Raw genomic sequence first — 107,840 nt, 5'->3', positions numbered from 1 at the left:
GTGTGGTGCTGGCGCTGGTCGCGTTGCATCTGTCGACCGAGGTCGGGCATCTCGAAGAAGAGGTCCGGACCTCCGTCGAAGAGATCGCGCTGCTCCGCTGCGAACTCGCCGATGCCCAGCGTGAACTGGAAGAACGCGTCGCCGCTCTCGAAGCGAGGACAGCCACTCCCGACAACGTCAAAGGGCTCCCCGAAGTGAGCCCCGCACGCGCACGCTGATCGACGCGGTTCTGGCGGCCCCGGCCCGGCTCGGTGCCGTTCGCCTGCTCGCCATCGACGGGCCTTCCGGATCGGGGAAGTCCACACTTGCCGGGAAGGTCGTCGCGGACCTCGACAGCCGCGGTATCCGGGTCGCCCTGGTCAGCACCGACGAATTCGCCACCTGGGACGAACCCGTTTCGTGGTGGCCGAGGCTGGAAACCGGTGTCCTGGAACCGCTGCGCGCGGGCAGGCCGGGCGGCTACCGGCGCGTGGACTGGACCAGCGGCGTTCCGCGGCCGGGCGAAGAAGTCAAGATCGACGTTCCCGAAGTCTTTGTGCTGGAAGGTGTTTCCAGTGGCAGGGCGCGGATCCGGCCGTCGTTGTCCCTGCTGACCTGGCTGGACGGCGGGAGCGAGACCGAACGCCTCGACCGCGCCTCGGGCCGGGACGGCGAGGAATCACGGGCGGAGCTGCGGCGCTGGCAGCTGTTCGAGCGAGGGTGGTTCGGGGTCGACGGGACCAGGGCCGCGGCGGATCGGGTAGTCACCTCTCGTGAGTGGTAAGGACACCTCTCGGCTCAGCAACATCACCTTCCTGTACTTCCAGAGCGCGAGGCGCGATCCATGCCGCACCGCCGGTGTTTGTCCACTTTGTCAGTGACCCATTGGGTGTAGTGGTGGACACCCATTTGCGTCAGTGGTTCGGCACTCTACGCGTTAGTGGGCCCGAATTGATTACGCTCCGTCCGGAATTGTGGACACTTTGCGGTCGTATTGGCCTTCGTGTAGCGCGATCGTAACCTCGCGTGCTTAAGTGCGGGCCGAGTTCCCGCTAGTGTCGGCGAACACACCGATCGTCCGCGGAGTTCGAGTTCCGACCGACGCCGGCGGTGCCTAAAACACCGAAATTCTCCTCAAGGGGTGCCAGATGCAGCAACTGCGGGCGACCCGAGCACGCCGTGTGGCCCTGATCGGGCTTGCCGGCGCACTCGCGGTCTCCATTTCCGCCTGTGCCGATTCGAAGCGTGAAGAAGGCGCAGGGGGTGGCTCGGGAGGCACCATGGTCTTCGGCGCCGCCGGTAACCCGAAGACGTTCGACCCGCTTTTCAACGACGACGGTGAGACCTTCCGCATCATCCGCCAGATGATGGACACCCTGATCATGAACAAACCGGGTACCGCGGACCTCGAGCCCGGCCTGGCGGAGAAGTGGGAAGGCAGCAACGAAGGCAAGACGTGGACCTTCTCCCTGAAGAAGGGCGTGAAGTTCCACGACGGCACCCCGTTCAACGCCGAAGCGGTCTGCTTCAACTTCAACCGCATGTTCAACATGAAGGGCGCCGCCGCCCAGAGCCAGATGATCTACTACGGCGACGTCTTCGAGGGCTTCGCCAAGAACGAGGGTGACGCTTCCGGCGCCCCGGTGTTCAAGGACTGCCAGGCCAAGGACGAGTCGACCGCGATCCTGAACCTGAACAAGGCCAAGGGCGCGTTCCCGGCGGCCTTCACGCTGCCGTCGTTCTCGATGCAGAGCCCGGACGCGCTGAAGAAGTACAACGCGGACAACGTCACCCAAAGTGGTGACTCGTTCTCCTACCCGGAGTACGCGCTGCAGCACCCGACCGGCACCGGCCCGTTCAAGTTCGACAGCTGGGACCAGGCCAAGGGCGAGATCACGCTGTCGAAGGCGACCGACTCCCCGACCCAGACGGCCAAGCTCGACAAGCTGGTCTTCAAGGTCATCCCGGACGAGAACGCCCGCAAGCAGGCGCTGAAGGCCGGCGACATCCAGGGCTTCGACTACCCGTCGCCCGCGGACTACGGCCTGCTGCGCAACGACGGTGAGCAGGTGCTCATCCGCCCGTCGTTCAACGTCCTTTACATGGGCATCAACCAGAAGAACAACCCGAAGCTGAAGGACCTCAAGGTTCGCCAGGCGCTGGCCTACGGCCTCAACCGGGAACAGTTCGTGAAGTCGAAGCTCCCCGAGGGCGCCGAGACCGCGACCCAGTTCGTGCCGAAGGCGATCGACGGTTACAACGACAACGTCACGAAGTACCCGTACGACGCGGAGAAGGCCAAGGCCCTGCTGAAGGAAGCCGGCGCCGAGGGTATGACGCTGAAGTTCTACTACCCGACCGAGGTCACCCGGCCGTACATGCCGAACCCGGCGGACATCTTCACCTCGCTGTCCGAGGACATGAAGAAGATCGGCATCAAGGTCGAGCCGATCGCCCAGCCGTGGAACGGTGGCTACAAGGACGCCGTGCAGAAGCGTGGCGAGCACGACGTCCACCTGCTCGGCTGGACCGGTGACTACAACGACGCCGGTAACTTCGTCGGTACCTTCTTCGGCCGCGAGAAGGCGGAGTTCGGCTTCACCAACCCCGAACTCTTCAGCGCCCTCGCCGCCGCCGACGCCGCGCCCGCCGGTGAGGCGCACACCAAGGCGTACCAGGAAGTGAACAAGCAGATCATGGATTACCTGCCCGCCATCCCCATCTCCTACGGCCCCCCGGCGATCGTCGTCGGCCCGAAGGTGAAGGGCCTGGTGGCCAGCCCGCTGACCGACGAGCGTTTCTACACCGTCACGGTCAACTGATCCACCACCACTGACGGCTTCAGGGGGTGGGCGCTACCGCGCCCACCCCCTGCGGCCCATTCCCGGGCTGGCAACAAAGGAACGCACGTGCTCCGTTTTCTCGTGCGTCGGCTGCTACAAGCGATACCGACGCTCCTGATCCTGTCCATTTTGATCTTCGCCTGGCTCCGGTCACTGCCCGGTGGCCCCGCCGGCGCCCTGCTGGGTGACAAAGCGACGCCGGAGAAGATCGCCGACCTCAACCGGATTCTCGGCCTCGACGATCCGATCTTCGTCCAGTACTTCAAATTCCTCGGCCGGGCCATCACCGGCGACTTCGGCAACTCGCTGGTCTCCGCCCAGCCGGTCATGTCGGAGATCGGGAACTTCCTTCCCGCCACTCTCGAACTGGGCTTCTGCGCGATGCTCATCGCGGTGGGCCTCGGTATCCCGTTCGGCTACCTGGCCGCCCAATTCCGCGGCGGGGCCGTCGACAACGTCATCATCGTGCTCACCCTGGTCGGCGTCGCCGTACCGGTGTTCTTCCTCGGTTACATGATGCAGGACGTGCTCGCCGCCCCGCTGGGACTTCCTTCACAGGGGCGTCAGATGGCAGGGCTCGACGCCACCACCATCACCGGTTTCGCGGTCTTCGACGGCATCATCACCCAGGAATGGGACGCCGCCTGGGACGCCATCCTCCATCTGGTCCTCCCCGCGTTCGCGCTGGCCACCATCCCGCTCGCGGTGATCGTCCGGATCACCCGCGCGTCGGTGCTGGACGTGCTGAACGAGGACTTCATCCGCACGGCCAACTCGAAGGGCCTCACCCAGCCGGTCGTCCGGCGTCGTCACGTGCTCCGCAACGGCCTGCTGCCGGTGGTCACCACCATCGGCCTGCAGACCGGCGCGCTGCTCGGTGGTGCGGTGCTGACCGAGCGGGTGTTCAACTTCCGCGGCCTCGGCTTCCTGCTCGCCGAAGGCATCGAACGGCGTGACTACCCGCGACTGCAGGCGCTGCTGCTGTTCGGCGCGCTCGTGTATGTCCTGGTGAACATGCTGGTCGACGTCTCGTACGGGCTCATCGACCCGAGGGTGCGTGTCCGATGAACACTTTGCTGAACAAGAAGAAGGAGCCGATCGACAAGCTCGCCGCGTCGTCGGCGAAGGGGCACAGCCTCGGTGGCGAGGCGATGCGCCGGATGGTGCGGAGCCCGGTGGCCATCACCGGCGCCGTGATCACCGGACTGTTCCTCCTGGTGGCGATCCTGGCGCCGTTCATCGCGCCGAAGGACCCCTACGAGCGATACCTGCAGAGCGAGGTCATCCTCGGCCAGGGCATCATCCCCGGCGCGCAGGCCGGTTTCCCGCTCGGTGTCGACGACTTCGGCCGCGACTACCTTTCGCGGCTGCTCGTCGGCGCGCAGAACACGCTGCTGGTCGGTGTGCTCGCGACGATCATCGGCGTCGTGGTCGGCATGATCATCGGCGGTCTCGCCGGTGCCTTCGGCGGCTGGGTCGACACGGTGCTGATGCGCCTGGTCGATGTCATGCTGTCGGTGCCGTCGCTGCTGCTGGCGATCTCGGTCGCCGCGCTGTTCCAGAAGCCGAGCCAGTGGACCGTGATCGTGGCCGTGTCGATGGTCGGCGTGCCGATCTTCGCGCGGTTGCTGCGCGGTTCGATGCTCGTGCAACGAAGTAGCGACCATGTGCTCGCGGCGACGTCGCTCGGCGTCAAACGCGGAACGATCGTGTTGCGGCATATGCTGCCGAACTCGCTCGGCCCGGTCATCGTGCAGGCCACGCTGACACTGGCGACCGCGATCCTCGAAGCGGCGGCGCTGTCGTTCCTCGGTCTCGGCGACCCGGACCCGAACCGGGCGGAGTGGGGCATCATGCTGAGCCGCAGTGCTCGGCAGTTCCTCGACATCCGCCCCGAGCTGGCGTACTACCCGGCCATCGCGATCATCGTGGTCGCGCTCGGGTTCACGCTGCTCGGCGAGTCCTTGCGGGAAGCCCTCGATCCGAAGAACAGGCGGTGATTTCTCATGGCTCTCCTTGAAGTACGCGACCTCAAGGTCGTTTTCCAGCGACGTGGCGAGAAGCCGTTCGCCGCGGTGGACGAGGTCAGTTTCGACGTCGAGCCCGGCCAGACGGTCGGCCTGGTCGGTGAGTCCGGCTGCGGTAAATCCGTGACGTCACTGGCGATCATGCGGTTGCTCGCGAAGCGCGGCAACCACGTCAGCGGTTCGGTGTCGTTCGAAGGCACGGATCTGCTTCGCCTGTCGGACCGGGAAATGCGGGACCGCCGGGGACGCGACCTCGGCATGGTCTTCCAGGATCCGCTGTCCTCGCTGAACCCGGTCATCCCGATCGGCCTGCAGATCACCGAGGTGCTGGAGCGGCACCGCGGGATGTCGCGCAAGGCGGCGTCGGTGGAAGCGACGGAACTGCTGGACAAGGTCGGCATCCCCGACCCGGCGCGGCGGCTTTCCGAGTACCCGCACCAGCTTTCCGGCGGGATGCGGCAGCGCGCGCTGATCGCGATCGCGCTGGCGTGCCGTCCGCGGCTGCTCATCGCCGACGAGCCGACCACCGCGCTCGACGTGACGATCCAGGCGCAGATCCTCGCGCTGCTGCGGGAACTGGTGCAGGACACCGGGACCGCGCTGATCATGATCACGCACGACCTCGGTGTCGTCGCCGGTCTCTGCGACGAGGTCAACGTGCTCTACGGCGGCAAGATCGTCGAGCGCGCCGAACGGCACGCGCTGTTCGCCGAGCCGCGGCACCCGTACACGCACGGCCTGCTCGCCTCGATCCCGCGTCTCGACGCGGGCCGCGGCGAGAAACTGATCCCCATCAAGGGATCCGTCGCCGACAACATCCCATGGGACGGCGGTTGCGCCTTCGCCCCCCGCTGCCCGAACGCTCTCGGCGTGTGCCGGGAGGTTTCACCGCAGCTGACCCCCGATCGAGGTGGGCTGCTGCGCTGCCACAACCCGGTGATCCCGGCCGTGGCCGCACGAGGAGGGGCACGATGACCTCAGTGGTACCGACGCGGGAAGTGCTGCTCGAGGTCAACGACCTCAAGGTGCACTTCCCGATCAAACGCGGCGTCGTGGTCGACCGCACGGTCGGGCACGTGTACGCCGTCGACGGCGTCGACCTGGCCATCCGCAAGGGCGAGACCTACGGCCTCGTCGGGGAATCCGGCTGCGGGAAGTCCACTTTGGGCAGGGCGATCCTCCGGCTGACCGAACTGACGGGCGGCAACGTCGTCTTCGACGGCACGGACGTCGCCGGGCTCAAGGGCGAGGAACTGCGCAAGGCGCGCCGCCGGATGCAGATGGTCTTCCAGGACCCGATGTCCTCTTTGGACCCCCGGCAGTCGGTGGAATCCATTCTGCTGGAAGGAATGAAGGCGCACGGCCTCGACAAGGACAAGGAAGCGACCGCCAAGCGGCTGCGCGAACTCCTGTCCGACGTCGGTCTTCCGGAGTCCTCGCTGCGGAAGTACCCGCACGAGTTCTCCGGCGGTCAGCGTCAGCGCATCGGCATCGCGCGGGCACTGGCCGTCGAGCCGGACCTGATCGTCGCCGACGAACCGGTGTCCGCGCTGGACGTCTCGGTGCAGGCGCAGGTGGTCAACCTGCTGGAAGACCTGCAGGAGAAGCTCGGCCTCACGTACCTGGTGATCGCGCACGACCTCGCGGTGGTGCGGCACATCTCCGACCGCATCGGCGTGATGTACCTCGGCTCGCTGGTCGAGGAAGCCGACGCGGACGCGCTGTACGAGAACCCGCTGCACCCGTACACGCGGGCGCTGCTTTCGGCGATCCCGGTGCCGGACCCGACGGTGGAGGACACCCGGGAGCAGATCCTGCTCGCCGGCGACCTGCCCTCGCCGGCCCGGCCGCCGTCCGGCTGCCGGTTCCACACGCGGTGCCCGTGGAAGCAGCAGAGCCTGTGCGACACCGACCGCCCGCAGTTGCGGGAGATCGGCGCGGGGCACCGGGTCGCCTGCCACTACGCGGAGGACATCCGTGACGGGCGGATCAAACCGCACGAGGTCAAGGCGGAACTCGTCGACTCCGGGGACCTGAACCCCGACCTCGGCGGGCTGCCGGACGTCGGCTCGGCGGCCGAGATCCTGTAGTTCGTTTCGTAGGAGTACGTGAGGCAGGTGAAGGGGACTTTCCCCGCATGCCATGCGGGGAAAGTCCCCTTCACCCCTCGCCCATGAGTAGTTGAGCGGCGTGACCGGCATTCACCGCCGCTTTCGGGCAGACTCGGTGTCATGCGGGTCACAGTGCTGGGTGCTTCGGGGCGGACGGGGATTCACGTGGTCCGGCTTCTGCGGGGGCGGGGACATCAGGTGCGGGCGGGGTTGCGCAGCCGTCGCCGCGCCGAGGAGGTCGCCGGTCTCGGCGCCGAAACCGTGGTCGCGGACGTCACCGCCGACGCGGACGACCTCGTCGAGGCCCTCGCCGGCTCCGAGGTGGTGATCAGCGCGATCGGCGCACCCGACCCGGATCAGGCGTCGGTGGACCTCGTCGATCGTGACGGCGTGATCACCGCGATCCGCGCCGCGGAGAAGGCGGGTGTCGCACGGTTCGTGCAGTTGTCCGCGCAGTTCGCCGATTCGCCGGATCAGGGCGACCGCCTGGTGCGCTCGATCCTGATGGCGAAGCAGATCTCCGACAGCGTCCTCCGTCGCTCCAGCCTGAACTGGACGATCGTCCGTCCCGGCACGCTCACCGACGACCAGCCGAGTGGTCACGTCAAGATCGCCGGTCACCTCGAACCGGGTCGCGTCTCCCGTGCGGACGTCGCCGCCGTCATGGTCGCGACCCTCGAAGAACCGTTGGCCGAGAACCAGGGTTTCGACGTCATCGGTGGCGACATCCCGATCCCGTCGGCACTGGCCTCGTTCAGCTGAGCGCCTTCTTCCGCTCCCGCGACGCCCGCAGGTTCGCGACGTTCCCGCAGGTCTTCACGTCGTGCCAGACCCCGCTGTTGTTGCGCGAGACGTCGTAGAACGCCGAACGGCAGCCGTCGAGACGGCACAGTTTCAGTCGCGGCCAGATCCCGGACTGCTGCGCGAGCAGCGTCTCCGTCCACAGCGCCGAGGTGAGCCAGTGCCGCCCGGTGCCGGACGGGAACAGCCGGACGACGCCGTCCCGCAGGACCAGATCCGCCTTCGACGGCTTCACGGCCGAAGCGTCGCCGTCGTCGACGAGCGCTACGAACGACTCTCGAAGGTCGCGAAGCGCGCGAAGGTCGCCCTCGGTCAGCGTGATCTCGGGCACGTCGGCGTCTCGGGTCCGTGACCATTCAGCCAGCGCCTCGGCCGTCCATGGCCGCGCGAGGTCGGCCTCGCTCAGCAGGTCGAGGCCGTGCGTCTTGATCGCCTTCGTGTTGAGGAAGTCCTGAACGAGCGCCAGCCCCGAGGGGGCGGTGCGTAACCGGTACCGGTCCGTCGCGGTCCATGACATAGATCAAGCGTACTTGACTCTGTCGAAGTACGTCTGCACTCCGTCCGGTCGTCGGCGTCCACCTTGGCTCTCCCAGCCGAAGACGGTGCGGTTCAGTCGAGATCTCCGGCACCAGCCGGATCGGTGCGGAGAAAACCGTTGGCGGAAGCTCGCCGGGCCGGGGTATTTTCGCCGCCATGTGTGCTTCCGCCTTCACTCGGACCCGCCGCGCCTAGCGGCGGATTCCGCGTCTCCAGCAAGGAACCGCCGCCCGAGCGAGTCATCGCCGGGCCTGCTTCAGGCTGCCCGGCTCACCTCGAAGCCGCGGAGATCCCTTGCGCACACAGCGTCCTGGCCGTCATGAACTCGGCCAGAACTTCCTCATCGACCGGAAAACCATCGAAACCGTCGTGGAGCTCGTCGCCGCCACTGGCGGGCCCATCATCGAGATCGGCGCGGGCGACGGCGCGCTGACCCTTCCGTTGCGGCGGCTGGGCAGGCGCCTGACCGCCATCGAACTCGACGACAGGCGCGCCGCCAAGCTCGCGAGCCGGGTCCAGCCGCCGACGGAGATCGTCGCCGCGGACTTCCTGCGGCACACCCTCCCGTCGACGCCGCACGTGCTGGTCGGCAATCTGCCGTTCCATCTGACCACCGCGATGCTGCGCCGCGTCCTGCGCGCTCCCGGCTGGACCGAAGCCGTGCTGCTCGTGCAATGGGAGGTGGCGCGCCGCCGCGCGGGTGTCGGCGGCGCGACCATGATGACCGCGCAGTGGTGGCCGTGGTTCGACTTCCGGCTGGTCACGAGGGTCCCGGCGACGGCGTTCCGCCCCAGGCCCGGTGTCGACGGCGGGCTGCTGACCATGACCCGCCGGACACGTCCGCTCGTCGCGGACGCCGACCGTGAGCACTACCAGGACTTCGTCCAGCGGGTGTTCACCGGACGGGGCAGAGGGATCACCGAGATCCTGGCCGCGTCTCGCGAGACGCGGCAGTGGCTCAAAGCGGAAGGGATCGCGCCCACCGCCTTGCCCAAGAGCCTCACCGCATGCCAGTGGGCTGAGGTGTTTCTGCTTCAGCGAGGAAGTCCGGCTCGCGCACGCGGCGTTTCGCCGACCCGAACAGCACCCCGCCGATGACGACGGCCGCCGCGACGACTTCGAGCAGCGAAGGCCGCTCGTCGAGCACGAGGAACGCCATCGACAGCCCGACCACCGGCACCAGCAAGGAGAACGGCGCGACCACGCCCGCCGGATTGCGGCGCATCAGCGACGTCCAGATCCCGGAGCCGACGATCGTGCCGAACAACACGACGTAGGCCAGACCGCCGAGGCCGATCAGCCCGGTCGGGGTACCGAGAGTGGAAATTGAGTGCCACTGCGCTCCTGGTCCCTCCATGACCAGTGACAGCGCGAACATCGGCAGCGGCGGCACCACGGACATCCAGAGGACGAAGTTCAGCGGGTTGTCCGGTGCCGCCTGCCGCGTGCTCAGGTTGCCGAACGCCCAGCTCAGCGCGCCGAGCAGGGTCAGGATCACCGGCAGCAGGACGGCGTTCCCGGCCTGCTGCCAGGCGATCGTCGCCATCCCGGCGACGGCGAGCAGGATCCCGGCCAGTTGCCGTCCGGACACGCGTTCCCGCAGGAAGACGGCGCCCAGCAGGACGGTGAACGGGGCCGAAGCCTGCAGTACCAGCGAGGCGAGGCCGGTCGGCATACCGGTGTCCATCGCGATGAAGAGGAACGCGAACTGCCCGGTGCCGAAGCCCAGCCCGTAGCCGAGCAGGTGGCGGATCTTCACCTTCGGCCACGGCACGAACAGGATGGTCGGGATCGCGATGACCGCGAAACGCAGGCCGCCGGCGAAGACGGGAGGGAACTGCCCGAGGGTGGCGTGGATGGCGAGGAAGTTGCAGCCCCAGAGGACGGCGACGAGCAGGGCGAGCAAACGGTCGCGGGCGGGCATACCTTCACTCTTACGGGCGTATATAGTGAAGGACAAGCGACAATATTTTCAGTGACCGTTCAGTTTCACTTCACATATGCTGGCGGTATGGACATCGGCCGGTTGCGGACCTTGCGGGAGTTCGCCGATCGCGGCAGCGTGACGGCGGCCGCCAAGGCGCTGCACTGCACCCCGTCCGCGGTTTCCCAGCAACTTCGCGCGTTGCAGGGTGACGTCGGGCTCGCGCTGACGGAACCGGCTGGCCGGGGTCTCCGGCTGACCGACGCGGGCCGCGCGCTGGTCGCCCGCGCGGACGACGTGCTCGCCGCGCTCGACCGCGCGGAGTCCGAATTGGACACTTACCGCAGCGCTCCGCGCGGGCGGGTCCGGGTGGCGATCTTCCAGTCGGCCGGGCTGATGCTGCTGCCCGGATTGCTGAGCCGCACGGCGGAATTCGAGGGACTGGACGTCATCGTGCGCGACCTCGACATCACCCCGCAGGAGGTCCCCGGGCTCGTCGCGGATTACGACATCGTGGTGGCGCACCGGGACGAGCACGCGCCGTCGCTCGGTTCGGAGCGGCTGGAGACACGGCACCTCCTGCGGGAACCACTCGACGTCGCGCTCCCCGCGGGGCATCGGCTCGCGAAGCGGCGCCGGATCGAACTCGCCGAACTGGCCGACGAACGCTGGATCAGCGTCAACGCCGGGTTCCCGGTCGACGACATCCTCCAGTCGCTGATCATCCGCACCGGCGTGCGTCCGCAGGTCGTCCAGCGGATCAACGATTTCCGCATCACCGAACGGCTCGTCGCCGCCGGGCACGGGATCGCACTGCTGCCCCGGTACACAATGGACACTCGACGGGGCAGTGGCCTGGTCTGCCGCCCGCTCGCCGGGATCAAGGCGGCGCGGCATGTGGAAGCGGTCTGCCGGCTCGGCGCGTCCTCACGGCCCGCGGTGTCGAAGGTGCTCGACGCGCTCGCCGACGAGGTCGCCGCGCTCACGGGCGAGCGTGACCCCGCAGGTGGTCCAGCGCGATCTTGAGCGCGTCGGCGATCGGCGTGAGGTCGTGCCGCAGATGCGCCATCAGCAGGCCACCCTGCACGCAGGTCATCGCGGCCTGCGCGAGCCTTGCCGGGTCGACGTCTTCGGCGAGCTTTCCCTGTTCCTGCAACGATTTCAGTCCGCGTTCGAGGTGTGACTCCCACTCGCGATAGGCGTTGTCGAGCAGTGGCGCGATCTTCGGGTCGTCCCCGAGTTCGCCGGCGAGGTTGCCGAGGGGGCAGGCGATCGGGCCCTTCGGCGTCGTCTGGATGGCCAGGATCTCCTGTGCCCACTGGTCGAAGTCGGCCCAGTCGTGCAGTTCGAAGATGGTCGGCTGGTTGCCGAGGATGTTTTCCAGGAAGCGCGCGATGACCGCCTCGACGAGCTGATCCTTGTTCTTGAAGTAGTGGTACATCTGCGATTTCCCGGCCCCGCTCGCCGCGAGGACCTTGTCGACGCTCGTCCCGGCGACGCCGTTGACGTACATCAGTTCCGCCGCCGCGTCGACGATCGCGTCCCGCGTCAGCCGCCCGCGAGGTGTCTTCGCCGGTTGACCGTTCATGTACCGAATAGTACAGTCAGCCGTACTGTACCGATTAGTACAACCCAGGGAGCTGATGATGGGGGATCTCGACACCGACCTCGCCGAGCTGCGAGGATCCGTCGCGAGCCATGTTCCGGCGGAGATCGCCGAGGTGCTCAAGGCCGACCGCGAGAAGTTCGTCGGACTGGTAGCCGAGGTGGCCGCGAAACCGGGGACGGCGATGCCGGACCTCGCCCTGCCGGACGCGAACGGCGCCAAGGTCCCGGTCGCGGAAGGACCCGCCGTCGTGGTGTTCTACCGCGGCGCGTGGTGCCCGTACTGCAACCTCGCGCTGCACGCGTATCAGCGGGACCTTTTGCCGGAACTGGAGAAGCTGGGGGTGAAGCTGGTCGCGGTCAGCCCGCAACTGCCGGACGACTCACTGTCCACAAAGGACCTTGAATTCACCGTGCTGTCCGACGTGGGTAACGAACTCGGGCGTGCGCTCGGCATCACGTTCCGGCTGGCCCCGGAGACGAAGCCGGCGTTCGACACGCTCATCGGCGACGTCGGGAAGATCAACGGTGAGCCGGAGTGGGAACTGCCGTATCCGACCGTCCTGGTCGTGGACCGCGAAGGCGTCATCCGCTACATCGACGTGCACCCGGACTACACCACCCGCACCGACCCGGCCGATGTCCTGGCCGCGGCGAAAGCCCTTCGCACCGTGTCTTCCGGCTCCAAGCACGCATGATCCGGCTGTAAGCACGCGTCTTCCGTCGAGCCACACCCGTCGGTGAAAGTACATGAAGGCCCCCATCCAACATCGCCAGTGACTGCAAGAGCTGGGGTTCCTGAGGGAAACATGTTTCCGAACCCTTGTCGACCAGGCTCCGCAACCGGTTGGGACCCCGCGACGATGAAGGAATTGGGACACCCAACGTCCCAATTCCTTCATCGTCAGCCTCACCTGGCGACGAAGAGCCGCCGGACCTGCAAGACCTCGACTTTGCCGGGACCCTGACCTGGGCACAAGGATGGGGCCTTCATGTACTTGAGTGGACTTACCGGTTCGCCCGGTTCACCGCCGAGACGACGGCCCGCAGCGAAGCGGTCACGATCGAGGCGTCGATCCCGATGCCCCAGTAGACCCGGTCGGAGATCGCGCACTCGATGTACGAAGCCGCGCGAGCGTCGTCACCCGGCGAGAGTGTGTGCTCGCTGTAGTCCAGCAGCCGCAGGTCGAACCCGACGGTCGACAGCGCGTCGAAGAACGCCGCGATCGGGCCGTTCCCGCGGCCGGTGACCTCGTGCTCGTCGCCCTCGACCCGCACGGTGGCGGTGATGTCGTACTCGCCGTCCCCGTTGTCCCTGACGTGCTGGCGGACCAGCTCCAGCGGCGTCTTCAGCTCCAGGTACTCGGCCGAGAACGCGTTCCACATCGTGGCCGGGTCGACTTCACCGCCCTCGGTGTCGGTGTGGCGCTGGACGACCTTCGAGAACTCGATCTGCAGCCGCCGCGGCAGGTCGAGCTGGTGCTCGGCCTTCATGATGTAGGCGACGCCGCCCTTGCCGGACTGCGAGTTCACCCGGATCACGGCCTCGTAGTTGCGGCCGATGTCCTTCGGGTCGATCGGCAGGTACGGGACCTCCCACGCGTGCTCGTCCACCGGGGTTCCCGCCTTGTCGGCGGCGGCCTTCAGCGCGTCGAGGCCCTTGTTGATCGCGTCCTGGTGACTGCCGGAGAACGCGGTGAACACCAGGTCACCGGCCCACGGGCTGCGTTCGTGCACCGACAGCTGGTTGCAGTATTCGACGGTCCGCTTGATCTCGTCCATGTCGGAGAAGTCGATCTGCGGGTCGACGCCCTGGCTGTAGAGGTTCATGCCCAGCGCGACCAGGTCGACGTTGCCGGTGCGCTCGCCGTTGCCGAACAGGCAGCCTTCGATCCGGTCCGCGCCCGCCTGGTAGCCGAGTTCGGCGGCGGCGATGCCGGTGCCGCGGTCGTTGTGCGGGTGCAGCGACAGGATCACCGAGTCGCGGCGCTCCAGGTTGCGGTGCATCCACTCGATCGAGTCGGCGTAGATGTTCGGTGACGCCATCTCGACGGTGGCGGGCAGGTTCAGGATGACCGGCTTCTCGTGCGTCGGCTGCCAGATCTCGGTGACCGTGTTGCAGACCTCGAGCGCGTAGGACAGCTCGGTGCCGGTGTAGGACTCGGGCGAGTACTGGAAGCGGAAGTCGGTGTCCGGCTGCTTCGCCGCGTACTCGACGACCAGTTCGGCCGCCTGCGAAGCGATCTTCGTGATGCCGATGCGCTCCTCGCGGAACACCACGCGACGCTGCAGGATCGACGTCGAGTTGTAGATGTGGACGATCGCGCGCGGCGCCCCTTCGAGTGCTTTGAAGGTGCGCTCGATCAGCTCGGGACGGCACTGGGTCAGCACCTGGATGCTGACGTCCTCCGGGATGGCGCCTTCGTCGATGATCTCGCGGACGAAGTCGAAATCGGTCTGCGAGGCCGCCGGGAAACCGACCTCGATCTCCTTGTAGCCCATGCGGACCAGCAGGTCGAAGAACTTGCGCTTGCGCGCGGGCGACATCGGGTCGATCAGGGCCTGGTTGCCGTCGCGCAGGTCGACCGCGCACCAGAGCGGGGCGGTGTCGATGCGCTTGTCCGGCCAGGTGCGGTCGGGCAGGTCGATGTTCTCGACCAGGTCGTACCAGGGGCGATAGCGATGTACGGGCATCGAAGTGCCGCGCTGGGTGTTCCACGCCTGTTGCTCGGAAGGGGCAGGACGCGTGGGCTTACGAATACTCATGAGGGGTCGGTTCTCCTGAAGAATCGGGTGCGACGACCGGCACCACGAAGCCCCGCGACGGGGAGCCGGTCAGATCAGGCCCCGTCGCGGCAGCGAAGCAGGAGAGCTCGAGCCACGACGCCACCTTAACCGCGAGATCTCTCGAAAGGAAACCCGGGCCGCGATCGAACCGTGATCGGAGTGGCGCCCATTCGGGTTACTCGCGGGTAGCAATCGGACCAGGGAGCGTGCCACACTGCCCGGCATGGGCGAGCACGCTGAAGAGAAGGAAACCGCTGATCAGAAGACCAAGCGCAAGGTCGACTGGCGTGCGGGCGGCGGCCGCGCGGCCGGGGTGCTGGCGAGCGTGATCCGCTGGGCAGGCCTGATCTTCGCCGCGATCCTGGTGTTGCACGTCGTCTTCGTGATCGGCGAGGCCAATCCGGACAACGGCATCGTGTCGTTCGTGCGCGGTTGGGCCGACGGGTTGCTCCTCGGCTTCAAGGACCTCTTCATGCCCGAGGACGCCAAGCTCCGGGTGCTGATCAACTACGGCGTCGCCGCGATCTTCTGGATGGTGGTCACGGGGATCCTCGCCAAGATCATCCGTCGCGTCGGCGGTTCCAGCTAGCGGCGGGGCACTCAGCTCAGCTGATCTTGAGCCGCTCGTACGCTTCGACGGCGGCCTTCGGGTCGTCGGCGGTGAACTTCACGACGAGGACGGACTCGGTCTTCCTGAGCGGCCGGGTCACCGTGACGGGTTCACGCAGCTCCGCGACCAGATTGGTTTCGTAGTAGTTGTCGTGGCTTTCCTTCGAGTGCCGCAGGCTGACGACGTTCTCTCTCGGGATCCGCACGTCGTAGAACAAGCCTGCCTCGACCAGGCTCACCACGGAGACGCCTTGCCGTTCGAGCCGTAGGGCACCGCCACGGCGTCATCGGCGACGCCGTCCGTGCGGCGCCGCAGATAGAGCCACAAGCTGCCATGGTGCGGGCCTCGTTCCGGAAATGCCTAAGCAGAACCCCCATCTCCCCCAGGTCAGCGATCGAACTGGGTCAGGATCTTCAGCGCGTCGGCGGAACCCGGGTCCTTCGGTGTGTAGATCTCCAGCCGGTGATCGGGGCTGTCGGGCTGGACCCATACCTGGTAGTCGACGTCGACCGCGCCGACCGTGGGGTGCTGGAGACGCATGGCACCGACGGTGCAGTCGGCGACGTCACCGGTCGCCCAGAGCGCCGCGAAGTCGTCGCTGCGCATGGTCAGTTCACCGATGAGCCCGGCGAGACGGGCATCGGTGGGATAGCGGCCCGCCGTCAACCGCAGGTAGGCGACATGGACGCGGGCGAGTTCGGCCCGGTTCCGGTACAGGTCGCGGGTGAGCGGGTCGAGGAAGAACATCCGCGGGAGGGACGGGCGCCGCTCCGGATCCCGCGGCGCGTCGAACGAGACGTGTTCGGCCATGAGCGCGTTCCCGGCGTGGTTCCACGCGAGTACGTCGCCGCGACGGCCGAAGACGAGGGCGGGCACGGCCTCGCCGAGGTTCTCCAGCAGCGCGAGGACCCGGGGGTGCGGGTCCTCCTGGCCGGGATCGGAAAGCCGGGGAAGCGCGGACCGCTGGGCGAGATTGTGCAGGTGGCCGGTTTCGACGTCGTCGAGCCGGAGCGCGCGGGCGAGCGCGTCGAGCACCTGCCGTGAAGCGGTCTCGGCCAGTCCCTGTTCGAGTCGCGTGTAGTACCCGGCGCTCACCCCGGCGAGCTGGGCGAGTTCTTCGCGGCGCAGGCCGGGCACGCGGCGGGAAGTGCCGTAGGTGCGCAGGCCGATCTCGGCGGGGGTCACCCGGTCACGACGGCTCTTGAGGTACAGACCGAGGCTTTCCATGGCTCCGAGCCTAGGTTCCCGCGCCGCCGCGTGGGTGTACCTGCGGGGTGTACCCACCGCACGGGGATGGCTGCCGGGCGGGCGCCGGCCCATTGTCGGACCCATGACACGACAGAGCACGCGAGCCTGGTTCGGCCTTCTCGTGATCCTTTGCCCGGTACTGCTGGTCTCGATGGACGGTTCGATCCTGTTCCTCGCGATGCCCCGCGTCAGCCAGGCGCTGTCCCCGAGCGCCGACCAGGCCCTGTGGATCCTCGACGTCTACGGCTTCGCGGTCGGATCGCTGCTGATCGCCTTCGGCAACATCGGCGACCGGTACGGCCGGCTGAAGCTGCTGATGATCGGCGCCACGGTGTTCGGCCTGGGTTCGGCGGGCGCGGCGTTCGCCCCGACACCGGAACTGCTCATCGCGTTCCGGGCGCTCATGGGGCTGGCGGGCGCGACCCTGCTGCCGTCCGCGCTGGCGGTGCTGAGCGAACTTTTCACCGATCCGCGCCGGCGCGCGCAGGCCATCGGTGTTTTCGCTGCCGCGTTCGCCGCCGGTTTCGCGCTCGGCCCGGTCGTCGGCGGTGTCCTGCTGCAGCGGTTCTGGTGGGGCTCGGTCTTCCTGGTCAACCTGCCGGTGATCGTGGTGTTCCTGCTGCTCGCGCCCGTTCTGCTGCGCGAGGTACGGACCACGAGGCCGGGTCGCGTCGACGTGGTGAGCGTGGCGCTCTCCGCTGTCGGGCTGCTGCTGGCGATCTATGGGATCAAGCACGCGGCCGCCGACGGCCTGTCCGTCGTCGCGGTCTCCGCGGGGATCGCCGGGGCCGCCCTGCTGGTGTGGTTCGCCGGCCGCCAGCGAACGCTCGACCATCCGCTGATCGACTTCACCCTGTTCCGCGACCGCGTCTTCACGATCGCGATCGTCACCGGGTTGCTGCCCCTTTCCGCGTGGTCGGCGGCCGCCTACCTGGCGGGGATCCACCTGCAGTCCGTGCTGGGGCTGCCGGTTCTGCACGCGGCGCTGCTGGCCCTGCCCGGGGCGGCGGTGCTGACGATCATGTGTGTCGTCACACCGGCGCTGGTCGAGCGGGTCGGCAAGCGGACGGCGCTGATCGGCTGCCACTTCTCCATCGCCATCGGGTTGCTGCTGTTGCTCATGACCGGCGTCTCGGGCGGCGTCGGCTGGTATGTCGCCTCGACAGTGGTCGCGGGCGTCGGCTACGGCATCTCGTTCAGCGTGGTGGCCGACACCGCCGTCGCCGCGGTGCCGTCCGAGCGCGCGGGAGCGGCGGGGGCCATCGCCGAGACCAGCAACGAGATCGGGAACGCACTGGGGATCGCGCTCATGGGCTCGCTCGCCGCCCTGGTGTTCCGCCTGACCGGACCGGATCTCGCGCCGACGCTCGACGAAACCCTCCAGGTGCCCGGAATCGCGCCCGTCGCCGCCGCTGACGCGAAGTCGGCCTTCGTCGCGGGTCTGCACACGGCCGTCGTGGTGCTGAGCCTGCTGCACGTCGCCCTAGGGTTGCTGGCCCTGCGCTGGCTCCCTCAACCGGAGAAGGCGCTCGTGCCCCAGGCGTCCGAGTAGGCGAAATCCGCCAGCGGGAGGCGTTCCCGTGGCGCCTTCTCGCGCTCGATCCGCCAGTCCTCCTCGAGCACCGAAGGGTCGGCGGGCGAGCCGACGGCGATGGCGATCTTCGGGACGACGTCGTCCGGAAGACCGAAGAAGTCCTTCGCCGCTTCGGCGGAGAAGCCCGCCATCTGATGCGCGATCAACCCGAGTTCGACGGCCTGGAGCACGAGATTCTCGCTCGCCAGCCCCAGCCCGTACTCGGCGTACGGGACCTCGCCCTTCTCGTTCGTGGTCACCATCACGCCGATCAGCAGCAGACCGGCGCGACGGGCCCAGTCGCGGTTGCCGGAGTTGAGCGTCGACAGGATCCGGTCGAACGACGGCGTGCCCCGCAGGCCGACCAGGTAACGCGCGGGCTGGGTGTTGCCGAAGGACGGTGCCCAGCGGGCCGCCTCGAGCAGCGTGCGGAGCTGGTCTTCGGTGACGATCGCGGCCTCGTCGTAGGCGCGGGGGCTCCAGCGGTGGGCCAGGATCGACGCGATCGGGGCACTTGTGTCGGCGGGTTTGTGCATGGCTCGGGAAGATACAGCGGAGCGAAGCTCCTCGGATGAGGCGGCGGCGGGGGCATGGATGGACTACAAGGGGTGCTCTCCGTCACTAAAGTGAAAGCCCTCCGACTATTTCGTCGGTGTTAAGGAAAATTTACTTCCAGAAGTCCTCGAAGTAGTGGTCAGGACCACTTACGAGGGTGGCGGGCGTGCGTGACCCCGGTAGGCTTTCGCCCACATAAGGGACGCGGGGGCTCCTCGGTGCCCACCAGGAGCACGCCCGGCCCGTCGAGGAGGTTCGGGCGTGGCCCTCGTGGTCCAGAAGTACGGCGGTTCGTCGCTGGAAAGTGCCGACCGGATCAAACGCGTCGCGGAACGCATCGTCGCCACCAAGAAGGCGGGCAACGACGTGGTCGTCGTTTGCTCCGCCATGGGAGACACGACGGACGAGCTGCTCGACCTGGCTCAGCAGGTCAACCCTGCCCCGCCGGAACGTGAGATGGACATGTTGCTCACCGCGGGTGAGCGGATCTCGAATTCGCTCGTCGCCATGGCGATTTCGGCGCAGGGTGCGGAGGCCTGGTCGTTCACCGGTTCGCAGGCCGGTGTGGTGACGACGTCGGTGCACGGCAACGCGCGGATCATCGACGTCAGCCCCAGCCGGGTGACGGAAGCCCTCGACCAGGGCTACATCGCGCTGGTGGCGGGGTTCCAGGGCGTGTCACAGGACACCAAGGACATCACCACCCTCGGCCGCGGTGGTTCGGACACCACCGCCGTCGCGCTCGCCGCGGCGCTGAACGCCGACGTCTGCGAGATCTATTCCGATGTGGACGGTGTGTACACCGCCGATCCGCGGGTCGTGCCCGACGCCCGCAAGCTCGACACCATCGCCTACGAGGAGATGCTCGAACTCGCCGCCAGCGGTTCGAAGATCCTGCACCTGCGCTCGGTGGAGTACGCGCGCCGTTACGGCGTCCCGATCCGAGTCCGTTCTTCCTACAGTGACAAGCCGGGCACCACGGTGACCGGTTCTATCGAGGAGATCCCCGTGGAACAAGCGTTGATCACCGGTGTGGCGCACGACCGCTCCGAAGCCAAGATCACGGTGACCGGCGTGCCCGACACCGCCGGCGCCGCGGCCAGGATCTTCCGGGTGATCGCCGACAACGAGATCGACATCGACATGGTGCTGCAGAACGTGTCCAGCACGTCGTCCGGTCGGACCGACATCACCTTCACGCTGTCGAAGGCCAACGGTGCCAAGGCCGTGCAGTCGCTGGAGAAGATCAAGGGCGAGATCGGCTTCGAGTCGGTCCTCTACGACGACCATGTCGGCAAGGTGTCGCTCGTCGGTGCGGGGATGCGTTCGCACCCCGGTGTCACGGCGACGTTCTGCGAGGCGCTCGCGCAGTCGGGCGTCAACATCGAAATCATCAACACCTCGGAAATCCGGATTTCGGTGCTGATCCGGGACGCGCAACTCGACGACGCGGTGCGCGCGATCCACGAGGCGTTCGAACTCGGCGGCGACGAAGAAGCCGTCGTCTACGCGGGGAGTGGTCGCTGATGCCGAAAGGTTTGCGGGTAGGAGTCGTCGGGGCGACCGGGCAGGTCGGCGGCGTGATGCGCCGTCTGCTGGCCGAACGGGGTTTCCCGGTCGCCGAAATGCGGTACTTCGCCTCGGCGCGGTCCGCCGGTTCGAAACTTTCCTGGCAGGACGAGGAAATCGTCATCGAGGACGCGACGACCGCCGATCCGTCCGGTTTGGACATCGCGCTGTTCTCCGCCGGTGGCTCGACCTCGAAGGCGCAGGCCGAGCGGTTCGCCGCGGCCGGCGCCACGGTGATCGACAACTCGTCCGCCTGGCGGATGGACCCCGACGTCCCGCTGGTCGTCAGCGAGGTCAACCCGGAGGCGATCAAGGAGGCGCGCAAGGGGATCATCGCGAACCCCAACTGCACCACCATGGCCGCGATGCCGGTGCTCAAGCCACTGCACGCCGAAGCGGGCCTGGTGCGGCTCGTGGCCAGCACCTATCAGGCGGTGTCCGGCAGTGGACTCGCCGGTGTCGAGGAGCTGGAAGGCCAGCTCGCCGCGGCGGCCTCTAACGCGGGGGCGCTGACCCACGACGGTGCCGCGGTGACCTTCCCCGAGCCGAAGAAGTACGCGCGGACCATCGCGCACAACGTCCTCCCGCTGGCCGGGTCCATTGTGGACGATGGCCTGTTCGAGACGGACGAGGAAAAGAAGTTCCGCAACGAGAGCCGCAAGATCCTGAGCATCCCGGAGCTGCGGGTGTCCTGCACCTGCGTGCGGGTGCCGGTGTTCGCGGGGCACTCGATCTCGATCAACGCGGAGTTCTCGCAGGCGCTTTCGGTGGCCCGCGCGACCGAGTTGCTGACCGGTGCTCCCGGCGTCGAGCTGTCGGAGATCCCGACCCCGCTGCAGGCCGCGGGCCAGGACCCGTCGTACGTCGGGCGGCTGCGGACGGACCCGGGCGTCGACGGCGGTCGCGGCCTGGCGTTGTTCCTGTCGAACGACAACCTGCGGAAGGGCGCGGCACTCAACGCGGTCCAGATCGCCGAGCTGGTCGCCACGAACGCCTGACGCTCCGCGGCACAGGCGCCCGCAACTAGAGGACTACTTGCGGGCGCCTGAGGGCGATGGGGAGCCTGTGACGACGGCAAGGTCCGTCACGCTGACTCTTGAGCTTGGGCTTCTTCGGCGCCGGCCGCGTCGCTTCGCTCCTTCCTCAGGGCGAAGACGGCCTTGCGTTCATGGGATTGAGCAGCCAAGAACGAACGAGCCGAGCGCTTTTCGAATACGATCGACGACTTCGCGGCGAACATCAGCCCACCCGGACGTTCGTGAATGTCCCTTGTGGAGCCCGGTAATTGCCTTGTCCGGTTCGTCCGGCCCGTGCATCCTCATGGGCGACAAAACGTTTTCCACGAAGGGAAAGTCATGTACACGGCGGTCGAAGGCTCGCGGGTTCCGATCCGGATGTGGGCAGACCCCACTTCGGTCGAGGACCAAGCCATGCGACAGCTGCACAACGTCGCCAATCTGCCGTGGGTGCACGGCCTCGCGGTCATGCCCGACGTCCACTACGGCAAGGGCGCGACCGTCGGCAGTGTGATCGCGATGCGCGACGCCGTGTCCCCGGCCGCCGTCGGGGTGGACATCGGCTGCGGGATGAGCGCGGTGCGGACCTCGCTCACCGCCGTTGATCTGCCCGATGACCTGCTGAAGCTGCGGCGCCGGATCGAATCGGCCGTTCCGGTCGGCTTCGGCCTGCACAAGACCCCGGTGAACCCGGCGAAGGTGCACGGTGTCGGTGGCTGGGACGCGTTCTGGAAGTCGTTCGGTGACCTGCACACCGGCGTCCAGGACCTGCGCGACCGCGCCGCCCGCCAGATCGGGAGCCTCGGCGGCGGTAACCACTTCATCGAGGTCTGCCTCGAGCAGGGCGGCGACGACGAAGGCCGCGTGTGGCTGATGCTGCATTCGGGTTCGCGCAACATCGGCAAGGAACTCGCGGAACGCCACATGGCCGTCGCGCGCAAGCTGCCGCACAACGCGGACCTGCCGGATCCGGACCTCGCGGTGTTCGTCGCGGGCACGCCGGAGATGCGGGCGTACCGGCGAGACCTGTTCTGGGCGCAGGACTACGCGGCACGCAACCGCGCCACCATGGTCGCGCTCGTCAAGCAGGCGCTGAAGGACGTCGTCCCGCAGACGACGTTCGACAACGCGATCTCGTGCCACCACAACTAGGTAGCAACACCGCGCCGACCAGCGGATTTACGTTTACGAGCGTCTGCGAGTCTGTGTCAGATTACGCGACTGTATTCCCTGGTCAACCGGCGGAACGGCGGACCCGCCCGCGATCTTGCGCGAGTGTCTGCGAGTCGACCTTTGCCCCAGACTTTGCCCCAGATCCGGCCTTCGCATCCGACGTCTGCCCCAACCCGCCTTCAAGCACAGTCAGCTGCGGATACTTCGACAACGCCGCAACGAGCTTCATCCGCGCCGCGGGGGTCTGCTGCACGTACTCCTGCGCCTGGTCGAGGGTGGCGTGTCCGAGGATTTCAGCAATCTGGAACGCGTCTAGACCACCCTCAGCGGCACGGGTGGCCCACCCTCGCCGGATCGAGTACGGGCTCCGCCGCGGCACCTTCGCGCCCTCGGCCGCGTTCCTCATGTGGTAGCCCATCGTGTCGGGGTGCATGATCCGCCCGCGCACGGTTAGGAACGTCAGGACACCGCTGCACGGCAGTCCGTCGCTGTGGACGAACCCGCACCCCTTGCTTTCGTCTCTCCTGCCGAGGCGCCGGGCGGCGATTTCGCATGCCAAGTCGGTCAGCGGTACCCATCGCACGTCACCGTCCTTGGGGTACGGGCGGATGATCCCGCGCCGCTTGACGAACGTCTCGGCGACCAGCATCCAACCGCGGTCGAGGTCGATCCGGTCGGAGTGCAGGCCGCATAGCTCGCCGGGGCGCAGGCCGGTCTCGAGTCCGAAGTCGAGAGCATCCCGGTAGTCCTCGCGCAAGTGCTCTCTCATGGCCGCGTTCGACTTCGTCGACAGGTAGGGTTTGGGTTTCTTGTGCCGCTTCGGGAGCTTGACCCCGGCGAGCGGCGAGGCCGTGAGTACCTCCTGATCCAACGCTTCTTTAATCGACACGTTGAATATGCTGAAAATGCGGTGCACGTATCCGGGGGACATGCCGGGGCGAACCTTGAGTTCTTCCTCTTGCACCCAATATTTGACCGCTTTGAACGAGATCTCACACAGGGGGACGTCGCCCCATTTCGGGCGGAGGTAGTTCTTGACGATGTTCGCCTCAGTCGAGGCGGTGTCTGTGTCGTCGAATGTGCGTTTCCTGGCGAGGTGATCCCACCACGCGCCCCATTTCGTGGTTGCCTCCATCGGCACTTCGGAGGGTGTAGCAGCCTTGCGTCGCGCGTCGACTTCCTTTTCGTTGGCGGCTGCCTTCGCTTTCTTTTTCGTCTCGTACCGGACAGTTTTCCCGGCGAGGTCCTTTACGTACTTCTTCGCGCCCGCGCTATCACGGTAGCCACCACGGAAACCACCTCCGGGGTACGGATCGGCCCAAGGCATCTCTCGACCTCCTAATGTGTTCTGCGTTGCAAGAGCCGGGGGAGAGCGGCTCGACCGTGGCGCCGCTCTCCCCCGGCGCTAAGCACCGCGGAAACGTCGTTCCAGTCGAGCTATCTCTACGTCGGTCGCGTCGCCGACTGTCTGGTCGGCCTGGTCGATCTGGTCCTGTCGCAGTGCGACGATCACGGTTTGTGTGCACAAGGTCAGAATCGACGCGACCCAAACGACGATGACCAACGTGCAGTTCAAGATCAGCAGTGGCGCGCTCCATCCAAGGTGGTGAGCGGCAGCTGCGTGTGCGATCAGTTCGGCAGTGAGAAACCCGGAGAGCCAGAACAGCATGCGATGAAGCGGCACGGTGGTGGGTTCTGGAAACGGGCGGTTGTGCATGGTATGCCTCCTTCTGCCCACGGGGTAACCCGTTTGGCAGAAGGTTTTTCGTTACACGGTCGCTACGTGTTAGACATCGGACGAATACGCAACCTGATCGGACTAGTGTCGCGTTACAGAATTCGTCCATGTGGGCGACAAAAAAGGTTAAAAGTTGGTCAACTCGGTTGCGAACTTGATCGAAGTACCTAGGATGACCAGCCGTTCTAGGGTTTCGCGTGCCCATCATCGAGGGCTGCGGCTGCCTCGGCTGCCTCGGCCTTGATCTGAAATACGGCTTTGAGGTAGTTCAACTGGGCTAACCGACCGTCCTCTATTCGGATGCGTCGCGCCTCGGCGAGGTGCTCCTCGTCGGACGTGTCGAGCGCTCGAGCGCGGAAACTCGCCGACCATTCGTGTGTGCCGTGAGGCTTTTCCGTGGGCGGGTCGGTGGGTGCGGCGGTCGGTGGGATCGGTCCGCCTTCAAGGATTACCCGCGGGGTCTCCTCGTCCCAGTTCGGAAGTGCCCGCCCGACGGCGACCAGGACCGCCTGAGCAACTCCCGGTTTGCCGTTCTCGAGTAGCTCGAGGCTGCGCACGTTGAGGCCCTCATGCTCTCGCGCGAACGTGGTCCGGTACTTGTGGCCGGCGGCTTGTCGGGCGATCGCCACGGCGTTGCCTAGGCGCTGGCGCGCTGTCTCCGAGTAGTTCGCCGTGCGCGTCCTGCCATTGGCCATGCGCGCATCATGCCGCATGCCCGCGCATGACGCACCTCTTCGTGGCTGATGTTTCCACTTCCTTTGACCCTCAAACTCCCTCAGTAAGGTTCGCATGGTTAGGCATCATGCCGCATGATGGCGCATGAAACAACCCTTCGAGCATTTACTATGCAGGATCATGCTTGACCAAGCGCGCATGATCGCGCATGATGTGCGGCATGCCCCTCCTAAATGGACAGAGGGTCCGCCACCGGGCGGCATTGCTCGGTTGGGACCTGCACACCCTCGCGGCTGAGGCCGCGCTCCCCGTTCGTGCGGTGCAGAACAGCACGCGGGCGGAACGCCCACAGACGATGAAGATCACCCGTATCTACGCGCTCGGTCGCGCGCTCGCTCAGCACGGCGAGGACCCGGTCAAGGTCTCGGCCGACATCGTCGCCGACCCCGACGTCGCCGCCGAGATCCTCGCCAGCAACAACGACGGCGTACCGGACACGCCGCCCAAGCAGCCGACCCGGACGAACACCGGGCCCACCCGGCGCGAGACCACCGAACAGACCAAGGGCCCCCGCCGGAACAACGCCGAGGTCGCAGCGTGACCGGCTCACCGTGGATGACGTTGCAAGAGGCTGCGGACTACCTGCGCTTGCACGTAAGGACCGTGCAGCAGAAAGCCCTCGAGTACGACCGCTCGGACGGTAAGCGCGGGCTCAAGAACATGCAGCCGTCCGGCCCCGACGGCAAGCGGTTCGTGCACATCGACGACGCCAATCGCTGGATGGCGAAGCAGCCGCCGTCGCGCGGCATCCGCCGGTTCTCCGTCGCTTCCTGACTTCCCCCCAAGAAAAGGGCCCGCCTCGCGCGTGCAGGCGCGAGACGGGCATGGCCCCGCGGGGCCCCGACCAAGAGGAGATGCCCTCATGATCGCAGCGAAGGATACCGCCACCGGCGGCCGCCACCGCTCGTGTACGACGTCGTTCCGGAGTTGGTTCCGCCGGGTGACCGGCCGCGCCTACGGCGCCTCGGCTGAGGCGACCCGGATCCTTCCGGCTGTCGGCGACCTGATCGACCACCCCGACGTGCGGATGATGCAGCTGCGCGCGCTCGGCGACGTCGAGGTCACGTTCGACCAGGCGTTCGTCCCGAGTGAGTGCGGTTGCGGATCGCGCCGGATCACCACGGTGCGGGTGCACGGCGCCCCGGATCCGCACGACCCGCGCGACCCGTTGCAGGTGGCCGAGGTGTGCCACGTCTGCGCGATGCGTCCCTACGGCCCGGTGAGGCAGGCCCTGGTCGAACGGGTCGACTTCACGCGCCCGATCCGTCTCGAGGTGTGCCCGTGACCGCGGATCGGCTGCCCGAGGCGCAGCTGCGCGAGGCGCTCAAGGACTTCACAACCGTGCTGCAGCAGGAGCGCGCCAAGTCCGAGGCGATCGCGAAAGACGGCGCGTGGCGTGAGGGCGCCCGCGTAGACGGTCTCTCGTCGGCGCTTTCGCTGTTGTGGAACCTGACGCGCGGCGAGTTCGGCGAGGACCCCGACGCGCGCACGCGGACGTTGCTCGGCGAACTCGACCGCACCGTCGCCGCGATCCGCGCCGACCGCGCCGCCGAGGGCGACGGCGAGCGGGGCGGGCAGCGATGACGGTCCGCCTTGACATCCCGCCCCCGCCCCCGCCGTCGCGGCCTGTCCCGGTGCCGCCGGTGCTGCAGGTGCGCGAGTCGTTCGACGGCGTGGTCGCGATCCGGAGTGACCGCGGTAGCTGCCTGCGCAGCCCGTGGTCGGTGGTCTATGTGCCGCCCGGTTTCCGCCTCGCCTATGTCCTGCAGGCCCTCCGCGACGACCAGGTCGCCGGGTGGGTCCCCCTTGTCCAGGAAGGAATGCCCTCATGATCGAGGCTCACGAGATCTCCCACCGTTCCCGCGCGTGGCTGGTCGTGCGCAAACTCGCCGGGGGTGTGCCCGCCGAGGTTCGGCCGGTCGCGGTCGAGTGGCGCTACGACCGCACCGATCCGTGGGCGATCACCATGCTGATCACCGGCACCGAGTACGAGTACCGGTTCGCTCGCGAACTGCTCGACCGAGGCCGGATCGAACCCGTCGGCGCCGACGGGCACGTGTTCGTGCAACCGCTGTTGTCGCAGTGGATCGAGGTCACGGCGCGCTGCGGCTGCGGCAACGGCTGTTCGTCGGTAGCGCTGTTCTCGTTCGATCACTCCGAGATCGACACCGTGCTCGAGGCCACTGAACAGCTGGTGCCACTCGGCGCCGAGACCGACGCCGTCGACGAGGCCACGGTCGACGCCGAACTCGCCCGCATCGCGTACGGCGTGGCGTGAGCACGCGTTCGCACCTGTCGGTGGTGGGCGGCGACGGCGACCGCCGTCCCGCCCGCCGCCGCAAGACCGACACCGTAGTCACGTCGGGCTACGACTACCCGCGTAACCCGCTGCTGCAGTACACACCGGGCCCGGATCCCACCGGCTGCCCCGCGTGCGCGTGGCGCAAGGTCGAACTCTGCCTGGTGCACCTGACGTGGCAGGCCGCGGCCGATTACTTCGGCCAGACGGCCGCCCCGGTCGTCACAAGCGACGACCGGGAACGCCTCGCCGGGCTCATCGATTGCAGCCTCCCGGACAACGCGACCGGTATCGAAACGGCAGACATCGAGGCCGCCGCCGACGCGATTCTTGCCGCCGAATGGCGACCACCGGCACGCATCGCGCAAGCGTCCGACTGGCCGACCACACAGCCTCTTTTCGAGGTCGACCAGCCGCTGTTGCTGCGCGGCACCTTGCACTGCGTCGTGACCCGTCGCGAGTGGACGGCCGTCGGGTGGGTGTACCTGGTCGCGCTCCACCCGCGCGGCACCCCGGCATCCGGTCGCGAGGCCGAGTTCACCGCGCTCCCGCCCGGTGAGGACCACGACACCACGAAGGGAACGCCATGAGCGTGAGCCTGTCCGGGCGGCTGCCCAAGGACGACAAGAACGGCATCGGCATGATCGGCGCCGCACTTCTGGACGACCCGACCTCCACGCACCTGGTCGTCGCCATCGTGACCACGCAGAAGGTCACGCAAGACATCGAGTCGGGCGAGGTGATCCCAACCGCGCGCATCGTCGCCTGCGAGGCGTTCCCTGGCTCGAGCGCGGACGCGAAGTCACTTCGCCGGGTGTGGCGCGAGGCGTACGAGCAGCGGACCGGGCAGCAGGCGTTGCCGTTCGAGAAGGCCACGACCGCCCCGGCCAACGACGCCGGCGACTTGCTGCGCGACGGCGCCGGAGTGGTCGTGACCTTCCCCGGCTCGAGCTCGAGCAAGACCCCCGAAGAGGTCGACCTGATCTGTCAGGCAGCCGATTTGGTGATCACGTCCGGGCACCCATCGGTGCAGATGCTGCAGCGCAAGTTGCGCGTCGGCTACGCGGCTGCCGAACGGCTCATGCAGGAGCTACGGCGCCGGGGCGTGGTCGGCGACGCCGAGGACTCCGGCGAGCCGCCGGTGCTCGCCGAGGCTGCCGACCTGCCCGCGATCGTCGAGGCGATCCGCGGCCCGCGCGCCGACGAGGACCAGGCCGACGCCGCCGCCACCGATCCGGACGAGTCGTGACCTGCGCGCCCCGCCCGCGCGAAGACCTCACCACCGTGATCCGGCAGGCCACCGCGCAGTGGGCCCGCCGCAACGGCACCGAGGCCCCACTGCCGGACTTCGCGGCCTACGTCGCGGACAACGTGCAGCAGCGGGTGATCGACCCGCTGTTCGCCGACAGTCGCGCCTACATCGCCGAACTCGAGACCGATAACGCGACGTTGGCCGACGAGACCGCCCGCCTCGGCAAGGCGCACAAGGCGCAGACCCTCGTCGCCGAGACCGCCCTCACCGAACTCGAGCAGTACCGCCAGACCGCCCCCGAACTCGACGAGAGGACACGAGCATGACCACCACCGACCCGACACCGTCCATGACGGACGCTGAGCGCGAGGTGTGGCGCGAGCGGTTCGCCCGCGCCGCGCGCGAACCCGTCCGTGCCGCCGATATGGCCCCGGTTCTCGCCGTACTGGTCGAGGCGCTCGAGACGGTCAACACCGCCCACGCGCAGTTGCTCGCCGCCGACGGTCTGCTCGAGACGCTGTTCGGCTACCTCGCCACCGGCGAGCGCGGGCACCCCGGCGAGGCCGCGCGCCGCACCGGCTGGATCTCGCAGCGCCGAATTGACGAACTCGGCGAGCGGCTGCGCGCGTGGCGCGCGTCGTGGGCCCCGACCGGTTCGGCGGTGTCCTAATGGGACTGAACATCGCCGAGGCGAACTCTGCCAACGCCGTACTCCGGTACGTGATCGACCTGCAGACCACCTACCGACCGCCGACCGCCCGCGAACTCGAGGGAATGGAAGACCTCGCCCGTGGCGCCACCAAACGTCTGCTCGCCGGGCTCAACGACACGCACGTGCGCGAGGCGTTCGCCCGCCCCGGCGAACGGATCGACCTCGACGACTCCAGTCACCCCGTGTGGGTCGCCGTGTGCGACAAGGCCGGATCGCTGGAGGCGATCGTTGCCGCGGCCGCCGCGCCCGACCCGGTCGCCGCGTTCAACCGGCTGCTCGCCGAGGCAGTGCGCGACGTCGTCGCCCTGTACGACCCCACCGCCACGGCGGGGGGCGCGTGATGGCCGAACGGAGACGCGTCCGCATCGTCGCGATCGGCCGCGCCGCCCGCGTGCTGGTCGACGGCGTCGACATCTCCGGAGTCGTCTCCGGTGTCGAGGTCTCCCTGTCGCCGTGTCAGCCCGCCGAGGTCACGCTGCGCGTGCCGCGCGCGTCCGTGGTGATCGACGGCCTAGCCGACCTCGCCGTCGTCGCCGACGAGACCGCCCCGCACCGTGAGGGGCCGACGGCATGAGCGACCAGAACGACACTCGCGAGCACGTGGTCGACACCGCCGCTGCGTTCCTGCGCGCCGCCGCGGCTGACTCGCCGGAGGCGGCCGACGCCGTGGTCGCCGAGTACCTCGGCGCCAGTGACCCGATCGACCGCTACGGCCGGTTGTGGTCGCTGATCTCGGTCGGGCTGGTGGTGGTGGGCGAGACGCTGCGCGCGTTGATGAACCCGCCCGGTCCGGTCGCGCTCGAGGCCACGGAGACCCCCGACTCGGCCGAACTGACCGCGATGAAGGCGATCACGGCGCAGGTGAACCTCGACGCAGAGGGAGCGCAGGACGTCGTCACCGGCCACGTGGCGGCCGAGGGACTCGAGGGTCTTGTCGACCTGCTGCGCGCATTCCTCGACGTCTACCGGCTCAACGCCCTTTGGGGATCGGAGACCGCGTCATGACGGTCGAGGAGCTGCTGCGCGCATGGCGCGAGGACATCAACAGCGAACCGATTCCGGACTTCGCCGAACTCGCCGCCCGCCCCTGATCTCACGGGCGGTCGCTGACCGGGCGGGGCCGAGTCGCTACGGCGACCCGGCCCCGCTTTCCAACTGGGACAAGGAGAAACCCCCCGTGATCCACCGGCACGACCCCGCCAACCCGGCACCCACACGGCGCCGGGTTTCCGCGCGTATTCCGGGCGGTGCCTCATGCCGTGGCTGAGGCTCAACGACGTCGGCTACGACGACCCACTAGTGCACGCCGTCGGCAACAGCGCCTACGGGGCGCTGACGCGCCTCAAGCAGTACGCGAGCGCGCAGCGCACCGACGGGTGGCTGCCCGCCCTCAAGGCCCGCCAGATCGCGACACGGCGCGAACTCAAGGCGCTGCTCGACGTCCGCCTCGGCGACGGCCCGCCGATGATCCACCGGCCCGGCGACGAGTGCCGATGCCTCGAGGGAAAGAAGTGGAACGAGGGTCTCGGCGGGTACTGGGTGCACGCCTTCCTTGACGAGAACCCCTCTCGCGCCGAGAACGACGTGCACCGCGCCAAGACGCGCGAATTGAAGGACAAGGAGCTGCGCAACGCGGTCAAGGCCCGCGACGGCCTGTTCTGCCGGTACTGCGGCATCACCGTGAAGTGGGCCGACCGCAAGACCCCGTCGGGCGGTGTGCTCGACCATGTCGACCCGAAGATCGCCGCCGGTGCCGACAACCTGGTTGTCGCGTGCCGGGGCTGCAACGGACGCAAGAAGGACTGCACCCCCGAGGCCGCCGGGCTCATCCTGTTGCCCCCGCCGAACCTCGCCGCGATCAACGCCGAATCTGCGCCGGATCAACCGGCGATCACCGACCGATCACCGGATCGACCAGAAACCGACCCGGATCCCGCGCAGAACATCATCCCCGCCGGAAACCAGGCCCCACCAGCGGAATCCGACAACAACACCAGGCCCGACCCTGCCCAAAACCAGCCACAGAACCCCATGATCACCGACGGAATCACCGACGCGATGACTACCGGGACGGGTAGGGGACGGGACGGGGTAGCTCCCTTGACAGGCCCCACCACCTACCGGGACCGCGTAGGCGATGCAGGACCCAACGGCTACCGCCCCACCGTGGGCCCTGCCGACACACCCCGCGACCAACTCAGTCCCAACCCCTACACCCGCGCCGCCACACCGCCCCCGCCACCACCGGACATCCCCCGGTGACCCGCTACCGGGGCCAGTTCAACGCCCGCGAACTCGACGACCTCGCCGCGCACGAACTCCTCGAGCGCGAACGCGAACTCGCCCTCGCCGTCGACTGCCCCGAATGCGACCAGCCCGCCGGCCACCCGTGCCTCACCCCCGACGGTCGACCACTCCGCGCCCCCGCCCACTGGCGACGGATCCGGGCGGCCGACCACCACCGACAGGAGCGTGACCCCCAATGACCACCGAACCCGAACACCCCGCCCCGGCCGTCGGTGTCGACCTCGAGCCGTGGCAGCGCAGCCTCGCCGAGGCGCACTTCGCACATGCCCGGAGGATCGACAACGTCGCCCGGTCGACGCTCGCCGCGATCGTGCCCGGAGTCGCGGCCGCCGTCGTCCACATCGGCCGGTCGTTCGCCGCGCTCGCCGAGGCGCTGCAGGCCACCGTGCCCGCGCTCGCCGCCCTCGACGAGATCGCCGCGCGCAACGCAGCCGACCGGTTCGCGCGTGCGCTCGAACTCACCCGTACCCGCAACACCGGACCCGCCCGGCAGCCTCGGCCGCCGCGCACGATCAACGCGAGGGGAACCCGCCCGTGACCGACGTGACCGACCCGAAAAACCTGCGGCAGTGGCAGACCGAACTCGCCGCCCTCGCCGCCAAGCTCACCGACCCCATCACCCTCAAGGTGATCCGCGACGACATGACGACCACCACCCACACCAAACCGTCGTTGCTCGAGCAGCTGCGCCAGGCGCACGCGCACGGTGGCGAGACCGGCAAGGCATCGGGCAGCTCGCCCGGCGCCCCGATCCGGGTCGCCGCGGCCGACCTGCAGCGCAACCTCGATCGACAGGCCGCGACCCTGCATTTCAACGTGCTGGTGCAGGACGCTGACGCCGTGTCCCGGATCCGGGCGGCCGCCGGCATCGCCGGGCGATGGGCCGACATCAACCGGGTCGCCTCGACCGTGTTCGAGCTGCGGTACATGGTCGAGCGGATCGAGGAACTCCTCGACCCACCCCGGCGGCTGCACATCGCCGCGGCGTGCCCCGCGTGCGGGCAGGGCATGGTGTGGCGCCTCGACCCCAGTACCGGCGAACTGGTCCAGGCCCCGGCGCTCGCCCTCGACGCCCGCACCGGCTGTACCTGCCTCGGCTGCGGGCAGGTGTGGGGCCCGGAAAACCTCGAGTTCCTGCAGGGCGTGCTCACCGTGGAGCAGGCCCGGCGGCCGCGGCTGCGCAGCAGCGCCGAGGGCAACGGACACCGATCCGAAGTCCCGACCGGAGCGACCGGTAACGACGACCAGGTGGCCGCGCGATGTGCAGCCGACGACACTGAAACCCATGGGGGTACCCGATGAGTAAGAACCGATGGCGCCCGAACCTCGGCTCGCCGCCGCCCGCTCCACCGAAGCCGACGACCGGACAGTGTGGACACCAGGTGCACCCGACTACGGAGAACTGTTCGACGTCGGGCTGCTGGAACAACAGCGACCAGCGGCACAAGGGCGTCGAGAAGTAGGCGCAGTGGTCAACAACACCGAACCCGCGCCGCCGGACGACCGGCCCACGCTCGACACGCGGTAGACGAACCCCTGTTCGACAGGCGAGTGATCGTTCTGCATACTGAGGGCACTTAGGCGAAGTGTGCCCGGACACGGCACCGAGAGAAGCCCCGACCGGAACCGGTCGGGGCTTCTCTCATTTCGCCGCCCCCGGAGATCACGTCATGGCTGATGGGGGTGTGCCCTCGCCGCCCGGATTGCTGTTCGGACTCCACGTGTCCGACGTCCGGCCAACACTTCGGGTGGGAGGAATGGCCTCGGCGAACGGGCGCCCGTGGCGCCGGGTCACGGCGCAGCTGCGTGAACTCGCGGCAGCGTCCGGTGCGGCGTGCGGGTTGTGCGGGCACCGGATCGACCTCGACCTACCAGCCGGGCACAAGCTGTCGTTCACGGCCGACCACATCGTGCCGCGCAGCAAGGGCGGACCGGACACCCTCGACAACGCCCGCCCCGCCCATCGCAGTTGCAACTCGAGCCGCGGCAACCGGGCACAAGAGGCGCCGATGCCGACTTCGCGAAGGTGGTGACCGTGCATGCCGTGGATCAAACGACAGAAGCACCGGCCGCACCGGTGCATGACGCCGGACAACCTCAACACCGTGCTCCGGGGCATCGTGACCGCTGGTGATCAATGGCGATGCGACCCGTGCGGCACGGTCTGGACCGTGCACAAGACCATGTCGTCCGCGCAGCCGTACGCGTTCCGCAAGGACTTCACGTAGGTGGTGATCATGTGCGGCAGGTAGTCGTGATCGCGGGTCCGATCTGCGCGGGCAAGACCACGCTCGCCCACAAGCTCGCCACCGCGAACGGCGGGCGGGTGCTCGACCGTGACGAGATCGCCCGCGCGATGGGCAGCCCGCGCCGCTGGCTGCACAGCAAGACCTACAGCCGACAGGCAGAACACGTGATGCGGCTCGAGCTGGACCAGATCGCCAAGGCCCGCCAGGGCGTCGTGTATGTGGTGCGCTCCCTGCCCGTCGCGGCACAGCGCGCCGCGCTGGTCGAGAGGCTGCGCGCCGAGTTGATCCTGCTGGATCCCGGTCGCGACGAATGCGTGCGCCGCGCGCGAGCGGACCGCCGGCCACCGGGCAGCGTGCCCGCTATCCACCGGTGGTACGCGCGATATCTGCCCGGCACGGAACAGGAACCCGACGAGCAATTCGCCACGTCGCGTGACTGGTGATCACCGTCCACACGCGACACACCGGTGCTCATCGATGTGCACCGCGCTGACCTGGGTTTTTTCGGTGTGAGGGCACGGGAGACCCCGCGCCCACCATCCCTGAATTTCTCCCCGGCAAAAAATCACAGGGTGGAGGGTGATCACATTGACGGGCGAACGGATCACGACGATGAGCGATGTGATCGCGGCTGAGATCAAGGCGACGCGCAAGCGTGGCGGGCTCACGCGCGGCGAGTTCGCCGCGGCCGCATGGGAGAAGGGCGCGCCGGAATCGTTCAGCGCCGCCGTGGTCGGCTACATCGAGACCGGCCGCCCGGACAAGGACGGCCGCCGGCGCCGCGAGGTCACGGTCGACGAACTGCGGTTCATCGCCGCGGCTGCAGGTACGACGCCGCTCGGTCTGCTCGGCGAGCACGCCGCGCTGCTCGGAGGCGACGAGCCGCCGGAGTGCCCGCGTTGCGCGGCGGAAACGGGCGCGCTCGAGCGGCAGGTGCGCGCGGACATCACCGCACTCGGCGACCTCGCCGACACCGAACCCGGTCTCGCCGAACTCGCCTACGCGCTCGCCGCCGGGATCGACCGCGGTGCCGATGAGAACCCGATACCGCCGCTCGCGAAGGAACTACGGGCGACGCTCAAGACGCTGACCGACGCCGTAGCCGTCCGCACGGCGCCGGATGACGACGACGAGTTCGGCGACCTCGGCGACCCGGAATAGATGGACGGCTCGAGCCCGCCAGATTTGCCGGACTCGAGCCGTACCGAACTTGGAGTTACTGCGAGATCCACCTACTTCTTTGGCGCCTCGAACAGGGATGCAACGAGAGGACCACCTCCGTTAAGAGCGAGAATCACGATGGTGGCGCAGATCGCAACTACTGCGAGGAGAGCGATAAGTGTCACCGTGAGGAACCGGCGGTAGGGCTTCCCTTTGCTCAGCAGGGCGACAAGCGCCCACCACCAGCCATCACGCGCCAATCGTGGAGATTTCTGTCCCTTGCGTCTGCGACTACTCTTGCCCATTGCGGCCTACCTTGTTCTGCTTGCTAGCTGGCGAGATTGGTCGTGTGGGTGCCCTGAACGTTGCGAGCGGGAAGGGCGCCCACTCTGTAATCACCTGTGAACTTGCGTTGGGGTTGTCTGCGTGCAATCGCGCTCTCTCTCCGTCCATGAATGGTTGAACGCGGGCACCTTAACGCAGCCAAATCGGACGCCACTCTAAATTTAAGTCGCCGCTTATATGCGCTGCTCGCAGCGGTTTTCGGCTGATTCGCGCGCGCGACTCTACTCCCATTTGCATGCGAACGAACACGCCAACCTACCGCTTATATTCCCTGTTCAGGGGCGTGAATTCGATCAGAGGGCTTAGCTTGAAAGAGGTTCACTAGTTTCCCTGTATGTCGGTTGGAAATTCACTTCGTTATAACGGTTGAGTTTCGATCCCTGACTGCGGCAGGGGGGCGCTATGGATCGCACAGAAGCCCTCAGGGCGCAACTGCTCGACCTGTACGGGCTGCGGTGTGTTCCCCGGTGGGGGACGCCGCGCGACCTGTCACGGAAGACGTACGGGCCCAAGGTGGCGAGGATCGCCGAGGCGTTCGGGACACCGTTCATGCCGTGGCAGCGCTACGTCGCCGACGTCGCGCTCGAGGTCGATCCCGTCACCGGACGTCTGGCCTATCGCGACATCCTGCTGATGGTGCCCCGGCAGTCGGGCAAGACAACTCTTCTGTTGGCCAAGATGGTGTGGAGAGCCCAAGCGTGGCCACGGCAGAACATCTTGTATTCGGCGCAGAACCGTCTCTCGGCGCGCAAGAAGTGGGAAGAGGAACACGTGGCCGCGCTCGACGCTGCGCCGCGGTTCCGGGGCCGCTACACCGTCCGCAAGGTCAACGGGAACGAATCGATCAAGTGGCGCAACGGGTCGCGGCACGGCATCACCTCGAACACCGAGACCGCCGGCCACGGCGAGACGCTCGACGACGGAACGATCGACGAAGCTTTCGCGCTCGAGGATTCCCGGCTGGAACAAGCCTTCTCCCCGGCGATGATCACGCGACCGCAACCGCAACAGTGGCTGGTGTCCACGGCGGGCACGAAAGCGAAGTCGCATTTCCTCAACGGCAAGCGCAAGCGCGGTCGCGAGATCATCGAGGCGGGTGAGTCGTCCACGTTCGCCGTGTTCGACTGGACCGTCGGCGACGTCTACGACCGGGACGACCCGGCGACCTGGTGGTCGTGCATGCCCGCGCTCGGCCACACTGTCGCCGAGGCCGCCGTGCGCAGCGAGCGAGAGAAGATGGAGGCGGGCGAGTTCGACCGCGCCTATCTCAACGTCACGAAAGTGGTGGTCGTCGCCGACGACCCGAACGTGCCCACCAAGTGGTGGGCGGACCGGCACGACGCGCGCTCCACCGCGGCAGACGTGGCGCTCGCGGTCGATATCACACCGGACCGACAGAAAACCGCGATCATGGCCTACGGGCACCGCCCGGACGGCCGCGGGCACGTCGAGGTGATCGAGCTGCGCGACGGCACCGACGGCGTGGTCGAGCGGCTTGTCGAACTGCGCGACCGGCACAACCCGATCGCGGTCGGTCTCGACGTCGCAGGGCCCGCCGGTTCGCTGCTGGTCCCGCTCAACAACGCAGGATTCACGACACCGAAGGATCCGATGAAGCCGGGGCGCGGGCAGCTCGCGATCCCGACGTCGCGTGAGTTCGCCGCGTCGTGCGCTGCGTTCGCCGACGCAGTGGAGCACGACCGCCTGCGCCACCTCAACCAACGACCGATGAACGAAGCCTTGACCGGTGCCCGTACGCGCGTCCTCGGCGACGCGTGGGCATGGGCACGTCGCACAAGCGACTCGAATATCGCGCCGCTGGTGGGCGGAACCGTGGCCCGGTGGACATACGAGAGCCGCGCGCACCTGGTGATCGACGACTATGACGTGCTGGATTCGGTGTGGTGAAAGGAGAATCTCGGATGTCGCGTGACCTGGTTACGACGCTGCTCGACCTCGCCGGGCTGCTGCTGGTCGCCGCCGGGATCGGCGCCGCGCTGTTCCCGCTGATCGGGTGGGCCGCGCTCGGCCCGGTCGGGGTCCTGCTGCTCGCCGGGTCACGGGTCGCGGTGTGGATCGGCACGCCGTCCGCCGCGCCGACCTGGTGGAAGAGGCTTCGCGGGGGTGATCGCCGGTGAGCCTGTTCTCTCGTGCGTCCACCGTGGACGATTCCGAGATCCCCACGCGGCCGGTGTCCGGCCGCACCGGAACGGCCGTGGTCACCAACAAATCCGCCATGCAGCACTCCGCGGTATGGGCGTGCCTGCGGCTGCGGGCCGACCTGATATCCACAATGCCAGTCGATTCCTTCCGCATGGTGGACGGGATCCAGGTGGAGACCAAGAAACCGCCGGTGCTGATCGCACCGGGCGGCGAGCGGGTGAAGCTGCACGAGTGGATGTACTCGACGCAGGTCGACCTCGACCGCGCCGGCAACGCGTTCGGCATCATCACCGCGTTCGACGGTCTTGGCCTCCCCGCGCGTATCGAACTGGTCGACCTCGCCGACGTCACCGTGCGGATCCGCGGCGGGCAGATCGATCACTACCGGATCCGCGGCGTGAAGTACCTGCCTCACCAGATATGGCACGAAAAGCAGTTCACCGTCGCCGGTCTCCCGGTCGGTCTGTCGCCCACCTCCTACGCGGCGATGAGCATCGGTCAATACCTGTCGGCGCAGCAGTTCGCGCTCGACTGGTTCACCGACGGCGCGATCCCCGCCGGCGAACTGCGCAACACCGAGAAGACGGTCAGCCCGGTGGAGGCCACCGCGATCAAACAGCGGTTCAAAGCATCCGTCGCCGGGCGCGACCTGTTCGTGCACGGCAAGGACTGGGAATACAAGCCGATCCAGGCGATGGCCTCGGACGCGAATTTCCTGCAGGTGCAGCAATTCGGCATCGTCGACATCGCCCGGTTCTTCGGCTGCCCGGCCGACGTCATCGACGGCGCGGTCGCCACCGGGTCGATCACCTACGCGTCGATCAGTCAACGCAACCTGCAGCTGCTCATCATGAACATCGGCCCGGCCGTGTTCCGGCGCGAAAGCGCGTTGTCGGACCTGTTGCCGCGGCCGCGGTTCGTGAAGCTCAACAGCGACGCGCTGCTGCGGATGGACCCCCAGACCCGCGCCGAGGTTCTCGGCAAGCAGATCGCCACTCGGCAGCTCGCACCGTCCGAGGCTCGCGCGCTGGAAAACCGGATGCCGTTCACCGACGAGCAGCTCGCCGAGTTCGACCGGCTGTTCGGCAACCCCCGCACGCAGCCCACCACTGCAGAGTCAGGAGCGACGACATGACCCCCGAGTCTCGCGCGGCCGCGGCCGCCGAACGCAGCCGCGCCGTGGCCGCGCGGGCTGACCGGCCCTCGCAGCGGCGCGCGGCCGAACACGACACCGCGCCGCCGCGGGTGTCCGCGCAGCTGCGCGGGTTGCAGCTGCGCGACTCCGCGGCCGGCGCCGGGCTCGAGTTCGATGGGTTCGCCACGGTGTACGACCGCGGTTACGAGATGTGGGATTACTACGGTCCCTACACCGAAGTGGTGTCCGCCGGGGCGGCGAGTGAAAGCCTTGCCCGCGCCGACCTCGACGTGCCGCTCGTGCTGCAGCACCAAGACCTGCGCCGCATCGCGCGCACGACCAACGGGTCGCTGCAGCTGACCGAGTCCGACGAGGGGTTGCGTGTCCTCGCGCCGAACCTCGACCGCGACGACCAGGACGTCGCCTACATCGTGCCCAAGCTGCGCGCCGGGCTGATCGACGAAATGTCGTTCAAGTTCCGGATCACGTCCGGGCAGTGGTCACCGGACTACACCGAATACCGCATCAACGCCTTCGACCTTCACCGCGGCGACGTCGCGATCGTCGGCTACGGCGCCAACCCGCACACCACCGGCGCCGGGCTGCGCGCCGCCGATCCCCTCGAGGCGCTGCGCGCGCTCGACGAGGACCAGGCCCGCGCCGCGCTCGCCGCGCTGCAGGCCCGTTTCACCACGACCCCCGCACCGTCTCGTGTCCTCATCACCGACGAGGACACGAGGATGCGCCGCCTGTAGGCGGCGCGCTTTCCCTGCTGCTTCGCGTAAGGAACCCCGCACCGCGCCCGCGTGGCCTGGTCTGGGAGTCACCGCCTGCTGCCTGCAGGGCCATCCGACGAACAACGATCCCCGCCACGCGGGAGGGAGGACGACGTCACCCATGACGCTCGCTCAGCTCATCGCGCAGCTCCGGGGCCAGATGGCCACCAAACTGGAGCAGCGCAACGGATTCGCCTCGACGCTCGCCGACCTGCGCTCGCAGGACACGGTCGACGAGGCCAAGGTCACCGAGGCTCGCCAGGCAAAGGACGACCTCGACACCGAACTCGACGCCCTGCAGGCGCGGGTCGCCGATCTCGAGGCGGAACAGGCCCGCGACGACGCAGCCGACCGGTTGCAGCGCGAGACCAACCCCGGCGCCCCGCGCCCCGCCTACGACCAGGTGGCGCGCGTCGGTACCGAGGAACGCACCTACCGTGCCGACCAGGACCGCAAGGGCGCCGGGTTCGCCCGTGACGTCGCCTCTGCGTTCCTCGGCGACTACGGCGCGCAGGCCCGCCTCGCCCGCCACATGAACGAGGAACAGGTCGAACGGGGCGCGCAGGTCGAGGGCGCGCAGCAGCGCGCGGTCGGTACCGGCGCGTTCACCGGGCTGGTGGTCCCGCAATACCTGGTCGACATGTACGCGCCGATGGCTACCACCGGCCGCCCGTTCGCGGATGCCTGCCGTCACCACGACCTGCCGGAAACCGGCATGATCGTGAACCTCGGCCGCGGCACCACCGGCACGAGCGTGGACGACCAGGCATCCGAGAACACCAACGTCTCCGAGACCGACTACGACGACACCCTGCTGACCATCCCGGTTCGCACCGCGGCCGGCCGACAGACCGTGTCGCGCCAAGGTGTCGACCGTGGTGTGCAGGTCGACGACACGGTCGTCGAGGACCTGTACAAGCGGTACCACGCGAACGTGGACTCGAAAACGATCAACCTCGCGACGGTCGGTCTCTCCGCGGTCGCGACGCCGGTCACCTACACCGACGCCACCCCGACGGCTGAGGAGCTGTACCCGAAGATCCCCGAGGCGCTCGCCGGGGTCGAGGGCGCGCTGCTCGACGTCGCGTCCGGCGAGAACATCGCCGTGATGCACTCCCGCCGGTGGTACTGGCTGCAGAACGCCATGAGCACCAAGTGGCCGCTCATCTCGCAGCCCGGCATCGTCGAGAAGACCCTCGGCGCGAACTACGCCGAACGGTACGGCTCCGGCATCCGCGGCGTGCTGCCCAACGGCACCCCGGTGCTGGTCGACAACAACATCGCCACCAACCTCGGCGCGGGCACGAACGAGGACGAGATCTACCTCGGCGACAAGAACGAGTTCCACCTGTGGGAGGACCCGAACGCGCCGGTGCTGATCCGCGCCGAACAGGCCAAGGCCGAATCCCTCGGGATCGTCCTGGTGGTCTACGGCTACTACGCCTTCACCCACAGCCGCTACGCGCACGCCCGCAAGATCTCCGGCACCGGGCTGATCACGCCCGCGTTCACCGGGGTCTGATCCAACCCCCGTCCACCTGCAGCGGCGAGCACCGTCCACACCGGACCGTGCTCGCCGCTGCGTGTTTCACCCTGTCGCAGGAAGGAAATCGGAATGAGCAACGAGGACCAGGCCCCCGCCGTCACCGCGCCGGAGGGCACCGCGCCGGGCACCGCCACGTCGGCGACCGACGACGCGATGATCGCCGCGCTGCTGCGCGAACGCGCCGCCTACGCCGGTCGGGACGGCATGGACGACCGCGTCAAGGCCGTCGACGAGCAACTCAAGCTGCGCGGGTACACGGCACCGGCCGAGGCCGAGACCGCCGCACCGGCCGCGCGGGGCGACGCGCCCAAGGATGCGAAGCCGGCCACCGCGAAGCGTCAGCAGACCCGGTAACCGCGATGGCCGAGACGGTCTACGCCACGGTGGCGCCGCTCAAGAAGGCGCTCAACATCCCGGCGACCGACACCAGCGACGACGCCGACCTCGCCCGCCATCTGGCGACCGCGTCGCGCGGGATCGACCGGGCATGCGGCCGGCACTTCTACCGGGACGACATCGCCACCGCGAAGGTGTTCCCGGTCGTGGGGCGGACGTTGTTCGCCCCTGAGGGGCATCTGCTGCTCACCGGCGATATCGCCACGCTCGACGGGGTGGTCGTCGAGGAGGGCTACGCCTACGGCCAGTTCACGCAAGCGACCCGGTTCGAGCTGTCTCCGCTCGCACCGGATCCCGGTTGGCCGCACACCGGGGTGGCCACGGATCGGGTGTGGCCGCACGGCCCGACCGGGCGCGTCCGGGTCACCGCGGTGTGGGGATGGCCCGCCGTTCCTGAGGACATCGTGCAGGCGACGTTGTTGCAGGCCGCTCGGCTGCATCGCCGCAAGGACTCCCCGGAAGGGGTGAGCGGGTCGGCTGAGTGGGGCTTGATCCGGATCAGCCGTTCCGACCCGGACGTCGCCGCGATGATCTCGCCCTTCGTGCTCCCCGGATTCGGATAGGGGGCGCGGGTGGAGATCACAGCAGTCAAGGCCGCGGCCGCCGCCGCCGTCGAGGCTCACGTCGAGGGGCTGCGCTGCTTCGCGTTCGTCCCGGACGCGATCAGCCCGCCGGCCTTTTTCGTCGCCGAGGTCGAGGTCGAGTACGACACCACGTTCGGCCGTGGCATGGACACCGTCTATCTCACGTGCCGTCTGCTGGTGTCGCACGCGACCGACCGCACCGGGCAGCAGCAACTCGACGGCTATCTCGTGGGTACCGGACCGACGTCGGTCAAGGCCGCGCTCGAGGTCGACCAGTCGCTCGGCGGGACCTGCGACGCCGTGCGGGTCCAACGGTGCTCCGGCTATGGCCTGTACGAGCACAGCAACAGCCACTACTACGGCGCCGAGTGGCGCGTGTTGATCATCGGGCGGGGGAACTGACCGTGTCGCTTTTCGTGCTGCTCAACTGCAGGTTGTTCACCGGCGGCGCCGACCTCACCGGATCCTCGAACAAGCTCGAGCTCAACGCGGAGGTGTCCGACGAGGAAGGGACCAACTTCGCTTCCGGTGGTTGGAAAGAGGTTCTCGGCGGACTGCGCGAGACCGAACTGTCCGGCGGGGGTCAGTGGGAGGCGGGCGACCCCGGTCGAGTCGACGACGCGCGGTGGTCCGAACTCGGCGGGCTCGGCCCGTGGACGGCGTGCCCGGACCGGGCCGACCTCGGCGCACTGGCCTATTTCACGTTGGCGATGTCGGGCAAGTACAAGCTCGGCGACCAGGTCGGCGCGGTCGCGCCGTGGGAAGGCGAGGCCAAGGGGTCGTGGCCGCTGATACGCGGGCAGATCGCGCACCCGCCCGGCACCGCCCGCACCGCGACCGGCACCGGTTCCGGGATCCAGCTCGGCGCCGTCCCCGCCGGAAAACATCTCTACGCCTCGGCTCACGTTCTGTCGATCGCGGGCACCGGCTCGCCGTCGATCACCCTCGGCATCGAGTCCGGCGCCGACAACACGTTCGCCTCGCCCACCGACGTCGCCACGTTCGCGGCCGCCGATGTGCTCGGCGGGCAGATCGCCCGCGTACCGGGGTCGATCACCAACACCTGGTTCCGTCCCACGTGGACTATCACCGGCACCGCGCCGTCGTTCCTGTTCGTCGTTGCCCTCGGCATCGCCTGACCCTGTAAGGAGAAAACCCCCATGCCGCACATGGTGCTGCTCGCGTCGTACCTGTCGATCAACGCGACCGACGTGTCGGAACACTCGAGCAAAATCGAACTCAGTGTCGAGGTGTCCGACGAGGACGCGACGACGTTCCGGTCGTTGGGCTGGAAAGAGGTTCTCGGCGGAATCAAAGAGGGATCCTTGTCCGCCACGTTCAAACAGGACATCGCCGCCGGTGAACTCGACGCGACCATGTGGCCACTGTTGGGGACGCTGGTCCCGTTCGAGGTACGGCTGTCCGACGCCGCGGTCGGGGCCAGCAACCCCAAGTACACCGGAACCGTCCTCGTGAAGAAGTGGGCGCCGATCGCCGGACAGGTCGGATCGATCGCCGAGGTAGACGTCGAGTGGCCGACGTCGGGACAGGTTTCCCGCGCGGTGTCGTAGATGCCGGTCGACCTCGACCTGTCGGGCCCGGAACGCCGGTTGCGCGACATCGCGCGGGCCCTGCGCACCGAAGAGGACGGAAAGCAGCTGCGGAAGGATCTTGCGCGGAACCTGCGTACCGCGCTGCAACCTGCCCGGCAGCAGGCCCGCGCCGCCATCCGGTCGATGCCGTCGCAGACGAAACATCCCGGTCGGTCGTTGCGGTCGGCGATCGCCTCGAAAATCCAGGTCGTCGCGAAGATGTCCGGCAAATCGGCCGGCGCCCGCGCGGTCACCAAGACCATCAAGCTCCGCGGCTTCACCCACGCGCCCCGGCGCACGAACTCCGCGGCCGGTTGGTCGCATCCGAACTGGGACCACGGAAGCACTTCCCACCAGATCGGCAAACCGGACTGGTTCGACGACGCCATGCGCGGAGCGGCGATGGACGCCCGCCGCCGCGTGGTCGACGCGATGGAAGAAACCGCGCGTCGCCTCTCTCGAAAGGTGTGAACCCCATGCGTTTTGTCATCGCCTACAGCCCCGATGGCGGCGAGGCACAGCGGTACGACTTCGACCCGGACGACCTGCGGGTCGCCGCGGCCGAGGACCTCGAGCGCAAGTTCGAGGGCAGCCTCGGCGAGCTGCAGCAGTCGCTCGTGTCCGGTTCGGTCCGCGCGAAGCGGTGCGCGCTGTGGCACGTGCTGCGGCAGACGCACAAGGATCTGCGGTACGACGATGTCGATTTCCGTTCGGGCGAGGTCGAGGTGATCCTGAGTCGTGAGCTGCTGGAGCAGATGCACGCCGCCGCGCAGACCGCGACCGGTGTCCCGGAGGACAAGCGGCGCGTTGCGGTCGCCGCGATCGAGGCGCAGCTGAGCAGGAGTGCCAGTGTCGACGGCGAGGGCCAGGACGACGAGGTGCCCGGTCCGGCGGGAAAAGCGCCATCGAGGAAAAAGCGATCCGGTACTGCCTGAAAATCTCTGAGGTGCTGCACATTCGCCCGTGGGAACTGGGGCTGTTGACCGTCTCGCAGTTCCACGCGGCGTGCGCGTACATCGATCAAATCATCGAGGCGCAACAAAAAACTACATAGCGGCAAGGGGGTGTCATGGCCTCCGATACGTCCCTGCTGTTCGACATCCTTGGTCGTGACGGCGTGTCTAGCGTGTTCCGGGAGATCCGGCGGGAGGCACTCGTCACGGCTGGGGTGATGCGCTCGGCGGGTGAGTACACCGCGGGCATGGCGCAGAGCAACGCGCAGAGCATCCTCGGTCTCACTCAGACGTTCGTGAAGTTCGGGGCGGTCGCCTCGGCGAGTGCGCTGGTGGCCGGTGGTGCGCTCGCCGCGGTGCCGCTTGCGTTCGCCGGGCTCGGCGCCATGGTGCTCAAGGAGAACGCCGTTGTTGCGCAGGCGTTCAGCTCGCTCGGCTCGCACGTCAAATCGCAGCTCACGGAACTGGCGGCGCCGCTGGTCCCGTACTTCGCGCAGATCGCCGGGCAGCTGCGAGGAACGTTCGACGAGTTGGCGCCGTCGATCGGGCAAGCGTTCTCGGCCGTCGGCCCGTACCTGACCACCCTCACTGACGGCATCACCGGGTTCGCGTCGCAGGCCATGCCGGGATTTCTCACCGCCATTCAGGCCGCCGGACCAGTGTTCGACGGACTGGCCGATTTCCTTACCTCTCTTGGCGCTGGTGTCGGTCAGTTCGCGGCCAACCTCGCCCCGGCGGCTACGGCCGTGGGACAGGCGTTCTCGGCGCTCGGTCCCGCGCTCGGCGATATCCTCGGCACGGTAGGCGCGGTTCTCGCGACCCTCGCTCAAGCCGGTGGGCCGATCCTCGAGGCGCTGCTGCCTGTAATCGTGTCCCTTGTGGACGGTTTGGCGGGCGCGCTGATCCCGGTAATTCAGAGCCTCGGTCCCATTTTCGTGCAGGTCGCGACGGCCCTCGGCCCGCTCGCCGATGCGCTGGTCGGGGTGTTCGAGGCAGCCGGACCCGCCGTGACCGAGATCTTTACGCAGCTCGGCGGGCTGCTCACCGGATCGCTGATCCCGGCGCTGACGCAGATCCTGCAGGCCGTGACCCCGTTGGTACCGGTGTTCTTGTCGCTGCTGGCGCCGATCCTGCCGTTGGTGCCCGCCATCGCCGAGATCGCCGCTCAGCTCGCCGGAGCGCTCGCGCCGATCCTGGTGCAGCTGGTGCCGATCGTCTCGCAGATCATGACCCTGATCTCGCAGTTCGCGGCAGACACCCTGCGGCAGCTCGCCGCCGCCATCCTGCCGGTCTTGCCGGTTCTCGGTCAGCTCGCGTCCACCCTCGGAACCGCGATTCTCCAGATCCTGCAGGCGATCTCGCCCGTGCTCGGCGCGCTCATCGGCGCGTTCGTGCAGCTGTTGCCACCGCTGGTGCAGCTGCTACCGCCGATCGCCGACCTGGTGCTCGCGCTCACGCCGATCATCACCATGGTCGCCGAACTCGCCGCGTTCCTGATCAACTTGCTGGCGCCCGCGCTGGTCTTTTTGGTTGGTCACATCGTGAATTTCCACGCGTTCAGCCTGCAACTGCTCGGCGCGGTCGTGAAATTCGTCGTCGATGTTTTCGGCGGTGCCTGGGAATTCGTCAAGGGCTTGACGTCCCGCGCCATCGACGGGATCGCCGCGGCCATCTCGTGGTTTGGTTCCCTGCCGGGCAAGATCTCCGGGTGGTTCGGCGAGGTCACACGCTGGATCCGTATCCGATGGGATGAAGCAGTGTCCTTTGTGGCCGGTATTCCCGGTCGGATCCTCGGCGCACTCGGCGATCTCGGCGGGCTGCTGGTCCGCGCCGGACGCGCGATCATCGACGGTTTCCTGCGTGGACTCAAAAACGCGTGGGGCGCGGTCACCGATTTCGTGTCCGGCATCGCATCGTGGATCGCCGACCACAAAGGCCCGTTGTCGTATGACCGGACGCTGCTGCAACCCGCCGGTGAGGCGATCATGCGCGGCTTCCACGACTCCTTGGTCGAGAACTTCGGTCTCGTGCAGGGATTCGTGCGTGGCATCGGCCCGTCGATCGCCGCCAGTGCGGGCGGTCTCGGCGGAACGCTCGGCGCCGGGTACGGCGCGGCCGGTGGCGGACCGCCCGGCACGGCCGCGGCCGCCGGCGGATCCGGTGGCCGGTCGCTGGTCCACATCGAGAACTACCACCCGCCCGCCGATGCGCCGCCCGGCGAGGTCGCGCGCGATCTCGACTGGTTCTCCAAGAGCGGGGGTTACTGATGGCGGGCGAGCTGGTGACCCTCGACGGTCAGCTCGAGTGGCGTAACACCCTGCTCGGCAGCGACACCACGTTCGGCACCACACGGATCACGGGATTGTGGGACCTGCCGGGGCAGCGCGGCGGAAACACCGCGCTGCCCGGCTACCACGGCAGCTACCTCGGTCAGCTGCTCTCCACCGACCGCGAAGTCGTCTGGGAATGGATCTACCGCGGCGACCATCCCGCACTGCCGGCCGCGCTGGACACCCTGCGCCGGATCACCGCCCCCGGAGAGAACCCGGACAACGAACCGTTGGTGATCCAGCTCGACGGGCTGCCCGTGCTGCTGAACGCCCGCGTGAAGCGCCGGGCGATCCCGACCGACCTCAAGTACGCCAACGTCGGCTACGTCGCCGGTGCGGTCTCCTGGGAAGCCAACGACCCGCGGCTGTACAGCGTGGCCGAGAAGACGGTCTCTACCCGGCTCGCGGTGCCTGCCGGTGGCGGGCTGGACTTCGGCGGGGGCGGGCTCGACTTCGGTGGGGGCGGGCTCGACTTCGGTGTCGGCACCACCGGCGGGCAGGCCATCGCCACCAACGCCGGGCACGTGCCCACGTGGCCCGTGCTCGAGATCGACGGCCCGGTGCCCGGACCACAGATCATCTACGGCGGCCGCGTCCTGATGTTCGATCCCGCGTGGACCGTCCTCGCCGGGCAAACGCTGCGGATCGACACCGCGCCCGGATCCCGCACCGCCGAGATCAACGGCGTGAGCGTGCGGCAACGGCTGTTCGTCGCGCAATGGACACCACTCGAACCCGGCGAGCCGACCCGGATCCAGTTCACCGGCGGCGCCTACAACCCGGCCGCCGAACTCCGTGCCATCTGGCACGACGCCTACCAATGAAACAGGCCGCTGCATACGACGTCAGGGGAGGGGGGTCAAGGCTCCGTTCGTTTCTCGTCGCCAACGCGATTCCCCGTCGGAAAAATCAACCGTAAGAGAAGGCCCTTGCATTTGCAGGAGAACACTCCTTCTAATCTTGACTTTCTCTGATAGCTTAGTTTTGAAAGCGGGATCCTCGCTTAAGCGTTTTGGATCTTCTGGGTGCATTGTTTCGTGGTGTTCCTCGGCTACACGCGTGATGAAGTCGCGCATTGAAACGGTGGCTCGATTCATTCGCGTAGGTGTCGTGGTGGGCGCAAGAGTGTCATAAAGGATTTTGTGTGTCTCACCTGCGAATATAACCGTTAGGTTGACAGTGTAAACGGGCAATGATCCAGCATTATGGTAGTAGATTGAATGGCGCCATGCGTGGGGTGATGCTGTCATGGGTTCTTCCAATTGCAGCCATAGGCCGAACTTGGTTGCCTGCTCGCGCTGGTTTGATTCCTCGAGCCTTCTTAGTTGTTCAGACTGATTTCGATTTGTTGCAATTGTTGCGTTTGCGGCAACGCCTGCGGCGAGTAGAGCAAATACCGCAACGATGGAGCTAGCGCCGGACGCCCATGCCGAGAACCAGTCCGCCTTCTTGTCCTGCAAAACACCCCATGTCACAACACCGGCGACGAGAAGCACAAGAACACCCGCGCCGAGGAACGCAGCGCGTTTCCATCTTTTATCCATGGGCCAAGTATCCCAAGTCGGACCAAGATCGTTACGAGGATGGAGGCTTTGCAGTGGCAGAGCGTGATAGCTGGGCGACTATGAACGGGTCCACCCGCGTGGTCGACGCCGAGGATTCCCGCGTGGCGTTCGGCGCGCTACTGCAGCCCGGCGCGACCGCGACCGCGAAAAGCGTCGGGATCATCAACGCCGCCGGCACTCCGGGACTGGTCGCCGCGACCACGCCGACCCCGGACGTCAACGTCAAGGTGTCCGCGTTCCAGGCCGCGATCCCTGCCGCCCGCGGCATGGGCCCGTACATCGCGACGCTCGACACCGACAAGACGCTCAACGTGTTGGGGACCGACCCGGCCGACCCGTCGAACGCGCGCCGTGACCTGATCATCGCCCGGCAGACCGACACCTACTACGGCGACGGGTCGACCGCGTACACCGTGATGCGGGTCAAGGGCACCGCGGCCGGTAGCCCGGTCGACCCCGACCCGACGCAAGGCGGGCTCTACCCCGACTACCTGCTGTTGGCGCGGATCCGGGTCGGCGCCGGGGCGACCACGATCACCGGCGCGATGCTCGACGACCTGCGCCCGGCGCGCGTTGTCTCCCTCGGCGGTGTCGTCCCGGTCGCGAACCTGACCGAACGTGCCGCACTGCCGGCGGTTCCGGGGCTCACGATCTACCGGCGCGACAAGGGATGGACCGAGGTCTACAACTCGACGTTGGGGACCTGGCAGTGCCAAGGCACCGTGACCGCCGGCGCGCTCGCGGACATCACCCACCCGTTCGCCGGGCAACTGGCGATCCTGACGACCGACAACATTCTGTACCGGTGGACCGGGTCCGCGTGGAACGCCACGATCAGTCTCGTCAACGCCGCGGCCCCGCGCGGTGTCGTCGCCTACGGCGCCCACACCGGCGCAGGTGGCACCAGTACTAGCGAACTGATGCAGCCGGAGATCGCGACAGGAAATGTGGTGTCAGGTCGCCGATACCGGATCATCCACAAACGCAGCGAGGCGGGTAGCTCGAACATCGCGAGCTTCCGCTATCGGTTCAAGGCAGGCAGCTCCATCGACCTCGCAGGCAGCACCGCGATAGAGCTGCAAACGGACGCGCTGCCAGGGTCTTTCAAGACGACGACCCGTGAAACGTTGTGGGTCGCGCCCCTCACCGGTCAAGTCACGTTCGGTCTCTCGGCATTCGTGAACTCCGGCACAGGCACGATTGATACTGGTCGCATCCGCGAGGTTCTGGTCGAGGATATCGGTATCTGATGGCGGCGCCGCTCTACACCTACATGGTGCACGACCTGCTGACCAACGCCCCGCTCGCCGAACTCCCGTTGTCCAATGTGGAGTATTCCAAGCGGCTCAACGATTCCGGGTCGGCGCGCGGGACGTTCGGGGTCGAGTCACGGACTAACCCGTTTCGGAAGGTGCGCGACCCGTACGACCTCACGATGCCCGGCCGCCGCTGTCTGTACGTCTACCGAGACGACACGCCGATGTGGGGCGGGATCATCTGGACCCGCCGTTACAACTCGACCTCACGTACGGTCGAGGTCGGTTGCGGTGACTGGTGGACGTACTTCGATCACCGCAAGGTGGTGCCGCTACTGACTTTCCCGGTGGCGCCCGCCTACGACATCGCCGAACTGCGGCTGACGTTCGGTGGCGATCAGAACGACATCGCCCGCGGTCTCATCCAAGTAGCGCAGGCACACACCGGTGGAGATCTCGGCATCATCGGCGACACGTCGCTATCGCTGATCGACCGCACCCGCCAGTACGCCGGATACGAACTGTCGTGGGTGGGCGAGGCGCTGCGGCAGCTCGCCGCGGTCGAGGGCGGCGCCGACATGATGTTCGATACCGGCGGCCCCGACGTGAACGGCCGGCCAACCCGGCTGTTTCGACAGGGCACGCCGTACCTCGGCCAGCAGGGATCGCCGTGGGTGTTCGAGTTCGGCGCGAACCTCATTGACTACACGTGGCCATCCGACGCGACCCGCTACGCCTCCCGCGGGTTCGCCACCGGCGAGGGATCCGACGACGGAACCCTGATCGCCGCCGCCGAGGACACCAGCCGCTACGCCGGCGGTTTCCCGCTCATCGAATCCGAGACCGCCTACACCACCGTGTCGAACGTCGACACCCTGCAGCAGCACGCCGACGCTGATCTGTTCGCCTCGCGTCTCCCGGTTGTCCTGCCGGAACTCGAGGTGCGCGGCGACCGGTCGCCCATCGTCGGCGAATGGGGACTCGGCGACGACGCGCACGTGATCATCGAGGACGATTTCGTGCCCACCGGGATCGACACCAGCCTGCGGATCATCGGCATGTCCATCTCGCCCGGCGAGGACCGCGAAACCGTCCGGGTCACCTGTGGCCCGCTGCTCGACGACGTCGCCTGACACCGAAGGGAACACGCACTGTGGGGCAGCTCAACCAGCCGTCGAACCTGGTCGACCGGGTATCCAAGCTCGAGCGGGCGCTTGAGGCGTTCCGCAAACTGTCCGGCCTCACCTCGGCGATCATCCGCCGAGGCGGCATCACCTTGCTCGACGACAGTTTTCTCAAGGTGGTCGACGACCAGGGAACGCAGATCCTCTACGTCGGACCGAACAGCGACGGAAAACAGGTGTTCAACCTGAACCGTGAGAACGGAACCGTTGTGCTGCAATCAAACTACTTCGCGGGGCAACCATTTTTCGCGATGCGCGACCAGAACAACGTGATTCTCTTTTCCGACAACGCCGCCGGTTCCGGCGGGATGGCCCGCCCGTGGCTGCCCATCCCGATGTACGCCAGGTTCGTGACCCATCAAGAAGACGTAGTCGACCCCGGACTCGGCTACACCTACAACGATATGTGGATCGACAACGGGGCACTTGGAACCGAAAAGATCCTGTGGCGTGGCAACGCATCCGTGCTGCACAAGTTCGTCCAGATCACCGGGGCATGGGGGCGCGCGGCAGGGTCGGCACATGTCCCGCGTTACCGGCTCAAGTTCAACGACACCACCGTGGGCACGTGGACACAAACCGCCTACTCCGGAAACACGCAAGGCCCTTTCGATATCTCAGCCTTCCTTGACCATAACGACGTCACCGTGGACTTGACCTGCTCCCTCGATACCGGCGGCGCGGGCGCCACGTTCTGTCAAATCGAGGGCGTCTACATGCGACAGTGACGTGATCTACGGGTCGAGGGGGTGCGGTGTCCGTTGCTGCTGAAGCGATCCCGCCGGGATCCCCGTGGTGGGTCTATGCCGCGACAAGCCTGGTTACCTTGCTGGTCGCTTACGTCGCCGCGAAAAGTCCCGTTTGGGTCGAGAAGGCCAAAGGCCGGATCGGGAAAGCGCCCGATCCGCCGCCGACCGTGGAAAAGACCTCGGCCGGTGAATCCATCCTGCGTGAGTGGCGCGACGCCACTCAAGCCGACTTGGACGAGGCCGAACAAAAGAACGACCTACTACTGGGGCGGATCGATCAACTGCAGGGGCGGATTAGGCAACTCGAGGCGGAGCTGCACCGCCGGGGCTGGGACGGGAGGTTGGCGCCATGACGCGTCAGGAGCGTGACGACAAGCTCGCCGAGGGTTTGGCACTTGTGCGTGAAGGCGCGGACGAGTCCGCCGCCGTCACCGCGCGGCGTGAGGTGTGGCGCCACACTTGGCCGCGGCTGGCCGTGGCGGTAGCGCTGCTGTCGCTGGTGGTCTCCGCCGGTGCGGTGTGGGCCCTGACGGGGCTGTACGACACTCAGGCGAGCACGGATGCGGCGGTGTCGGTCCTGCGCACGCAGGCCAACGAAGCGAAGTCCGCCGGCGACCGCGCCAATGCCGAACTCCGTGCGCGCGGACAGGCGACCGTCGCGATCCCGCAACCAGGGCAGGCCCCGGACACAGACGTGATCGTCGGAGCCGCCACCGCGCGGGTGTTGGCGTCACTGCCCGATACCCGTCCAAGCGCGGCTGAACTCGGCGGCGCGATCGCCCGGTATTTCGCGGCGAACCCGCTGAGCCCGCCGGGCCCAACGCCGCTGCAGATCTCTACCGCGGTCGCTGGATATCTGGCCACCAGCCCGCCCCCCGCCGGTCCGCAAGGCGAGACCGGGCAACCAGGTCAACCGGGGAAAGCCGGTGAGCCCGGTTCGCCGGGGGCGAAGGGCGAGAAAGGGGATCCGGGCGACCCCGGCCGCCCACCCACTGCCGAGGAAATTCACTCCGCGTTCGCCGCCTACCTGCGCGACAACCCGGATGCGCTGTGTCCGCGCGGCGGAACGTTCGCGCAACTGGCCGTTTCCACCGGCGGTGGTGGCACAGCGGACGTCTTTACCTGCGTCGTGACCACCTATCCGAGCACCCCGCCGCCCGGCACCACCCCGTCACTCCCATCGAATTCCAGAAAGTGAGGACCTATGGCTAAACCCTGGTATCCGGCCTACTCCCTCGACATCCTGCTCGGTCAGGTCGACGCGATCGCGTCGGACCGCTCGCGCGCGTCCGACGGATCGATCGGCGACGCTGACCACTCGGCCCGATTCTCGGACCACAACCCGAACGACTACCGCAACAGCGCCGGGCGGTACCAGGTGTGCGCGCGGGACTTCACCCACGATCCCGGCGACCTTGACGGGCAGTGGCTCGCCGACCGGCTCACCACGCACGCTGACCCGCGGCTCAAATATGTGATCTGGAATCGGCGCATCTGGACACCCGGCAGCGGATGGAGGCCCTACAACGGGAAGAACCCGCACACCTCGCACGTGCACGTGTCCGTCGTCGCCGGTTCCCGCGCGGATTCCACCGTGTTGTGGAACCTCGGCGCCGCCGGCGCCCCGAACCCGCCCAACCCGCCCCGGCCCACCGGCCGCATTCTGATGACGGAGGACAACATGGCAACCCTGCCCGCTGCGATGGGTGAGAACGAGGAAGTTCTCGCCGTCCCGCCGAACGCTGACGTGAGTCTCATCCTCGCGTCCAAGTCCGTGATCCACGGCGGTCACATTTACAACTGGAGCGCCGTTCCCGGTCAGGGCACCGGCGGTGACCCGGTTCGGTGGCGTACCGAGATCAAGGAAGGCGAGGTGATCCCGATTCCGCGCGGCACGACCAAGGTCCACCTGCGGTACTCGTGTGCCTCGCCCGTGTCGGTGTTCATTCAGGCGATCGCGTGACCGCGCAGCACGGTGGCCCGGTCGACGAACCCGGCCTCGGCGCCCGGCTCGTCGCCGTCGCCCGCCGGTTCTGGAAACTGATCGGCGCCGTCGCCGGTGGCGCGACCGGGGTCGGGATCGCGTCCATCCTCGACGCCGTCGGGTTCGACGTCGGCCCGTCCGGCGCGGCCGGTATCGCCCTGGTCCTCGCCGCCATCGGAACATGGCGGGCACCGCGGAACACGACCGACCTCACTGAGTGGCTCGATGACCTGCAGGCCCACATCGCCGCACAGGGCGGCGACCCCGCCCGACTGCAGGACGTCATCGACGACCCGCCCCCGCGCACCTGACCACACCCTCGGCCGCCCCGCGCCGCCCGTTCCGACGGGCAGCGCGGGGCGGCCGCTTTCATGCCCGGCGCTGTCGGCCCCGCGCCGGGTCGACCGCCGGGCGGTTCAGCCGACCCGCCACCAATAGATGATCACGCGCAGCTCCCGTCACAATTCTTGTTCCCGCATTCGCAAGGGATGTCCGGTAATTCGGTGCCGTAGTTCGCGAGGTGCTGCGCTTTCTGTTCGTCGGTGTAGTTGCCATCCTGCGATGTTCCGTCGGGGTTAGCCTTCATTGCCACTTTCGTATTTCGGTTTTTCCGGATAGGGGTTGCCGGGGGCGGGACACTTGCCACCCCGCCCCCGGCGCCCGCCGCCAATCGCATGCCTGTGAGCGGCGACGGGCAGTTGTCGGGCCCGGTGCTACCAGGCCCCCCGCCGTCGGGAACACGGCCAACGACGGGGTGTTAGGTGCCCGGTCAGCCCATAAGCCCTGGGGAGGACGACTGACCGGGCGGCCCGACGTCGCTCGAGGGATTGCGCGACGCCGGGAGTTTCTTCGGGGCGGTCAGGCTGGTGACGGCATCTCGCCGTGGCCTGCCACCGGTCGGGTGAGCGACACGTGGCCGCCGTGTATCCGCACGTCGCCGTTGTCGAGTGCGTAGTACAGGTAGCCCCGGTCGGTGAATTCCTCCGCGTTGACCCCGCCGGCGCCGACGAGGATCTCGGCGGACCCGGCCCCGGCGCCCAACCCCAGAATCCACACACGCCCCGCGCCGACCTCGGCGAGGAAGTGTTCGTAACTGCCCACCTCGACCGCGGTCACGGCGAGTTGCCTTCCTGCGCTACAGGGTCGGTCAGGGTGTCGCCGGGATCGATCAGCTTGCCGTCGAGTTCGTGCGCCCGGTACATCAACGACGCACCTACCCGAGCAAGGTCGGTACCGACTTGGCGCAGCGCCGCGGCATACTCCGCGTCGTCCGGCTGCGACGAGAGCAGGGCGATAGTCACATCCCCAACCTCCGCGTTGACGCGCGCCAACCCGGCGAGCAGCTTTCGATCACGCTCGTGCACGGCTCGCCTCCCGTGCGCGCCGCCGCGCGTCCATGTGCGCCAACCGCTGCAGGTGTCCACAGTCCTCGCAGGCGCCCACCACGGCCCGGCGCCGCGCGTCGAGGCGCATCCGGCCGACCTCACCCACCTCATGCCCGACAGGCCACAGCCGCTGTCGCTCGCACCACGCAACCACGATCGTCGCCCACTCATCGGCGAGCCGCGCGACCGGATACAGGTGGGACGTTCCCGCGAACTGCCGCCACTCGTACTCATCCGCGACACACGGGACCTCAACAGGAGGCTCTACCCGGACGAGGCCGCGCCGACCGAACAGCCGGCGCCGCCCCGTGCAGCGATGCCTCACCACAACGGATCACCACCGTCGCGTGCGTCCTCGATCGCCTGCTTGAGCGCCGTCAACAGGCCCTCGACGAGCATCTCGTCGACAACGAGCCCACACACCCCGACCAGCAGGGCGGGAGAGGGACCCGTGGCGGTCTCCACTACGCCGGTCAAGATGTCGACCGGCTGCCCCGTGAGGCCAACACCGGTCAACTCCCGGACACGCCGCCACCCCTTCATGGTGGGGCGTGCGCAAGCCATCACCGGGCGTTCCGTCCGAGGCGTTCCGCGCCATCGCGAGCGGCATCAAGATTTGCCGCCAGCACGTCGCGCTGCTCAGGCTTGAGGATCAGCGTGGGACCGTTGCTGACCGCAAGAGCTACTCGGAAATGGTCGCTGTGGTCCCGCACGACACCGACCGTGATCAAGGCCGGTCGGCCATTGACGTCCCTGATCTTCTGCGGACGCTCGATCCGCCATCCCCGTGTAGTCACGGCGGAGAAACTAAGAGTGAGTGGCGACCGTTTGTGTCCCGATGGGACACAAACGGTCTACTTCACCCGGTTGGGGCAAGCCCCATACGCCATGCCAAACCTCGCAGGTTGCGGCCGGCCGCGTCGCGGCGTGCCGTGGGGAGAGCGTGCGAAACCGCCGCGCGAACGAATTGGTTGCGGTACACCTGCCCCGCCGCCAACGACTCGGCTTTCAGGAGCGCGCCTACTCCCTGATCGCGATGCTTACGGGTCTCCATCAGGCCGCGCCCGAAGTCCGTCCAGAACGCCGCCGCCCGCGCAGCGGAGATCGTCTCCGGACGTACCGTAGCCGCGATCTCGGCGACGCGAGGCCCATATCCCAGCTCGACGCCGATCGAAACGCGGAAGATGCCCGCGTTCGTTCGGCCAAACTGCATGATCCCTGCAGGCCATGGCGAAACGTCCGGCTCGATTCGCTCGGCGAGCGCGGCAGCTTCCGACAGATGGGTCTCGGCGAGATCGCGCTTACCTTGCGCTGCAGCGGCCAGTGCCGCGGTGAGGTTCGCCATACCCCGTGTCTCCAGCCGATCCGACGGCGCCCCATCAGCAGCTGACACGGCGAGTTCGTACTGTCGTGGTCGGTCCGAAGACGAGATGAAATGTGCCCGGCCCCAAGCCGCGACCGACTGCCACACCGGATCGTCCAGCAGTTCAGCTACTTGCTTCATTCGCTCCGCGGCCATCGACGGCATGCTCGGCACGCGAAGCCGTGCGGAAATGCTGCCTGCAACGTGATATGCGGTCAACAATGGCGCGAGAGCTTGGCGGCCGATTGCCGGGTCGGCAGCGACCGCGAGAAGGTCACGAATCAGCGGTGCCAGCCTCGCGACTTGGGTCGGATAGTCTCCGGCACCGGCCTTTCCTGAACGGTTCCGCGAGTCGTGAAACGACATCAGATCGGATAGAACCTCTGGCAAGGGTCGACCGGGAGCGTCTGGAACCTCACCGACCCACCAGCCACTGAGTAGGTCGCCTAGCGTGTTCGCGGCATCGTATGACTCGACTGTCGCACGCCCTGCCCTTTCGGGAACGCCGGTGAACTCGCCCGGATCAACTCGCAATGCGAGCGCCAATGCCTCGAGCGTTTGCCGGTTATTCACCGGTCGCTCGCCTCGCTCTACCTTGGCCACAAAGCCGTAGGAGAGCCCGGCAAGGTCGGCAGTCGTGCGGACGCTCAGGTCGCGCCATTTCCGAATCTCTCGGACTCGGGCGCCAAATCGCCGGAGTTCGTCAGACCGGCCGTCAGGTTTGGTCGAGTCGGACATGCTGCATCCCTCATTCGCGGAGTCGCCCCCTTCGCGTGCCCCCGGTGGCCAAACCGGGGGCTTCCCTCCGCGAAGAGGTACAGCACCCACGATACTGCACAGCCTCGCTACAGAGAGTCGCGACGACTGGACAGGATGGAGTGGCGAGACCTCGACTAGATGCCGTACTTCCACGCGGTGAGCGAGTGCGCGGAGTACCAGCAGCCGAACAGGACGAACGCTCCGGCCGCGGCGACCGCCGTTGACGGGCGACGTTTCGCGAGGCCGACGGCGATGGGCAGCAGCAGCACGAACGCGGGCAGCAAAAAACGCGCCCGCATCTGAGGGAACCCGGCGGTGCCGATCGCGAGGACGGCGACGCCGATCCCGTACGCGACCAGCGACCACGGCAACCGGTTGGCGATCATGACCACACCGAGGACCACCGCGGCGACCGTCACGAACAACACCAGCGTCTCGAACCGGCTGCCCTCACGGGTGAGCAGCCGCACCGTGTACTCGGCAGCCTCGCGCCCGAAGTCCCACTCAACGCCCCACCCGCGCCGCTCGATGTCCTGCCACCCGGTCAGGCTCCCCGTCCGCACTGCGACGAACGACCAGTAGCCGGCCAACCCAGCGGGCGCGATCGCCGCCCATCCCAACAGCCGCCACCGCTCGCGGCCGCGACCGCGCACGGCAGCGAGCACCGCGGCGACCACCACGACGGCGACCAGGACGACCGCGGTTGACCGGGTCAGCCCGGCGAATACGCAGCACACCGCGGCCATGCCGAACCGGCGCTCGAGCACCCCGACCAACGACCACGCGGCGAGCGCCACAAACAGGCTTTCCGTGTACACCATCGACTGCGTGATCGACATCGGCGCGCCCGCCCACAACACGACGAGGACCAGGCCCACGCGCTGCCCGCCGACACGTTCGCCGATGCGCTGCAGGCCGCACGCGGCGACGACGCCGGCGACCGTCGACACGATCAACCCGGCCGCTAACAGCGGCAAGCCAATCTCGCCGAGTACCCGCATGGCGCCGGGGTACAGCGGGAAGAAACCCATTGGCGCAGCAGGGAAAAGCTCCCCCGCTGCGTCGAGAGGTTCGGCCACGCCGGTGTAGTTGTGCTCGGCGATCTGCAGGTACCACCAGCCATCCCACGCGCTCAGCCGCTCGAGCAGCGGCAGGTCGCGCGGCGCCGCCATCACGGCGAGCATCGCCACGCCGAGGGCGCGCACCGCCAGGTAAGCCGCGACGGCGCGGAGGTACGGCGCCCGCGCGAACCGGGCGACCGGCGGGTCGGTGACAACGGCCAACGCCGGCCGAACACGCGGCCGGTAGAGGTCGAACGCGAGCATGTTTGCCCCAGATCTGCCCCAGATTCGGGGCTCCGGTGCTGGTCAGCGCGGTTCTGTACCCACCATAATTACGTCGCCGAAGAGACCTACGACGGCGTCGATCTGCTGGTGACCCGTAAGGGCGCGATCCGCGCGGGTTCGGGCGACCTCGGGATCATCCCGGGCAGCATGGGTACCGGTTCGTACATCGTGCGTGGCCTCGGGAACGCGTCGTCCTTCCAGTCCGCGTCGCACGGCGCGGGCCGCCGGATGTCGCGGAACAAGGCCAAGAAGCTGTACACCGCAGAAGACCTCGTCGCGCAGACCGCCGGGGTGGAATGCCGCAAGGACTCCGGGGTGGTGGACGAGATCCCGGCCGCGTACAAGGACATCGAAACGGTGATCAAGGCGCAGACCGACCTCGTCGAGGTGGTCGCGCACCTGAAGCAGGTCGTCTGCGTGAAGGGCTGAACCGTGGGTGGTATGCCGGGAACCCGACATACCACCCACGTTCTCGCTACTCTGGTCATCATGAAGAGGTTGGGAATCGCGGCGCTCCTGGCGGCCGCCGGACTCGCGCTGGCGGGCTGCAGCGAGGTCACGAACGCGGTCGATCAGACGAACAAGGCCGCGACGAAGGTCGGCGCCTGCGCCGAGGCGCTCAGCCTCGTCGACCTCAATCCGGACCCGGCGACGATCAAGGAGCGGGCCGCGGACAAGGAGAAGCGCCTGCGCGAGCTGGCGACCAGCGTCGGCGAGCAGAACGTGGCGAGCGCGCTCACCGGCATGGCCGACTCGTACCTGCAGGTCCAGAAGGAGAACATCCAGGACGCGGGCAAGGTCGCGGACTGGACCAAGCGCAACCTCGATCGGGTCGACGCCCTCCGCAAGGTCTGCGCCTAAACCCCGCATTTCGTCCTCTAGTTGCGGTAGTTCGAGAGCGAACCACCGCAACTAGAGGACGAATTGCGTCAGGGGGAGGTGAGCGCGGGTACCGGGGCGGCAGGGGTGCGGGAGCGTCGCCAGAAGAGGCCGAGTGACGCGATCGCCAGCGCGCCCACCGCCGACGCCGCGAACCCCCAGCCCGGGCTGGAGTGGTCGATCACGAACCCGATGATCGGGCTCCCGATCGCCAGCCCGATCCGGCCGGCCGCGTCCAGCAGTCCCATCGCCTCGCCGCGCACCCGGGGTGGCGCCGCGGCGCTGACCGTTTCCGTGCTCGCCGCCAGCGTCGGGGCGCACAGCACGTTGCTCGGGAAGAGCACGATCGCCAGCAGCCACCACGGGTGGTCGACCAGCCCGACCGGCAGCGTGAGCACCGCGAGCAGCACCATCAGCGTGCCCTGGGAAAGCGACCGCCGGACCGCCCCGTGTATCGCCCCGCCGAGGACGGAGGCGATGCACATCACCGTGATCAGCAGCCCGGACCAGGCGATGTCGCCACTCGCGCGCACCGTCGCCAGTGCGGCCAGTTCCATGCCGACCAGGCAGAACAGCGCGCCGGCGGCGATGAACATCGCCATCACGAGCCGTCCGGTGAGCCAGCTCCGGACGGTCGGCCGCTCGCCGGTGAACACCTCGGCGTCGGCCTCGGCGCGGATCGGCGGGTTCATCCGGTAGATCAGCGTCGCCGAAAGCGCGAAGCAGATTCCGATGCCGGTGAGCGCGTAGACCGCGGGCAGTTGGGTGATCGCCATGATCCCGGCCGACGGCCCGATCATGAACGACGCCTCCACCAGGATCGTGTCCAGCGAGTAGGCCGCCCGTCGCTGCTCCAGCGGCACGAGCGCGGTGAGCACCAGCCGTGCGAGCGTCCCGGCGGGCACCGACAGCACCCCCGCGGGAAGCGCGACCACCAGCAGCACCTGATACGGCAGATGCGGTGCGCTGATCCAGAAAGTCGTCGAGACCAGCCCGCAGATCGCGACCACCGGCCGCAGCCCATAGCGGTCGACGTACCGGCCGACGAGCGGCGCACCGAACGCGCTGCCGAGCGTGGTGGCCGCGCCGATCAGTCCGGCCGCGCCGTAGCCGCGGCCGAGGTCGGTGACCACGTACAGCGTCATCGTCACGCCCATGGCCGTCATCGGGAGCCGGGCCAGGAACATCAGCAGCATCGAGCTGGGAACTCCGGGCACGGCCAACACGCGACGGTACGGAGCGAGGGCCATAAGTCCGATGAGAACTCAACTTGGTACGCGTGTGCAACTTTATTTCGCCGTGGCGGCAGCACCCGATTCACAGTGTTTTCTTGACTGATTCCAGAATAAGCGAGAGAGTGGACGTACCACCACCAAACAGGAGGCACCTGCGTGACCTTGCCGACCACGAACAACGTGGGCATCCCCGTCGCGAGCGACAACGACTCGCTGACACTGGGCGCCAACGGCCCGATCCTGCTCCAGGACCACTACCTGATCGAGAAGAACGCGCAGTTCAACCGCGAACGCGTGCCCGAGCGCGTCGTACACGCCAAGGGTGGAGGCGCGCACGGCTTCCTCGAGGTCACCGAGGACGTCAGCCAGTTCACGAAGGCCGCGCTGTTCCAGCCGGGTGTGCGCACCGAGAGCCTGGCCCGTTTCTCGTCGGTCGCCGGGGAGAACGGCTCACCCGACACCTGGCGTGACCCGCGCGGTTTCGCGCTGAAGTTCTACACCTCCGAGGGCAACTACGACCTCGTCGGCAACAACACCCCGGTGTTCTTCATCCGCGACCCGATCAAGTTCCCGGACTTCATCCACTCGCAGAAGCGCCGGGCCGACAACCACCTGCGTGACCACGACATCCAGTGGGACTTCTGGACGCTTCGGACCGAGTCGGCGCACCAGGTCACCTGGCTGATGGGCGACCGCGGTATCCCGTCGAACTGGCGCGAGATGGACGGCTTCGGCTCGCACACCTACCTGTGGGAGAACGCCGGCGGCGAGAAGTTCTGGGTCAAGTACCACTTCAAGACCGACCAGGGCATCGGCTACCTGCCGCAGGCCGACGCGGACCGCATCGCGGGCGAGGACTCGGACTACTACATCCGTGACCTGTTCAAGAACATCGAGAAGGGCAACCACCCGAGCTGGACGCTGTACGTCCAGGTCATGCCCTACGCCGAAGCGGCGGACTACCGCTTCAACCCGTTCGACCTGACCAAGGTGTGGCCGAAGGGCGACTACCCGCTGATCAAGGTCGGCCGCTGGGTGCTCGACCGCAATCCCGCGAACTACTTCGCGGAGATCGAGCAGGCCGCGTTCGAGCCGTCCAACCTGGTGCCGGGCATCGGCCCGTCGCCGGACAAGATGCTCCAGGGCCGCCTGTTCGCGTACCCGGACGCGCACCGCTACCGGATCGGCGCGAACTACACCCAGCTGCCGGTCAACGCGCCGAAGTCCCCGGTGAACAGCTACTCGCGCGACGGCGCGATGCGCTACAACAACCCGGGCGACCCGGTGTACGCGCCGAACTCCTATGGCGGCCCGCACGCCAGCGCGGAGATCGGCTCCGAGACCGCGTCGAGCTACGGCGTGGAGGACGAGGTCATCCGGTCGGCGTACAAGCTCCACGCCGAGGACGACGACTTCGGCCAGCCGGGCACACTCGTGCGCGAGGTGATGGACGACGAGCAGCGTGAGCGGCTCGCGAACAACATCATCGGCCACGCTTCGAACGACGTCTCGCAGCCGGTGCTCGAGCGCGTCTTCGAGTACTGGCGGAACGTCGACAAGGACCTCGGCGACAAGGTCGCGGACGCCTTCCGCAAGTAGAACGACCTCTCTTTCGAGAGGCTGCTCCCACCACCGGAACGCACCCGGCGCGCGTCATTCCCCGCGCCCCGGGTGCGTTTCCATGTCCCTGCTCGCAGGTGAAGCCGGGGACAACCCGAGTGGAGCAATGCGACACGCTTGTCCGACGGAGTGATGAAGCCAAACGATCATCGGTTACACCACTGTGGGTGAACGAACCGCACTGCCGTGTCGATCGGTCACGGGTGGTCATGAAAGAGTGCGAGAAAGATGATCTTCAGGGGGAGGAACAAGATTTCGACGTTAATCAATTATGGGAGTCTTCACTCGGAATGAATCCGGCAGGTAAGGGTTGGGAAACGGTTCAAACCGGTGATCGGGTGGTGTTCCTTCGATACGGCGGGTATCGATTTACCTCGGTAGGTCTCAGTGGCCAGGGAGGTGAGGAATGAAAGGCAGCATGGCCGGACGACTGCCGCGGTCGCCGCAGGCAAGCGCTACCGGATCCAGACCGACACCCCGGACCTGCCCGGACCGCTGAAGACCGTCAATGACCTGGTGAAAGCCCTGCTCGGCGGACTACCTGTCCCGCCGCTGCCGGTTCCACTCCCCGCGCCCTGGACCGCGGGAGTCGTCTGGTTCGCCGTGCAGGGCGGCGGGCCACGATATGGGGGGCCGGGACCCGGGTGTGGAAATTCCTCCGCACCCGGGTCCCGGCCGTGTTCGGCTGTCGCGCGGTGAAGTCCCGATCGGGCGCGGAGTGCCCTGAGGAAGCCTCGCCGTTCGCTATTTCGGAGCGAGCCCGAGCCGCAGAGCGCCCGCCGCTTCGGCCGTCGCCTCGCGGAACCGCTGCCCGACGCCGAGGAAATTGATGTACCCGTGGATCAGGTCCGGCTGGCGACTGAGGGCCACCGGGACCCCGGCTTTCCGCAATTTCTCCGCGTAAGCCTCACCTTCGTCGCGAAGCGGGTCGAAACCGGCCGTCGCGATATACGCCGGTGGCAGTCCGGAAACGTCGCCGTGCAGCGGGGAGAGTTTCGGGTTGTACAGATCGGTGCCCTTCGGCACGTAATGTCCTTCGAACCAGGTCATGTCGGAATCGGTGAGGAACAGGTCCTCCGCGAACAATTCCCGGGAACGGCGGCGCACGGTGAAATCGGTCGCCGGGTAGAACAGCAGCTGGAACGCCGGGACCCCGCTGCCGCGTTTCACCGCCTGTTGTGCGGTCACCGCCGCGAGGTTCCCGCCCGCGCTGTCGCCGCCGACGGCGATGCGGGCCGGGTCGGCGCCCAGTCCCTGTGCCTTCGCGAAGGCGTACTCGAAGGCCGCGATCGCGTCTTCGGTGGCGCCGGGGAACCGCGTCTCCGGCGCGAGCCGGTACTCCACCGAAAGAACCCGCACGCCGGCCTGCTTCGCCAGATAGCGGACCGTGTTGTCGTGGGAGACGCGGCTGCCGACCACCCAGCCGCCGCCGTGAAAGAACACCAGCAGCCCGGACGGATCCGGCAGCCCGGCCGGGGTGTAGAGCGTGGCGGGCACGTCACCGTCGCCTGTCGGGATGAGCAGTTCCCTGGTGGCGACCGGCTCGATCGTCGGCCCGCTGACCAGGTGCCTGCTCGCCAGGAGCAGGCTGCGTGACTCTTCGACGCTTCCTCGAACCAGGGAAGCCTTCGCCAGCTTCTGCAGGCGAAGCAGGAGTTGGGCGTCGAGGGCCAGTTCCTGGCCGTCCAGGCGGAGCGGCGGTCCGGCGATGGCCCTTCTGGCAGGCCTCGGAAGCCAGAACGCCAGCTGCGAAAACGCGGCCTCGGCACGGATCTGGAGTGGTATCGCCATGCTTCCTCCTGAGGACTTCCCGTCAGGTTACTTTCGAGTAGGTATGCCGTCCAGCGGGAAATGGGGCCGTTGCGGCGAACGAGTGTGACTCAGGCCTCCATTCCTGATCCTGGTTCTCCACTCAAGTAGAGGGGTTAGCCTCGAAATCGTGACTTCGACGAACGCGGTTCATGTCCTCGGTATCGGCGGCTCCCTGCGGGACGGTTCCCAATCCGAGCGCGCGCTGCGCATCGCGCTGGGTGGCGCGGCGGAGGTCGGAGTCACCACCGAGCTGATCACGGGGCCTGGGCTGGTGCTGCCGTTTTACGACACCTCGTCGGAAGAGCGGCACGAACGGGCGGTGCGGCTGGTCGAGGCGATCCGCCGCGCCGACGGGATCATCGTGGTCTCGCCCGGCTACCACGGCGCGTTGTCCGGCCTGGTCAAGAACGCCCTGGACTACGTCGAGGACCTGCGCGACGACGCTCGCCCGTACCTCGACGGCCGCGCGGTCGGCCTCGCCGCCGTCGCGTACGGCTGGCAGGCCGCGGTCACCACGCTGGAGCAGCTGCGCACGATCACGCACGCGTTGCGTGGCTGGGCCACCCCATTGGGTGGTTCGATCAACTCCGCGGAGACGAAGTTCGACGAAGCCGACGGTGCCTCCGACGACAAGTCGGTCCGCACCCTTCGCCTGATCGGAAGCCAGGTCGCCGAGTTCGCGCTCGGTCGCGTCGCTCACTGATCGTTTGCTTCGGTCCTCGTCCGGGTAATTTCCGGGCGTGATGCCTGCCATGGGTGGCAAGGTTTCGCGGTGGCGGGACGTTGGCACCAGAGAGACGCTCAACGGGGCGTGTTTTGAGACCAGGAGGTAGGCGAAGAATGGCTGAGGCTCTGTACACCGCTGTGGCCACCGCTCGCGGCGACGGCCGCAACGGTGAGGTCACTTCCGCCGACGGCGTCATCGACGAGTCGCTGGCGATCCCGAAGGAGATGGGCGGGCCGGGCGGGGACAAGACCAACCCCGAGCAGCTTTTCGCCGCGGGCTATTCGGCCTGCTTCCACTCCGCGCTGCAGCTCGTCGCGCGCCAGGCCAAGGTGAAGCTGGACGGCTCGACCGTCACCGCCGAGGTCAGCGTGCTCAAGCAGGGCGCCGGCTTCGGCCTCGGCGTCGCGCTCAAGGTCTCACTGCCCGGCCTGGAGCAGGCGCAGGCCGACCAACTCGTCGAGCAGGCGCACCAGGTATGCCCCTACTCGAACGCGACCCGGGGCAACATCGAGGTCGCGCTGTCCGCGTCGGTCTGATCCCGCACGCGGCGGGTCCATTTCCCGAACCGGCTGATTTCTGAAAGGAAGACCGAAAATGGGCAAGTCCCCGATCCAGAGTCCGCTGAGCGAAGCCGACAGGGAGATCACCGGTAACGCCTTGCAGGCCACGCTGGTCGACCTCGTGGACCTGTCGCTGATCGCGAAGCAGGCTCACTGGAACGTCGTCGGCGCGAACTTCCGCAGCGCGCACCTGCAGCTCGACGAACTGGTCGCCACCGCGCGCCAGTACGTCGACGAGGTCGCCGAGCGCGCCAACGCCATCGGTATCTCCCCGAACGGCCAGGCCAAAGCCGTCGTGGAGAGTTCCGGCCTGCCGTCGTATCCCGACAACTGGCAGTCCGTCGAGTCCACCGTCGGCGCGATCGTCGACATCCTCGCGGCGCTGATCGAGCGGCTGCGCAAGCGTATCGACGAGACCGACAAGAGCGACCTGGTCACCCAGGACCTGCTCATCGCGATCACCCAGGAACTCGAGAAGGCGCACTGGATGTGGCAGGCCCAGCAGGCCTGACCCCTTCCACCTCGCGAGTGGTAAGGACGGTTCTGAGCGTCCTTACCACTCACGAGACGCTACTTTCGACCCATGGTGCTGCACAAGGGAACCGCGGCCGATCAGGCCACCGATTCGGACCGCAAGGGCGGGGCCAACCCGCTGCACGCCGGCGCGTACCCCGCGCTCGCCGCGAGCATCCGCCTGCCGCACGACTCCCTCGCCGAAGAGCCGCTCCCGCCCGACACCGCGCTCCAGCTGGTGCGCGACGAGCTGATGCTCGACGGTAACGCCCGGCTCAACCTCGCCACGTTCGTCACGACGTGGATGGAGCCGCAGGCCCGCGAGCTGATGGCCGAATGCGTCGACAAGAACATGATCGACAAGGACGAGTACCCGCAGACCGCGGAGCTCGAGCGTCGCTGTGTGAACATCCTCGCCGATCTGTGGCACGCGCCCGATCCCACCGCGATCATGGGTTGTTCCACCACCGGGTCGTCCGAGGCCTGCATGCTCGCCGGGATGGCGCTGAAGCGCCGCTGGTCGAAGCTGGGACGCACCGGGAAGCCGAATCTGGTGATGGGCGCGAACGTCCAGGTCTGCTGGGAGAAGTTCTGCGAGTACTGGGAGGTCGAGCCACGGCTGGTGCCGATGGAAGGCGACCGTTTCCACCTCACCGCGGACGAGGCGATCGCCCGGTGCGACGAGAACACCATCGGCGTCGTCGCGATCCTCGGGTCCACTTTCGACGGCAGTTACGAGCCGGTCGCCGAGATCGCCTCGGCACTCGACGGGCTCCAGGAACGGTCCGGCTGGGATATCCCGGTCCACGTCGACGGCGCTTCGGGCGCGATGATCGCGCCTTTCCTGGATCCGGAGCTGGTCTGGGACTTCCGCCTGCCGAGGGTAGCGTCGATCAACACTTCCGGGCACAAGTACGGGCTGGTCTACCCCGGCGTCGGCTGGGTGGTGTGGCGCGACAAGGCGGCGTTGCCGGAAGAGCTGGTCTTCAACGTCAACTACCTCGGTGGCGACATGCCGACATTCGCGTTGAACTTCTCGCGTCCCGGTGCCGAGGTGGCCGCGCAGTACTACACGTTCGTCCGGCTCGGGCGCGAAGGTTTCCGTGCTGTGCAACAGGCTTCGCGTGACGTGGCGACTCAGCTGGCCGACGGGATCGCGGAGCTGGGCCCGTTCGAACTGCTGACGCGCGGCGATCAGCTGCCCGTGTTCGCCTTCACGACGAGGGCAGACGTCGAGGGCATCGACGTCTTCGACGTGTCACGGTGGCTTCGCGAGCGTGGCTGGCTGGTCCCGGCGTACACGTTCCCGGCGCACCGGACCGATCTCGCGGTGCTGAGGATCGTGGTGCGCAACGGTTTCACGCACGACCTCGCGGATCTGCTGCTCGCCGACCTCCGGCGGCTACTGCCCGATCTCGATCACCGCCCGCGACCGCGGACCGCGTTCCATCACTGAGCCGGGTGCCTTGCGTCACGCCGGTTTTCCCGTGGCCCTACCGGCGCGTAACGTCGGGGGGTATGGGAGTCGCCGGAGACGAACGTCGTGCGTTGAGCCAGCTTTTCGAAGAGGTCGGCCCGAACGCGCCGACCCTGTGCACGGGCTGGAAGACGCGGGATCTCGCGGCACACTTGCTGGTGCGTGAGCGGCGGCCGGACGCGATGCCCGGGATCCTGGTGCCCGCGCTGGCGTCGTACACGCGGCGGGTGCAGGACTCCTTCGCCGCGCGGCCGTGGGCCGACGTCGTCGGCAAGGTGCGGTCCGGCCCCGCCTGGTTCTGGCCGACGTCGATCGGCGCGCTCGACGAGCTGACCAACAGCGCGGAGTTCCTGGTGCACCACGAGGACGTCCGCCGCGGGCAGCCCGGCTGGGAGCCGCGTCCTGCCGAGTCCTCGCGGGATGCCGCGGCGTGGAAATCGGCGAAGCAGGCGTCGAAGCTGAACCTGCGGAAATCGCCGGTCGGCGTGATCCTGAAGACCCCCGAAGGCCGCGAGGCGCGGGTGAAGGAAGGTCCCGACACGGTGACCGTGATCGGTGCGCCGATCGAGCTGCTGCTGTTCGTCTTCGGCCGCGACGCCGCCCGGCTCACCTTCGAAGGCGACGCCTACGCGGTGGACAGGCTCAGGAAGCACGACCGAGGGCTTTAGAGTTCGGCCATGCCGATGATCAGTGTTTCGATGTTCCCCGGTCGCACGGCCGAGCAGAAGCAGGCCCTCGTGCGCGAGGTGACCGACGCCTTCGCCCGCACCTGCGGCGGCGATCCCGAAGGTGTCTGGGTGACCATCAACGAGATCCCCGCCGAACACTGGGCGTCCGGCGGGACCCTCTTCTCCGAGCGCTGACCCAGCCGCCGATGCTATGAACGGACTTTTCGAGTTCTTGCGGGTCAGGCGGCTCTTCGCCGCTGTATGAGGCTGACGATGCAGGACTTGGGACGTTGAGTGTCCCAAGTCCTGCGTCGTCGCGGGTCACACCGTTGCGGAGCTTGGTCAACAGGAGTTCAGGGACTTTGCCGGGACCCTGACAGAGCTGTTATGAAAGGTCCGTTCACAACACGTCAGCGAAGCCCGACGGCCCGCAGCGCGAAGGACACCTCGATCGCCGTCTGCTTGACCGTCTCGGCGATCACCAGCGACCCGTGGCCCGCGTCGAAACGGTAGAACTCGAACGGCGTCTCCCGCTTCGCGAGCCTGTCGAGGTAGTTCTCGACCTGCCGGATCGGGCAGCGCGGGTCGTTGTCCCCGGCGAGTACCAGCACCGGCGCCGTCACGGCCTCGACGTAGGTGATCGGCGAGCATTCCCGGTATACCGCCGGCACCGTCTCCGGCGAACCGCCGAACAGCGCCCTGTCGAACGAGCGAAGCTGCTCCATCTCGTCCTCATACGCGGCGACGTAGTCCGCGACAGGCACTCCGGCGATCCCGGCCGCCCAGCGAGCGGGCTGGGTTCCCAGCGCCAGCAGGCTCAGGTAACCGCCCCACGAAGCACCGTTCACCACGCACTTCGCCGGATCCGTGAGTCCACTTTGGACGGCCCAGTCGTGTACGGCGGCGACGTCTTCGAGTTCGGTCAGGCCGGGACGGCCCTCGATGGCGTCACGCCAGGCCGAACCGTAGCCGGTCGAGCCGCGGTAGTTGACCTCGACGACGGCGAAACCGGCGTCGAGCCAGACGGCACGGTAAGCGGAGAACCGGTCCTCGTCGGCGGAATGCGGCCCGCCGTGCAAGGAGAAGACCGTCGGGAGCGGGCCTTCCGGCGCGTCGGCCGGACGGGACACCAGCGCGTGGATCTGCCCGCCGATCCCGTCGACGAACGCGTCGGTGACCGGCGCGGATTCCGGCGCCCGCTCGCCCGGCGGTTCGAGGAGCACCGAGTCGGCGCCGTCGACGGTCCGCGCGCGCACCGCCGTCGGCTGCGCGGCACTGGACCACGAGTACTCGACCGTGCCGTCGGGTCGCACCCCGGCGCCGCCGATGCGGCCCGGCGGCGTGTCCAAAGAGGACAATTCGCCGTTCGAGAGGTCGTACCGGTGAAGGGAACTGCGGCCCTGGTGGAAGTGGACGACCAGCAGCGCGTGCGCGTCGGGATACCAGCCGGCGACCACCTCGCCGGGCAGGTCGAGTTCGATTTCCCGCTCGGTGTCGGCGGCGACGTCCCAGATCAGGAGTTCCTCGCGCCCGCGCCGCTCGTGCAGCACCAGCAACCGCTGGTCGCCCGCGACCGGCGAGAACTCCAGCGCGCCGAGGCCCTTGCCCTCGCCGTCCCATTTGTCGGCGACCGCGGCGAAGCCGTCGGTGGACAGGACGCGCAGCGCGGGGTGTCGCGAATCACCGTGCTCGGAATGGGAGATCGCGAGCCGGGACTCGTCACGGGACAGCGACGCGATCCCGGCGTCGTCGTCATGCCGGTAGAAGCTCGTGGTCTCCCCGTCGATGTGCGCGAAGAGTTCGCTGCCGTCGTCGGTCGAGACACCGACGGCGACCACGCGGGTGCCGATCTCGAGTCCGGCGGGGTAGCCGTCGTGGACGTCCGGCACCGCGCGCTCGGCGGCGGCCCCCGGGGTGAACGGTTCGCGGACCCAGGAACCGAATTCGTCGCCGTCCGTGTCGTCGAACCACCAGATCCAGTGGCCGTCGGGGGACGGGGTCGCGTGCATGGTCCCGGCGGGCCGGTCGGTGACGCGGCGATGCTCACCGGTCGCACGGTCCCAGGAGTACACCTCCCAGACGCCGCTGGCGTTGGAGACGTAGACGTTCGCGTCCGGGGCGTCGATGGCCCACTCGGGGACCGAGATACGCGGCGCGCGGAAGCGGGCCCGCCACCTTGCCTCGGCTTCGGCGTCGTCGAACAGGCGGTCCGGGACCGCCGCGGACGGATATTTGTTGCCTGGCTGCGTGCTCACCCCTCGATCCTGCCACTCCGGAGCCGTACTGTGTGCGGGGTGCTGGAGGGAAACGCGCCGCGCGCCGCGGTGTCCGCGCGGTCAGCGCGCCAGGCGGTCGAACGGGCCGTGTTCGCGCAACCGCTGTTCGGGCCGGGGATGGGGGTTGTCGACGTCGGCTGCGGGCCGGGTTCGATCACCCTCGGTATCGGTGCCGGGCACAGAAAGTCCACAGTGGACTTTCTGGCCGCGGACGCGTGCGCGCTGCCGTTCGCCGAGGCTTCGGTGGATGTGATCTTCGCGCACGCCGTCTTCGAGCATCTGAAGGAACCTGGCGCCGCTCTGGCGGAGATCTGGCGGGTACTCAAACCGGGCGGCTCCCTCGCACTGTCCACATCGGACTGGAGTCGGGCACGGCTCCGGCCGAAGACGGCGAACGTCGACGCCGCCCTCCGCGGGCACTATCTGCTGTGCCGCCGCGCGGGTGGCGACCCGTTCGCCGGACGAGCGATCCCCGCCGCGGTCACCGCCGCCGGTTTCACCGACGTGCGAACGAAAACCCGCTACCGCACGGACTCGACGTACCGGGCGTTGGCGACCTACGTGGAGGCACGGCTGGTGACGGCACTGGAAACCGCGACGACCCCGGACCGCGACCAACTCGCTTCGGCCGCCCGCTCGGCCTGGTCCTGGGCGCGATCCGGCGATGGTGACTTCGCCCAGTGCTGGACGGAGCTTCTGGCCACCCGGTGATGTCGGGCCACGCCTCACTGGCGCTCGCTGGCGCTCTTTCGCGCTCGCCGGTGTCCCCAATGCCTCATTGGGGGCACTCAGCGTCTCGAATGAGGGATTGGGAACCCTACGGCGAGTGGCGGGCCCCGGTTGTCCACACCCACCCGCCGTTGTGGACAACCAGCCCCGCCGCCCCCTCTTTCGCCCAGTCCCGACGCCCCTCACCGATACGCTGGGTCCGGGGTCGCCCCCCTGGGAGCGGCGGGGGCTGCCCGCGTGCTTTCGGTGAGGCGGGGTGCAATGTCGCCCGCTGGCTGGGCTCAGGGCCGCTGATGTCCCCAATCGCACATTGGAGACGTTGAGCGTCCCCAATGCCGCATTGGGGACATCGAGCTATGTTCGGCGAAAGCCTTGGCGGCACGAAGCGCCCTGGGGGACACCAAGGCCCATCTCAAGCAAAGTTGCCCCGCGACGCGAAAGAGCCTTGCTCGCAAACGTGCGAGCAAGGCTCTTTCGATCCAACGTCGGGGTGGCGGGATTCGAACCCACGACCTCCTCGACCCGAACGAGGCACGCTACCAAGCTGCGCCACACCCCGGATACTTCTTAGCGGGTCGAGGAGAAGTTTAGCGGACGGTGTTTCGGGCTTTGCGGGGGGATGCTTTCCGGTGATCGGCGCTGGTCGTACCCCGTGGGACCAGCGTCAGCAGGCTGGCCTCGGGAGGGCAAGCGAAGCGGGCGGGGGCGTACGGCGAGGTGCCCAGTCCGGCGGAGACGTGGAGCCACATCTGGGCTCCCCAGCGGGACGCGCCCCGCGCACGGGCGCGGTCGAGTTCGCAGTTGGTGACGACGGCGCCGTAGCCGGGCACGCGGAGTTGCCCGCCGTGGGTGTGGCCCGCGAGGACGAGGTCGTAGCCGTCTCCGGCGAACTCGTCGAGGACGCGAGGTTCCGGGGAGTGGGTGACGCCGATGCGGACCGCGGCGCCCGTGTCGGCGGGGCCTGCGATGTCGGCGTAGCGGTCGCGGCGGAGGTGGGCGTCGTCGACGCCGGCGGTGAAGACGTACTGGTCGGCGACCTCGATGGTGCGCCGGACGTGGGTCAGGTCGTCCCAGCCGTGTTCGACGAAGGCCGCGCGGAGGTCGCGCCACGGCAGGTGTTCGCCGTGGATCCGCTTCTTCTTGCCTTTTGGCATGAGGTAGCGCGCGGGGTTCTTCGGTTTCGGTGCGTAGTAGTCATTGCTGCCGAAGATGAACACTCCGGGCCGGTTGAGCAGAGGGCCGAGTGCGCGCAGCACGGACGGGACGGCCTGCTGATGTGACAGGTTGTCACCGGTGTTGACGACGAGGTCCGGTTCGAGTTCGTCGAGCGCGGCTACCCAGCGTTGCTTGCTCACATGACCGGGGAGCATGTGCAGGTCCGAGATGTGGAGGATCGTGAAGGGCTTCGCCCCTGCCGCGAGGACCGGGAGCTCCGCGGTGCGAAGCGTCCACCGGCGCCTTTCGATCCCGACCGCGTAACCGAGGGTCGCGGCTCCCAGGGCGACGGTTCCCACGGCCAAGTGCCGTACCGTCTTTCCCGAACTGCTGCTGTTACTGAGCGTGCTCACACTGTCCAGTTTACGTGCTCGTCCGGGGTGATCGTTCGCCCCCATTCCGGCGATGGCGAAAAATCGCTGGAATGGCCTCTTTTCTTCACTTTCCGTGGTCGGAGCGGGGTGTGGGGATCAGGTGACATGATTCCGTCGATCGCCGTTCCCCGTTAGGCCGCCGGTTACTCACTCAAAGTTATATTAATATTACTCATCGTGATTTGCGCTGGTGAAAGTGACATCGAGGAGTCAGCGTCCGCCGCCCATGTACTTCGGGTCCGGCTGCGGCAGCGGCAGCGCTTCCTGGCCTTCGAGGATCTTCGACATCGCCCCGAACCAGGTCTGCGCCGGCGTCTTCCCGCCGAACATGTTCTCGCAGCCGCGGGTAGTCACGTTACCCGGGCCGAGGTAGCAGAGACCGCCACTTCCACCCTTCGGGCGGAACACCATCGCCGCGCCCGCGAGCTGTGGAGTGGCCCCGAGGTAGGATCCCGAGCCGTTACTCTGTGTGGTCCCGGTCTTACCCATCACCGGCCGGTTCCACCTGACGCCATTCGCGGCACCGAACGATGTGCCGCCGGGTGCGCTGTCCCTGCTCATGCCGACCGCGAGGGTATTGGCGAGACCTTCGGGGACCACCTGCTCGCAGGCGGCTTCCTTGACCGGCACCGGCTTTCCGTCCCGGTCGGTGACACCGGCCAGCGGGGTCGGCGGGCACCAGACGCCACCGCTCATGATCGTGGCACCGACGTTCGCCAGTTCCAAGCCGGACAGCGGGCTCACCCCGAGGGTGAAAGCACCGGTACCCGCCGAGTTCGGGCCCGGCCCCAAAGCCTGTTGCTGACTGATGTTGACCCCCCGGTTGGTGGAATTCGGGTCGACGTTGCCGCCACCGAGGTTGCTGGCCATGGTGTCGCGCATGCCGAGCTTGCGTGCCATCTCCACGATCGGCCCGGTGTTCCCAACCTTTTCCTCGAGGATCACGAACGCGGTGTTCGGCGAGGTCGCCAGCGCCTGCTGCAGCGACATGGACCCACCGGCGGGGTTGTAGTCAGCCGCGTTGCCGAGGCAGTACCAGCGAGAGCGCAGCGGCGGCCCGGTCGGGGCGCATTTGTTGCCACCACCGGTGAATACGTTGGAGGTATAGAAGTCGGGCACCGGGAGTGAGCTGTTGATCCCAGCCACACCGGCCTCCAGAGCCGCGGCGGCGGTGAAGACCTTGTACGCCGAGCCGGCGCCAGCGGTGTTGTAGACGCCGGAAGGCAACGCGAAGGTCGTCTGGCCCTGGTCTTCGTGAAGCCCGTAGTCACGGTTCGCCGCCAGCGCCACGACTTCGTGTCGTTGCTTGCCCGGTTTCACCAGTGAGAGCGTGTTCGCGACGTTGTCCTGCGTCTTCTTGACCTGGGCTTCGGCCGACATCTTGGCTTCGTGGTTCGCCCGTTCGTCCAAGGTGGTCTTGATCTGGTAACCGCCGGTGTAGAGGTCGTCCTTCGTCATTCCGGCCTCGAGGAGATAGTCCTCGACGTACTGGCAGAAGAAACCGTTCTCCGGACCGGCGCCGGTGCAGTTCGGCGCCGGTTTCTGCGGGCCGCCTTCGACGACGCCGAGTGGCTCGGCCTTGAACCGTTCCGCGTCCGCCTTCGCGAGCTTCTGGTTGTCGACCATGCGGTCCAGCACCAGGTTGCGGCGTTCGGTCGCCCTCGCCGGGTTCTTCCACGGGTCATTGAAGCTCGGGTTGTTCACCAGACCGGCCAGCAACGCCGCTTGCGGCACCGTGAGCTTCTCGACGGGCGTGTTGAAGTACGCGTTCGCGGCCGCGCCGACGCCGTAGATCTCGCGCGAGAACTCGACGACGTTCAGGTATCCGGTCAGGATCTGCATCTTGTTCAGCTTGGTTTCCAGCTGGATCGCGATCCTGGCTTCCTTCAGCTTCCGGGCGATCGACTGTTCCTGTGCGCGCTTCTGTCCCGGCTTGTCGTCCCGGTAGACGACGTTGATCAGGTAGTTCTTGACGTACTGCTGCGTCAGCGTCGACGCGCCTTGGGTGTCCCCGCCGGTGGTGTTGCTGACCGCGGCGCGCAGCGTTCCCTTCCAGTCCACCCCGTTGTGCTCGTAGAAGCGCTTGTCCTCGACCGAGATCAGCGCCCACTTCATGGCGTCGTTGATCTGGGTCTCGGTGGTGGGGACGCGGAACTGCTTGTACAGCGTCGCGATCTGCTTGCCGGTGTTGTCGGTGACGGTCGTCACCAAGGGCGGCGGGATGTCCGCAAGATCCGAAGATGTCTTGTCGACGGTCTCGCTCGCCTGGTTGGAGATCACGCCCGCGGCGCCCGCCACCGGGAACAGCATTCCCGCGACCAGCACCCCCGCGAGCACACACAGGCCAAGGAGCTTCAGTAGACCGTCCGTTTTGCGCACGCGGACCAGGGTACGCGGATCCCGTTAGCCCACCGTGACGTCACCTCGCTGTCGGTGCGGATCCGGTCACAAAATCGACCCCATTTGGTGACGGCTGGTAATGGGAGGCATCCTAGGGCTTGGCGGGGGGAACCGAGGGCCCCTACAGTCCGTCAACGTCTCACGTATGAAAAAGCCGACAGACGGGTGAGTGCGAGCGGCAGTCGCATTCGACCGAACGGAGGCACCGGCACCGGGGAGGTGTCGGCTGAACCGACGTGAGCACAAGGGAGACACGCTCATGGGGGCAGGAGCGCAGGCTTTTCGTCCCCCCGTGGTGTGTCGAACACCAGGGTAGGGAGCTGGGGGTATGGAGACCAAGCAGTCGAGCTGGCGGGTCAACGCGTCGTGCCGCGACACCGATCCGGACGGTTTGTTCGTCCGGGGTGCCGAGCAGAACCGGGCCAAGGCGGTCTGTCTTGGCTGCCCGGTCAGGACGGAATGTCTCGCCGAAGCGCTCGATGGCCGGATCAACTTCGGCATCTGGGGAGGTATGACCGAACGGGAACGGCGGGCGCTGCTGAGGCGGCGGCCGGACGTGACCAGCTGGGCGGACCTGCTTGAAGCGGCGAAGCGCAGTTTCACCGGGATCGACGAAGAGGAAGACGTACGCGTCCGAGTCTCGTGATCGAGAATCCGTGGAGGACCCCTTCCCTGAGTCCAAGGTTGGGAAGGAGTCCTTCACGGACCTTCAGGACTGCGTAGCGAGTCTTGTGCCGATGTCGCGCAGGCCTCCGAGATCGTGCACGTCACTGGGGAGCGCGGGCACCCGCACCAGCGGGACCTCGGGATGCGCCCGCGTGAACCTGGCGAGCAGCCGTGTCTCTCGTTCGGCCAGCGCGACCCGGTCCGCGTGCAGGCGGAGGACGGCTTCGGCCAGCGGTGCGCCGGTCTCGCCCTTCGCCAGCTGTTCCGCGGCCGCGAGGGCCTCGGGGCCGGTGAGCGGGGCGAGCACCGGATGTGTCCGGTTCGCGACCAGCCCGGCCAGCGGCATGCTCTCTTCCGAAAGCCGCTCCACGAAGTAGGACGCCTCGCGCAGCGCGTCCGGCTCCGGTGCGGCTATTACGAGAAAAGAAGTGCCGCCGGACCGCAGCAGCTCGGAGGTCTTGCGCGCGCGTTCGCGGAAACCGCCGAACATGCTGTCGAAGGCCTGCATGAACGCCGAAGCGTCGGTCAGCAGTTGGCCGCCGATGATCGTCGAGACGGCCTTCGCGAACATCGAGAACCCGGCGTTGACGACCTTGCGCAGACCCCAGCCACCCGCCTTCGCGGGGCCGGTGAGCAGCCGGATCATACGGCCGTCGAGCGCGCTGGAAAGCCGTGTCGGCGCGTCGAGGAAGTCCAGCGCGGACCGGCTCGGCGGCGTGTCGACGATGATCAGGTCCCACTCGTCGGTGGCCGCGAGCTGCCCCAGCTTCTCCATCGCCATGTACTCCTGCGTGCCGGAGAACGACGTGGAAATGGTCTGGTAGAAGGGGTTCTGCAGCAGCTGTTCGGCGCGTTCCGGGCCGGCGTGCACCCGCACCATGTCGTCGAACGTGCGGCGCATGTCGAGCATCATCGCCCAGAGTTCGCCCTTGGGCTCGAACCCTTCGACATGCACCTGTTTCGGGTGATTGCCCAGTTCACGCAGGCCGAGCGCCTGTGCCAGCCGCCGCGCCGGGTCGATGGTGAGCACCACCGTCTGCCGTCCGCGTTCGGCCGCGCGCAACGCCAGCGCCGCCGCGGTGGTCGTCTTGCCGACCCCGCCGGACCCGCAGCAGACGATGACCCGGCTTTCCGGATCGTCGATCAGCTTGTCGATCTCCAGGACGCCCGACATCAGCGCACTCCCTGCTCGGTCAGTGCTTCGGCGAGGTCGTAGAGCGCCGCGACGTCGACGCCGTCGGTCAGGTCCGGCAGCTCCAGGCCCGGCAGGTCCGCTTCGGCCAGCTGCTCGCGGGCGCGTTGCTCGGCCGCGACCCGGACGGCGTGCTCGACGGTCTCTTCGACCAGTGCGTCGAGGGTGCTCTCTGGCAGGTTCAGCCCGGCCGACGCGAGCCCGGCGCGGACGCGGGAGGCATCGACGCGGCCGTCGGCGGCGGCGGTCACCGAGCGCGCGGGCAGCCGCGGTGGGCGGACCCGGTTGACCAGGACCGCGCCGGGACGCAGATCCGCGCCGTCGAGTTCGGCGACCGCTTCGACGGTTTCCCGCACCGGCATCTCTTCGAGCAGCGTCACCAGGTGGATGGCGGTCTCGCCGGAGTGCAGCAGGCGGACGACGCCGTCGGCCTGGCCGCGGATCGGACCGGTCTTGGCGAGGTCGGTGAGTGCCTTGGTGACGTCGAGGAACTTCACGACCCGGCCGGTGGGGGGCGAGTCGACGACGACGGCGTCATAGGTGTGGCGGCCGTCGGATTCGGTCCGGCCGACGCATTCCTTGATCTTCCCGGTGAGCAGGACGTCACGCAGACCCGGCGCGAGGGTGGTCGCGAACTCGATCGCGCCCATCCGCCGCAGCGTCCGCCCGGCGAAACCGAGGTTGTAGAACATCTCGAAGTATTCGAGGAGCGCCGCCTCGACGTCGATGTGCAGCGCGCGCAGTTCGCCGCCGCCTGGAACGGCCGCGATGCGCTGCTCGGCGTACGGCAGCGGCTCGGTGTCGAAGAGCTGGGCGATGCCCTGACGGCCTTCGACCTCGATCAGCAGCACGCGGCGCCCGCCCTTGGCGAGCGCGAGGCCCAGCGAGGCGGCGAGCGTGGTCTTGCCCGTCCCGCCCTTGCCGGTGACGAAATGCAGCCGGGCTCTCGCGAGTTCGTCGGTCCAGCCGGCAAGGGGAGTGCTCACCGGTCCCACCCTAATTGAGTGGTCAGCTCGCCAGCATCATGACGCCGAGCGCAGCCGCGACCACCGCGACGATGGCCCAGGTCAGGGCCCCGGGCAGCACCGTGAGCATCACCACACCGAACAGCAGGAGAGCCACGAAGGCCACCGCGCCGGTGATCGCGACCGTCGCCGAGCTGTCCGTGCGGTCCCGTGCCTTCGCCATCAGGACCAGCACCAGCGGCAACCCGGCCGCGGCGAGCAGGACGGTCGCGACGATGCGCCAGGTCTCCACCCCGGTCAGCCTAGTGGGGGCTGAAGGGGACTTTCCCCGCATGCGACGCGGCGAAGGGAGCTTTCACCGCGTCCCATGCGGGGAAAGTCCCCTTCAGCTTCCGATCGGGGTCGCGGGCACGCACGGGACGGGTTTCGCGTGCGCCGGGTCGAGCGCGTTGAGGACGTGCCCGGCGGCGTTGCGGTCGGCGGCGACCCCGGCGTGCTCGGCCAGATCCAGCAGGCAGCCGTCCTGCAGGACGATGTTCTTCACGTTCGATCCCTTCCCGAGCCCGCTCGTGTACGGGACGACGGCTTCGTCGTAGCGGGTCAGGATGTTCGTGTACGTCACGCCAGGCTGGAAGATGCCGTTGCCGGCGCGCAGGTTCGTGAGGAACTCCGAACCGCGCAGGAACTGGCGGCACGATCCGCACACCGGGTCGAGGATGCCGTTGAAGCCGGGGCTGAGGCCCAGCGCGCCCGCGAGTGCGTACAGATGTGAGGCGCCGAACAGTGTCGTGCCGTCCCACAGCGGGGTCAGGCTGACGTACTTGTCCACTTTGGACGCACCGCCGAGGAACTTCACGTAATAAGAAGGCATCAGCGTGCCCTCGGAATGCCCGAGGATGTCCACCTTGGACGCGCCGGTCGCGCCGAGCACCTTGTCGACGAACGCCGACAGCTCTTTCGCGCTCTGTTCCATCGGCAGGAGCCCGCCCGGCTGGTAGAGCGGCAGCGGTTTCCCCGGGACGCCATAGGTCAGGGAGAAGACGCAGTACCCGTTGTTCTTGAGCAACGGGCCGAACGTCTGCCAGTTCACCGTCTGGTTGGCGCCGAGACCGTGCGCCAGCACCACGGGGTTCGGGTGGGCGGTACTCGGACGGCAGTCGAAATCGTTCGATCCGGGCGGCGGGCCGCCGGGAGTCGCCGCCTGCGCGGGCAGGGCGGCGGCGAGTGTCCACGGAACGGGAAGCTTCTGGACGGCGTTCGCCGGTGCAGCGCAGCTCAGGGCAAGTACCGCGGCCAGGAAGGCGGCGGAAAGGGACCTCGTTGTCCGCATGTCAGCGTCCTATCTACTCACGAGTAGGTGTGAAGTGAACCACATCGGCGGGAAATCGGCGAACGGCTCGCGAGAGGGTTTTCCGCATGTGTGTCGGGCGGGGTTGCCGGTTTGACTACGCTCCCGGACATGAGCGCCACCAAGTGGGAGTACGCGACCGTCCCCCTGTTGATCCACGCCACCAAGCAGATCCTCGACCAGTGGGGCGAGGACGGCTGGGAGCTCGTCACCGTGCTCCCGAACCCGACCGGCGAGCAGCACGTCGCCTACCTCAAACGAGCCAAGAACTAGGGGATTGAAGCCATGACCTGGAGCGATCGACTCGCCGAGCTCGGTATCGAACTGCCCGGCGTCGCCGCCCCGCTGGCGGCTTACGTGCCCGCCGTCCGCACCGGCTCGTACGTCTACACGTCCGGGCAGCTGCCCTTCGTCAAGGGTGAGCTCGAAGCGACCGGCAAGGTCGGCGCCGAGGTCAGCCCCGAAGAAGCGAAGCAGTACGCGCGGACTTCGATCCTCAACGCGCTCGCAGCGGTCGACTCGGTCGTCGGGATCGACAGCGTCGTGCGGGTGGTCAAGGTCGTCGGGTTCGTGGCGTCCGCGGAGGGCTTCACCGGTCAGCCCGCGGTGATCAACGGGGCGTCCGAGCTGCTCGGCGAGATCTTCGGCGAGGCGGGGATCCACGCCCGCTCGGCCGTCGGGGTCGCCGAGCTGCCGATCGGGGCGCCGGTCGAGATCGAATTGATCGTGGAGGTGAAGTGATGGACCCGGACATCGAGAAGTCCTCGCACGAGCTGCTGCTCCGGCTGGCCGGGCGGCTGCCGGACCAGCTTTTGTGGCGGTTCCGCGACTGGCTGGGCGAGGGCGCGATGGGCACGCTCGCGCGAACCCTGCCCAGGTCTTTGCTTAAGCACAGGATCGATCTGGACCAAACCGAGTATCGCCTGCTAGTCGCCGGGCTTATTCCTCACGGGGCCGACTGGCATCAGGTGAGTTCCACCCTGGGGGTAGACGACGTCACCGAGACCAGGTACACATTCACGCAGAGTGCGCCCGAATGGGTGAACTCCGTCGACTCTGTGTCCGTATTGATCCACGCGACGTTGCGGGGCCGGCCGGATGTGGGTGAAGTGCGGCAAAGCTGGCGACACCTCGGTGTGGTCGGTGAGGGTGGGGCGAAACGAGTCCTCCTGGTCACGGCGCTCAACGGGCTGCCGAGGCTGACCGGCGAACTGCAGCGCGTCCTGCGCGTGCTGGGTGACGAGGAGCCCGGCGTCGAGGTTCTCCCGCCGAGCATCGACCTCACCGGCTATCACCGTGTCGCGCTCGCCAACTCCGAGCTGGTCTGTGTGGGCGCGGTGGACACCGGAAGTCGGCTGGTCGCCGCTTAACGCTCGCACCACCAGGCGAGCCGGGAGGGAGCAGAGCAATGGTGGAGGTCCACGACGGCCCGCCCATGGACGGGTTCTCGGTGCCCCTGCGCCTGCATAACCTGTTACTGGCCCTGGCGGGTCGAATCGACGACAGTGCTTTGACCGAAGCGCGTGAGCTGATCGCGCGCGCACACATCGACGAAGCGGTGGAGCTCACCACCGGCACCCTGATCGCGGGGAAGATCCCGGTGAGCTCGTCCGAACAGCGTGAACTCGCGCTCGTCCTCGAGATGAGCCGGTCCGACGCCACCCTGGCGAACGACCTGCTCGTGGAAGAGGACGAGTCGGTGCTCACCCACCGGTTCACCGGGGAGAACCAGCCCGAATTCGGCCTCGCCGAGGCGCTCGACCGCACCCTCCAGGTGCTGCCGGACGTCCGTTCGGTGCACGCGGTGTGGCGGAACACGCCCGCCGGCAGCGTGCCAGGCTCGTTGCCGCAGCGGGTCGTCCTGGTCGAGATCGGCCCGGAGGGCAACCCGCCCGCGGTCGCGTTCCGCGTGGACACCGCGCTTCGCCGGGCGGGCATCCGCTCGGTCGTCGAGGTCGCGGGACCCGGTGTCGCACGGTCCGCGTACCACCAGGCCGCGTCGTCGGCCGCGAGTCCTGTCTGGGTAACCGGGAGTACCCATTCCAGTGACTTTCGGTCCGAGCCGGTGACCCCGCCGCCCGCTCTCGCTCCGGCTCCCGAGCCGGTCAAGGAGCAGCCGAGCAGGCACGGCCTGCGGCCGGTGGGCAGCGGCGGCCACGAACCGATCGAGTCGATCGCACCGGTGGTGCCGATCGTGCAGCAGGTATCCGCACCGGCGCCGTCTCCGGAGCAGTCGCCGCCACGCAAGTCACGGGCGGAGACCCGCGCCGAGCGCACGGCGGACCTGACCCCGGCCGAAGTGGCGCAGCTACGTCAGGCGCTCAAGGAGGACCCCGAAAAGGGTCGCGAGATCGCCTCGGGCAAGCCGAGCATGCACGAGGTCGTCGAGCTGCCCGCTCTCGACCTCGACGACCCCAGCCTGAGCGAGCGTGACCGTGCGCTCCTGCGCGAGCTGCACGCCGAGCTCGCCGAACGGGAGCGCGCCGAAGCGGCGAAGATCCGGCTGAACGGTGCTTCGCGCAGCAGTGGCTCTAGCTGGTCTTCGTAAGCCCTACGCGTTTCGTCCTCTAGTTGCGGTGGTTGCACGCGCAACTATCGCAACTAGAGGACGAAACGCGATGTTAGGTTGCGGGTGTGGCTGAAGAACTGACATTCGACATCCCGGTGGGGGCCGGGGTGGGCACCCGCGCCAACGCCGACGGCGAGCCGGTGACGCCCAAGGACGCGGCGACCGTGATCCTCCTCCGCGACGGCTCCGACGGCGTCGAGGTCTTCCTGCAGCACCGGGTCAAGGGCATGCCGTTCGCGGGCGGGATGACCGTGTTCCCCGGCGGCGGGGTGGACTCGCGTGACGTCGACACCTCGGTGAGTTGGGCCGGCCCGAAACCGGCTTGGTGGGCGGAGCGCTTCGGGTGCGGGGAATCGCTGGCCCGCGCCCTGGTGTGCGCGGCCGTGCGGGAGACGTTCGAGGAGTCGGGCGTGCTGCTCGCGAGCCTCGGGGACACCGTCGTCACCGACACGACGCCGTACCACGACGCTCGCGAAAAGCTGGTCTCCCGCGAACTCTCGCTCGCCGCGTTCCTCGAAGCGAACGGCCTGACACTGCGCGCGGATCTCTTGCGGCCGTGGGCGAACTGGGTCACCCCGCCCCAGGAACCGCGCCGCTACGACACCTGCTTCTTCGTCGCCGTTCTGCCCAAGGGGCAGCAGGCGGACAGCGCCACCTCCGAAGCCGTCAGCTCCGGTTGGCAGCGGCCGGAGGAAGCCATCGCCGACGCCAAGGAAGGGCGCCGCATGCTCATGCCACCGACCTGGATCACGCTCGCGGAGCTGGGCGCTTTCGACATGGCGGCCGCGGCTCAGGCCGTCGAGCGCGAGATCGTGAAGATCATGCCGACGCTGGTGCGTGACGGCGACAAGGTCCGCGTCGTGCTGGACCCGGCGTGAACGCCCCCGCGTACGGCGTGCTGCGCCGCGTCACGCCGACGGCTTCCGTGCTACTGGAACACAATCCGTCGTCGATGACGTTGGAAGGCACCAATTCCTGGGTGCTGCGCGGATCCGATGCGACCGGTTCCGTTGTCGTCGACCCCGGTCACGAGGACATCGAACATTTGACACTGCTGGCGGAAACCGGCGCCGTCGAGCTGATCGTCCTGACCCACCATCACCCCGACCACGCGGAGGGCGCGCCCTGGTTCGCCGAGCGCGTCGGCGCTCCGGTGCGGGCCTTCGACGAGTCGCTGTGCATCGGCGGTAAGTCCCTTGTGGACGGTGAAGTGATCGAGGCGGGCGGCGTGGAGATCTCCGTGCTGCACACGCCAGGGCACACCGGCGACTCGATCTGCCTGGTGTCCGACGGGCAGATCCTGACCGGCGACACCATTCTCGGCCGCGGGACGACCGTGCTGCACGACCTCGGCGATTACCTGCGCTCCCTGCGGAAGCTCATCGAGCTGCCCGCCGGGACCGTCGGCCTGCCGGGACACGGCCCCGAACTGCCCGACCTGGCCGCGACCGCGCGCGAATACCTGGCGCACCGGGAAGAACGGCTCGATCAGGTGCGTTCGGCACTGAAGACCCTCGGCGCGGACGCCACCCCGCGCCAGGTGGTCGAGGTCGTCTACGCCGACGTCGACAAGGCTTTGTGGACGCCCGCCGAGTGGAGTGTGCGGGCGCAGTTGGACTACCTGAGGTCGGAGGACGGCGAATGAGTGACGTCGAGGTCGAGTTCTACTGGCGCCCTGGATGCGGGTTCTGCGCGGCGCTGGAACGGCCGTTGTCGAAGAGCGGGTTCAAGGTGAAGGCGGTCAACATCTGGGAGGACCCGGACGCGGCCGCGCGCGTGCGCTCGGTGGCGAACGGAAACGAGGTCGTGCCGACAGTCTTCGTGGGCTCGAAGGCAATGGTGAACCCTTCGTTCGCGGAGGTCGAGGCCGCGGTGAAGGACGCTTCGGCCTGAGTTGCGGCCGGTGTTGGCGCGCGTGCGGGCTCCGCGCCGGGCGGGAGTCGCGAAAGCCACTTTCGCGACGTCTGATGTCCCCAAAGTGGCTTTCGGGACACCTTCCTCGGTAAGACATTTATGGGACGGTCGAGAGGGTGTCAGGTCTCGTAGACGGGTCCGCTCCGGCCGCCCTGACCACCCACGAGGCCGGTTCAGCGCGGCAGCATCGGCATCACGTAGTAGGTCAGGTCCACATCGCCCGGCTCCACCGCGCGGATGACGCAGGCCCGCATCCCGGGTTGGATGCCGAGCCGCACCCGCTCTCCGGCGAACCCCTGCAGCGCGTCCAAGAGGTACCGCGCCTGGAACGAGGGCGACGTCCGGCCGCCGGAAACCTCGGCCTTCAGAGTCTCTTCGGCCTCGCCGGTGTCCTGCTTGGAACTGGCCAGCCGCAGGTGCGAGTCGCCGACCTCCAGTGTCAGCACCCGGCGCTCGTCCGCGTAGACACCGACCCGGCGCACAGCGGCGGCCAGCGCGTCGGCGGCGACCTCGACCGTGGTGTCCACAGTGGACGACTCGATCAGCTTCTCCGACAGGAATCCCGCGTCGAGCACGGCGGTGGTGACGGTGACCCCGGCCCAGCTCAACCCGAACCGGGTGCCGTCGCCGTGCAGGCCGACGGTGCCACGCGCCTGCTTCGCCGTCTCGGCCAGGAGACCCGCCGGGACCAGCGCGTCGATCGGTTCGCCCTCGCAGCGCAGCGGCAGGGTGGCCACGGCCATCCGGTACCGGTCGGACGCGGTCAGCCGCAGCTCACGGCTGAAGCTCTGCACTCGGACGCCGGTGAACATCGGCAGCGCGTCGTCCTTGGCCGCCGTGCCCGCGACGGTGCGCAACGCCGTCACCAGCGCGGCACCGTCCACTTCGGACACCTTGGGTGGCATTTCCGAGAGCTGTAGTTCACGGCTCAGCAACGGCAGCGCGAACCGGCCGCCTTCGACTCGCACGGCCAGCCTCGAACCCTCGACGACCAGGCGCACCAGATCGTCGTCGAGCATGCGCAGCGTCTCCGCGAGCGGCCCCGCCGGGACCATGACCTCGCCGTCGGTGTGGACGACGGCGTCGCTGGTCAGGCGGACCGCTCGTTCGCTGTCGTTGCCGCCGACGGTCAGGCCGTCCCGCCCGGCGCGCAGAAGCAGACCGGAGCGGGCCGAGAGCAACCGTGCGGCGGCGGAAACGGCGGACGAGAGGGAGCGGGTGGCGGCAGTCAGGTCCATGCCCGCAAGTTAGCGGGCGGCACCGACAAGTTCGGAGGCTTCGGCGACGGTTCCGGACGGCTGGGGGCGGAAGGTGCCGCGTAGCAGCCAGACCACCGCGGCGAGCGCGAAACCGACGGCGCCGGCGGCGAGGAACGCCGCTTCGTGCCCCGCGTGCTCGACGAGGTAGCCGCTGATCGACTGTCCGAACGCCAGGCCGAGGGTCACCGCGGTGAGCACCCAGCCGAACGCCTCGGCCGCCGTGCCCTCCGGCGCGGCGATCTCGATGGCCGCCGAGTGTGTCGTCGACTGCGGCGTGATGAGCGCACCCGCGGCGAGCATGGCGAGCGCGAGGCCCCAGAGCGACCCCGGCAGCGCGAGCAGCGCCACCAGTGCGCCGAATCCGGCGAGCAGCACCGGCAGCCGCAGGCCCATCTGCCGCGGCCACGGGCGCAGGCTGTACGCGACGCCGAACGCGACCGAACTGACCGACCAAGCCGAAAGCAGCAGCCCGCCGATCGAGGTGTTCCCGGCCTCGGCGGCGGCGGCCGGGACGGCGACCTCGACGAATCCGATCACGGCGCCGAAGCCCAGCGCGGCGAGCGCGAGTGTGCGCATCCCGGGACTGGCCAGCGCGCCGAGCAGTTTGCCGCCCGACGACGGAGCCGGTCCCCAGGACCGCACGGTCGGGCTCAGTGCGAACAGCACCGCACCCGCGATCATGGTCACCGCGCCGATCACGATGCCGGTGCCCGCCCACGGTGCGGCGATCAGCAGCCCGGCGAACCCCGGACCGAGGATGAAGAAGACCTCCATGCTGATGGCTTCGTACGAGAACGCGGCGTTCCGTGTCGGCCCGGCGGGCAGGAGCCGTGTCCACAGCGCTCGCGAGGCCGAGCCGACCATCGGCTCGGTGATCCCGGTGCCGAAGGCGAGGAGGACCAGCACGAGCGTCGGCGCGTGCGCCTCGATCGCGAACACCAGCGTGGTCATCGCCAGCGCGAAGAGCACCGTGGTCGTCAGCAGCGGCCGAGTCGGCCCGAAGCGGTCGATGAGCCGTCCCTGCACGACCGCGCCGACGGAGACGCCGACCAGCGACCCGGCCGACACCAGTCCGGCCGAGGCGAAGGAGCCCGTCTCACGCTGGACGTAGAGCAGCGCGGAAATCCCGATCATGGCGATCGGCAGGCGGGCGAGCAAGGACGCGATGACCGCCCCGCGGGATCCGGGCGCGGTCAGCGCGGCCCGGTAGTCGGCGAGGGAGGTGCGGTGGCTCTCGGCGGAAGCGGACACAGACTGGGACACGCGTACCAGTATGAACTACTTTGGTACGGAAGTACCAGATCTGCGGCGGTAAGTTTGGTCACCGCCGAATTCGGGTACCACGCCGATTGAAGCGCCCTGGTTCATCACGATCGAGTAACAGTCGGCCCATTCTGGGTCATTCGGGGCAACAAATCGACGCAGATGGCGTCCTTGAGGGTGAAAGAACTTGAGTTCACGGCCGGCGGCCGTGGATGGTTGTACGACAACACAGGAACTCCCAGCTCCCTCCGGTGTACGGGTCGGGGCCTTGTTTCCGGAGGGCGGGGAGCGCGGATCGTCGGGGGATGGCCCGCGCACAGCGAAGAGCCGGTGCGCCACGTCGGGGGTGGCGCCCGGCTCTTCGTTGTCTCTCCCGCGAGTAGTCCTCTACTTGCGGTACTTGAACGCACAACTGCCGCAAGTAGAGGACTACTCGCGGCAGTTGCGGGGTACCGTCAGTTACCTACCGGGCGCGGCGGGCCAGGCGCTCCGGGTCCAGGATCAGGACGCTCTTGCCCTCGAGCCGCAGCCAGCCACGGTGCGCGAAGTCGGCGAGAGCCTTGTTGACGGTCTCGCGCGAAGCGCCGACGTACTGGGCGATCTCTTCCTGCGTCAGGTCGTGCGTGACCCGCAGCAGACCGGCTTCCTGGCTGCCGAACCGCTGCGCGAGCTGGAGCAGCGCCCTGGCGACACGGCCGGGGACGTCGGTGAAGATCAGCTCGGCGACCATGTTGTTCGTCCGGCGCAGCCTACGGGCGACCACGCGCAGTAACTGCTCGGCGATCTCCGGGCGGGTGGAGATCCACTGCCGCAGCGCCGGGCGGTCCATCGTCACCGCGCGGACCTCGGTGACGGTCGTCGCGCTGGACGTCCGCGGGCCGGGGTCGAAAATGGACAGCTCGCCGAACATGTCGGACGGGCCGAAGATGCCCAGCAGGTTCTCGCGGCCGTCCGGTGACTTGCGGCCGATCTTCACCTTGCCGGACTGGATGATGTAAAGCTTGTCGCCGGGTTCACCCTCGTTGAAGATGACATGCCCGCGAGGGAACTCCACGGATTCCAAGGTCTGTGCCAGCGCCTCGGCGGCTGCCGGCTCAACACCCTGGAAAATGCCCGCTCGGGCCAGGGTTTCGTCCACCTCGGGTGCCTCCTCATCGAGATACGACGTCGATCCCCCACTGCCGGGGACCGTGTCGCCGCTCACTTGTGCGTCAGTCTAGGTCGTGCGCGCGAGATCGCTCGTCGGCACGCCGCAGGCGCGTCCGTGCCGGGAATGATCTCGCTCGAACGTGGAGCCTAACTCCGCACGCGTCGCGCGCGTAGCCTGGCCGCCTTCCCGCCCAGCCTGCGCAGCCGGAACAGCTCGAGCGCGCGCCCGATTCCGTGCCCGTAAAGTGCCCGGACCTCGTTGGGCTGCGCCTGCTCGAGGAACTCCTCGACTTCGTTCTCCTGCACCGCGACGTGCTTGAGCCTGGTCTCCACGCGTTCCATGAACAGCGCGAAGAACATGATCACCAAGGGAACGAGGATGACGAACCAGACGGTCATGCGCCCTGCCCCGGGAATTCCGAAAAATTGTGCATTACTCCAGATCCTCGCTCATGGCGTCCTCGATCGAAGCGCCGAGGTGGTGCTCTGGCGTGTCGGCCGTCGACCGGCGGGTGCTCCCCACTGGCTCGTCCGATGGCGCCCGTAGGCTATCGGGGTGCCCCCTGCCCTCACCAATGCCCCCCGTGCGGGGGGTAAAGGTGAAAGCCGGCTCGCGTTGGTGAGACGCGCCAGGCGGATGAAGCGTTGCCTCGACGACGAGTTCCCGGACGCGCGCTGCGAGCTTGACTTCACCACTCCGCTCGAACTGCTGGTCGCGGTCGTGCTGTCGGCACAGACCACCGACGTCCGCGTGAACCAGGTCACGCCCGCGCTGTTCGCGCGCTATCGAAGTGCCGCCGACTACGCCGGTGCCGATCGCGCCGAACTCGAGGAGTACCTCCGGTCGACGGGGTTCTTCCGCGCCAAGGCGAACTCGGTGCTGGGGCTGGGCGCCGCGCTGGTGGAGCGCTTTGACGGTGAAGTCCCCGGTAAGCTGAAGGACCTCGTCACGCTGCCCGGTGTCGGCCGCAAGACGGCCAACGTCGTGCTCGGTGACGCCTTCGGGGTGCCAGGGATCACCGTCGACACCCATTTCGGCCGCCTGGTCCGCCGCTGGGGCTGGACCGAGGAGGAAGACCCGGTCAAGGTCGAGCACGCCGTCGGCGAGCTGATCCCGCGCAAGGAGTGGACGCTCCTCTCGCACCGGACGATCTTCCACGGCCGCCGCGTCTGTCACGCCCGCAAACCCGCCTGTGGCGCCTGTCCGCTGGCCAAGATGTGCCCCTCGTACGGAGCCGGCCCGACAGGGTTCGAAGAAGCCGCGAAGCTGGTCAAGGGCGAGGAACGTGAGCACATCCTGGATCTGGCGGCGCGCCGGTGACCAGGGTCACCAAATTGGCGCTCGGCGCCGCCGTGCTGGTGGTGGCTTTGCTCGTCGCGTTGCTCACGGCCCGTGACGACCGGGCGCAGGTCAAGACGTCGGGGGATCTCACGGCCGCCCGCGCGAAGGCCGCGCTCACCGCGTGTCCGCCGCCCGGGCCGGGTGAGGTGGCGAAGCTGCGCGGGGTCGATGTCGAATGCCTCGGTGATGGCTCCCGGGTCGACCTCGCCAGGGTGCTTTCCGGCGGTCCCGTGCTGGTCAACCTGTGGGCTTCGTGGTGCCAGCCGTGCCGTGCCGAACTGCCGCTGCTCCAGGAGTACGCCGCGCAGGCCGGTGCCGCTCGGGTACTCCTCGCCCAGGTCGCGAGTTCCGGGGCCGACGGGCTGGCGATGCTGGCCGAACTGGGCGTCCGGCTGCCGTCCGTGTTCGACGGTGACGGACAGTCGGGGCCCGTGCGGATGGCACTGAAGGTCCCTCCATCCCTTCCCGCGACGTACCTGGTCACGGGGGGCGGAGACGTCCGGCTCATCGAGAACCCACGCGTTTTCCTGAACACTGAGCAGGTGCGCGCCGCTGTGGAAGGGACACCATGACCGGCCCCCTCGTGGACACCGATGCCGTGCCCGCCTGGTTGCAACCGCTGGTCAAGATCAGCGGAGACGTCGGCGCGGACACCTTCAGCCGGTTCAGCGTCCCGCCGGACGCCAGCTACCGGCCGGCGTCCGTCCTGATGCTCTTCGGCGAGGGCCCGCGGGGGCCGGACGTCCTGCTCCAGCGCCGCGCCGACACCCTCGGCTCGCACGCCGGTCAGGTCTCCTTCCCCGGCGGGGGCGCCGAGCCCGGGGACGACGGGCCGGTCGGCACCGCGCTGCGCGAGGCGGAGGAGGAGACCGGCGTCGTGCCTTCCGGCGTGCTGCCGCTGGCGGTCTTCCCCGAACTGTTCGTGCCGGTGTCCGGGTTCGCCGTGACGCCCGTGCTCGCCTACTGGCGGACGCCGTCCCCGGTGCACGCGGTCGATCCCGGCGAGACGGCGGCGGTGGCCAGGGTGCCAATCGCCGAACTCACCGACCCGGCCAACCGGTTCCAAGTCGAGCGCGAGGGCTTCGGCTGGAAGGGGCCGGCGTTCGACGTCGGCGGTCTGTTCGTCTGGGGCTTCACGGGCGGCCTGCTGGCGATGACGCTGTCGCTCGGCGGCTGGGAACGCGACTGGGACCACGGCGACGTCCGAGAGCTTGACGTAGCGTTGGCCGAACATCAGGCGCGGGTCGACGGGCGGCAAGTGCCGGAGAAGGAGTAGGCGCCGGTGAACTGGGTTGACGTACTGGTGATCCTGCTCGCGCTCCTGGCGGGCGTGTCCGGCGCGTTCCAGGGGGTGATCATCGCCCTGCCTTCGCTGGTCGGGGTGGTGCTGGGCGCGCTAGCGGGGATCAAGATCGCGCCGCTGGTCGTCGAACTCTTCGAGCATCCGGCGGCGAAGGTCGCCTTCGCGGTGGCGACCGTGGTGTTCCTGGTCGCGCTCGGCGAGACCCTCGGTGTCTGGACCGGGCGGAAGCTGCGGCAGAAAATCAATCCGGACAAGCTTTCCGGTGTCGACAAGACACTCGGCGCGGTGGTGCAGGCCGCCGTCGTGTTCGTGGTCGCGTGGCTGATCGCGACGCCGCTCACGGCGGTATCGGGAGTGCCGGGGCTGGCGAAGTCGATCAACAGCTCGGTCGTGCTCGGCGGCGTCAACGACGTCATGCCGGAGGCGGCCCAGGGCTTCCCGAGCGAACTGCGGAAACTGCTCGACGCGTCCGGCTTCCCGTCCATTGTGGACCCCTTCCAGAAGCCGAACGTCCAGGACACCAGCCCGCCGGACACCGCGCTGCAGGCGAAGCAGATCGTCAAGCAGGTGCACGGCAGCGTGGTGAAGATCCGCGGCAACGCGACCTCGTGCTCACGGGCGCTGGAAGGCAGCGGTTTCGTCATCGCACCGCAGCGGGTGATGACGAACGCGCACGTCGTCGCGGGCACCGACGAGGTCGCCATCGAGTCGACTTTGGGCAAGTTCGCGGCCCGCGTCGTCTATTTCGACCCGGAGGCCGACGTCGCCGTGCTCGCGGTGCCACGGCTGCAGGCGCCGGTGCTCCCCTTCAAACAGCAGGTCGCGCGGGCCGGCGACGACGCGATCGTGCTCGGCTACCCGCTCGACGGCCCGTACACCGCGACGTCCGCCAGGGTGCGCGGCCGGATCAACCTGCGGGGGCCGGACATCTACGAGTCCAACACCGTGCAGCGGGACGTGTTCACCGTGCGCGGGCAGGTCCGCAGCGGCAATTCGGGCGGGCCGATGATCAACCCCGACGGCGAGGTCATCGGGGTTGTCTTCGGCGCGGCCGTCGAGGATCCCGAGACCGGCTTCACGCTGACGTCGGAGCAGGTGCGGCCGGTGGTGGACACGGCTTCGTCGCTGAGCGCGAACACGTCGACCGGGCCCTGCGCGAGCTAGCCCCTTCCGCAGCCTTCCCGCGTGAGATGAACGGGGCTTGAGTTTCCCCTTCAGCTCTCCGCGCCCCGAGGGTGCGAAACGTGCCATGAACGGTCCGTTACTTGCAAAATTTGCAAGTAACGGACCGTTCATGGCACGCGCGAGGGGGATCAGCGGTCCGGTGAGAGGCCCTGCCGCCAAGAAGCCACGGTCTCCTCGACGTCCAAAGGCCGCGCCCGCAGCACCGGCCCGCCCGCCGGGCGCCGGTGCTCGGTACGGATCCGTTCGTTCAGGTCCTCGACGATCTCTCGCACCCGTGCCTCCCGGCGTACGCGGGCGAGCGTGTCCGGCAGGTCGTCGAGTTCCTTGGCGATCGTCAAGGACGGCGGCAGCAGCGCGGAAACGTCGTGTCCTTCGTCGCGGACCTTGTTCACCACCCAGGCCAGCGCGGTGTCCTTGCCGTCGGTCTTCGGCAGCGGTTTCCCCGCGCCGGGCAGGTCGTCGAAGTCGCCCTTCGCCTGTGCGGCACGGATCTGCCGGTCCACCCAGGACTCGAACGACACGCCCGTCGGTTTGCGCTCGGTCATGTTTCCAAGATACGGAGGAAGTCCACCAACGCGCCCGAAGTGCGCTCCGGGGCCTCCAGATGCGGGAAGTGCCCGATGCCGGGCCAGCGTTCGAGTCGCGCGTCCGGGGCCCAACGGCGCGACGCGGCGGCGGTGTCCGGCAGGACGCACCGGTCGTCCTCACCGTGCAGTTGCAGCACTCGGGCGGCGTAGCGGCCTCGCAATGCTTCGCTGAACCGGCGACCTTCGCCGCGTAACTGCGCGCGGAACGCCCATCGGTAGTACTCGAGCGCGCTGTGCGGAACTCCCGGCACGAGCATCGCCTGCCGGAACGTCCGCACGGTTTCGGCGAAATCCGGCGTACCCGTCCATTGTGGACCGGACCAGGTGCGGAACAGCTCCTCGACGGCGAGCGCGTCGTCCTTGACCAGCCATTTCTCCGGCGTCATCGGCAGCTGGAAGCGGAACAGATGTCCTGAAGCACGCAGCTGCCCCGGTCGCCGGACGGCCCGGCGCAACGCCAGCGGATGCGCGCCGCCCAGCACGCTGACCGAGGAGACCAGCCGGGGGTGCAGTGCGCCCACCGTCCACGCGAGCATGCCGCCCCAGGCATGTCCGACGAGGTGGGCCTTGCGGACGCCGAGCGACTTGATCAGCCCGCCGACGTCGCCCGCGAGCGTCCAGGCGTCGTAGCCGCGCGGGGGCTTGTCCGAATCCCCGTACCCGCGCAGATCCACCGCGACCGCGCGGAAACCGGCGGCGGCGAGCGCGGTCAGCTGGTGATGCCAGGTCCACCAGAACTCGGCGAACCCGTGCAGAAGCAGGACCACCGGTCCTTCGCCGAGTTCGGCGACGTGCAGCCGGATGCCGTTCGCCGAGACGTCACGATGCGTCCACGGACCGTCGATCCGGACGATCGACGGATCCGGTGTCGCCCGCACCGCTCGAAGACTCAGTCTTGGTCTTCGTCGCCGTGCCGCGACTTGAACGCGGCGGCGGTGTCCTTGAAGCTGTTGATCGTGCGCTCCGGCGCCCTGATCTTCTTCACCTTGCGGTAGCCGAGGAAGCCCGCGACCGCGGTCGAGACGAGCATCAGCCCGAACACGATCAGGAACGCCGCCCAGCGCTGCAGGAACTCCGACAGCAGTTCGCCGAGGAAGAAAAAGAAGAAGAACGAGCTGTACAGCCCGATGACCAGCGCGACCAGGAAGAAGATGGCGCCCTTGACGCCCTTCTTCGCCTCCGCGACGACCTCGGACTTCGCCAGTTCGACCTCGGCGCGGATCAGCGTCGAAACGTGCTGTGTGGCATCGCCGACGAGCTTCCCGAGGGACTGCTCGCTCGCTACCACGTCGTCATCGCTCGACAGGGGGAGGTAGGGCACGGCCCCCACGCCGTCGGGGCCGGTGCGTTCGTGCTTGGGGCTGCTCACACCGGTCATCGTGCCACGTGCCCTCATCCAGGGCGCGACGGACCGCCGAGTGTCGCGTGCTCAGTGTCCTTCGGCGAACCCGCGACCGCGATCGCGTCGCCAGGGCGCGGCCGGGTATCGCCACTCTGAGTAGCGATTATGGGCGCCTTGCCGCCGGGATAGCGGGGCCTTCGGCCGACCGGGTTAATCCTCCCGCGCGTGCACGCGGCTGCGGTGCACGAGCATCGCGGCGGCCGAAAGCGAGGCGATGGCCGACGCGATCAGCACCGCCGCCTTCGCCGATTCGACGGAATCCCCGTCGAGCGCGAGATCCGCGATCAGCAGGCTCACGGTGAACCCGACGCCGCCGAGCATCGACAGCGCGCCGATGTCCCGCCAGCCCATGCCCCTGGGTTTCTCCGCGAGCTTGAACTTCACCGCGAGCAGGCTGGCGCCGAAAATCCCGATCAGCTTCCCGCCGACCAGCCCGACCAGCACGGCCAGCGGCAACGCCGTGGTGAACACCGCGCCGAGCGATTCGCCGTCGACCTTGATCCCGGCCGCGAACAGCGCGAACAACGGCACCGCGACCGCGGCCGACCACGGCTGCACCCGGTGTTCGAGCCGGATCGCCGGTGCGTGCTCCTCGCCTTCGTCGGCGCGGACGCGGGTGAGCAGGCCGAGCGCGACGCCGGCGATGGTGGCGTGGACGCCCGCCGAGTGCACCGCGACCCAGGTGATCAAGGCCAGCGGCACGTAGATCCAGGCGCTGCGGACGCGGCGGTGCTGCAGGTAGGCGTAGAGCGCGAGGGCGACGACGGCGACACCCGCGGCGACGAGGTCGAACTTCGCGGTGAACAGGATCGCGATGATGAGGATCGCGCCGAGGTCGTCGACCACCGCCAGTGACAGCAGGAAGACCCGGGCGCTGCTGGGCAGGTTCGACGCGGTCAGGGCGAGGACACCGAGCGCGAACGCGATGTCCGTGGCGACCGGGACGGCCCACGCGCGTTCGATGCCCGGCGCCCCCCAGCCGACGGCGAGCGCGACCAGTGCGGGGACGACCATGCCGCCGATCGCGGCCACCACGGGCAGGATCGCCTGTTTGAACCGCGAGAGTTCACCGACCACGAGTTCGCGTTTGAGTTCGAGTCCCGCGACGAAGAAGAACAACGCGAGCAGGCCGTCCTTGGCCCAGTCGCCGAGCGTCAGGTCGAGGTGGAGGAATTCGGGCCCGAGCCGGAAATCGCGGATCGCGCGGTAAATGTCGTCGATGGGTGAATTCGCCCAAAGCAAGGCGATGGCGGTGGCCCCGAGCAGGATCAACCCGCCGGTGGTCTCGGTGCGGAGATAGCGGGCGAAGTCAGCGACGACGGCCTTCGCGGGACGGTTGGGGCCGGTGGTCACGGCGTCCTCCGGAGTTAGGCAACACGAATACTGTTGCCGACCAGACTTCCCGGCGCACCTTGACACGATTTTAATGCTTCGAGCTGCGGAAATCTCACGTTCATGATGGTTGCCACAAGCTCATCGCCGACGTCGGGTTCCAGTCCACATGCTGGACTTCTAGCATGTGGACTGGAAACCGACAACGATGTCTTCGATAAGGACGGCATGGTGAGTACCTCTACCGAGGTCCAGCAAGACACGAGGTTCTTCGGGCACCCACGAGGGTTGGCGAACCTCTTCGGCGTCGAGATGTGGGAGCGATTCTCGTACTACGGGATGCTCGGCATCCTCCCCATCTATCTCTACTACGAAGTCAGTCAGGGCGGCCTGGCGCTGCCGAAGGCCTCCGCGCTCGGCATCGTCGGCGCGTACGGCGGCATGGTCTACCTGTCGGCCGTGATCGGCGCCTGGGTCGCGGACCGCGTACTGGGCTCCGAACGGACGCTGTTCTACAGCGCGATTTTGATCATGATCGGTCACGTCAGCCTCGCCGTGCTGCCGGGCCTGGCGGGTATCGGCGTCGGCCTCGTATGCGTGGCCGTCGGCAGTGGCGGGCTGAAGTCCAACGCCACGGCCATCGTCGGGACGCTGTACGCGGAAGGCGACGAGCGTCGCGACGGCGGTTTCACGATCTTCTACATGGGCGTGAACATCGGTGGCTTCGTCGGCCCGCTGCTGACCGGGCTCGCGCAGAGCGAGATCGGCTTCCACGTCGGTTTCGGGCTCGCCGCGGTCGGCATGGCGCTCGGCCTGATCCAGTACACGATCGGCCGCAAGAACCTCGGCGACAAGGCGAGCGAGATCCCGAACCCGCTGCCCGCGTCGAAGCGTCCGCTGGTGTTCGGCGGCACGGCCGTCGGTATCGCCGCGATCGTGCTGCTGGTGGTCTTCGGGGTCATCAACCCGGAGAACCTGGTCGACGTCGTCGTCTGGGCCGTCGCGGTCATCTCGGTGATCTACTTCGTGGTGATCATCAGCAGCAAGAAGATCACCTCCGACGAACGCAGCCGGGTGTACTCGTTCATCCCCATGTTCATCGCGAGCGCGGCGTTCTTCTCGCTGTACCAGCAGCAGTTCACCGTCGTCGCGGCCTACACCGACGAGCGACTGAACCGCACCGTCTTCGGCTGGGAGATGCCGGTGGCGTGGGTCAACTCGATCAACCCGGTGTTCATCATCCTGTTCGCGCCGGTGATCGCGGCGATCTGGACGAAACTCGGCTCGAAGCAGCCGTCCTCGCCGATCAAGTTCGTGCTCGGCACGGTCACCATGGGCGCGGCGTTCCTGCTGTTCCTCCCGATGGTCGGCAGCGGCGAGAACGCGAGCCCGCTGCTGGCGCTGGCAGGCATCCTGTTCGTGTTCACCATGGCGGAACTGATGCTTTCGCCGGTCGGCCTCTCGCTGTCGACCAAACTCGCGCCGAAGGCGTTCCGGACACAGATGGTGGCGCTGAACTTCCTGTCCATTTCGCTTGGTACCGCGATGTCCGGGAAGCTCGCCGAGTACTACTCGGTGGAGGACGAAGCGCCGTACTTCAGCATCGTCGGCGGAGTGGCCATCGTGGTCGGTGTGGCGCTCCTGCTGGCGACGCCGATGATCCGCAAGCTGATGAAGGGCGTTCACTGACGCTCTCTCCCGTGCCGACGAGTGATCCTCGAAGGTGCGATGAAAGACCCCTTCTCCGCGAATTCGCGGAGAAGGGGTCTTTCCTTACGTTCGGGGTTTACGCCACGGTCGTCCCGAAGAGCACGCCGACGTAGTACGTCACCAGCATCGTCAGCGCCCCGACGCCGACATTCCGCGCGATCGCGCGACCGACCCGGGCGTCGCCGAGTTTCGCGCTCAGGACCCCGGTCAGCACCAGCCCGACCACGACCGCCGAAGCGCACGCCCAGACCCGCGCCGAGGTCGACGTCCACACGATCGCCAGCAGCGGCAGCAGGGCGCCGACGGTGAACGCCACCAGCGAGGCCCACGCCGCCTGCCAGGGGCTGGTCAAATTGTTCGGATCGATGCCGAGTTCGGCCTCGGCGTGCGCCTGCAGCGCGTCCTTTTCGGTCAGTTCGCGGGCGACCTCGGCGGCGAGTTCCGGGGAAAGTCCCTTCGCCTCGTAAATTTCCGCCAGTTCCCGTTCTTCGGCTTCGGGCATCTCTTTCAGTTCGCGCTTTTCCAGCCTCAACTGCGCGCGTTCGGTATCGCGCTGGGTGCTCACCGAGACGTATTCACCGCCCGCCATCGAAAGCGCTCCGGCGACCAGGCCCGCGATTCCCGCGGTCGCGATCGCGGTGGAGTCGGTGGTCGCGCCCGCGACGCCGACCACGATGCCCGCCACCGACACGATCCCGTCGTTCGCGCCGAGTACCCCGGCGCGCAGCCAGTTCAGCTTCCCTCCGAGGTCCTCGTGGGGCTCGTGAGGATGTGCTGTCGACACAGTTTTGGTCACTGTTTCAGTGAAACACGAAGAACGGGAGACGGCGAGAGGAAAACTTTTCGTTCAATTGAGGCAAGCCTTATTCCGCCAGCTCCGGATGCTCGTACACCGTCGGTTTTCGACGGCATGGGCTTTTCCAAGTTACGTCTACACGGAAAGCGACGAGATCTCGATCCTGCTCGATCCCGCCGCGGACCTCTTCGGTCGTGGTGTCGAGAAGCTCGTGTCGATCTCCGCCCGGGGTGCCCGCGCCCTTCGACGGCCGGGTCTGGCTCGGCACGACGTCCGAGGATGTCGTCGACCACTTCTCGTGGGGAGGAACGAACTGCTGTTCGCCCACGGCGTCGACTTCGCCGAAGTCCCCACCTGGCAGCGACACGGCGTCGGGTTGTGCTGGGAGATCGAGGTCGCCGCGACCCGCCGCCGCCGCGTCTAGCGCGAGTTGCCGATGAAGGCCTTCCTCGCCGAACTGCTTCAGCCGATCGGTTCGGGCAGCCGCCGCACGTTGTAGGCGAGTTCGATCGTTTCGCCGGTCGCCGGGTCGCCCAGTTCCACGCGCCAGGAATCGGCGAACTGGTCGACACCGTGCACCATCGGGATCGTTCCCGAGATCAGCACGGTGCCCGGAGCGTGCAGGCCGCGTTCGCGCAGCACGTCCAGCCAGTACGACGGCGGCAGCAGTTCCGCGAGTCTTCCTTGCTGGATCAGGGCTTCCCCGGCCCAGGCGGACAGCGTGAGATCGTCGAGCCGGTCTTGGACGTCGACGAGACGCCAGGCTTTGGCGGCGAGGACGTCGGGGCCGGCGTTCTTGCTCCACGCGACGCCGTGCGCTTCGAGGGCGCGGTCGGTGTGGTCGCAAGCGGCGGTCAGGAGGACGTCCTCGGGTGCGGGGCCGGTGATGACGATGGCCCACTCGGCCTCGCCGGAGGTCCGCTCGTGCTGCACGGGGACCTCACCGGTCTGGCTCGCCAAATACGGCGCGACCGGGTAGAGCGCCGGGATCACCGAGGGCGCGGGGACGCCGAGTTCGGCCAGCTCGGCCACGTGGGCGGCGACGTCTTCCTGGCTGCGACCGGCGTATCCGGCGTTCAGCAGCGTGTGGACCTCGGTCCGCCGCTCCTGGCCGTCGGGAAGGGTGAAACGCAGCTCAGGCATCTGTCCTCCGAGATTGGGGGTTGCGCATACAGCTTGTATACAAGGAGTATATCCGCAATTCAACCCCTCCCGGCGGGGTTGAGGACCTCGAACTGACGGGATGTGGACATGACCTCACCAGCCGGTGACCGGCGCTCGCTGCACAAGGCCTTCGCGGCCAGCCTCTCGGGAACAGCGCTCGAGTGGTACGACTTCGCGGCTTATTCGGTGGCGGCCGCGACGATCTTCGGGCACCTCTTCTTCCCCTCGGAAGACCAGCTCGCGAGCACGATGGCGGCGTTCTCCACCTACGCCGTCGGCTACCTCGCCCGGCCGCTCGGCGGGTTCATCTTCGGCCGCCTCGGCGACGTGCTCGGCCGTAAGCGGATCCTGGTCATGACACTCGTGCTCACCGGTGTCGCGACGTTCCTCATCGGTGTCCTGCCGACGTACGAGAACATCGGCGGCTTCGCGGCCATCCTGCTCGTGGCGCTGCGATTCGCGCAGGGTGTCGGCATCGGCGGCGAATGGGGTGGCGCCGTCCTGCTGTCGAGTGAGTTCGGGGATCCGAACAAACGCGGGTTCTGGGCGTCGGCCGCGCAGATCGGCCCGCCCGCGGGCAACCTGCTCGCCAACGGTGTCCTCGCCATCCTCGCCGCGCTGCTCACCGAGGACCAGTTCACCAGCTGGGGCTGGCGGATCGCGTTCCTGCTGTCGGGCGCGCTGGTCGGTTTCGGCCTGTGGATCCGGCTCAAACTGGAGGAAACGCCGGTCTTCAAACAGATCCAGGAGCGCGGCGAGCGCTCGTCGGCGCCGATCTCGGAGGTCTTCCGCACGGAACGCCGCGCGCTGGTCGCGGCCGTCCTGATCCGTGTCTGCCCGGACGTGCTGTACGCGCTGTTCACCGTCTTCGTCCTCACCTATGTCACCACGCACACCGACCTCTCGCGCGGCGCGGGCTTGGCCGCGGTGATGATCGGTTCGGCGTTCCAGCTGTTCTTGATGCCGCTGTTCGGCGCGCTTTCGGACCGGGTCTCGCGGCGCAAGATGTACCTGGTCGCGACCGTCGCCGCCGGGATCTGGCCGTTCGTTTTCTTCCCGATGGTCAGCGGTGGTTCGTTCTTCATGCTGGTGACCGGCATCGTGCTCGCGCTGGTCATCCACGCCGCGTTGTACGGGCCGCAAGCCGCGCTCGTCACCGAGCAGTTCTCGCCGCGCCTGCGCTATACCGGCAGTTCGCTCGCCTACACCCTCGCCGGGGTCATCGGCGGGGCGCCGGCGCCACTGCTGCTGACCGCGCTGCTCGCAGGCTACGGCACCTGGGTCGCGATCGGCGTGTACCTGCTCGCGACGGCGGTCGTCAGCATCATCGGCGTCGTCCTCGCCCGTGATCCGGATCGCGAAGAGGAAGCGGCGCTGGAGCCCGCGCGATGAACTGGCGGCCGATGTCCACGGTGGAGGGTCTGCCGCTGCTCGGCGGGCAGGGCCGGTTCCGGACGCTCGCCACGGCGGAAGGCGGTCTGGCGTACGAGATCTTCTATCCGGCCGGTGTCGCTTCTCCCGTGCACAACCACGATCACGACAGCATCGTGTACCTGGTTTCGGGTTCGCTGCGCGGCACCCTCGACGGGTGCGAGGTCACGCTCGAAGCAGGCGGGACGATCGTCCATCCACGAGGTGTCCCGCACAGTGTCGAGGCCATTGTGGACAGTCGGTGGGTCGAGTTCAAGACGCCGCTGCCGGGGCGACCGCCGATCGGCGGGTAAAAGAAACCGGGGCGGACACTGAAGTTCCAGCGTCCGCCCCGGTCGGGAGGAAAGTCTTACGCGTCCAGCTCGGCCAGAGCCAGCTTCGCCTTCTCCAGCTCGGCTTCGAGCTGGGCCACCTTCGCGGCCTGCAGCTCGCGGGCCGCGTTGATGACCTCGTCGATCGGACCGGACAAGTCCGAGTGCAGCTCCTTGGCGGCACGGGACACGGCGGCGGCCGGGATCTCCAGACCCTTCGCCACCCACTTGCTGCCGTTCTTGAGCTCGGCCTGCCACTCGCCGTCGGCGGTGCCGGTGACCGTGAGGATCAGCTCGACGGTGCGGGTCTTCTTCGCCGTCGTGGCGACCTTCGGGCGGCCACGCTTGGGCTTGGGGGAGTCCGCCGTGGCTTCGGCGGGGGTCTCCGTCTCGTCTTCGGCCGGGGAGTCCCCGGTCTCGGTGGCCGTCGCGTTCTCGGCCGTCTCGGTGGACTCTGCCTGCGGCTTCGAGTCGACGGGCGCTTCAGTAGCCGCTTCATCGGACACGGCGTCAGTGCGTGTCATGGCATCCACGGTCATCGTCGGTGTCGTCTCCTTGCCCGGGTGTGGGGTGGTACCCGGCACATCCTAGAACAGGCGTTCGACTCTCGTGCGGCAGGGTGTGCTAAGCGTGTCGCATGATCGGGATCGGTCCGCGACGATCGGTCGCGGTCCGGTCGCGCTCCGTCAGAGTCGACGGCGAAAGCCACCGGTGGGCTTTGGCTGGCCGTCGAACTCGCCTGACCGGCCCAGCCGGTGTGATGAACGGGGCTTTCATCGCGAAATTCGCGATGAAAGCCCCGTTCATCACACGCGCTGGAGCTACTCCTCGGACTTGCCGGACTTCAGACCCGAAGAGATCAGGTCCATCACCGACGAGTCGGCCAGCGTGGTGACATCGCCGACCTGGCGGTTCTCGGCCACGTCGCGCAGCAGGCGGCGCATGATCTTGCCGGAACGCGTCTTCGGCAGTTCCTGCACGACCAGAATCTGCCGCGGCTTCGCGATCGGCCCGATCTCCTTGGCGACGTGGTCGCGCAGTTCCTGCACGGCCTTGTCGCCGCCGTCGACCGCGTTTCCGCGCAGGATGACGAACGCGACGATGCCCTGTCCGGTGGTCGGGTCGGTCGCGCCGACGACGGCGGCCTCGGCGACCGTCGGGTGCGAGACCAGCGCGGACTCGACTTCGGTGGTCGAGATGCGGTGGCCCGACACGTTCATCACGTCGTCGACCCGGCCCAGCAGCCAGATGTCGCCGTCGGCGTCGTACTTCGCGCCGTCACCGGCGAAGTAGTAGCCCTGGTCGGCGAAGCGCGACCAGTACGTCTCACGGAAACGCTGCTCGTCACCCCAGATGCCACGCAGCATCCCCGGCCACGGCTTGTCGAGCACCAGGTAGCCGCCGCCACCCTTGCCGACCTCGTTGCCCTGGTCGTCGACGACCTTCGCCGAGATGCCCGGCAGCGCCTTCTGCGCGGAGCCGGGTTTCGTGGCGGTGACACCCGGCAGCGGCGAAATCATGATCCCGCCGGTCTCGGTCTGCCACCAGGTGTCGACGATCGGCGCGGAGTCGGCGCCGACGTTCTCGCGGTACCAGATCCACGCCTCGGGGTTGATCGGTTCGCCGACGCTGCCGAGCACGCGCAGCGAGGAGAGGTCGTACTTCTCCGGGATCTCGTTGCCCCACTTCATGAACGTGCGGATCAACGTGGGCGCGGTGTAGTAGATGGAGACCTTGTGCCGCTGGACGATCTCCCAGTGGCGGCCCTCGTGCGGCGTGTTCGGCGTGCCTTCGTAGACGACCTGCGTCGTCCGGTTCGCCAGCGGCCCGTACACGATGTAGGTGTGCCCGGTGATCCAGCCGATGTCGGCGGTGCACCAGTAGACGTCTTCGCCCGCCTTGTGGTCGAAGACGTTGTGATGCGTGTACGCCGCCTGGGTCAGGTAGCCGCCGGAGGTGTGCAGGATGCCTTTCGGCTTACCGGTTGTGCCGGAGGTGTAGAGGATGAAAAGCGGGTGCTCGGAGTCGAACGCCTGCGGGGCGTGCTCCACGGACTGACTGTCGACCAGTTCGTGCCACCAGAGGTCGCGGCCTTCGGTGATGGGCACCTCGTCGCCGGTGCGGCGGACGACGATGACCTTCTCGACCGATTCGGCGCCTTCGAGAGCTTCGTCGACATTCGCCTTCATCGGGGCGGCCTTGCCGCGGCGGTACTGGCCGTCGGTGGTGATGACGATCTTCGCCGCTTGGTCGTCCACCCGGGATCGCAGTGCTGTCGGGGAAAAACCACCGAAGACGACACTGTGCAGAACGCCGATGCGGGCGCACGCGAGCATCGCGACGATCGCTTCGGGGACCATCGGCATCTGGATGGCGACCCGGTCGCCAGCGGCGAGGCCGAGGGACTCGAAGGCGTTCGCGGCCTTGGAGACCTCGTCCTTCAACTGCGCGTACGTGATGTCGCGGCTGTCACCGGGCTCGCCGACCCAGTGGATCGCGACCTGCTCGCCGTGGCCGTCGGCGACATGGCGGTCGACACAGTTGTAGGCGACGTTCAGCTTCCCTCCCACGAACCACTTCGCGACCGGCGCATTGGTCCAGTCCAGTACCTGCGACCACTTGGTGTCCCAGTGGAGGCGCTCGGCCTGCTTGGCCCAGAACGCTTCGGAGTCCGCGTCGGCTTCGGCGTAGAAGTCGGCGGTGGCATTCGCTTGCGCGCTGAAAGCCTCGCTCGGGGGGAAGGTCCTGCTCTCCGTGAGCAAATTGTCCAGCGCCGGCGACTGCTCGGTCATGGTGCGATGCCTCCTGTGATTCGCGTGTCTTCACGCCCGTTGGCACGCTATCGACGTTAAGACGCGAAGTAAAAGGTTGCATCGCGGTTTGTGCGCGGCATTCATCCGCTTGAGGACAAAGCGGTACGGACCGCCGGCCATTCTGGTCCGGTGAGGGAGTAGACGACGGTGTCACGGACGGTTCCGTCGGGCCGGACGCGATGTGCGCGCAGCACGCCCTCGCGTTGCGCACCGAGGCGTTCGATCGCCTTCTGTGACTTCAGGTTGCGGATGTCGGTCTCCCACGCGACACGGTTCGCGCCGAGGTCGTCGAAAGCGTGGCGCAGCAACAAGATTTTCGACTCGCGGTTGAGGCCGGTCCGCTGCCACGCGGAACCGATCCAGGTGTAGCCGAGCGAAAGGATCTTGTGGCGCGCGTTCATCGCGTAGAACGACGTCGTGCCCGCGACATCGCCGGTGTGCGCGTCGATCTGCGCCCAGGCGCGGCGGTCGGTGTCGGCGAGGATGCCGTCGACCATCGCTTCGGCCGCGGCGAGGTCCCGCGGCCGCCGAAGGCTGAGCCAGGTCCAGATCGCCGGGTCGGATCCGGCTTCGAACAGGCCCTTCGCGTGGTCGCGGGTGAGCGGTTCGAGGCGGACACGTTCTCCCGCCAGGGTCGCGTGGTCGTTCCAGACGTTCACGATCTTGACGCTACGTCCGGCATTGGCCTTGCTGGATAGCCAGTTTCGAAGCATTCGAGAAGGCCACTGAGTCGTTGCCTATGCTCGCGGGAACGATCGAGAAGGCGAGGCAGCATGGCCGAGGAGCGGGAAGAGCTCACCTGGGAGTTGTTCGGGACGGCCAGCAGGGAACTGGCACAGGCCGTGGCCGACGACGGCTTCGAGCCGGACCTGATCCTGTCGATCGCGCGCGGCGGGCTGTTCGTCGCCGGCGGGCTCGGCTACGCGCTGGACGTGAAGAACCTGCACGTGATGAACGTCGAGTTCTACACCGGCGTCGACCAGCGTCTCGACCTGCCGGCGATGTTGCCGCCGGTGCCGAACGTCGTCGACCTGACGAAGAAGAAGGTGCTCGTCGCCGACGACGTCGCGGACACCGGCGCGACCTTGAAGCTGGTTCGCGACTTCTGCGCCGACCACGTCGCCGAGGTGCGTTGCGCGGTCGTCTACGAGAAGCCGCGCTCCGAGGTCAAATGCGAGTACGTCTGGAAGCCTACGGATCTGTGGATCAACTTCCCGTGGTCGGTGCAGGCGCCCGTGGTGCGGCGCGCGGGCCAGGTGCTGGACGCATGACCGACCCGCTGAAGCCGCTGCTGGACCTCGAAGGCGTCGCGGCGGCCGCGAAATCGGCGCAGGACGCGGTGTTCGCCGTCCACCGGCTGCCCGCGAACCTGCGCGGCGGCGCGGCCACGGCCGCCGAAGCGTCCGTGCGGTCCGCGCGGGCGTCGGCCGGGATCGAAGGTGCCGCGCCCGAACTACCGGAATCCGGCGAGGTGTCCGATCCGGTGCTGGCAGGCGCGCTGCGCGTCGCGGAAGCGTTGGAGGGCCTGCTCCCGACGTGGCGTCGTGCGCCGCTGCAGGCGTTGGCGCGACTGCACCTTCTCGCCGCGTCGGACCTGGTGGCGGATCCCGACGCACTGGGGCGGCCGCGGTCGTCGGGCGATGTCGGCCCGCGCCTGGAGATGCTGGCGCAACTGGTCACCGGCGCGACGTCGGTCCCGGGGCCGGTGCTGACCGCTGTCGTGCACGGGGAACTGTTGGCACTGCGGCCTTTCGGCTCCGCGGACGGTGTCGTCGCGCGGGCGGCGGCCCGGCTTTCGGCGGTGGCGACGGGGCTGGACCCGAAGGCACTGACGGTGCCTGAGGTCGCGTACTTCCGGCGTGTGCCGAAGTACCTCGAAGCCGCTGCGGCCTTCAGTGCTGGGACTCCCGAAGGCGTCCGGGCTTGGCTGCTCTTCTCTTGCGAAGCCTTCGAGGCCGGTGCTCGCGAGGCGAGGTCGATCTCGGACGCCGCCGGCTAACCCCGCGTTTCGTCCTCTGGTTGCGGTCGTTCGTACTACCAACTACCGCAACTAGAGGACGAATTGCGGGGGTGTGGGCAGCGCATATCGAACCTTGAGCAGGTGTAGCGCGTAGCCACATGGCTTAAGTGTGCGGGGCGACCTAACGTCGTCCGGCATGAGTGCTGCGTATCACAGCGATCTGGCAGGTAAGTCCGCCCTGGTCACGGGTGCGGCGAGCGGCATCGGCCTGGCCTGCGCCGGAGCGCTCGCCGAGGCCGGGGCCAAGGTCCACCTCGTCGACATCGACGACGCCGTCGAGAAGGTGGCCGCCGAGGTCGACGGCATCGCCCACGTCGTCGACCTCACCGACGGCCAGGCCATCGAGACCCTCCCGTCCGAGATCGACATCCTCGTCAACAACGCCGGATTCCAGCACATCGCACCGATCCACGAGTTCCCGCCGGAGACGTTCACCCGGCTCCAATCGCTCATGGTGACCGCGCCGTTCCTGCTCATCCGCCACGTGCTGCCGCGGATGTACGACCGCGGCTGGGGGCGCGTCGTCAACATGTCCAGCGTCCACGGCCTGCGCGCGAGTCCGTTCAAATCCGCGTACGTCACCGCGAAGCACGCGCTCGAGGGACTCTCCAAGGTCACCGCGCTCGAAGGCGCGGAACACGGCGTGACCAGCAACTGCGTCAGCCCCGGCTACGTCCGGACCCCGCTGGTCACGGGCCAGCTCCAGGCGCAGGCCGAAGAATACGGACTCGAACGCGACGCCGTCATCGAGCAGGTCCTGCTGCGCCGCTCGGCGATCAAGCGGCTCATCGAACCCGCCGACGTCGCCGCTTGCGTGCTCTGGCTCTCCGGCGACCACGCCGCCCATGTCACGGGTACCTCGATCCCCCTCGACGGCGGCTGGACCGCCGCGTGAAACCCCAAGGAAAGGAACGCCCGGTGACCACGCAGAACCGCGGCTCGATCGCGAAGGTCGTCAGCGCCAGCCTGATCGGTACGACGATCGAGTGGTACGACTTCTTCCTCTACACCTCCGCCGCGGCGCTGGTGTTCGGCAAACTGTTCTTCCCCACCAACGATCCGCTGACCGGCACGCTGCTCGCCTTCCTCACCTACGCCGTGGGTTTCCTCGCGCGGCCGATCGGCGGGCTGGTGTTCGGGCACTTCGGGGACCGGCTCGGCCGCAAGAAGCTGCTGGTGCTGAGCCTGCTGCTGATGGGTGGTTCGACCTGCGCGATGGGCATCCTCCCGACGTACGCGACCGTCGGCGTCCTGGCGCCGATCCTGCTCACGTCGCTGCGGCTGGTGCAGGGTTTCGCGCTCGGCGGCGAATGGGGCGGCGCGGTGCTGATCGTCTCCGAACACGGTGACGACAAGCGCCGTGGGTTCTGGGCGTCGTGGCCGCAGTGCGGTGCGCCTGGCGGGAACCTGCTCGCGACGGCCGTCCTCGCGATCCTCGCGGCGACGCAGTCCGACGAGGCGTTCCTCAGCTGGGGCTGGCGGATCCCGTTCCTGCTTTCCGGTGTTCTCGTGGTGATCGGGTTGTGGATCAGGCTCGCGGTCAGCGAATCGCCAGTTTTCTTGGCGGCAAAAGAGAAGAGCGAGCCCGAGCACGCGCCAGTCGTAGAGGTGTTCCGGAACAACTGGCGCGCGGTGCTGATCACGATCGGTTCGCGAATGGCGGAGAACGTTTCGTACTACGTGATCACCGCGTTCATTCTCGTTTACGTCACCACCGGTCTGGGTCTGCCGAAATCGGCGGGACTCAACGCGGTGCTCATCGGTTCGGCCGTGCATTTCGTGACCATTCCCTTGTGGGGCACTCTTTCCGACCGGATCGGACGTCGTCCGGTGTATCTGTTCGGTGCGATCGGCATAGCGGTATGGAGTTTCGCGTTCTTCGCGATGCTCGACACCAAGAATTCCGGTTTCATCATTCTCGCCACGACAGTCGGACTGGTGCTGCACGGCGCGATGTACGGCCCGCAGGCCGCGTTCTTCTCCGAGCAGTTCCCGACGCGGGTCCGCTACACCGGCCTGTCGGTCGGCGGGCAGCTGTCGTCGATCGCCGCGGGCGCGGTGGCGCCGCTCATCGCGGTCGCGTTGTTCAAGGAGTTCGGCAGCACGGTCCCGGTCTCGCTCTACGTCGTCGCGATGTGCGTGCTGACCGTGATCGCGCTGCTCGTCGCCCGTGAGACGAAGGGGGAATCCCTGCACTCCGAAGTTCTCACGAAGCGCGGTCACGTGCCAGCATGACCGTTGTGGACAGTTCCTCGCAGTTGCGCCGGCTGCTCGAACTGCTCGCCTCCGGGGCGGGCAGCGAGCAGCTGGCGCACGTCCCTGTCGACCCGAAGGCCACCGAGCTGGCGCTGCGGATCCGGGACACCGTCGCCGAGCACCGGCGGCGGGAGGCGGAGCTGGCCGCGCTGTTCGACACGGCAAGCGACCTCGCGCGGCTGGACGATCCGGACGCCGTCCTGCGGTCGATCGTGCGGCGGGCGCGGGCGCTGCTCGGAGTGGACGTCTCCTACCTCAGCCTCAACGACGAAACCGAGGGCAACACCTACGTCCGCGTGACCGACGGGTCGGTTTCCGCACTGTTCCAGGGCATCGTGCTGGGGATGGGCGAGGGGCTCGGCGGGCTGGTCGCGCAGACCGCGCGGCCGTACGCCACAGCGGATTACTTCAACGACAAACGGTTCCACCACACCTCGTCGATCGACACCGGTGTGCTCGACGAGGGGCTGACCGCGATCCTCGGGGTACCGCTGGCGATCGGCAGCAAGGTGATCGGGGTGCTGTTCGCCTCGGACCGGGCCACGCGGGAGTTCAGCCCGGAAGAGGTCGCGCTGCTTTCCTCGCTGGCCGACCACGCGGCGATCGCGCTGGACAACGCGCATCTGCTCGATGAGACCCGCCGCGCGGTCGCCGAGCTGAACGCCGCCAACGCGACGATCAGCGCGCACAACGACGCGATGCGCCGCGCCGAAGAAGCGCACGACCGGCTGATGGATCTCGTGCTGCGAGGCGGTGATCTGGCCGAGGTCGCCGCCGCGGTGGCCGGCGTGCTTGGTGGTGGGATCGCCGTTTTCGACGCCGATGGCGCCGTACTGGCCTCGACAGCCGGTGAGCCGCGCCTGTCACGGACCGCGGTCTCGGCGTCGCGGGCCAGTGGGCGCGCGGTGTCCACTGAGGATGGCTGGGTGTGCGCCGTCCAGGCGGGGCAAGAATTCCTCGGCAGCCTGGTGCTGGGCGGCGGGAGGTCGCTCGGCGAGGCCGACCGGCGGCTGTTCGAGCGGGCGGGTGTGGTCACCGCGGTGCTGCTGATGCAACGGCGTTCGGTCGCGCGGGCCGAGGACGAGGTGCGTGGGGAATTGTTGTCGGACCTGCTCACCGCGCCCGGCCGCAATCCCGCCGCGTTGCTGGCACGAGG

At 67.9% G+C, this 107,840-nt stretch carries 129 protein-coding genes, 1 tRNA gene and 2 pseudogenes (2 of these 132 only partly in view); 91 read left to right on the top strand and 41 right to left on the bottom strand.

The features are described from left to right. The 8 genes from ACM6LR_RS05985 to ACM6LR_RS05950 form a co-directional block, all read left to right on the top strand. Positions 1 to 218, top strand: the final stretch of a protein-coding gene (locus ACM6LR_RS05985) for a DUF2304 domain-containing protein (protein ID WP_414936941.1). The gene continues 220 nt to the left of window position 1, outside the view; the window shows 218 of its 438 coding nt (coding positions 221–438); its start codon lies beyond the left edge, outside the window; it ends in the stop codon at positions 216 to 218. A 44-nt stretch (positions 219 to 262) separates the two neighbouring features. Then, positions 263 to 763 carry a uridine kinase family protein gene (locus ACM6LR_RS05980; RefSeq protein WP_414937128.1) on the top strand — a complete coding sequence of 167 codons (501 nt, stop codon included), beginning with the start codon at positions 263 to 265 and terminating at the stop codon, positions 761 to 763. Positions 764 to 1,259: 496 nt separating this feature from the next. Continuing rightward, positions 1,260 to 2,801, top strand: coding sequence for an ABC transporter substrate-binding protein (locus ACM6LR_RS05975; protein ID WP_414937129.1), 1,542 nt, complete (start codon positions 1,260 to 1,262; stop codon positions 2,799 to 2,801). An 87-nt stretch (positions 2,802 to 2,888) separates the two neighbouring features. Further along, complete coding sequence (locus ACM6LR_RS05970; protein WP_414936942.1) at positions 2,889 to 3,890, top strand: ABC transporter permease; 1,002 nt, start codon at positions 2,889 to 2,891, stop codon at positions 3,888 to 3,890. Continuing rightward, on the top strand, positions 3,887 to 4,822 hold the full coding sequence (locus ACM6LR_RS05965; RefSeq protein ID WP_414936943.1) for an ABC transporter permease: 936 nt from the start codon (positions 3,887 to 3,889) through the stop codon (positions 4,820 to 4,822). Before ACM6LR_RS05970 ends, ACM6LR_RS05965 begins: the two co-directional genes overlap by 4 nt. A 6-nt stretch (positions 4,823 to 4,828) precedes the next feature. Beyond that, a complete protein-coding gene (locus tag ACM6LR_RS05960) occupies positions 4,829 to 5,824 on the top strand; it encodes an ABC transporter ATP-binding protein (RefSeq protein WP_414936944.1) in 996 nt (331 codons plus the stop codon). Further along, complete coding sequence (locus ACM6LR_RS05955; RefSeq protein WP_414936945.1) at positions 5,821 to 6,939, top strand: ABC transporter ATP-binding protein; 1,119 nt, start codon at positions 5,821 to 5,823, stop codon at positions 6,937 to 6,939. Before ACM6LR_RS05960 ends, ACM6LR_RS05955 begins: the two co-directional genes overlap by 4 nt. Positions 6,940 to 7,080: 141 nt before the next feature. Then, positions 7,081 to 7,722: an SDR family oxidoreductase gene (locus ACM6LR_RS05950; RefSeq protein WP_414936946.1), complete on the top strand. Its 642-nt coding sequence runs from the start codon at positions 7,081 to 7,083 to the stop codon at positions 7,720 to 7,722. Here the strand turns inward: ACM6LR_RS05950 and ACM6LR_RS05945 are convergent. Beyond that, a complete protein-coding gene (locus tag ACM6LR_RS05945; RefSeq protein WP_414936947.1) occupies positions 7,715 to 8,278 on the bottom strand; it encodes a CGNR zinc finger domain-containing protein in 564 nt (187 codons plus the stop codon). The genes ACM6LR_RS05950 and ACM6LR_RS05945 overlap by 8 nt on opposite strands. Positions 8,279 to 8,592: 314 nt before the next feature. On the opposite strand from ACM6LR_RS05945, the gene erm reads away from it, so the two are divergent. Beyond that, complete coding sequence (erm, locus tag ACM6LR_RS05940) at positions 8,593 to 9,396, top strand: 23S ribosomal RNA methyltransferase Erm (RefSeq protein ID WP_414936948.1); 804 nt, start codon at positions 8,593 to 8,595, stop codon at positions 9,394 to 9,396. Here erm and ACM6LR_RS05935 read toward each other — a convergent pair. Continuing rightward, positions 9,299 to 10,222 carry an EamA family transporter gene (locus ACM6LR_RS05935; RefSeq protein ID WP_414943345.1) on the bottom strand — a complete coding sequence of 308 codons (924 nt, stop codon included), beginning with the start codon at positions 10,220 to 10,222 and terminating at the stop codon, positions 9,299 to 9,301. The two genes, erm and ACM6LR_RS05935, sit on opposite strands and share 98 nt — an antisense overlap. Positions 10,223 to 10,309: 87 nt before the next feature. Between ACM6LR_RS05935 and ACM6LR_RS05930 the strand changes: the two genes are divergently transcribed. Beyond that, on the top strand, positions 10,310 to 11,248 hold the full coding sequence (locus ACM6LR_RS05930) for a LysR family transcriptional regulator (RefSeq protein ID WP_414936950.1): 939 nt from the start codon (positions 10,310 to 10,312) through the stop codon (positions 11,246 to 11,248). Here ACM6LR_RS05930 and ACM6LR_RS05925 read toward each other — a convergent pair. Then, entirely contained in the window at positions 11,205 to 11,810 is a 606-nt protein-coding gene (locus ACM6LR_RS05925; protein ID WP_414936951.1) for a TetR/AcrR family transcriptional regulator, read from the bottom strand. The genes ACM6LR_RS05930 and ACM6LR_RS05925 overlap by 44 nt on opposite strands. A gap of 58 nt (positions 11,811 to 11,868) precedes the next feature. Here ACM6LR_RS05925 and ACM6LR_RS05920 point away from each other — a divergent pair, with 58 nt between their 5' ends. Continuing rightward, on the top strand, positions 11,869 to 12,525 hold the full coding sequence (locus ACM6LR_RS05920; protein ID WP_414936952.1) for a peroxiredoxin-like family protein: 657 nt from the start codon (positions 11,869 to 11,871) through the stop codon (positions 12,523 to 12,525). 310 nt (positions 12,526 to 12,835) lie between these two features. Here ACM6LR_RS05920 and leuA read toward each other — a convergent pair whose 3' ends face one another. Further along, a complete protein-coding gene (gene leuA, locus ACM6LR_RS05915) occupies positions 12,836 to 14,593 on the bottom strand; it encodes a 2-isopropylmalate synthase (protein WP_414943344.1) in 1,758 nt (585 codons plus the stop codon). Between the two features lie 244 nt (positions 14,594 to 14,837). Between leuA and ACM6LR_RS05910 the strand changes: the two genes are divergently transcribed. Then, positions 14,838 to 15,203, top strand: a complete 366-nt coding sequence (locus tag ACM6LR_RS05910; RefSeq protein ID WP_414936954.1) for a hypothetical protein — start codon at positions 14,838 to 14,840, stop codon at positions 15,201 to 15,203. Positions 15,204 to 15,219: 16 nt separating this feature from the next. On the opposite strand, the gene ACM6LR_RS05905 is transcribed toward ACM6LR_RS05910, so the two are convergent. After that, on the bottom strand, positions 15,220 to 15,465 hold the full coding sequence (locus ACM6LR_RS05905; RefSeq protein ID WP_414936955.1) for a hypothetical protein: 246 nt from the start codon (positions 15,463 to 15,465) through the stop codon (positions 15,220 to 15,222). A 146-nt stretch (positions 15,466 to 15,611) separates the two neighbouring features. Continuing rightward, entirely contained in the window at positions 15,612 to 16,451 is an 840-nt protein-coding gene (locus tag ACM6LR_RS05900) for a helix-turn-helix transcriptional regulator (protein ID WP_414943343.1), read from the bottom strand. Between the two features lie 103 nt (positions 16,452 to 16,554). Here ACM6LR_RS05900 and ACM6LR_RS05895 point away from each other — a divergent pair, with 103 nt between their 5' ends. After that, on the top strand, positions 16,555 to 18,024 hold the full coding sequence (locus ACM6LR_RS05895; RefSeq protein WP_414936957.1) for an MFS transporter: 1,470 nt from the start codon (positions 16,555 to 16,557) through the stop codon (positions 18,022 to 18,024). Here ACM6LR_RS05895 and ACM6LR_RS05890 read toward each other — a convergent pair. Continuing rightward, the gene (locus ACM6LR_RS05890) at positions 17,985 to 18,581 is read right to left on the bottom strand and encodes a nitroreductase family protein (RefSeq protein WP_414936958.1); all 597 of its coding nucleotides are present in this window, start codon (positions 18,579 to 18,581) and stop codon (positions 17,985 to 17,987) included. The genes ACM6LR_RS05895 and ACM6LR_RS05890 overlap by 40 nt on opposite strands. Before the next feature lie 280 nt (positions 18,582 to 18,861). Here ACM6LR_RS05890 and ACM6LR_RS05885 point away from each other — a divergent pair, with 280 nt between their 5' ends. Together ACM6LR_RS05885 and ACM6LR_RS05880 are read left to right on the top strand one after the other, a co-directional pair. Then, positions 18,862 to 20,127, top strand: a complete 1,266-nt coding sequence (locus tag ACM6LR_RS05885) for an aspartate kinase (RefSeq protein ID WP_093932313.1) — start codon at positions 18,862 to 18,864, stop codon at positions 20,125 to 20,127. Further along, entirely contained in the window at positions 20,127 to 21,167 is a 1,041-nt protein-coding gene (locus tag ACM6LR_RS05880) for an aspartate-semialdehyde dehydrogenase (protein ID WP_414936959.1), read from the top strand. Before ACM6LR_RS05885 ends, ACM6LR_RS05880 begins: the two co-directional genes overlap by 1 nt. 86 nt (positions 21,168 to 21,253) lie before the next feature. Here the strand turns inward: ACM6LR_RS05880 and ACM6LR_RS05875 are convergent, their stop codons facing one another. Further along, positions 21,254 to 21,409, bottom strand: a complete 156-nt coding sequence (locus tag ACM6LR_RS05875; protein ID WP_414936960.1) for a hypothetical protein — start codon at positions 21,407 to 21,409, stop codon at positions 21,254 to 21,256. A 115-nt stretch (positions 21,410 to 21,524) separates the two neighbouring features. Here ACM6LR_RS05875 and ACM6LR_RS05870 point away from each other — a divergent pair. Beyond that, positions 21,525 to 22,334: pseudogene (locus ACM6LR_RS05870) on the top strand (RtcB family protein); the annotation flags it as partial. Between the two features lie 85 nt (positions 22,335 to 22,419). On the opposite strand, the gene ACM6LR_RS05865 reads toward ACM6LR_RS05870, so the two are convergent. From ACM6LR_RS05865 to ACM6LR_RS05855, 3 genes are all read right to left on the bottom strand, one after another. Then, a complete protein-coding gene (locus ACM6LR_RS05865; protein WP_414943342.1) occupies positions 22,420 to 23,685 on the bottom strand; it encodes a tyrosine-type recombinase/integrase in 1,266 nt (421 codons plus the stop codon). Between the two features lie 78 nt (positions 23,686 to 23,763). Further along, the gene (locus ACM6LR_RS05860; RefSeq protein ID WP_414943341.1) at positions 23,764 to 24,075 is read right to left on the bottom strand and encodes a hypothetical protein; all 312 of its coding nucleotides are present in this window, start codon (positions 24,073 to 24,075) and stop codon (positions 23,764 to 23,766) included. Positions 24,076 to 24,281: 206 nt separating this feature from the next. Then, on the bottom strand, positions 24,282 to 24,791 hold the full coding sequence (locus ACM6LR_RS05855; protein ID WP_414943340.1) for a hypothetical protein: 510 nt from the start codon (positions 24,789 to 24,791) through the stop codon (positions 24,282 to 24,284). A 200-nt stretch (positions 24,792 to 24,991) separates the two neighbouring features. Here ACM6LR_RS05855 and ACM6LR_RS05850 point away from each other — a divergent pair, with 200 nt between their 5' ends. From ACM6LR_RS05850 to ACM6LR_RS05675, 36 genes are all read left to right on the top strand, one after another. Beyond that, a complete protein-coding gene (locus ACM6LR_RS05850; RefSeq protein WP_414943339.1) occupies positions 24,992 to 25,372 on the top strand; it encodes a hypothetical protein in 381 nt (126 codons plus the stop codon). After that, a complete protein-coding gene (locus ACM6LR_RS05845) occupies positions 25,369 to 25,605 on the top strand; it encodes a hypothetical protein (protein ID WP_414943338.1) in 237 nt (78 codons plus the stop codon). Before ACM6LR_RS05850 ends, ACM6LR_RS05845 begins: the two co-directional genes overlap by 4 nt. Before the next feature lie 88 nt (positions 25,606 to 25,693). Beyond that, positions 25,694 to 26,116 (top strand): hypothetical protein, encoded by a 423-nt coding sequence (locus ACM6LR_RS05840; protein WP_414943337.1) that lies wholly within the window; start codon positions 25,694 to 25,696, stop codon positions 26,114 to 26,116. Further along, on the top strand, positions 26,113 to 26,415 hold the full coding sequence (locus tag ACM6LR_RS05835) for a hypothetical protein (RefSeq protein ID WP_414943336.1): 303 nt from the start codon (positions 26,113 to 26,115) through the stop codon (positions 26,413 to 26,415). The genes ACM6LR_RS05840 and ACM6LR_RS05835 overlap by 4 nt, the downstream gene beginning before the upstream one ends. Then, the gene (locus tag ACM6LR_RS05830; RefSeq protein ID WP_414943335.1) at positions 26,412 to 26,663 is read left to right on the top strand and encodes a hypothetical protein; all 252 of its coding nucleotides are present in this window, start codon (positions 26,412 to 26,414) and stop codon (positions 26,661 to 26,663) included. Before ACM6LR_RS05835 ends, ACM6LR_RS05830 begins: the two co-directional genes overlap by 4 nt. Beyond that, on the top strand, positions 26,660 to 27,109 hold the full coding sequence (locus ACM6LR_RS05825; RefSeq protein ID WP_414943334.1) for an SsgA family sporulation/cell division regulator: 450 nt from the start codon (positions 26,660 to 26,662) through the stop codon (positions 27,107 to 27,109). Before ACM6LR_RS05830 ends, ACM6LR_RS05825 begins: the two co-directional genes overlap by 4 nt. Beyond that, positions 27,106 to 27,720 (top strand): hypothetical protein, encoded by a 615-nt coding sequence (locus ACM6LR_RS05820; RefSeq protein WP_414943333.1) that lies wholly within the window; start codon positions 27,106 to 27,108, stop codon positions 27,718 to 27,720. Before ACM6LR_RS05825 ends, ACM6LR_RS05820 begins: the two co-directional genes overlap by 4 nt. Next, complete coding sequence (locus ACM6LR_RS05815) at positions 27,717 to 28,379, top strand: DNA translocase FtsK (protein ID WP_414943332.1); 663 nt, start codon at positions 27,717 to 27,719, stop codon at positions 28,377 to 28,379. Before ACM6LR_RS05820 ends, ACM6LR_RS05815 begins: the two co-directional genes overlap by 4 nt. Continuing rightward, entirely contained in the window at positions 28,376 to 28,708 is a 333-nt protein-coding gene (locus ACM6LR_RS05810) for a hypothetical protein (RefSeq protein ID WP_414943331.1), read from the top strand. The genes ACM6LR_RS05815 and ACM6LR_RS05810 overlap by 4 nt, the downstream gene beginning before the upstream one ends. After that, a complete protein-coding gene (locus tag ACM6LR_RS05805) occupies positions 28,705 to 29,052 on the top strand; it encodes a hypothetical protein (RefSeq protein ID WP_414943330.1) in 348 nt (115 codons plus the stop codon). The genes ACM6LR_RS05810 and ACM6LR_RS05805 overlap by 4 nt, the downstream gene beginning before the upstream one ends. After that, entirely contained in the window at positions 29,052 to 29,435 is a 384-nt protein-coding gene (locus tag ACM6LR_RS05800; RefSeq protein ID WP_414943329.1) for a hypothetical protein, read from the top strand. Before ACM6LR_RS05805 ends, ACM6LR_RS05800 begins: the two co-directional genes overlap by 1 nt. Beyond that, the gene (locus ACM6LR_RS05795) at positions 29,435 to 29,668 is read left to right on the top strand and encodes a hypothetical protein (protein WP_414943328.1); all 234 of its coding nucleotides are present in this window, start codon (positions 29,435 to 29,437) and stop codon (positions 29,666 to 29,668) included. The genes ACM6LR_RS05800 and ACM6LR_RS05795 overlap by 1 nt, the downstream gene beginning before the upstream one ends. Next, positions 29,665 to 30,099: a hypothetical protein gene (locus tag ACM6LR_RS05790; protein ID WP_414943327.1), complete on the top strand. Its 435-nt coding sequence runs from the start codon at positions 29,665 to 29,667 to the stop codon at positions 30,097 to 30,099. The genes ACM6LR_RS05795 and ACM6LR_RS05790 overlap by 4 nt, the downstream gene beginning before the upstream one ends. Before the next feature lie 249 nt (positions 30,100 to 30,348). Next, the gene (locus ACM6LR_RS05785) at positions 30,349 to 31,356 is read left to right on the top strand and encodes an HNH endonuclease (protein ID WP_414943326.1); all 1,008 of its coding nucleotides are present in this window, start codon (positions 30,349 to 30,351) and stop codon (positions 31,354 to 31,356) included. After that, on the top strand, positions 31,353 to 31,580 hold the full coding sequence (locus ACM6LR_RS05780) for a hypothetical protein (RefSeq protein ID WP_414943325.1): 228 nt from the start codon (positions 31,353 to 31,355) through the stop codon (positions 31,578 to 31,580). Before ACM6LR_RS05785 ends, ACM6LR_RS05780 begins: the two co-directional genes overlap by 4 nt. Continuing rightward, positions 31,577 to 31,939: a hypothetical protein gene (locus ACM6LR_RS05775; protein WP_414943324.1), complete on the top strand. Its 363-nt coding sequence runs from the start codon at positions 31,577 to 31,579 to the stop codon at positions 31,937 to 31,939. Before ACM6LR_RS05780 ends, ACM6LR_RS05775 begins: the two co-directional genes overlap by 4 nt. Continuing rightward, the gene (locus ACM6LR_RS05770; RefSeq protein WP_414943323.1) at positions 31,936 to 32,703 is read left to right on the top strand and encodes a hypothetical protein; all 768 of its coding nucleotides are present in this window, start codon (positions 31,936 to 31,938) and stop codon (positions 32,701 to 32,703) included. Before ACM6LR_RS05775 ends, ACM6LR_RS05770 begins: the two co-directional genes overlap by 4 nt. A gap of 10 nt (positions 32,704 to 32,713) precedes the next feature. After that, a complete protein-coding gene (locus ACM6LR_RS05765; RefSeq protein ID WP_414943322.1) occupies positions 32,714 to 32,929 on the top strand; it encodes a hypothetical protein in 216 nt (71 codons plus the stop codon). A gap of 142 nt (positions 32,930 to 33,071) precedes the next feature. Beyond that, positions 33,072 to 33,434: an HNH endonuclease gene (locus ACM6LR_RS05760; RefSeq protein WP_414943321.1), complete on the top strand. Its 363-nt coding sequence runs from the start codon at positions 33,072 to 33,074 to the stop codon at positions 33,432 to 33,434. Between the two features lie 6 nt (positions 33,435 to 33,440). Beyond that, positions 33,441 to 33,629 carry a hypothetical protein gene (locus ACM6LR_RS05755; RefSeq protein ID WP_414943320.1) on the top strand — a complete coding sequence of 63 codons (189 nt, stop codon included), beginning with the start codon at positions 33,441 to 33,443 and terminating at the stop codon, positions 33,627 to 33,629. A gap of 11 nt (positions 33,630 to 33,640) precedes the next feature. After that, on the top strand, positions 33,641 to 34,093 hold the full coding sequence (locus ACM6LR_RS05750; protein ID WP_414943319.1) for an AAA family ATPase: 453 nt from the start codon (positions 33,641 to 33,643) through the stop codon (positions 34,091 to 34,093). Between the two features lie 136 nt (positions 34,094 to 34,229). Then, on the top strand, positions 34,230 to 34,811 hold the full coding sequence (locus ACM6LR_RS05745; RefSeq protein WP_414943318.1) for a hypothetical protein: 582 nt from the start codon (positions 34,230 to 34,232) through the stop codon (positions 34,809 to 34,811). 747 nt (positions 34,812 to 35,558) lie between these two features. After that, positions 35,559 to 37,064: a terminase large subunit domain-containing protein gene (locus ACM6LR_RS05740; RefSeq protein ID WP_414943317.1), complete on the top strand. Its 1,506-nt coding sequence runs from the start codon at positions 35,559 to 35,561 to the stop codon at positions 37,062 to 37,064. 14 nt (positions 37,065 to 37,078) lie between these two features. Then, complete coding sequence (locus tag ACM6LR_RS05735; protein ID WP_414943316.1) at positions 37,079 to 37,294, top strand: hypothetical protein; 216 nt, start codon at positions 37,079 to 37,081, stop codon at positions 37,292 to 37,294. Continuing rightward, complete coding sequence (locus tag ACM6LR_RS05730) at positions 37,291 to 38,454, top strand: phage portal protein (protein WP_414943315.1); 1,164 nt, start codon at positions 37,291 to 37,293, stop codon at positions 38,452 to 38,454. The genes ACM6LR_RS05735 and ACM6LR_RS05730 overlap by 4 nt, the downstream gene beginning before the upstream one ends. Next, entirely contained in the window at positions 38,451 to 39,209 is a 759-nt protein-coding gene (locus ACM6LR_RS05725) for an HK97 family phage prohead protease (protein ID WP_414943314.1), read from the top strand. Before ACM6LR_RS05730 ends, ACM6LR_RS05725 begins: the two co-directional genes overlap by 4 nt. Positions 39,210 to 39,351: 142 nt before the next feature. Next, positions 39,352 to 40,752, top strand: a complete 1,401-nt coding sequence (locus ACM6LR_RS05720) for a hypothetical protein (protein WP_414943313.1) — start codon at positions 39,352 to 39,354, stop codon at positions 40,750 to 40,752. A gap of 93 nt (positions 40,753 to 40,845) precedes the next feature. Beyond that, positions 40,846 to 41,130 carry a hypothetical protein gene (locus ACM6LR_RS05715; RefSeq protein ID WP_414943312.1) on the top strand — a complete coding sequence of 95 codons (285 nt, stop codon included), beginning with the start codon at positions 40,846 to 40,848 and terminating at the stop codon, positions 41,128 to 41,130. Positions 41,131 to 41,135: 5 nt separating this feature from the next. Next, positions 41,136 to 41,735: a phage gp6-like head-tail connector protein gene (locus ACM6LR_RS05710; protein ID WP_414943311.1), complete on the top strand. Its 600-nt coding sequence runs from the start codon at positions 41,136 to 41,138 to the stop codon at positions 41,733 to 41,735. A 9-nt stretch (positions 41,736 to 41,744) separates the two neighbouring features. Next, positions 41,745 to 42,158, top strand: coding sequence for a hypothetical protein (locus ACM6LR_RS05705; RefSeq protein WP_414943310.1), 414 nt, complete (start codon positions 41,745 to 41,747; stop codon positions 42,156 to 42,158). A 2-nt stretch (positions 42,159 to 42,160) separates the two neighbouring features. Beyond that, a complete protein-coding gene (locus tag ACM6LR_RS05700) occupies positions 42,161 to 42,895 on the top strand; it encodes a hypothetical protein (protein WP_414943309.1) in 735 nt (244 codons plus the stop codon). A gap of 21 nt (positions 42,896 to 42,916) precedes the next feature. After that, the gene (locus tag ACM6LR_RS05695) at positions 42,917 to 43,327 is read left to right on the top strand and encodes a hypothetical protein (RefSeq protein WP_414943308.1); all 411 of its coding nucleotides are present in this window, start codon (positions 42,917 to 42,919) and stop codon (positions 43,325 to 43,327) included. Next, on the top strand, positions 43,328 to 43,819 hold the full coding sequence (locus ACM6LR_RS05690; protein ID WP_414943307.1) for a hypothetical protein: 492 nt from the start codon (positions 43,328 to 43,330) through the stop codon (positions 43,817 to 43,819). A gap of 5 nt (positions 43,820 to 43,824) precedes the next feature. Further along, entirely contained in the window at positions 43,825 to 44,283 is a 459-nt protein-coding gene (locus ACM6LR_RS05685) for a hypothetical protein (RefSeq protein WP_414943306.1), read from the top strand. A gap of 134 nt (positions 44,284 to 44,417) precedes the next feature. Next, positions 44,418 to 46,568: a phage tail protein gene (locus ACM6LR_RS05680; RefSeq protein WP_414943305.1), complete on the top strand. Its 2,151-nt coding sequence runs from the start codon at positions 44,418 to 44,420 to the stop codon at positions 46,566 to 46,568. Then, entirely contained in the window at positions 46,568 to 47,455 is an 888-nt protein-coding gene (locus tag ACM6LR_RS05675; protein WP_414943304.1) for a hypothetical protein, read from the top strand. Before ACM6LR_RS05680 ends, ACM6LR_RS05675 begins: the two co-directional genes overlap by 1 nt. Positions 47,456 to 47,476: 21 nt before the next feature. Here ACM6LR_RS05675 and ACM6LR_RS05670 read toward each other — a convergent pair whose 3' ends face one another. Beyond that, positions 47,477 to 48,175: a hypothetical protein gene (locus tag ACM6LR_RS05670; RefSeq protein ID WP_414943303.1), complete on the bottom strand. Its 699-nt coding sequence runs from the start codon at positions 48,173 to 48,175 to the stop codon at positions 47,477 to 47,479. 53 nt (positions 48,176 to 48,228) lie between these two features. On the opposite strand from ACM6LR_RS05670, the gene ACM6LR_RS05665 reads away from it, so the two are divergent. From ACM6LR_RS05665 to ACM6LR_RS05635, 7 genes are read left to right on the top strand one after another with little or no spacing between them, the layout of a single operon-like run. Continuing rightward, positions 48,229 to 49,446, top strand: a complete 1,218-nt coding sequence (locus ACM6LR_RS05665; protein WP_414943302.1) for a hypothetical protein — start codon at positions 48,229 to 48,231, stop codon at positions 49,444 to 49,446. Next, positions 49,446 to 50,585, top strand: a complete 1,140-nt coding sequence (locus ACM6LR_RS05660; RefSeq protein WP_414943301.1) for a hypothetical protein — start codon at positions 49,446 to 49,448, stop codon at positions 50,583 to 50,585. The genes ACM6LR_RS05665 and ACM6LR_RS05660 overlap by 1 nt, the downstream gene beginning before the upstream one ends. Positions 50,586 to 50,605: 20 nt before the next feature. Then, positions 50,606 to 51,364: a hypothetical protein gene (locus ACM6LR_RS05655; protein ID WP_414943300.1), complete on the top strand. Its 759-nt coding sequence runs from the start codon at positions 50,606 to 50,608 to the stop codon at positions 51,362 to 51,364. 26 nt (positions 51,365 to 51,390) lie between these two features. Next, complete coding sequence (locus tag ACM6LR_RS05650; RefSeq protein WP_414943299.1) at positions 51,391 to 51,738, top strand: hypothetical protein; 348 nt, start codon at positions 51,391 to 51,393, stop codon at positions 51,736 to 51,738. After that, on the top strand, positions 51,735 to 52,583 hold the full coding sequence (locus ACM6LR_RS05645) for a hypothetical protein (protein ID WP_414943298.1): 849 nt from the start codon (positions 51,735 to 51,737) through the stop codon (positions 52,581 to 52,583). Before ACM6LR_RS05650 ends, ACM6LR_RS05645 begins: the two co-directional genes overlap by 4 nt. Before the next feature lie 6 nt (positions 52,584 to 52,589). After that, the gene (locus ACM6LR_RS05640) at positions 52,590 to 53,348 is read left to right on the top strand and encodes a hypothetical protein (RefSeq protein ID WP_414943297.1); all 759 of its coding nucleotides are present in this window, start codon (positions 52,590 to 52,592) and stop codon (positions 53,346 to 53,348) included. Beyond that, positions 53,345 to 53,680 carry a hypothetical protein gene (locus ACM6LR_RS05635; RefSeq protein WP_414943296.1) on the top strand — a complete coding sequence of 112 codons (336 nt, stop codon included), beginning with the start codon at positions 53,345 to 53,347 and terminating at the stop codon, positions 53,678 to 53,680. The genes ACM6LR_RS05640 and ACM6LR_RS05635 overlap by 4 nt, the downstream gene beginning before the upstream one ends. A gap of 547 nt (positions 53,681 to 54,227) precedes the next feature. Here ACM6LR_RS05635 and ACM6LR_RS05630 read toward each other — a convergent pair. From ACM6LR_RS05630 to ACM6LR_RS05605, 6 genes are all read right to left on the bottom strand, one after another. Continuing rightward, positions 54,228 to 54,485 carry a hypothetical protein gene (locus ACM6LR_RS05630; RefSeq protein ID WP_414943295.1) on the bottom strand — a complete coding sequence of 86 codons (258 nt, stop codon included), beginning with the start codon at positions 54,483 to 54,485 and terminating at the stop codon, positions 54,228 to 54,230. Beyond that, positions 54,482 to 54,733, bottom strand: a complete 252-nt coding sequence (locus tag ACM6LR_RS05625; protein WP_414943294.1) for a hypothetical protein — start codon at positions 54,731 to 54,733, stop codon at positions 54,482 to 54,484. Before ACM6LR_RS05625 ends, ACM6LR_RS05630 begins: the two co-directional genes overlap by 4 nt. A gap of 342 nt (positions 54,734 to 55,075) precedes the next feature. Then, a complete protein-coding gene (locus ACM6LR_RS05620; RefSeq protein ID WP_414943293.1) occupies positions 55,076 to 55,231 on the bottom strand; it encodes a hypothetical protein in 156 nt (51 codons plus the stop codon). Positions 55,232 to 55,317: 86 nt separating this feature from the next. After that, positions 55,318 to 55,551, bottom strand: coding sequence for a hypothetical protein (locus tag ACM6LR_RS05615; protein ID WP_414943292.1), 234 nt, complete (start codon positions 55,549 to 55,551; stop codon positions 55,318 to 55,320). Between the two features lie 62 nt (positions 55,552 to 55,613). After that, positions 55,614 to 56,855: a helix-turn-helix domain-containing protein gene (locus tag ACM6LR_RS05610; RefSeq protein WP_414943291.1), complete on the bottom strand. Its 1,242-nt coding sequence runs from the start codon at positions 56,853 to 56,855 to the stop codon at positions 55,614 to 55,616. A 155-nt stretch (positions 56,856 to 57,010) separates the two neighbouring features. After that, positions 57,011 to 58,201 (bottom strand): hypothetical protein, encoded by a 1,191-nt coding sequence (locus tag ACM6LR_RS05605; protein ID WP_414943290.1) that lies wholly within the window; start codon positions 58,199 to 58,201, stop codon positions 57,011 to 57,013. 60 nt (positions 58,202 to 58,261) lie between these two features. On the opposite strand from ACM6LR_RS05605, the pseudogene ACM6LR_RS05600 reads away from it, so the two are divergent. Both ACM6LR_RS05600 and ACM6LR_RS05595 read left to right on the top strand, forming a co-directional pair. Then, positions 58,262 to 58,651, top strand: a pseudogene (locus ACM6LR_RS05600) (RtcB family protein); the annotation flags it as partial. Between the two features lie 60 nt (positions 58,652 to 58,711). Continuing rightward, a complete protein-coding gene (locus ACM6LR_RS05595) occupies positions 58,712 to 59,083 on the top strand; it encodes a hypothetical protein (protein ID WP_414936962.1) in 372 nt (123 codons plus the stop codon). A 68-nt stretch (positions 59,084 to 59,151) separates the two neighbouring features. Here ACM6LR_RS05595 and ACM6LR_RS05590 read toward each other — a convergent pair whose 3' ends face one another. Beyond that, a complete protein-coding gene (locus ACM6LR_RS05590) occupies positions 59,152 to 60,297 on the bottom strand; it encodes an MFS transporter (RefSeq protein ID WP_414937130.1) in 1,146 nt (381 codons plus the stop codon). Between the two features lie 195 nt (positions 60,298 to 60,492). Between ACM6LR_RS05590 and ACM6LR_RS05585 the strand changes: the two genes are divergently transcribed. Beyond that, positions 60,493 to 61,935 carry a catalase gene (locus ACM6LR_RS05585; protein WP_414943289.1) on the top strand — a complete coding sequence of 481 codons (1,443 nt, stop codon included), beginning with the start codon at positions 60,493 to 60,495 and terminating at the stop codon, positions 61,933 to 61,935. A 188-nt stretch (positions 61,936 to 62,123) separates the two neighbouring features. Beyond that, positions 62,124 to 62,366 (top strand): hypothetical protein, encoded by a 243-nt coding sequence (locus ACM6LR_RS05580; protein WP_414943288.1) that lies wholly within the window; start codon positions 62,124 to 62,126, stop codon positions 62,364 to 62,366. Positions 62,367 to 62,700: 334 nt separating this feature from the next. Here the strand turns inward: ACM6LR_RS05580 and ACM6LR_RS05575 are convergent, their stop codons facing one another. After that, on the bottom strand, positions 62,701 to 63,747 hold the full coding sequence (locus tag ACM6LR_RS05575) for an alpha/beta hydrolase (RefSeq protein ID WP_414936964.1): 1,047 nt from the start codon (positions 63,745 to 63,747) through the stop codon (positions 62,701 to 62,703). 148 nt (positions 63,748 to 63,895) lie between these two features. Here ACM6LR_RS05575 and ACM6LR_RS05570 point away from each other — a divergent pair, with 148 nt between their 5' ends. The 6 genes from ACM6LR_RS05570 (at position 63,896) to ACM6LR_RS05545 (ending at position 67,908) form a co-directional block, all read left to right on the top strand. Further along, the gene (locus tag ACM6LR_RS05570) at positions 63,896 to 64,471 is read left to right on the top strand and encodes an NADPH-dependent FMN reductase (protein WP_414936965.1); all 576 of its coding nucleotides are present in this window, start codon (positions 63,896 to 63,898) and stop codon (positions 64,469 to 64,471) included. 137 nt (positions 64,472 to 64,608) lie between these two features. After that, a complete protein-coding gene (locus ACM6LR_RS05565; protein WP_414936966.1) occupies positions 64,609 to 65,031 on the top strand; it encodes an organic hydroperoxide resistance protein in 423 nt (140 codons plus the stop codon). 58 nt (positions 65,032 to 65,089) lie between these two features. After that, positions 65,090 to 65,566 carry a Dps family protein gene (locus ACM6LR_RS05560; protein WP_414936967.1) on the top strand — a complete coding sequence of 159 codons (477 nt, stop codon included), beginning with the start codon at positions 65,090 to 65,092 and terminating at the stop codon, positions 65,564 to 65,566. A gap of 72 nt (positions 65,567 to 65,638) precedes the next feature. Continuing rightward, a complete protein-coding gene (locus ACM6LR_RS05555; protein WP_414936968.1) occupies positions 65,639 to 67,024 on the top strand; it encodes a glutamate decarboxylase in 1,386 nt (461 codons plus the stop codon). A gap of 62 nt (positions 67,025 to 67,086) precedes the next feature. Next, the gene (locus ACM6LR_RS05550; RefSeq protein ID WP_414936969.1) at positions 67,087 to 67,713 is read left to right on the top strand and encodes a TIGR03085 family metal-binding protein; all 627 of its coding nucleotides are present in this window, start codon (positions 67,087 to 67,089) and stop codon (positions 67,711 to 67,713) included. A 9-nt stretch (positions 67,714 to 67,722) separates the two neighbouring features. Beyond that, positions 67,723 to 67,908 (top strand): 2-hydroxymuconate tautomerase, encoded by a 186-nt coding sequence (locus tag ACM6LR_RS05545; protein WP_414936970.1) that lies wholly within the window; start codon positions 67,723 to 67,725, stop codon positions 67,906 to 67,908. A 215-nt stretch (positions 67,909 to 68,123) separates the two neighbouring features. Here ACM6LR_RS05545 and ACM6LR_RS05540 read toward each other — a convergent pair whose 3' ends face one another. Next, entirely contained in the window at positions 68,124 to 69,968 is a 1,845-nt protein-coding gene (locus ACM6LR_RS05540; RefSeq protein ID WP_414943287.1) for a prolyl oligopeptidase family serine peptidase, read from the bottom strand. A gap of 39 nt (positions 69,969 to 70,007) precedes the next feature. On the opposite strand from ACM6LR_RS05540, the gene ACM6LR_RS05535 reads away from it, so the two are divergent. Then, the gene (locus ACM6LR_RS05535) at positions 70,008 to 70,700 is read left to right on the top strand and encodes a methyltransferase domain-containing protein (protein WP_414936972.1); all 693 of its coding nucleotides are present in this window, start codon (positions 70,008 to 70,010) and stop codon (positions 70,698 to 70,700) included. Between the two features lie 503 nt (positions 70,701 to 71,203). Here ACM6LR_RS05535 and ACM6LR_RS05530 read toward each other — a convergent pair. The 3 genes from ACM6LR_RS05530 to ACM6LR_RS05520 all read right to left on the bottom strand — a co-directional run bounded on the left by ACM6LR_RS05530 (position 71,204) and on the right by ACM6LR_RS05520 (position 74,686). Next, positions 71,204 to 71,277, bottom strand: a tRNA-Pro gene (locus tag ACM6LR_RS05530). Between the two features lie 28 nt (positions 71,278 to 71,305). Beyond that, complete coding sequence (locus ACM6LR_RS05525; protein ID WP_414936973.1) at positions 71,306 to 72,286, bottom strand: metallophosphoesterase; 981 nt, start codon at positions 72,284 to 72,286, stop codon at positions 71,306 to 71,308. A 231-nt stretch (positions 72,287 to 72,517) separates the two neighbouring features. Beyond that, entirely contained in the window at positions 72,518 to 74,686 is a 2,169-nt protein-coding gene (locus tag ACM6LR_RS05520; RefSeq protein WP_414943286.1) for a transglycosylase domain-containing protein, read from the bottom strand. Positions 74,687 to 75,035: 349 nt separating this feature from the next. On the opposite strand from ACM6LR_RS05520, the gene ACM6LR_RS05515 reads away from it, so the two are divergent. Then, complete coding sequence (locus ACM6LR_RS05515) at positions 75,036 to 75,353, top strand: WhiB family transcriptional regulator (protein ID WP_414936975.1); 318 nt, start codon at positions 75,036 to 75,038, stop codon at positions 75,351 to 75,353. Between the two features lie 63 nt (positions 75,354 to 75,416). Here the strand turns inward: ACM6LR_RS05515 and ACM6LR_RS05510 are convergent, their stop codons facing one another. From ACM6LR_RS05510 to ACM6LR_RS05495, 4 genes are all read right to left on the bottom strand, one after another. Further along, on the bottom strand, positions 75,417 to 76,547 hold the full coding sequence (locus ACM6LR_RS05510) for an ArsA family ATPase (RefSeq protein ID WP_414936976.1): 1,131 nt from the start codon (positions 76,545 to 76,547) through the stop codon (positions 75,417 to 75,419). After that, positions 76,547 to 77,551, bottom strand: coding sequence for an ArsA-related P-loop ATPase (locus ACM6LR_RS05505; RefSeq protein ID WP_414936977.1), 1,005 nt, complete (start codon positions 77,549 to 77,551; stop codon positions 76,547 to 76,549). The genes ACM6LR_RS05510 and ACM6LR_RS05505 overlap by 1 nt, the downstream gene beginning before the upstream one ends. A 22-nt stretch (positions 77,552 to 77,573) precedes the next feature. After that, positions 77,574 to 77,822 carry a hypothetical protein gene (locus tag ACM6LR_RS05500; RefSeq protein WP_414936978.1) on the bottom strand — a complete coding sequence of 83 codons (249 nt, stop codon included), beginning with the start codon at positions 77,820 to 77,822 and terminating at the stop codon, positions 77,574 to 77,576. 93 nt (positions 77,823 to 77,915) lie between these two features. Continuing rightward, positions 77,916 to 78,860 carry an esterase/lipase family protein gene (locus ACM6LR_RS05495; RefSeq protein ID WP_414943285.1) on the bottom strand — a complete coding sequence of 315 codons (945 nt, stop codon included), beginning with the start codon at positions 78,858 to 78,860 and terminating at the stop codon, positions 77,916 to 77,918. Between the two features lie 129 nt (positions 78,861 to 78,989). Between ACM6LR_RS05495 and ACM6LR_RS05490 the strand changes: the two genes are divergently transcribed. From ACM6LR_RS05490 to ACM6LR_RS05460, 7 genes are all read left to right on the top strand, one after another. Next, complete coding sequence (locus tag ACM6LR_RS05490) at positions 78,990 to 79,151, top strand: DUF4177 domain-containing protein (protein ID WP_005166970.1); 162 nt, start codon at positions 78,990 to 78,992, stop codon at positions 79,149 to 79,151. 12 nt (positions 79,152 to 79,163) lie between these two features. Next, positions 79,164 to 79,619, top strand: coding sequence for a RidA family protein (locus ACM6LR_RS05485; RefSeq protein ID WP_414936982.1), 456 nt, complete (start codon positions 79,164 to 79,166; stop codon positions 79,617 to 79,619). After that, positions 79,619 to 80,248, top strand: coding sequence for a hypothetical protein (locus ACM6LR_RS05480; protein ID WP_414936983.1), 630 nt, complete (start codon positions 79,619 to 79,621; stop codon positions 80,246 to 80,248). Before ACM6LR_RS05485 ends, ACM6LR_RS05480 begins: the two co-directional genes overlap by 1 nt. 38 nt (positions 80,249 to 80,286) lie before the next feature. Further along, positions 80,287 to 81,426, top strand: coding sequence for a hypothetical protein (locus ACM6LR_RS05475; RefSeq protein ID WP_414943284.1), 1,140 nt, complete (start codon positions 80,287 to 80,289; stop codon positions 81,424 to 81,426). Between the two features lie 86 nt (positions 81,427 to 81,512). After that, complete coding sequence (locus ACM6LR_RS05470) at positions 81,513 to 82,325, top strand: NUDIX hydrolase (protein WP_414936985.1); 813 nt, start codon at positions 81,513 to 81,515, stop codon at positions 82,323 to 82,325. After that, complete coding sequence (locus tag ACM6LR_RS05465; RefSeq protein ID WP_414936986.1) at positions 82,322 to 83,092, top strand: MBL fold metallo-hydrolase; 771 nt, start codon at positions 82,322 to 82,324, stop codon at positions 83,090 to 83,092. Before ACM6LR_RS05470 ends, ACM6LR_RS05465 begins: the two co-directional genes overlap by 4 nt. After that, positions 83,089 to 83,340: a glutaredoxin domain-containing protein gene (locus tag ACM6LR_RS05460; RefSeq protein WP_414936987.1), complete on the top strand. Its 252-nt coding sequence runs from the start codon at positions 83,089 to 83,091 to the stop codon at positions 83,338 to 83,340. The genes ACM6LR_RS05465 and ACM6LR_RS05460 overlap by 4 nt, the downstream gene beginning before the upstream one ends. 194 nt (positions 83,341 to 83,534) lie before the next feature. Here the strand turns inward: ACM6LR_RS05460 and dnaN are convergent, their stop codons facing one another. From dnaN to ACM6LR_RS05440, 4 genes are all read right to left on the bottom strand, one after another. Next, entirely contained in the window at positions 83,535 to 84,599 is a 1,065-nt protein-coding gene (gene dnaN, locus ACM6LR_RS05455; protein WP_414936988.1) for a DNA polymerase III subunit beta, read from the bottom strand. 9 nt (positions 84,600 to 84,608) lie between these two features. Further along, a complete protein-coding gene (locus ACM6LR_RS05450) occupies positions 84,609 to 85,871 on the bottom strand; it encodes an MFS transporter (protein WP_414937131.1) in 1,263 nt (420 codons plus the stop codon). A 475-nt stretch (positions 85,872 to 86,346) separates the two neighbouring features. Beyond that, positions 86,347 to 87,021 carry a Crp/Fnr family transcriptional regulator gene (locus tag ACM6LR_RS05445; protein WP_003081747.1) on the bottom strand — a complete coding sequence of 225 codons (675 nt, stop codon included), beginning with the start codon at positions 87,019 to 87,021 and terminating at the stop codon, positions 86,347 to 86,349. A gap of 158 nt (positions 87,022 to 87,179) precedes the next feature. Continuing rightward, positions 87,180 to 87,431 carry a hypothetical protein gene (locus tag ACM6LR_RS05440; RefSeq protein ID WP_005166943.1) on the bottom strand — a complete coding sequence of 84 codons (252 nt, stop codon included), beginning with the start codon at positions 87,429 to 87,431 and terminating at the stop codon, positions 87,180 to 87,182. Positions 87,432 to 87,669: 238 nt separating this feature from the next. On the opposite strand from ACM6LR_RS05440, the gene nth reads away from it, so the two are divergent. From nth to ACM6LR_RS05420, 4 genes are read left to right on the top strand one after another with little or no spacing between them, the layout of a single operon-like run. Beyond that, positions 87,670 to 88,353: an endonuclease III gene (nth, locus tag ACM6LR_RS05435; protein ID WP_414943524.1), complete on the top strand. Its 684-nt coding sequence runs from the start codon at positions 87,670 to 87,672 to the stop codon at positions 88,351 to 88,353. Beyond that, positions 88,350 to 88,946, top strand: a complete 597-nt coding sequence (locus ACM6LR_RS05430) for a TlpA family protein disulfide reductase (RefSeq protein ID WP_414936989.1) — start codon at positions 88,350 to 88,352, stop codon at positions 88,944 to 88,946. Before nth ends, ACM6LR_RS05430 begins: the two co-directional genes overlap by 4 nt. Beyond that, on the top strand, positions 88,943 to 89,650 hold the full coding sequence (locus ACM6LR_RS05425) for an NUDIX hydrolase (protein WP_414936990.1): 708 nt from the start codon (positions 88,943 to 88,945) through the stop codon (positions 89,648 to 89,650). The genes ACM6LR_RS05430 and ACM6LR_RS05425 overlap by 4 nt, the downstream gene beginning before the upstream one ends. Before the next feature lie 6 nt (positions 89,651 to 89,656). Beyond that, positions 89,657 to 90,841 carry a MarP family serine protease gene (locus tag ACM6LR_RS05420; RefSeq protein ID WP_414936991.1) on the top strand — a complete coding sequence of 395 codons (1,185 nt, stop codon included), beginning with the start codon at positions 89,657 to 89,659 and terminating at the stop codon, positions 90,839 to 90,841. A gap of 149 nt (positions 90,842 to 90,990) precedes the next feature. Here ACM6LR_RS05420 and ACM6LR_RS05415 read toward each other — a convergent pair whose 3' ends face one another. The 4 genes from ACM6LR_RS05415 to nhaA form a co-directional block, all read right to left on the bottom strand. Beyond that, entirely contained in the window at positions 90,991 to 91,407 is a 417-nt protein-coding gene (locus tag ACM6LR_RS05415) for a DUF1992 domain-containing protein (protein WP_414936992.1), read from the bottom strand. Further along, the gene (locus ACM6LR_RS05410) at positions 91,404 to 92,327 is read right to left on the bottom strand and encodes an alpha/beta fold hydrolase (RefSeq protein WP_414943283.1); all 924 of its coding nucleotides are present in this window, start codon (positions 92,325 to 92,327) and stop codon (positions 91,404 to 91,406) included. The genes ACM6LR_RS05415 and ACM6LR_RS05410 overlap by 4 nt, the downstream gene beginning before the upstream one ends. 11 nt (positions 92,328 to 92,338) lie before the next feature. Beyond that, positions 92,339 to 92,827, bottom strand: coding sequence for a phage holin family protein (locus ACM6LR_RS05405; RefSeq protein ID WP_414936994.1), 489 nt, complete (start codon positions 92,825 to 92,827; stop codon positions 92,339 to 92,341). Positions 92,828 to 93,001: 174 nt separating this feature from the next. After that, a complete protein-coding gene (gene nhaA, locus ACM6LR_RS05400; protein ID WP_414936995.1) occupies positions 93,002 to 94,204 on the bottom strand; it encodes a Na+/H+ antiporter NhaA in 1,203 nt (400 codons plus the stop codon). A gap of 207 nt (positions 94,205 to 94,411) precedes the next feature. On the opposite strand from nhaA, the gene ACM6LR_RS05395 reads away from it, so the two are divergent. Beyond that, positions 94,412 to 95,872 (top strand): peptide MFS transporter, encoded by a 1,461-nt coding sequence (locus ACM6LR_RS05395; RefSeq protein WP_414936996.1) that lies wholly within the window; start codon positions 94,412 to 94,414, stop codon positions 95,870 to 95,872. A gap of 97 nt (positions 95,873 to 95,969) precedes the next feature. Here the strand turns inward: ACM6LR_RS05395 and ACM6LR_RS05390 are convergent, their stop codons facing one another. After that, positions 95,970 to 96,689 carry a VIT family protein gene (locus ACM6LR_RS05390; protein WP_414936997.1) on the bottom strand — a complete coding sequence of 240 codons (720 nt, stop codon included), beginning with the start codon at positions 96,687 to 96,689 and terminating at the stop codon, positions 95,970 to 95,972. 85 nt (positions 96,690 to 96,774) lie between these two features. On the opposite strand from ACM6LR_RS05390, the gene ACM6LR_RS05385 reads away from it, so the two are divergent. Beyond that, a complete protein-coding gene (locus ACM6LR_RS05385; RefSeq protein ID WP_414936998.1) occupies positions 96,775 to 97,113 on the top strand; it encodes a hypothetical protein in 339 nt (112 codons plus the stop codon). 38 nt (positions 97,114 to 97,151) lie between these two features. Here the strand turns inward: ACM6LR_RS05385 and ACM6LR_RS05380 are convergent, their stop codons facing one another. After that, the gene (locus tag ACM6LR_RS05380; RefSeq protein WP_414936999.1) at positions 97,152 to 97,832 is read right to left on the bottom strand and encodes a DUF2848 domain-containing protein; all 681 of its coding nucleotides are present in this window, start codon (positions 97,830 to 97,832) and stop codon (positions 97,152 to 97,154) included. A 108-nt stretch (positions 97,833 to 97,940) separates the two neighbouring features. Between ACM6LR_RS05380 and ACM6LR_RS05375 the strand changes: the two genes are divergently transcribed. Continuing rightward, on the top strand, positions 97,941 to 99,245 hold the full coding sequence (locus ACM6LR_RS05375) for an MFS transporter (RefSeq protein ID WP_414937000.1): 1,305 nt from the start codon (positions 97,941 to 97,943) through the stop codon (positions 99,243 to 99,245). After that, the gene (locus ACM6LR_RS05370; RefSeq protein WP_414937001.1) at positions 99,242 to 99,577 is read left to right on the top strand and encodes a cupin domain-containing protein; all 336 of its coding nucleotides are present in this window, start codon (positions 99,242 to 99,244) and stop codon (positions 99,575 to 99,577) included. Before ACM6LR_RS05375 ends, ACM6LR_RS05370 begins: the two co-directional genes overlap by 4 nt. Positions 99,578 to 99,633: 56 nt before the next feature. Here the strand turns inward: ACM6LR_RS05370 and ACM6LR_RS05365 are convergent, their stop codons facing one another. From ACM6LR_RS05365 to ACM6LR_RS05355, 3 genes are all read right to left on the bottom strand, one after another. Beyond that, positions 99,634 to 100,134 carry a DUF6319 family protein gene (locus tag ACM6LR_RS05365; protein ID WP_414937002.1) on the bottom strand — a complete coding sequence of 167 codons (501 nt, stop codon included), beginning with the start codon at positions 100,132 to 100,134 and terminating at the stop codon, positions 99,634 to 99,636. A 282-nt stretch (positions 100,135 to 100,416) separates the two neighbouring features. Then, positions 100,417 to 102,387, bottom strand: a complete 1,971-nt coding sequence (acs, locus tag ACM6LR_RS05360) for an acetate--CoA ligase (RefSeq protein ID WP_414937003.1) — start codon at positions 102,385 to 102,387, stop codon at positions 100,417 to 100,419. A gap of 101 nt (positions 102,388 to 102,488) precedes the next feature. Beyond that, the gene (locus ACM6LR_RS05355; RefSeq protein WP_414943282.1) at positions 102,489 to 103,067 is read right to left on the bottom strand and encodes a GNAT family N-acetyltransferase; all 579 of its coding nucleotides are present in this window, start codon (positions 103,065 to 103,067) and stop codon (positions 102,489 to 102,491) included. Positions 103,068 to 103,181: 114 nt separating this feature from the next. Here ACM6LR_RS05355 and ACM6LR_RS05350 point away from each other — a divergent pair, with 114 nt between their 5' ends. The 5 genes from ACM6LR_RS05350 to ACM6LR_RS05330 form a co-directional block, all read left to right on the top strand. Next, positions 103,182 to 103,679, top strand: a complete 498-nt coding sequence (locus ACM6LR_RS05350) for a phosphoribosyltransferase (RefSeq protein WP_414937005.1) — start codon at positions 103,182 to 103,184, stop codon at positions 103,677 to 103,679. After that, positions 103,676 to 104,407, top strand: a complete 732-nt coding sequence (locus ACM6LR_RS05345; RefSeq protein ID WP_414937006.1) for an oxidoreductase — start codon at positions 103,676 to 103,678, stop codon at positions 104,405 to 104,407. Before ACM6LR_RS05350 ends, ACM6LR_RS05345 begins: the two co-directional genes overlap by 4 nt. 157 nt (positions 104,408 to 104,564) lie before the next feature. Continuing rightward, positions 104,565 to 105,323: a 3-hydroxybutyrate dehydrogenase gene (locus ACM6LR_RS05340; protein ID WP_414943281.1), complete on the top strand. Its 759-nt coding sequence runs from the start codon at positions 104,565 to 104,567 to the stop codon at positions 105,321 to 105,323. A 23-nt stretch (positions 105,324 to 105,346) separates the two neighbouring features. Beyond that, on the top strand, positions 105,347 to 106,663 hold the full coding sequence (locus tag ACM6LR_RS05335) for an MFS transporter (protein WP_414943280.1): 1,317 nt from the start codon (positions 105,347 to 105,349) through the stop codon (positions 106,661 to 106,663). After that, positions 106,660 to 107,840, top strand: the 5' portion of a protein-coding gene (locus ACM6LR_RS05330; protein ID WP_414937009.1) for a helix-turn-helix domain-containing protein. It continues 655 nt past the right edge of the window; 1,181 of the gene's 1,836 nt are visible here — the first part of the coding sequence; its start codon is at positions 106,660 to 106,662; its stop codon lies off the right edge, out of view. Before ACM6LR_RS05335 ends, ACM6LR_RS05330 begins: the two co-directional genes overlap by 4 nt.

Source organism: Amycolatopsis sp. cmx-11-32, from assembly GCF_047608695.1.
Taxonomy (GTDB): domain Bacteria; phylum Actinomycetota; class Actinomycetes; order Mycobacteriales; family Pseudonocardiaceae; genus Amycolatopsis.
Note: the sequence above shows the minus strand (reverse complement) of the source record. Positions and strands in the feature narration are given on the sequence as shown.

Bases quoted from the DNA above. Each gene is read 5' to 3' on its own strand.
- ACM6LR_RS05975 (WP_414937129.1), top strand. From the start codon at position 1,260: ATGGTCTTCGGCGCCGCCGGTAACCCGAAGACGTTCGACCCGCTTTTC.
- ACM6LR_RS05965 (WP_414936943.1), top strand. From the start codon at position 3,887: ATGAACACTTTGCTGAACAAGAAGAAGGAGCCGATCGACAAGCTCGCC.
- ACM6LR_RS05960 (WP_414936944.1), top strand. From the start codon at position 4,829: ATGGCTCTCCTTGAAGTACGCGACCTCAAGGTCGTTTTCCAGCGACGT.
- ACM6LR_RS05955 (WP_414936945.1), top strand. From the start codon at position 5,821: ATGACCTCAGTGGTACCGACGCGGGAAGTGCTGCTCGAGGTCAACGAC.
- ACM6LR_RS05950 (WP_414936946.1), top strand. From the start codon at position 7,081: ATGCGGGTCACAGTGCTGGGTGCTTCGGGGCGGACGGGGATTCACGTG.
- ACM6LR_RS05945 (WP_414936947.1), bottom strand. From the start codon at position 8,278: ATGTCATGGACCGCGACGGACCGGTACCGGTTACGCACCGCCCCCTCG.
- ACM6LR_RS05935 (WP_414943345.1), bottom strand. From the start codon at position 10,222: ATGCCCGCCCGCGACCGTTTGCTCGCCCTGCTCGTCGCCGTCCTCTGG.
- ACM6LR_RS05930 (WP_414936950.1), top strand. From the start codon at position 10,310: ATGGACATCGGCCGGTTGCGGACCTTGCGGGAGTTCGCCGATCGCGGC.
- ACM6LR_RS05925 (WP_414936951.1), bottom strand. From the start codon at position 11,810: ATGAACGGTCAACCGGCGAAGACACCTCGCGGGCGGCTGACGCGGGAC.
- ACM6LR_RS05920 (WP_414936952.1), top strand. From the start codon at position 11,869: ATGGGGGATCTCGACACCGACCTCGCCGAGCTGCGAGGATCCGTCGCG.
- leuA (WP_414943344.1), bottom strand. From the start codon at position 14,593: ATGAGTATTCGTAAGCCCACGCGTCCTGCCCCTTCCGAGCAACAGGCG.
- ACM6LR_RS05910 (WP_414936954.1), top strand. From the start codon at position 14,838: ATGGGCGAGCACGCTGAAGAGAAGGAAACCGCTGATCAGAAGACCAAG.
- ACM6LR_RS05900 (WP_414943343.1), bottom strand. From the start codon at position 16,451: ATGGAAAGCCTCGGTCTGTACCTCAAGAGCCGTCGTGACCGGGTGACC.
- ACM6LR_RS05895 (WP_414936957.1), top strand. From the start codon at position 16,555: ATGACACGACAGAGCACGCGAGCCTGGTTCGGCCTTCTCGTGATCCTT.
- ACM6LR_RS05890 (WP_414936958.1), bottom strand. From the start codon at position 18,581: ATGCACAAACCCGCCGACACAAGTGCCCCGATCGCGTCGATCCTGGCC.
- ACM6LR_RS05880 (WP_414936959.1), top strand. From the start codon at position 20,127: ATGCCGAAAGGTTTGCGGGTAGGAGTCGTCGGGGCGACCGGGCAGGTC.
- ACM6LR_RS05875 (WP_414936960.1), bottom strand. From the start codon at position 21,409: ATGTTCGCCGCGAAGTCGTCGATCGTATTCGAAAAGCGCTCGGCTCGT.
- ACM6LR_RS05865 (WP_414943342.1), bottom strand. From the start codon at position 23,685: ATGCCTTGGGCCGATCCGTACCCCGGAGGTGGTTTCCGTGGTGGCTAC.
- ACM6LR_RS05860 (WP_414943341.1), bottom strand. From the start codon at position 24,075: ATGCACAACCGCCCGTTTCCAGAACCCACCACCGTGCCGCTTCATCGC.
- ACM6LR_RS05855 (WP_414943340.1), bottom strand. From the start codon at position 24,791: ATGGCCAATGGCAGGACGCGCACGGCGAACTACTCGGAGACAGCGCGC.
- ACM6LR_RS05850 (WP_414943339.1), top strand. From the start codon at position 24,992: ATGCCCCTCCTAAATGGACAGAGGGTCCGCCACCGGGCGGCATTGCTC.
- ACM6LR_RS05840 (WP_414943337.1), top strand. From the start codon at position 25,694: ATGATCGCAGCGAAGGATACCGCCACCGGCGGCCGCCACCGCTCGTGT.
- ACM6LR_RS05830 (WP_414943335.1), top strand. From the start codon at position 26,412: ATGACGGTCCGCCTTGACATCCCGCCCCCGCCCCCGCCGTCGCGGCCT.
- ACM6LR_RS05825 (WP_414943334.1), top strand. From the start codon at position 26,660: ATGATCGAGGCTCACGAGATCTCCCACCGTTCCCGCGCGTGGCTGGTC.
- ACM6LR_RS05815 (WP_414943332.1), top strand. From the start codon at position 27,717: ATGAGCGTGAGCCTGTCCGGGCGGCTGCCCAAGGACGACAAGAACGGC.
- ACM6LR_RS05805 (WP_414943330.1), top strand. From the start codon at position 28,705: ATGACCACCACCGACCCGACACCGTCCATGACGGACGCTGAGCGCGAG.
- ACM6LR_RS05800 (WP_414943329.1), top strand. From the start codon at position 29,052: ATGGGACTGAACATCGCCGAGGCGAACTCTGCCAACGCCGTACTCCGG.
- ACM6LR_RS05795 (WP_414943328.1), top strand. From the start codon at position 29,435: ATGGCCGAACGGAGACGCGTCCGCATCGTCGCGATCGGCCGCGCCGCC.
- ACM6LR_RS05790 (WP_414943327.1), top strand. From the start codon at position 29,665: ATGAGCGACCAGAACGACACTCGCGAGCACGTGGTCGACACCGCCGCT.
- ACM6LR_RS05785 (WP_414943326.1), top strand. From the start codon at position 30,349: ATGCCGTGGCTGAGGCTCAACGACGTCGGCTACGACGACCCACTAGTG.
- ACM6LR_RS05775 (WP_414943324.1), top strand. From the start codon at position 31,577: ATGACCACCGAACCCGAACACCCCGCCCCGGCCGTCGGTGTCGACCTC.
- ACM6LR_RS05765 (WP_414943322.1), top strand. From the start codon at position 32,714: ATGGCGCCCGAACCTCGGCTCGCCGCCGCCCGCTCCACCGAAGCCGAC.
- ACM6LR_RS05760 (WP_414943321.1), top strand. From the start codon at position 33,072: ATGGCTGATGGGGGTGTGCCCTCGCCGCCCGGATTGCTGTTCGGACTC.
- ACM6LR_RS05755 (WP_414943320.1), top strand. From the start codon at position 33,441: ATGCCGTGGATCAAACGACAGAAGCACCGGCCGCACCGGTGCATGACG.
- ACM6LR_RS05740 (WP_414943317.1), top strand. From the start codon at position 35,559: ATGGATCGCACAGAAGCCCTCAGGGCGCAACTGCTCGACCTGTACGGG.
- ACM6LR_RS05735 (WP_414943316.1), top strand. From the start codon at position 37,079: ATGTCGCGTGACCTGGTTACGACGCTGCTCGACCTCGCCGGGCTGCTG.
- ACM6LR_RS05725 (WP_414943314.1), top strand. From the start codon at position 38,451: ATGACCCCCGAGTCTCGCGCGGCCGCGGCCGCCGAACGCAGCCGCGCC.
- ACM6LR_RS05720 (WP_414943313.1), top strand. From the start codon at position 39,352: ATGACGCTCGCTCAGCTCATCGCGCAGCTCCGGGGCCAGATGGCCACC.
- ACM6LR_RS05715 (WP_414943312.1), top strand. From the start codon at position 40,846: ATGAGCAACGAGGACCAGGCCCCCGCCGTCACCGCGCCGGAGGGCACC.
- ACM6LR_RS05710 (WP_414943311.1), top strand. From the start codon at position 41,136: ATGGCCGAGACGGTCTACGCCACGGTGGCGCCGCTCAAGAAGGCGCTC.
- ACM6LR_RS05695 (WP_414943308.1), top strand. From the start codon at position 42,917: ATGCCGCACATGGTGCTGCTCGCGTCGTACCTGTCGATCAACGCGACC.
- ACM6LR_RS05690 (WP_414943307.1), top strand. From the start codon at position 43,328: ATGCCGGTCGACCTCGACCTGTCGGGCCCGGAACGCCGGTTGCGCGAC.
- ACM6LR_RS05685 (WP_414943306.1), top strand. From the start codon at position 43,825: ATGCGTTTTGTCATCGCCTACAGCCCCGATGGCGGCGAGGCACAGCGG.
- ACM6LR_RS05680 (WP_414943305.1), top strand. From the start codon at position 44,418: ATGGCCTCCGATACGTCCCTGCTGTTCGACATCCTTGGTCGTGACGGC.
- ACM6LR_RS05675 (WP_414943304.1), top strand. From the start codon at position 46,568: ATGGCGGGCGAGCTGGTGACCCTCGACGGTCAGCTCGAGTGGCGTAAC.
- ACM6LR_RS05670 (WP_414943303.1), bottom strand. From the start codon at position 48,175: ATGGATAAAAGATGGAAACGCGCTGCGTTCCTCGGCGCGGGTGTTCTT.
- ACM6LR_RS05660 (WP_414943301.1), top strand. From the start codon at position 49,446: ATGGCGGCGCCGCTCTACACCTACATGGTGCACGACCTGCTGACCAAC.
- ACM6LR_RS05645 (WP_414943298.1), top strand. From the start codon at position 51,735: ATGACGCGTCAGGAGCGTGACGACAAGCTCGCCGAGGGTTTGGCACTT.
- ACM6LR_RS05640 (WP_414943297.1), top strand. From the start codon at position 52,590: ATGGCTAAACCCTGGTATCCGGCCTACTCCCTCGACATCCTGCTCGGT.
- ACM6LR_RS05610 (WP_414943291.1), bottom strand. From the start codon at position 56,855: ATGTCCGACTCGACCAAACCTGACGGCCGGTCTGACGAACTCCGGCGA.
- ACM6LR_RS05605 (WP_414943290.1), bottom strand. From the start codon at position 58,201: ATGCTCGCGTTCGACCTCTACCGGCCGCGTGTTCGGCCGGCGTTGGCC.
- ACM6LR_RS05595 (WP_414936962.1), top strand. From the start codon at position 58,712: ATGAAGAGGTTGGGAATCGCGGCGCTCCTGGCGGCCGCCGGACTCGCG.
- ACM6LR_RS05590 (WP_414937130.1), bottom strand. From the start codon at position 60,297: ATGCTGCTGATGTTCCTGGCCCGGCTCCCGATGACGGCCATGGGCGTG.
- ACM6LR_RS05575 (WP_414936964.1), bottom strand. From the start codon at position 63,747: ATGGCGATACCACTCCAGATCCGTGCCGAGGCCGCGTTTTCGCAGCTG.
- ACM6LR_RS05565 (WP_414936966.1), top strand. From the start codon at position 64,609: ATGGCTGAGGCTCTGTACACCGCTGTGGCCACCGCTCGCGGCGACGGC.
- ACM6LR_RS05560 (WP_414936967.1), top strand. From the start codon at position 65,090: ATGGGCAAGTCCCCGATCCAGAGTCCGCTGAGCGAAGCCGACAGGGAG.
- ACM6LR_RS05555 (WP_414936968.1), top strand. From the start codon at position 65,639: ATGGTGCTGCACAAGGGAACCGCGGCCGATCAGGCCACCGATTCGGAC.
- ACM6LR_RS05550 (WP_414936969.1), top strand. From the start codon at position 67,087: ATGGGAGTCGCCGGAGACGAACGTCGTGCGTTGAGCCAGCTTTTCGAA.
- ACM6LR_RS05545 (WP_414936970.1), top strand. From the start codon at position 67,723: ATGCCGATGATCAGTGTTTCGATGTTCCCCGGTCGCACGGCCGAGCAG.
- ACM6LR_RS05515 (WP_414936975.1), top strand. From the start codon at position 75,036: ATGGAGACCAAGCAGTCGAGCTGGCGGGTCAACGCGTCGTGCCGCGAC.
- ACM6LR_RS05510 (WP_414936976.1), bottom strand. From the start codon at position 76,547: ATGTCGGGCGTCCTGGAGATCGACAAGCTGATCGACGATCCGGAAAGC.
- ACM6LR_RS05495 (WP_414943285.1), bottom strand. From the start codon at position 78,860: ATGCGGACAACGAGGTCCCTTTCCGCCGCCTTCCTGGCCGCGGTACTT.
- ACM6LR_RS05490 (WP_005166970.1), top strand. From the start codon at position 78,990: ATGAGCGCCACCAAGTGGGAGTACGCGACCGTCCCCCTGTTGATCCAC.
- ACM6LR_RS05485 (WP_414936982.1), top strand. From the start codon at position 79,164: ATGACCTGGAGCGATCGACTCGCCGAGCTCGGTATCGAACTGCCCGGC.
- ACM6LR_RS05480 (WP_414936983.1), top strand. From the start codon at position 79,619: ATGGACCCGGACATCGAGAAGTCCTCGCACGAGCTGCTGCTCCGGCTG.
- ACM6LR_RS05475 (WP_414943284.1), top strand. From the start codon at position 80,287: ATGGTGGAGGTCCACGACGGCCCGCCCATGGACGGGTTCTCGGTGCCC.
- ACM6LR_RS05460 (WP_414936987.1), top strand. From the start codon at position 83,089: ATGAGTGACGTCGAGGTCGAGTTCTACTGGCGCCCTGGATGCGGGTTC.
- dnaN (WP_414936988.1), bottom strand. From the start codon at position 84,599: ATGGACCTGACTGCCGCCACCCGCTCCCTCTCGTCCGCCGTTTCCGCC.
- ACM6LR_RS05440 (WP_005166943.1), bottom strand. From the start codon at position 87,431: ATGACCGTCTGGTTCGTCATCCTCGTTCCCTTGGTGATCATGTTCTTC.
- nth (WP_414943524.1), top strand. From the start codon at position 87,670: ATGAAGCGTTGCCTCGACGACGAGTTCCCGGACGCGCGCTGCGAGCTT.
- ACM6LR_RS05425 (WP_414936990.1), top strand. From the start codon at position 88,943: ATGACCGGCCCCCTCGTGGACACCGATGCCGTGCCCGCCTGGTTGCAA.
- ACM6LR_RS05415 (WP_414936992.1), bottom strand. From the start codon at position 91,407: ATGACCGAGCGCAAACCGACGGGCGTGTCGTTCGAGTCCTGGGTGGAC.
- ACM6LR_RS05405 (WP_414936994.1), bottom strand. From the start codon at position 92,827: ATGACCGGTGTGAGCAGCCCCAAGCACGAACGCACCGGCCCCGACGGC.
- ACM6LR_RS05395 (WP_414936996.1), top strand. From the start codon at position 94,412: ATGGTGAGTACCTCTACCGAGGTCCAGCAAGACACGAGGTTCTTCGGG.
- ACM6LR_RS05385 (WP_414936998.1), top strand. From the start codon at position 96,775: ATGCTCGTACACCGTCGGTTTTCGACGGCATGGGCTTTTCCAAGTTAC.
- ACM6LR_RS05380 (WP_414936999.1), bottom strand. From the start codon at position 97,832: ATGCCTGAGCTGCGTTTCACCCTTCCCGACGGCCAGGAGCGGCGGACC.
- ACM6LR_RS05375 (WP_414937000.1), top strand. From the start codon at position 97,941: ATGACCTCACCAGCCGGTGACCGGCGCTCGCTGCACAAGGCCTTCGCG.
- ACM6LR_RS05370 (WP_414937001.1), top strand. From the start codon at position 99,242: ATGAACTGGCGGCCGATGTCCACGGTGGAGGGTCTGCCGCTGCTCGGC.
- ACM6LR_RS05365 (WP_414937002.1), bottom strand. From the start codon at position 100,134: ATGACCGTGGATGCCATGACACGCACTGACGCCGTGTCCGATGAAGCG.
- acs (WP_414937003.1), bottom strand. From the start codon at position 102,387: ATGACCGAGCAGTCGCCGGCGCTGGACAATTTGCTCACGGAGAGCAGG.
- ACM6LR_RS05350 (WP_414937005.1), top strand. From the start codon at position 103,182: ATGGCCGAGGAGCGGGAAGAGCTCACCTGGGAGTTGTTCGGGACGGCC.
- ACM6LR_RS05345 (WP_414937006.1), top strand. From the start codon at position 103,676: ATGACCGACCCGCTGAAGCCGCTGCTGGACCTCGAAGGCGTCGCGGCG.
- ACM6LR_RS05340 (WP_414943281.1), top strand. From the start codon at position 104,565: ATGAGTGCTGCGTATCACAGCGATCTGGCAGGTAAGTCCGCCCTGGTC.